The sequence below is a fragment of the Paeniglutamicibacter sulfureus genome, assembly GCF_030512175.1.
Lineage (GTDB): Bacteria > Actinomycetota > Actinomycetes > Actinomycetales > Micrococcaceae > Paeniglutamicibacter > Paeniglutamicibacter sulfureus.
Genome location: NZ_JAULBL010000001.1, coordinates 516,654 through 631,996 on the forward strand (window position 1 = coordinate 516,654; position 115,343 = coordinate 631,996).

The following is a 115,343-nucleotide window of genomic DNA, read 5'->3' on the forward strand; positions in this document are numbered from 1 at the left end:
GTGCCTCCAACGGCTGGCACAAGGTCACCTACAAGTCGCGCACCGGCTGGGCCAGCGGCCAATATCTTGCCGCCGGGAAACCCGTCAAATCCGGACCCAAGCTTCCTTCCATTCCGCTCGCCCACCAGAACCGCGGGCCCAACAAGACCTCGCGCGTGGTCTTGACCTACGACGACTGCCCACGCACCTTGTCCTCGTTCAAGTCCGTGATCAACTACGCGGGCAAGTCGAACATCGGCCTGGTGCTGGCACCCACGGGCGATTGCCTCGTCTCCTTCAAGCGCCGCTACGGCGTGGATCTTGCTGCCCTGGCCCGTTCCAAGGGGCAATGGGTCATCAACCACTCGGCAAACCACGTCGACCTGCGCAGGCTCAGCTGCACGCAGGGTGCCCGCGAGCTCCGCGGCACCGGCGTCCGCACCAACTACGGCCGGCCTCCCTACGGTGCGATCAATTCGAACGTGCGATGTGCCTATGCCCGGGCGGACATGAAGATCTGGACGTGGACCCACGACACCCTGGACTGGATGGTGCGCTCAAAGCAGACCACCGTCGCCCGGGCCGGGGCGGCACGGCGCGGCGACACCGTGCTGATGCACATGCAATGGGAAGGATTCACCCCGGATTCAATTCGGCAGATCCGCAACCGCCTTTCCGACCGCGGCATCGGCCTTTGCCGTGCCTATCACGGCAAGGACGGCCGGGGCGCCGTGGCCAAGACTCCTGTGTATCTCCCGTCCTCGTTGCCCTGTTGAATATTCGGGGTTCCTGGATTGGCCGCATATCCCCCGATTCTGGTGTTTCCGTCCCTCCTGCAACAGTTATCCACATGCCCGCGTATCGACCCGCGCAGCGGCATTCAGCGGCGCATGCTTGAACCATGACCACCGCAGCGGCCATCGCCCTGCTCGCGGGAGACCGCGAGGATCCGAGGTACCCAGCGACCCCGGACGATGAGCTGCGCGCCTACACCGCCCTGGCTCTGGCCCTCGAGGAACTGGCCCCGCGCATCGCCAAGCACACCAGCTCGCCCGCGGACGCTGCCTACTTCGTACAGGTGGTCGAACGAACCCACCGCAGCACCGGCTTCGCCCAGCTCTCTGCCACCGATCTGGCCCAGCGCACCCTGGTCCGCGAGCTGCCCGAAGACACTTTGCTGGGGATCAACCGGTGCCTCGCGGACCCGCCCGCCTACATCGAGGGAACCATTGACCTGCCCGAAGCGCCCGCCACCCCGCCGAAGGGACGGCCCACCTTCAAGGACACCACCGAGTTCCTGCAGTCCACGTTCCGCATCGGCTTCGTCGAGGCCCGCGATCGCGTACGCGCCGCCGCCCGTCTCTTCCCGAGCACGGATGTCCACGGCATCGAGCAGCCGCCGCAATTCCCGTTGCTGGCCCAAGCACTCGCGGACGGCAAGGCCTCGCCCCACCAGCTTGCCGATGCTGCCAAGAAGCTTGAGCGGATGCAGCCGGAGATCAGGCAATACCCGAACTCCGACGAGCTGGCCGCCCGGTTGGAGGCCCAGGTCGCCGAATCCGTGCGGGAACAAGATCCCCGCACCACCAACAAGCTGTTCAACGCCATCCAGGTCGCGCTCGATCACGGCGTCAAGGAGCCCTCCGAGGAAGTGCTGCGCACCAAACTCGGCGCTTTCTACCGCGGCACCAACGCAGGGATCGCCGAGTTTCTGTTGCGCGTCCGGGCGGCAGACGCCGAGCTTCTGCTCGCGCTGTTCGCCCAGTTGGACAACCCGCGGACCAAGGCCGGGGATCGCGACGCACTTGCCCAGCAGGCCGCCGGCTCTTCCAACGTCACCGGCGGCTCTAACGGCACCAAAGTTTCCGGGGTTTCCGCCGAAACACCAGAAGCCGTCGTCATGGACGATGGGAACGGCACGCAAACCGGCACCGCCCCCTCGCTGCCGGACTTCCCCGACTTTCTGGTCGATCCCGCGACCGGCCTCCCGCTGACCGACCCCGCCGAAGCCAAAAAACTCACCCTGGATCCATTGCCGACGGAGGCCGACATCCTCGAATCCATGAACAACACCGCCTATGGCGCCGACGGCTTCACCCCGCCGCAACGACATCTCCAGGGACTGATGAACCTGATCAAGACCAAGGGCAGACCAACCAAGGGCACCAAGACCGCGGGGCTTCCCTCACCGGAACTCGTCATCATCACCACGCTGGCCGAACTTGAGGAAAAGGCGGAACAATCGGGACTCACGGCACACGGTCAACGGTTCACGCCGGCGGAGTTGCGGCAGCAGCTGTGCAACGCCGGAGCCATCCCCATCACCATGGGCGGGAAATCCCAGATCCTGGACCTCGGCCGCGAGCAAAGACTCTTCCCCGACTACATGCGCGTGGCGATCCTCGGCATCTACGGCGGCTGCATTTTCCCCGGTTGCACTGTGCCCCCGGAGCATTGCGAGATCGACCATGACGACGAATGGGCCAAGGGCGGAACAACCAAGATCAATGACGGGCGGCCATTCTGTTCCGGGCACCACCATGCCAAACACACCGGGCTGATCGACGTCGTTCGGGACACCGACGGGCTCTTTTCCGTCATCCTGCCCAAATTTATGGATCCCGGGCAAAAGCCCCGACGCAACACCTTCTGGCGGCAATTCAACAGCAACCCAACGTTGTTCTAGTTTCCCGGCTTGCCAAACACAGAAGCGCCCGGGCGGGCACTCCCCGCCTCGTGGTCGACAGGTGTGCGAAGCATGAACCAGTCCGGCCCCCCCCAACGAAGTCGAGCCCCGGTCCCCCACACGAAGCGGGGATCCGGGGCTCGATGCCGTATATCAGGGAACTAGCCCTCGATGCCCAGCTTTTCAAGCACGATCTCGCGCACGCGGCCGGCGTCGGCCTGTCCGCGGGTGGCCTTCATGACCGGACCCATGAGGGCGCCGATGGCCTGGAGCTTGCCGCCCTTGACCTTGGCAACGACATCCGGCATGGCTTCCATGGCGGCATCAACTGCAGCACCCAGTGCCGAATCGTCGTTCACCACGGCCAGCGAGCGCTTCTCGACGACCTCGGTCGGGGTACCCTCCCCGGCGACCACGAACTCGAGCACCTGGCGGGCGATCTTGTCGTTGATCTTCTTTCCCTCGATCAGAGAGTTCAGTTCGACGATGGTGGCCGGTTCGACGCCCAGATCCAGGATCTCGACATCGGCGTTCTTGGCCAGGCGGGCGATCTCGCCCATCCACCACTTGCGTGCCACCGCGGCGCTCGTGCCCGCGGCAATGGTTTCCTCGATCGCCTCGGTGACACCTGCGTTAACGACGTCGCGGAACTCGGCATCCGAGTAGCCCCAGTCGGCCTGCAGGCGCTTGCGGCGCTCGGCCGGCGGCTCGGGCAGGCGGGCGCGCAGCTCCTCGATCCACTCGGGAGTGGTGACGACCGGAACCAGGTCCGGCTCCGGGAAGTAGCGGTAGTCATCCGCGTCGGACTTCGGGCGGCCCGAAGTCGTCGTGCGGGTGTCCTCGTGCCAGTGGCGGGTTTCCTGCACGATGGCTGCACCGGAGTTCAGCACCGCTGCGTGGCGCTCGATCTCGAAGCGCACCGCGTGCTCCACGGCGCGCAACGAGTTCACGTTCTTGGTCTCGGTGCGGGTGCCGAACTTCTCGGCGCCCTTGGGCATCAGCGAGACGTTGGCGTCGCAACGCACGTTGCCGCGCTCCATCTTTGCGTCCGAGACATCCAGTGCCTTGACGATTTCGCGGATGGCAGCAACGTAGGCCTTGGCCAACTCGGGGGCGCGCTTGCCGGCGCCCTCGATGGTCTTGGTGACGATTTCGACCAGCGGCACGCCGGAGCGGTTGTAGTCGACCAGCGAGTAGTCGGCGCCCTGGATGCGGCCGGTGGCCCCGCCCATGTGAGTGAGCTTGCCGGCGTCCTCTTCCATGTGGGCGCGTTCGATTTCGACACGGAAGACCTCGCCGTCCTCAAGCTCGATGTCGATCCAGCCGTCGTAGGCGATCGGATCGTCGTACTGCGAGGTCTGGAAGTTCTTCGGGGTGTCCGGGTAAAAGTAGTTCTTCCGGGCGAATCCGCAGGTCTCGGCAATCTTGCAGTTCAGCGCCAGGCCGATCATGATCGCGTATTCCACCGCGGTCTTGTTGACCACCGGCAACACGCCGGGCAGGCCCAGGCAGACCGGGGTCACGTTGGTGTTGGGCGTATCGCCAAACACGTTCGGTGCCGAGGAGAACATCTTGGTCTTGGTGTTCAGCTCGACGTGGACCTCGAAGCCCAATACCGGGTCGTATTTTTCCAGTGCGACGTCGAAGTCGACCAGTTCATCGGTGTACGAAGCCATAGTTAGGCAACCCCTCCAGTGGTGGCGGCGGACAGCTCGGGGGCCTGGTCGATCAACCTGCCACCCCACTTGTCTTCCAGCAGTTTTTCAAGTGCCGCACCGGCACGGTACAGGCGGGCGTCTTCGCGGGCCGGGGCCAGGAACTGGATCCCGACCGGCAAGCCCTCGGACAGGCCACCGGGAACGGTGATGCCCGGGATCCCGGCCATGTTCGCCGGAATGGTGGCAACGTCGTTGAGGTACATCGCCAGCGGGTCGTCGGTCTTGGAGCCCAGCTCGAAGGCGACGGTCGGGGACGTCGGGGAGATCAGCACGTCGGCCTGCGCGAACGCGGCGTCGAAGTCTCGCTGGATCAGCGTGCGGACCTTCTGCGCCGAACCGTAGTAGGCGTCGTAGTACCCGGCGCTCAGCGCGTAGGTGCCCAGGATGATGCGGCGCTTGACCTCGTCGCCGAAGCCGGCTGCGCGGGTGGCACCCATGACGCGTTCGATGGTCAGCGGACCCTCCGTGGGAAGCACGCGGGTGCCAAAGCGCACGCCGTCGAACTTCGCCAGGTTGGAGGAGACCTCCGAGGGCATGATCAGGTAGTAGGCACCCAGCGCGTACTTGAAGTTGGGGCAGGAGACCTCGACGATTTCCGCACCGGCGGCACGCAGGGCCTCGAGCGATTCGTCGAAGCGTGCCTGGACGCCGGCTTCGTAGCCTTCGCCCTGCAGTTCCTTGATGACGCCGACGCGCACGCCGGCCATGTCGCCGGAGGCGCCGAGCTCGGCGGCCTCAACGAGGGCCGGAACCGGCTCGTTCAGCGAAGTGGAGTCGGCCGGGTCGTGCCCGCCGATCAACTCGTGCAGGTACGCGGAGTCAAGCACGGTCCGGGTGACCGGGCCGATCTGGTCCAACGAGGAGGCCATGGCGATGGCGCCGTAGCGCGAGACCCCGCCGTAGGTCGGCTTCACGCCGACGGTGCCGGTGACGGCGCCCGGCTGGCGGATCGAGCCGCCGGTGTCGGTGCCCAGTGCCAGCGGTGCCTCGAAGGCGGCAACCGCCGCGGCCGAGCCGCCGCCGGAACCGCCCGGGATGCGGTCCAGGTCCCACGGGTTGCGGGTCGGGCCGTAGGCGGAGTGCTCGGTGGAGGAACCCATCGCGAACTCGTCCAGGTTGGTCTTGCCCAGCATCGGCAGCTTTGCGGCACGGACCTTCTGGATCACCGTGGCGTCGTAGGGGCTCATCCAGCCCTCGAGCATCTTCGAGGCGGCAGTGGTGGGCTGGCCCTTGGTGACAATGAGGTCCTTGATGGCGATCGGCACGCCGGCGAACGGGTGCAGCGCCTGCGCGTCTGCTCCGCCGGCGGCGCGGATGGCGTCGACCTCGGCGGCAACGGCCAGTGCTTCTTCCGTGTTCACGTGCAGGAACGCGTTGATTCCGCGGTCCCCGCCGTCAACTTCGGCAATGCGGTCCAGGTGCGCCTGCACGGCCTGTACGGAGGTGACTTCGCCGGCGCGCAGCTTGGCGGCCAGCTCGGTGGCGGAAAGATGGATGATCTCGTTCATGAATTACTCTCCATCCAAAATGGCCGGCACCTTGAAGCGGGTGTCGACGGAGTCCGGGGCGTTCATCAGCGCTTCCTCGGCGGTGAGCGTCGTTCCCACGACGTCCTCGCGGAACACGTTCGACAAGGCAATGGGGTGCGTGGTGGCCGGGATATCGGCAGAGGCGGCCTCCGAGACCGACGCGATTGAATCGACAATGACACCGAGTTCGCCGGTCATTTTGTCCAGCTCGGCATCGCTCATCTCGATGTGGGCCAGCTGCGCCAAATGCGCAACGTCCTCACGGCTGATGGCAGACATGTATCTCCCTAGGTGGGCGGATGGGTTTCCCCCCTAGTCTAGTACGCCCGGCCACCGCCACCGGCTTCGAGTGGCCCGCCCGCAGGGCCGTGCCCGGCCTCGGCGCCCGACGAGCCCGCGCCACCGGCCACGGGGCGGCGGATCATGGTGATCGCGCCGTTTCCGGTACCCGCACCGGAACCACCGACGGCGGCGCGATCCACGCCGACCAGCGGCTCGAGACTGTGCGACTCATTCTGGTGCTGTGCCTGGACCTAACCGGCCAGCAACGCGCGACCCTGCGCCTGCCGCACAGGCTCCCCGGTCCCGTCGTAGATCCAGCGCTTGCCAAGCACCCCGTTCCGGCGGGGGTGCCCTTCTCATTTACACCAGCACTTCTCGGGGTTCTTGCTACAACTCATTGGAAAGCCCTGAGCCGGTACTTCTTGGGCATGGCGTAGCGACCCGGTCCGGCTGGTGCGGATCGGACCGGGGAAGGTCGCCACGGCTAGCGAAGATGCAACGATTTCACCGAAGCCTCGCAGGTCTCGGCCGGGCCGGGCGTCGGCGGGGCTGGCGGACCGGTCCCGAAGCGCTTGGCCATCAGGTTCACCGCCGTTTTGTTCTCCGCGGACCAGGCTTTGGGCATCATCGCCGCGGGGTGGCGCCCGTCAAGCAGCCAGATCTCCGGACTGCCGAATGATGCATTCGGTCATCATCTACCGCTTGTTTTGCGGGAGAGATGCATAACCCGGGCGGGAACAGCCCGCATGACAGCCGGAAGCCGACCTTCGCCTACGGCGGCCCGCCTCGGTGAGGCAGGCCGCCACGTTCCCCGACTGCGTGGACCGGATGTCCTGCGTCGGCTTACTCGGGCCAGGCCGATCCCTGGATGACCTCAACGAAGTCGCCACGCTTGAACCCCGGGACAAAGTGGGCCAGCACGTCGGCCTTCACGTTGCCGAAGGTCGTGTCGGGCCGGTCCTTGAGACCGTTGGTGAAGGCTGCCAAGATCTGGTTTTTGAAGTCGGGGCGCGGGTGTGCTTCTACGACTGCATTGCGCTGCTCGTCAGTGATGGCGTCGTAGCCGATGCCCAGCACGTCGAGCTCGACACCGCGGGTGACCAACGCGATCTCTGGTGCCATGTGCAGCGGGATTTCCGGGGTGGTGTGCAGGGCGATGCCCGACCACACCTTGTCGGCGGCCTCGCCGGTGATGCCGTAGTCCCCCAGGAAGCGGCGTGCCTCGTCGGCTGCGTCGATCTCGAAGCGCTGGTCCGTCCGGGCGAACTTGTCCGTGAGTCCGAGGTCGTGGAACATCGCCCCGATGTACAGCAGCTCGGGATCGTAGTCGAGCCCTTGTTCCAGGCCGCGCAGCGCTCCGAAGACAAACACTCGTCGGGAATGGTTGTACACGAGCTCGGTGGCCACCTCGCGCAAGAGCTCGGTGGCGTCGCTGGCCATCTTGCTGTCGGGGATCCGGATACCTGCGATGGTTTCGGTCATGAGTGCTTTCCGCCTTCTAAAACTCGTTTTGCCAATGGTGCTTCTTCCATCCTGCCCGAGCGGGCTATGCTGGCGACATGTCTTTATTGCCTAGTTTCCCTCGATTTCGGACATGAGTCTTCGAATCGGCATGATGGTCTTCGACGGCATGACGATGCTTGATGCGAGCGGGCCAGCCGAAGTGTTCAATCTCGCCGACCCCGAACGGCAGCACTATGAGGTCGTATGCATCTCGCCCGCAGGAGGTCCGGTGGTTTCCTCCTCGGGGTTGGAGCTCTCGCGGACGATCCCTGCCGTCGATGCCGGAGTGTTGGACACTTTACTTGTTGTCGGAGGGGCATCCCTCCCGGACGGCGGGGTGCCCCCGGATCTCCTGGATGCCGTGGAGTCCCTGGCTCGCGGCGCGCGGCTCGTCGCCTCGGTGTGCACCGGGGCGTTCGTCCTGGCGGAGCTGGGATACCTCAATGACCGTCGGGCGACGACCCATTGGCGCCATGCACACACCCTGGCGGCACGGTATCCACGCATCACCGTCGAAGCGGACGTCATCCACATCCGGGACGGACGCTACCTAACCTCGGCGGGAATCAGTGCCGGCATCGACCTCGCGCTGGCCATGGTCGAAGAGGACCTCGGCGTCCAGACCGCCCGGGAGACTGCCCGCGAACTGGTGGTGTTCATGCACCGCCCCGGTGGCCAGGCGCAGTTCTCAACCGCACTGACCACCCCGCCGGTTCAGACCGGCAAGTTGCGGAGCATCATGGACTCGATCCTGGCCAATCCGGCTTACGAACACACCGTTGCCTCGATGGGAGCATCTGCAGGGGTGAGCGTACGCCACCTGAACCGGATGTTCCAAGCCGAAGCCGGCACGACGCCGGCACGCTGGCTCGAACGGGTGCGCGTCGATGCGGCCCGGTCGCTCATCCTTGATGGCCATCCCATCACCCTCGTGGCACAGCTGAGCGGATTCGGCAGCGACGAGACGCTGCGACGTGCGTTTGCCCGACAACTCGACACTACCCCCACCAGCTTCCGGGACCGCTTTGCCACAACTAGGAAGGCCCGGGCAGTCACCGGCGATCCCTCCACCCATGACAGCTCGTCAGCACGGCCCGGACCTGGCGCGAAACCTTGACGAGACTCTTCCCACCGGGCGGTCTTGGGTTCCACCCAGGCATCCGGCGGACCGCTATGCGCCCGTTGCCAGGTCGGCTGATATCGGGCCGTGGCCGTGGTGGGCCGAATCGAAACGACACAGTACCTTCGCGCCGGATTGGCACTTTCCGTGGGAGCACCGGGTCTCGAAAAACGAAGCTTCCTGGCGCACTTTAGAGAAACCAACGTACTTCCCCCAGGCTTCAGACACCTGCCTTCGAAAACAGCAAAAAACCCCGCCGAAAAGCTTCGACGAGGCTCTCTGCAGTAAAAACCAAAAGCGCTTTTAGAGTGTAAGCGTGTAGACGACCAGCACGATCTCGGTGTTCGGGACGTACCAGTCGCGTTCGGAGGCATGCACGAAGCCTTCGGCCTCGTAGAGCGCGCGGGCCGCAGCCCAGTGGCCGCCGGTGGTCAGCGAGACGGTGTGCACGTCCTCGATCTCGCGGGCACGGGCGATGACGGCGCCCAGCAGGGCGCGCCCGGCACCCGAACGCTGCACGGCAGGATCCACCACCAGCATGCGGAATTCCAGCTCGCCGTCGAGGGCGATGTCCGCGTACTCGGTGCCCTCGCGCACCAGAGTGACTGACCCGATGACGACGCCGTCGCGTTCGGCGACGAGGATCTCGGAGACGGCATGGCGCGCGGCAACCTGCTGCACGAACTGCAGGTACTCGTGGTCAGGGGTCTCAAAGTGCCCGGCGTGCAGGTAGGAGTCCACGGTGATCCGCGCAATGTGGGGGTAGTCGGATTCGGTGGCCGGCCGTATCAACAGGGTGCTGGAAGGTGCGAGCGTTGCTGTAGTCATTGCCTCCAAGTGTGGCATCCCCGGGGCCCGGGGCTTCAGGGCGCAGAACATATGTAGCCAACCTCACTCCCCCGCCGGCCCACACGGCCACGTCGGCGGCCCGGCGCTTGGACCCTGGCCGCTCGCTGTGGCCGGCAGCATGCCGCCGGGCAAATGCAACCGCAATCGGTTTAGGGGTCGGACAAGGGATCGGACTACGCTGTCCCTTATGCCGTGGCACCGCCGCGGCAGCAACCGTTGGCCACCTTGGGGCCTTCCAACGGTCCACGCCCGGGACCCGCCGTGGTTTCACCGGCCGCCCCCGGGCGTTGCCCCGCGACACCAGCAGGGCCTTCCTGCACCAGCGCAAAGGAACACACATGGAAGTACTGATCGCCGCCACCGCCGAGGAAGCCGCCACGTTCGCCGCCGAGGCGGTGCTCGACGGACTGCGAAGCCGCAGAAGCGGGGACAACGTCCTGGGCGTTGCCACCGGTTCCACCCCGCTGGGTCTCTACGCGGAGCTGGCCAAGGCCGTCGAGCGCGGCGAGGCCGACTTCAGCACGACCACCGCCTTCGCGCTGGATGAATACGTCGGTCTGGAGGGCACCCACGAGCAGTCCTACCGCCAGACCCTGGTCACCGAGCTGTGCAACGTGGTCGGCCTGCCGGAATCCAGGCTCAACACCCCCGACGGGTACGGCGATTCCGAGGCGCAGATCCGCGCACAGGCAGCAGCCTATGATGCTGCCATCATCGAGGCGGGCGTCGACGTGCAGATCCTGGGCATCGGCACCAACGGCCACATCGGCTTCAACGAACCGGGCTCTTCGCTGCGCAGCCGCACGCGCATCAAGCGCCTGTCAACGCAGACCCGCGTGGACAACGCCCGCTTCTTCGAGGGCCCGGACGCGGTCCCCACCCACTCCGTGACCCAGGGCCTGGGCACCATACTTGAGGCCCGCCGCATGGTGCTGGTCGCCACCGGCAGCAAGAAGGCGGCCGCGATTGCCGCCGCCCTCGAGGGTCCGCTGTCCGCCGCCTGCCCCGGCTCGGTCCTGCAGTTGCATCCGGACGCGGTGGTGGTGCTCGACGAGGCCGCCGCCGCCGGGCTCAAGAACCGCAGCTACTACGACGATTCGGCCGCCGGGCTGCAATTCGGCATCTAGCCCGAAGCGGTTTCGTCCCCCCTTTCCTCGCCCGGGGCCGACGACAAAGCCCGCCGCCGCCGTGGTCCCCTCCCCACGGCCGCGGCGGGCTTTTGCATCACTGCCGCTACTTCGCCGCGGGCGCTCCGGATGCCGGTTGATCGGCCGCAGGCACCTCACCCAAGGATGATTCGGCGGGCAACGCGTCGAAGTCCAGGTATCCGGCTGCCTGCCACCCCGGATTGGTCCGTGGGCGCAGCACCGGCAGCCCGGCCTCGGCGGCAATCAGGGCGCCTGCCGCCCAGTCGAATTCCTGGGTGCCGTACTCCGCGTAGGCATCGAGCGTGCCGTCGGCCACCAGGCACAAATCCAGCGCGGCCGATCCGATGCGGCGGACATTGGCGAAGCCCGGCATCAGCCCCAGCAGCGCTCCGACCTGGAACTGCCGACGGTCAGCGTCGTAGCCGAAGCCCGTGGCCAGCAGCCGGCCTGCCTCCTCCTTGTCGCCGCCCTGCAAGCGCTGCGCCCGGGTGGCGCTGCCCCCGCGTCGGGCATCGGACCCTGTCGCCAGCACCGAGTCGATGAGCCATGCCCCGTCCCCGGCGGCTGCGTAATACTCGACGCCCAGCGCCGGTGCGTTGATGGAGGCTGCAAGCCAGCCGTGGGTTCCCGCATCCATGGCGGCGCCATCGGCGGCCAGCGTGTTGCCCTCGGGCGTCGCGGTGGACGAGGGTGCGGAGGCGGCGGAGGCGGCGGCCTCGTCGAGCGGCCCGAACACCGCCACCGAGGTGCAGTAGTAGACGATGCCGCGCACGAAGTTGGCGGTGCCGTCCAGCGGGTCGATCGACCAGCGATAGCCGGAGGGCTCCGCCGGGACGGTGCGCCCGTACTCCTCGCCGGTGATCGCGTCGTTGGGGCGCGCTGCGGCAATCACGTCGCGCACCGCTATTTCGGCACGGCGGTCAAAGTCGGTGACCCAGTCCCCCGCGGCGCTCTTGGTGTCTGCAGCCACCTTGCCGCGGCCCCGTTCGGCCAACACCGCGGCGCCGGCCGCCGCAGCCTCGCGCGCCACGGCCAACAGCTCGCGGCTCAACGCCGCGGCCCTGTCCACGGGCGATTCGGCGGCACCCTGTGCCGATTGCAGGTGCTTCGGGTTCATGCTCATGTGCTGCTCCTTGGTGGCTGGGGGGGGGACCGTGCTTGATGGCCGTGGAACCGGTTGTTGCCGTCCGGGCGGCAAGGTTCCTTGCCGTGGTGAATGTCGGGACGCGCAGAGGAGCCGGGCGCCGGCTCCCCACGCGCCTAGGCCTCGGGGTTGGGGCGCCCCTGAACCGCGTCGGGCCCGCCGTCGAGCAGCAGCTTGAAGCCCTCCTCGTCGAGCACCTGGATACCCAGCGCGAGCGCCTTGTCCAGCTTGGACCCGGCGGCCTCCCCGGCCACCACGTAGGCGGTGTTCTTGGAGACCGACCCGGCGGCCTTGCCGCCGCGGATGATGATCGCTTCCTTGGCCGCGTCGCGGCTGTAGGTCGGCAACGAGCCGGTGACCACGATGCTCATCCCCTCCAGGTGCTTCACGATGGATGCGTCCTGCTCGTCCTCCATCAAGACCCCCGCCGCCTTCCAGGCCGCAATGATGTCCCGGTGCCAGTCCACGGAGAACCACTCGATCAGCGCGTCGGCGATGATCGCGCCGACCCCGTCGACCTCGGCCAGGGCCTCGCGGGCGCCCTCGGCCTCAAGCGCCTCGATGATCCTGTCCATCGACCCGTACCGGGTTGCCAGCGAGCGCGAGGCGGTGGGGCCCACGTGCCGGATGGACAGCCCGACCAGCACCCGCCACAGCGGCCTGGTCTTGGCCTTTTCCAGCTCGTCGAACAGCTTTTCGGTGGTCCGGGTTGGGCCCGAGGGCTTCTTGGCGGTGGCCTTGGAGTAGAAGTACGGAACCAGCTGGAATTTTCCGGTGCCCGCGCCCTTGGAGCGGACCTCCCGCCACACCTGCACGTCGGCCAGGGTCTCGCGCAGCGCGGGATCCGGGTTGCCGGCGGCCAGATCGAAGATCGCCGCCTCGTTGCGCAGCGGTCCCGGGCCGGCCGGGACGATGACCCCGCCGTTCTGTTCCGGGTCCTCGCCGGGTCCGATGGTCAGCGCCTGCGCGGCCTCGTAGCCCAGCGCCTCGATGTCAAAGGCGCCGCGCCCACCCAGGTGGGCGACGCGCTCGGTGAGCTGCACCGGGCAGGACTCGGCGTTGGGGCAGCGGATGTCCACGTCCCCCTCCTTGGCCGGGGCCAGCGCCGTCCCGCAGGACGGGCAGTGCGTGGGCATCGTGAACTCGCGCAGCTCGTCCTCGCGGCCCTCGCGCAGGGCCAGCACCGGGCCGACGACCTCCGGGATCACGTCACCGGCCTTGCGCAGGATCACGGTGTCCCCGATCAGCACGCCCTTGGCCTTGACCACGTCCTGGTTGTGCAGGGTGGCGAAACTGACCGTGGAACCGGCGACGAGCACCGGTTCCATCACCGCGTACGGGGTCACCCGGCCGGTGCGGCCCACCTGCACCCGGATGTCCAAAAGCCTGGTGTTGACCTCCTCCGGCGGGTATTTGTACGCCACCGCCCAGCGCGGGACCCGGGAGGTGAAACCGAGGTTGCGCTGGATCTCGAAGGCGTCGGTCTTCACCACGATCCCGTCGATCTCGTGGAGCAGGTCGTGGCGGTGTTCGCCGTTCTGGGCGATGAACCCCAGGACCTCCTCAAGGGTGTCGACCACGCGCGAGTACGGGGAAACCGGCAGGCCCCAGGAAGCCATGAGCGCGTAGGTCTCGGACTGGGTGGCGGCGGCCAGCCCGGTCCGCACCCCCAGGCCGTGCACGAACATCTGCAGCGGACGCTTCGCGGTCTCCGCAGGGTCCTTCTGCCGGATGGATCCGGCCGCGGCGTTGCGCGGGTTGGCCAGCGGTGCCTTGCCCGCTTCAATGAGCGCCGCGTTGTAGGCGGCGAAGTCGGCCGAGGGGATGAAGATCTCCCCGCGCACCTCGACCTCCTCCGGCCAGTTCTCCCCTTCCAGCTGCGTGGGGATCGACTTGATGGTCAGCACGTTGTGCGTGACGTCCTCCCCGGTGGTGCCATCGCCGCGGGTGGCGGCGCGCACCAGCTTGCCGTTGCGGTAGAGCAGGTTCACCGCCAGACCGTCGATCTTGACCTCGCAGAGCCACTTGAGCTCGTGCGCGGAGGCGCGCAGTGCCGCATTCGCCCGGGTCTTTTCGCCCCAGGCGATGACTTCCTCCAGGGAGAAGACGTCCTCGAGGGAGTACATTCGCGAGAGGTGGACGACGGGGGCAAAGGCCGCGGAGACCTCGCCGCCGACCTCCTGGGTGGGCGAGTCGTTGGCGACGATCTCCGGGTGCTCCGCCTCCAGGCGCTGCAGCCGGGAGTAGAGCGCGTCGAACTCGGCGTCGGAGATCAGCGGGGCGTCCTCGTTGTAGTACGCAGCCCGGTGCTTGCGCACCTCGTCAACGAGCTGCTCGTATTCGGTGCGCAGCGACTCGCCGGGGACGACCGCCTCGGCCTCCAGGGCCTGCGCCATGGCCTCGGAGTCCTCGGGTGCGCGGGCGGCAACGGGCTGGCTGGTTTCTGGCTGCGGGGTCGGCTCTTGGGGCATCACCCCTCCATTTTGCCCCAGAACAGCCCCGAGTTGGTGTCCGGGCACGGTGCGCGTGTGGCGCGTCGGTCCGGCGGTGCGCCCGCCTACGCGCCGGGGCCCTCGATATCGATGATGACCACCGAGATGTTGTCCCGCCCGCCGCTGGCCAGGGCCGCGTCGATGAGCCTGCCCACTGCCTCGGTGCGGTCGGGGGTCCGGGCGAGGATCTCCTCCATGGCCTCGTGCTCGACTTCTCCGGTGAGCCCGTCGGTGCACAGCAGGTAGCGGTCCCCGGGGCGCGGCAGGTGGAACTGGGTGTCCGGCACGGAGTTTCCGCCGGCCCCCAACGCCCGGGTGATCAGGTTGCGCTGCGGGTGGATGCGCGCCTCGGCCTCGGAAATGATGCCGCCGTCGATGAGTTCCTGGACCGCCGAGTGGTCGCGGGTCAGCTGGGTCAGCACGCCGTCGCGCAATCGATAGCCGCGCGAGTCGCCCACGTTCAGCAGCATCAGCCGCACGTGGTTCCCGGCCATCCCGCCGGGCACGCCGCCGTCGGCGCCGGGGATCGGGGTGACCTTGGCCGAGGTCCCGGCGATCGTCATCGCCGCGGAACCCTTAGGTGCCGCGGGCACCGCGCCGGCCTTCGCGCGCGGCAGCACGTCGGTGGTGGGTTCGGGATCGGCCCGGTGGCCGGCCCCCGGGTCGGCGTCGCCGGATTCCAGGGTGCTGCCCAGGTAGCGCGCTTCCCCCACCGCGGGCAGCGGCAGGCGCGGTGCCTGGGCCGAGGGTGGCACGGCGGGCAATTGCGCGGTGACCGGCGGGCCTGCCGGCTCCCCCGGCCATGCCCCGCCATCCTCCTCGACGCGGACCAGGGCCAGCGCGCACAGGGTGGTGCCGCCACGGGCGCCGGTGGCCTTGCGGATGCGGGCATCGGCGGCGGTGACCACGGCCAGGACGTCCCGGGCGCGGGGCAGCTCGTGCGGGATTTCCCCGGTGCCGCCGGATCCGGCGGCGATTTCGTTCAGCGTCTCGATGCCCAGGCGGGAGGCCAGGTCGCCGGCCTCGTGCCCGCCCATGCCGTCGGCCACGGCAAATACGGTTCCGGCTTCCAGCACGCTGTCCTCGTTGACGGCGCGGCGCAGCCCGATGTCGGTTGCCGCCGCCGCACGCACCTGCCCGAATCCGAAGTCCATCTAGTCCAGCACCAGTCCCGATCCGGTGCCCGGGGCCAGCCGCACCGGGGTGAGATCCCCGAAGCCGCGGATGGCGGTGACTTCCTGGGGCTCAAGCACGAACCTGTCGTCCCCGGCCAAGGTGGAGGCCGTAAGCTCGTCGGTGAGGACCGTGCCGGGCTCGGCCAGCGAGGTCAGCCGGGCGGCCAGATTGACCGTCGGCCCGTAGATGTCGCCCAGCCGGGAGAGGACCCGTCCCCAGACCACGGCAACGCGCGTGTTGGGCAGCAGCTCGTCGGCGGCGAACTCCCTGGACATGGCCAGGGAGATCTGCGCGCCGGCCTGCGGCGTCTCGGCCACGAAGAGCACCTCGTCGCCGATGGTCTTGACCAGCCGGCCGCCGCCGATGGAGATGATCTCCGCGCACTTGGATTCGAAGCGCTGCACCAGCTGGGCCAGCGTGCGCTCGTTCATCCGGCGCGAGAGCGAGGTGTAGGAGACCAGGTCGGCGAAGCCGACGGCGCGTGCCAGCGGCAGCGGGGCGTCGTCCTCGGAGCCGTCGCGGCCCTCGGCGGAGGCCGCCAGTCCTGTCTCTGCACGCAGCACCAGCCGGTGCACGGCCGCGTTCAGCTGCCGGCGCCAGGAGTAGACCAGCAGGTCCTCAAGCGGCTCGATGATTTCCGGCAGCAGGTTCACCAGGTTGCGGCGGGCCTCGGGATCGCTCATCTTCTGGTTCTGCACCATGTCCTCGACCAGCGCCTCGACCTGCCAGACCACCATGCGGTCTGTCATCTGGCCGACGGACCTGGTCAGCGAGATCGCCGTTTCCTCGGTCAGGACTCCCTCCCGGACCATCTCAAGAATGGATTTGAGCGCGTCCTGGTCGACGGTGGTGAAGAAGACTTCTTCGTCGCCCAGGTTCGGGAAGCCCAGGGCGCGCCAGATCTTGCGGGCGGAAAGCAGCGAGACGCCTGCCCCTGCGGCCATTTCGCGCCGGCGCATGGTGCGATCGGCACCGAGCAGCCTGCGCTCCAGGTCGCGGACCGCTTCGCGGGCGGGACCGGGTGTGATCCGACCAACCTGCTCGGGTCGTTTCATGGCCTCGACCAGGTCCCCGAGGGGGTCGGCGAGCGCCGGTGCCAGCTCCACTGCCGGCGCGGGCTCCGGATGCAGCGCGCCGTTGGCCTCGGGTGCCGGTGCGTCCGTGACATCGGAGGGGTGGCGTTGGGCCTGTGCACGTGCCGCGTCGCGGGCAGCGGTGGGCGCGACGGGTTGGGTTCCCGTCGCCGGCGACCGCTCACTCATGCTCAGTCCATTCTCTTTGTTGCTGCTCTGGGTGGTGCGATTCGTTCATTGGCCTCGTTGGCGGATCCCCGTCAACGCGTTCTTCCATGTTTACACCATCAACCCGTGGGAAGTTCGGCAGGGCGGTGATGGCCCCGATGCAGTAGTTGCGCATGCGGGCCACGGCCGGGACGTGCGGGATGTTGAAGCGTTGCTCGGCCAATACGACGGACAGCGTCCCGGGGGCGTTCTCCGGCGCGTTGGGCCTTACCACCGCAACAATATCGTGGATTGCGTACAACCCGATGGAATGTTGCCCGGCGGCCCGGCGTCCGCGCTTGGTGACGATGCGTTCGCTGGTCAGGTAGGTGTAGGTATTGGCCCAGCGGATCCAGGGCCGCAGACACCAGATGACCAACAGGGCGCCGGACACCACGGCCAGCAACGCCGCCAGCAACGGCCGTCCCTCTTGGACCCATGGGGGCAGGTCGTTGCGAAGCAGCAGGCCCAGCAGGTAGCAGGCACCCGCCAGCAGGAGCAGGAAGCGGAGGAACGGGCCACGCAGCACGCGCCGGTGCGCGCGGGTCTTGACGATGACCCGCTCGCGTTTCTCCAATGTCAACTTCACGTCCCGGCTCCTTCAACCCACACACCGGTTGTGCGCGCCGGTCTTGCTCCTTCAATGGTAGAGCCAGTGCACCCACGCTTTGGGTGGGCAGCCGCAAATCGTTGCGTGATCTGCCCTGCACGGTCCCCGGTTCCCCGGTTCCCCGGCCCGGCGGCTAGGCGTAGGAGCCGTCGCTGCGACGCAGGTGGTAGACGTCCCCGGCCAGTACGCTGTGCACCTTGCCACCGGCTTCGCGCACGCTCAGGGAGCCTTCGGCATCCAGGTCGATGGCCGTGCCGCGCAACACCGTGCCGTTGGGCAGGTGCGCGTCGACTTCGTGCCCGATCGTCACCATCACCGAGCGCACCAGCTCGCGCAGCGTCATGGGTTCCGGGGAGTTGGCGGCGGCCGGGGCCTCAGGTGCCGCCTGCGCATACGCCGCGCGCGTCGCGGCATTGCCGCCGGCCCCTTCGAAGGTCCGGAACAGGTGCACCACCCGGCGCAGGTAGCCGCCCAGCAACTCGGTCCGGTCAAGGGTGCCGGCCCCCAGCGTCGCCAGGCTGGCGGCGGTGTCCACCGGAAGCTCGTCGGCGGTGAGGGACACATTGAGGCCAGCGCCGACAACAACCACCGGGCCTTGGGCCGTCATGACCAATTGCGCCAGCACGCCACAGACCTTCCGGCCGCCGGCGACCACGTCGTTGGGCCATTTCAGGCCCGCTGCCATCCCGGCATCCTCCCGCAACGTCTGCACCATGGCGGTGGAGCACAGCATGGACAGCCAGGCCAGCCCCGACTGCTGGAATCCGGGTGCGGGGCGGAAGTAGATGCTGGTGGCCAGCGCACTGCGCGCCGGTGTTTGCCAGCCGCGTCCCAGCCTCCCGTGGCCGGCCTTTTGGTGTTCGGTGGTTTCCACGCTCAGGTTCGCCAGCGGGGCGTTGTGGGCGCGCGCCGCGAGGTCGTCGTTGGTCGACCCCGTATGTTCACTGATCCACAGCTCCCCTGCGCCCAGCTCCCCCATGATCCGGCGCAGCGTTGCCGCGTCCAGCGCCGCACGCCCAACTTCGGACGCGCCCGCGGAGGCGTCGGGTTCGGAGGTATGGCCGGGGTTCGGTTCAATGCTCATCCCCCAAGACTATCGACTCCCGCCGCCCCCGCCCGATGCCCCGAACCACTCGGGGCCCGGCGGCTGCCTCTACCGGCAGCCAAGGCCGGATGCGGTCTTACAGGAAGATGTCGGGGACCAGATCGGCTTCGGCGGCGCCCATGGAATAGCCGGAGAAGTCGCGCACGCCCGCGGCGGCCAGCACTTCCTCGTCGGTGAAGAAGTTGCCGCTGCAGGCGCGGGCGTCACTGGTGAGGATTGCATGGGCTGCGTCGGCGACGATGCGCGCCGAGCGCGCGGCGCTGACCATTTGGGCGCCGTGGGGCATGTTGCGGATCGCGGCGGTGTCGATCAGCGTGGCGGGCCACAACGAATTCACCCCGATGCCGGTGTCGCGAAGTTCCTCGGCCAGGCCCAAGGTCGTCATGCTCATCCCGTACTTGGCCATGGTGTAGGCCAGGTGTCGCCCCGCCCACTGCGGCGCCAGGTTCAAAGGTGGGGAGAGCGTGAGGATGTGCCCGTTTTCGCTTGCCCGCAAGTGTGGAAGAGCCATCTTGGAGAGCAGGAAGGTGCCGCGTACATTGATGTCCATCATCAGGTCGTACTTCTTCATCGACACCTCCTCGGTCTTCGACAGGTCGATGGCCGAAGCGTTGTTGACCACCACGTCGATCCCTCCGAACCGCTCCTGTGTCTGGGTGACGGCCGTCATCACGTCCTCGTCGTTGCGCACGTCCCCCACGATGGCCAGGGATTGACCGCCGGCGGCGGTGATTTCCTGCGCCGCGGTGAATACCGTGCCTTCGAGGTTCGCCTGCGCGGTGGCGGTCTTGGCCATGATGGCCACATTCGCCCCGTCGGCCGCAGCACGCAGTGCGATGGCCAGCCCAATGCCTCGGCTGCCGCCGCTCATGAGAATGGTCTTGCCCTTCAGGGGCTTGGCGTTGGCGGCGATGGCGGCGCGGGTCGATTCACTCATGTGAGCCACATTACGTGAACTGCCGCCACGAAAGCTACTAACGAGTAACTTGATTTATGGACGACTTGGCCCCCAACACGTCGCGACTTTGTAGCTTTCCTACACACAATTCGGTCCAGAGCCTCACTAGACTGGCCAAGGTGGCATTGTTGTTGTGCCTTTCCTACTATTTTTCTACTTCAAGGGAGCCATGGGATGACCCAGAGCCGCATCGCCGACGCAACGGATTCGATCGACCTGTCGACCACGGCAGGCAAGATCGCCGAATTCCGTCGCCGCGAAGCCCTCGCCCAGGCCCCCTCGGGTGCCGCGGCCATCGAAAAGCAGCACGCGCGGGGCAAGCACACGGCACGCGAGCGCATCGAAATGCTGATGGACGAGGGTTCATTCGTCGAATTCGACGCCCTCGCGGTGCACCGCACCTCGGCCTTCGGCATGGACAAGAAGCGCCCCCTCGGTGATGGCCTGGTCTCCGGCTACGGCACCGTCGACGGCCGCCAGGTCGCCGTCTACTCCCAGGACTTCACCGTCTACGGCGGCTCGCTGAGCCAGGTCAATGGCGAGAAGATCGTCAAGGTCCAGGAGTTCGCGCTGCGCAACGGCTGCCCGATCGTCGGCATCCTTGATGGCGGCGGAGCCCGCATCCAGGAGGGCGTGGCCTCCCTGGCCATGTTCGCCGACATTTTCCGCAACAACGTCCACGCCTCGGGCGTGGTCCCGCAGATCTCGCTGATCATGGGCCCGAGCGCCGGCGGCGCCGCTTACTCCCCCGCGCTGACCGACTACGTGATCATGGTCGACAAGACCAGCCACATGTTCATCACCGGCCCCGACGTGATCAAGACCGTCACCGGCGAGGAAGTCGACATGGAGACCCTGGGCGGGGCGCGCCAGCACAACGCCAACACCGGCACCGCCACCTACCTGGCCACCGACGAGTCCGACGCCATCGAGTTCTGCAAGGAACTGCTCGAGTTCCTGCCCTCGAACAACATCTCCGAGGCCCCGGCCGTGGAGTTCGACGAGGAGCTGGAGCTCACCGCCGCGGACCTCGAGCTGGACACGCTGATCCCCGATTCGGCGAACCAGCCCTACGACATGCGCAAGGTCATCGAGCACATCGTGGACGACGGCATCTTCCTGGAGATGCAGTCGCTGTACGCGCCCAACGTGATGATCGGCTATGCCCGCGTCGAGGGCGCGACCATCGGCATCGTCGCCAACCAGCCAATGCAGTTCGCCGGCACCCTGGACATTGCCGCTTCCGAGAAGGCAGCCCGCTTTGTGCGCAACTGCGACGCCTTCAACATCCCGATCCTCACGCTCGTGGACGTCCCTGGCTTCCTTCCGGGCAAGGACCAGGAATTCCAGGGCATCATCCGCCGCGGCGCCAAGCTGCTCTATGCCTACGCCGAGGCCACCGTGCCGAAGCTGACGGTCATCACCCGCAAGGCCTACGGCGGAGCGTACATCGTGATGGGCTCCAAGAAGCTCGGCGCGGACATCAACGTGGCCTGGCCGACGGCACAGATCGGCGTCATGGGCGCCCAGGGCGCGGTCAACATCCTCTACCGCCGCGACCTGGCCGCGGTCGAGGCCGAGGGCGGGGACGTGGAGGCACGCCGCACCGAGATCATCGAGGGCTACGAGGCCGAACTGCTCAACCCCTACCAGGCCGCGGAGCTTGGCTACGTCGATGCGGTCATCGCCCCCTCCGACACCCGCCTGCAGATCGTGCGCGGGCTGCGTGCCACGCGCGACAAGCACGCAGCACTGCCGGCCAAGAAGCACGGGAACATCCCGCTGTGACCGGCAACCAGAACACCCTGGCCGTCGCGCAGGCCACGGCGCCGCAGCTATCGGTCACCCGCGGCAATCCCACGGCGGAGGAAGTCGCTGCATTGGCCGCCGTCGTTTCCGCGCTGGCAATCCAGGACTCCGCCGCACCGGCACCGACGGGCACCGAGCTGCGTCGCGGCCGTCTCCGCCGCCGCCGGGCACTGAGCGCCTCCCCGCTGCCCTGGAAGGTCGGCCGGCACTAACGCAAGGCCGCCCCTCACCGCAACGCTGCGTGGCCGGCGGCTTCGGCCGGGATGCCGACAGGATGGCATTTTCCTGTCGGCACCCCGGCCTTTCGCGTTCCCGCGAAAAGATTTCCCGCAAAAATCTTCAACAACGCTTTCAGAAGCGCCTAGGCTGTTGCCATGACCAACACCACACCGGCGCGCACGCCCAGCGCGATCGACGCCGTCGCCAACGAATACTTCGCCCGCCTGCTTGAACTCATCCCCGAATTCGCCACCGAGCTCGGCCTGCCCGGCAACGAGGCCGCGTATACCGACTATTCCCCCGCCGGTGTCGCAGCCCTGACCGCGGCCGCACGCGATGCACTGGCGAAACTGTCGCCCCTGACGCCCCAGGACAAGGTCGATGAGACCACTCTCGACGCCATGAACGAACGCCTGGGACTGGAAATCGAGATCGCGAAAACCCGGCGGACCGAGCTGAACAACATCGCCTCCCCCGCCCAGGAATTGCGCGCCATCTTCGACCTCATGCCGCAGGAAACCGCGGCCGACTACGCATTTGTTGCCGACCGAATGCACAACCTGCCCGCCGCCATGGACGGATATATCGCCTCGCTACGCGAATCGGCGGCCCTGGGCCTGGTGGCGGCGGCCCGACAGGTGAAGATCGTCATCACGCAGGCGCGCGACTATGCCAAGGACGGAGGTTTCTTCGACGGCCTCGCTGCTGCGGGCACCGAGGTCGACCCCGGGCTCGCCGAACGGCTGGACTCCGGCGCCGTCGCGGCCAACGCCGCCTATCTTCGCCTGGCTGAGGTGCTCGAGGACGAGCTGCTGCCCTTGGCACCGGAGAAAGATGCGGTGGGCAGGGAGTACTACGCGCTGATGTCCCGCCGCTTCCTGGGTGCCACGGTGGACCTGGAGGAAACCTACGCCTGGGGCGTGAACGAGCTGGCGAACCTCATCGCCGAACAGGAGCGGGTCTCCGAGCAGATTTCCGCCGGGGCCGGCATCGCGGAGGCCAAGGAGATCCTGAACCGGGATGCGGCCCGGCAACTTTCCGGAACCGACGAGCTGCAGCGCTGGATGCAGGAAAAGTCCGACGCAGCCCTTGTCGCATTGGCCGGGACCCACTTTGAGATCCCTTCCCCGATGGACCGGATCCAGTGCATGATTGCGCCGACCCAGGAAGGCGGCATCTACTACACCGGCCCGTCCGAGGACTTCAGCCGCCCGGGACGCATGTGGTGGTCGGTGCCCGAGGGCGAGGACAGTTTCACCACGTGGTCCGAGCTGACCACCGTCTACCACGAGGGCGTCCCAGGCCACCACTTGCAGGTAGCCACCGCGGTGCTGGCCCGCGATACGCTCAACGACTGGCGCCGCCATGCCTGCTGGGTCTCGGGGCACGGCGAGGGCTGGGCGCTGTACGCCGAACGCCTGATGCTCGACCTGGGCTTCCTGGCCGATCCAGGCGACTATCTGGGCATGCTCGATGCCCAGCGGATGCGCGCTGCCCGCGTCGTCTTCGACATCGGCGTGCACCTGGAACTGGAAATCCCCGAGGCCTGGGGCTCGGGGACCTGGGACAGCGAGAGCGGCTTCGAGTTCCTGAAAAAGAACCTGGATATCTCGTCCGGCCAACTGGAATTCGAATTCACGCGCTACCTCGGCTGGCCAGGCCAAGCACCGGCATACAAGGTGGGACAACGATTGTGGGAGCAGATCCGCGCCGAACGCGAAGCCCGCGGCGGGGCCGACTTTGACCTGAAGGCGTTCCATACTCAGGCCCTCGGCGTCGGGTCGGTGGGCCTCGATACCCTGCGTCGGGCACTATTGGGCTGATCCCGAGCGAATCCGGAGACGTTGCCGGGGTGCCAAAATCCCTGTTCATCCGGGGATGGGCACCCCGGCAACGAACGCGCACACGAACCACAGCCGACGAAGGTCACATGGATTGTGAATGGGCTTTTCGCCGCCAAGCTCGAGACGGAAGCGCCTGTATTATGCCTTTGCGTTGGATTAGAGGGTGAACGCTAGGGTGAATCGGAGCAAAATGGCTGATGTGGCAACGAATTTGCTGCCATAGTTAGGTCTTGGTACAGCGAATTACGTCGAAGCGACCACAACTCGGGATTCCGGGAAACTCCACTTCACGTACAAAAGCGTTTATCGCCGGGGAATTCGCGGTACGGCATGGATGCAATGCTTGGGGGCTGCATCAGTGCCAACGGGATTATTTCCGAGTCTGGTTTGGTGGAAGCCCGATCCCCCGTAGTGCGGCGCATGCGAGCGCGCAGTACCTCCGGTGGATCATGCGAATGACAGAAACCTCCTAGTCAATCGTCTCGGCGTCTCTGCTGAGAACCAGCCCTTGCACGCGCGCGACATCGAGCGCGGACGCCCGATCGGACACTCCAAGCTTGCGGTAAATACTCCGTAGTTGGCTCTTGACCGTGTTGACCGAGACAAACTGTCGCTCGGCAATTTCCGCGGCACTCCCCGTGGACACCAATTCACCCAGCACCGCCAGCTCGCGGGAGCTAAGCACTGCGCGGCCCAAGCCCCCGGGAATGTTCGACACGGCATTTGGGTCGATCTTGAGCTCGATACGCATTTCCCTGGCCACGGTCAGGACGCGTTCCAGGTCCGGGGCGGGCAAGAGGTTCAAGGCAAGGCCCAAACCGTATTCCTCACTCAGCGCGGCCACCATGCGCAGTGCGCCTCCAACTGCCTTCAAGTTGTTTTGTTGCAAGGTTGCGGCGAGCACCAGGACCGCTTGTTCAAAACGCCCGCGCGGCTGCACGGGCGCCCCCATGGCCGTACACAAGCGCAACACTTCAGCTGCGTCGCCTTGGGCAAGTCGCACCCTTGCTTGGAACGACAAGCGGGAGGTCTCATCCGACAACTTCGTCGCGGCCTTGAATGCCTGGGAGGCGTCCCCCACTGCCAGGTTCAACAGGCACGATGCAGTGATCAGCATTTGCCTGCCGAACCGCTGCACCACCGGTTGTTCGCGTTCACGCAATAGGTAACCCTGCATCCGGACGAGGGAGGCCGTCGGTTCCCCGCGGATCACCGCGAGGAGCGCCTCGGCCAACCGGATGGAGGGCCAGAACTCGTTGTTGTGCTGCTCAATGCGCAAGAGCTCCATCCACCGCGCGGCATCGTCGAAACGATGTTCTTCCATGGCACACAGGAAGGCTGCCGCCCTGTGGGGCGTGGCGAAATAGTGGTTGGCTGCAGGGTTGGACCAGTGCTCCGGCAAGCATTCGGCCAATATTACGGAGGCTCGGCGAATATCCCCGTTGAGCGCGTAAAAGTAGGCCTGAACCGTTTCGGCATAGTGGTCGCTCCCGTCACGATTGTGGCGCTGGTCGGCTGCCACACCCATCTCGGCCACGATCAGGGCTTCTTCGTCCACCCCGCCGGCATGCAGGCACAGTGCAAGCTGAATGAGCAGGGGTCCTTCAAAGGGACCGATCCCGTCGCGCTGCCCGGGCGACATCTCCCGGTACAACGCGATGCCACTCCGGGCCGAACGCACCGAGGCCTCACCGATGCCGCTCAATCTCAGCGCCACGGATTCGACGGTGATCATGATCAGCCGGTCCGACGGCGGGGCCTTGCGACCCACGGTGCGTGCACCGGCGGCGGCCAGGGCCAGCAGTTCCAGGGTCTTGAGCTTGAATTTTCCGGTGGAGCTGTAGGCGACCGCCAGGCAAATGGCCAACAGGGGGTACCGGGCCAGGACCGTCAGGGGCAGGTCATCGAGCAGCACCGAACCGCGCGTGCCCAGTTCGCCTTCGAGGTATTCGTCGGCATGCATGCGCAGCACGTCGGAAGCCAATTGAAAATCGGGTGCCTCCAACGCGTGGCGCAGCGCGCGGAACGAAGAACCCTGGGTCATTTCATACCCCGCGCTCAATCGGTGCAGGGCCGCCAACCGTTCCGGTTCCGGTTCCAGATAGACACGCTTGAGCACTCGGCGCAGCACGGGGTGCAGGCAGTATTCCTCGTCCGGATTGCGCGACGACCGATACACCAGGCCACGGCCCTCAAGATCCGCGAGCCACCGTTCAACGTGACCCGAGCCCAGAAGCGCCAGCAAGGGCGCCGGCAATGTCGTGGGTACCGAGATCACGGCCAGGAAATCCAGCTGCCCGGGCTCCAGGCCCTCGCCTTCCAGCATCAATTTCATGTCACGTTCGACCGCACGGTGGACGGAGGCCAGAAAATCCTTGGCCTCCGCATCGAGCTCCAGCGGCGTGGACGCCGAGGTGCCCAGGGGCGAGACCGGCCAACTGCGCCGGGCCGCCACGTCCGAAGTGCGAGGCCCCTGCATGGTCTCGGCGCGAAGCTTGGCCATCCGCACCAATTGGGGCGTGCCGCACAGACCGTTGGCCAGTTGTTCGGCAAAGTCCGCAAGCGCCGTCCCCTCCAGGTACTGTGCGGTTTCATCGGCGGTGAAGCGAAATTCATGGGGAGGAATCACCGAGACGCCAACGGAAAGCAGCGTTCGATGGCGCTCCACTTCCAGGTAGTCACGCGTCACTATGACTATGCGACGACCGGGATGCTGTAGTGCAGTTCGCTGCACGGCCTGCAGGAGTTCCTCGTCGTACCGCCGGGAGAACCCCACAAGTACAACAAGGTGCGATTCGGGGTTCTCGGCCTTCGCATAGGTCAGGGCCAGCAACTCGTCCAGCGAGTCGGTATTCCCGCGGCACTCGATCCATGACCATTTGCCGGCCGAGGGGTCACGCCGGGACAACCAGCCGCGAACCGCAGTGCGCTTGCCGGAGCCGCGCGGCGCCCTGGCGATGACAACGGGGGAGGCCGCAGCGCGGTCAAGCAGCTGGTCAAGGCGCGGGCGGGGCAGAATGTCATCGACCTGTCTCCACTTCACGCACTCCACCCCCATCCCCAGATAGTGCCGACATCGGTGCACGGATTTCCGCACTCCGGGAGCACCATATAACAGAAAAATACATTAGTTGAAAGCTCATCTTAACACCGGGATGAGCTGCATATGCAACGCGTCACAAATAAACCGCATTAGGCGACTCAGCCCGTTTCTTTCGTAATATTTCTCAATGCTGGCTGTCCTTTGCTAGGCTCCACCGCCTAGCTTCGTACCGTGACTACTTCAACCACGACGCCGCGACGGCGCCTCCCCGCCTGGGCCACCGCCTTTGGCCCGCAAATCATCATCGCACTGGCCTTGGGCCTGGGCCTTGGCCTGCTGGCCAAGTACACCGGCCACACCGCGGACACCCCAACCGGACTGGGCACCACGCTGGCCACGCTTGGCTCCAGCTACATCTCGCTGCTCAAGGCGGCGGTCATCCCGCTGATCTTCTTCGCGGTCGTGGCTTCCATCGCCAATCTGTCCAAGGTGACCAATGCGGCACGCCTGGCCTGGCAGACCATCCTCTGGTTCGCCATCACCTCGGCCATCTCCGTGATCATCGGCATGGTGCTGGGCACCGTGCTGCGCCCGGGATCCGGCACCGGCCAAAGCGCCCCTCCCGAATACGACGGGCGCACCGGCGACTGGTGGGCGTTCCTGATCGGGCTCATCCCCTCGAACTTCCTAGGCCTTGGCGCAACGACCAAGATCGCCGAGGGCGGGGACGCGACCACCGCACTCAGCTTCAACGTGCTGCAGGTGCTGGTCATTGCCATCACCGTGGGCATCGCAGCACTCAAGGTGGGCGACGCCGCCCGCCCGTTCCTGGACTTCTCCGCAGCCACCCTGGCCGTGATCCAAAAGGTCCTCTGGTGGATCATCCGCCTGGCCCCGCTGGGCACCGTGGGCCTGATCGGCAACGCCGTGGCCACCTACGGCTGGGACACCATCGGCGCGCTGGGCAAGTTCACCCTGGCCATCTACATCGGCCTGGCGCTGGTGATCTTCGGCCTCTACCCGGTGCTGGTCCGCGCCCACGGCCTGAGCATCAAGCAGTACTTCTCCGGGGTCTGGCCCGCCGTGCAGCTGGCCTTCGTCTCCCGTTCCTCCATCGGCACCCTGCCGCTGACCCAGCGCGTGACCGAGCGCAACCTGGGCGTGCCCTCGGGCTACGCCTCCTTCGCCGTGCCGCTGGGCGCCACGACCAAGATGGACGGCTGCGCCGCCATCTACCCGGCGATCTCCGCGATCTTCGTCGCCCAGTTCTTCGGCATCGACCTGGGCCTGACCGACTACCTGCTGATCGCCATGGTCTCGGTGCTGGGCTCGGCCGCCACGGCCGGAACCACCGGCGCGGTGGTCATGTTGACCCTGACGCTGTCCACGGTCGGCCTGCCGCTTGCAGGCGTCGGACTGATCCTGGCCGTCGACCCGATCCTTGACATGGGCCGCACCGCGGTCAACGTCGCCGGGCAGGCCCTGGTGCCGGCCATCGTCGCCAAGCGCGAGGGCATCCTGGACGAGGAGCTGTACAACGCACCGCGCCACGGCGACCCGTTCAACGACGAGTTCAAATCTGCAGCGGATTCCTCCGCCGCCGAGGCGCGGGAGTCGACGCCGACGCCCGTCGGCTAGCCAGGCCGCCTTGCGGTAGTCACACCAACACGGGGCGGGTCGTTTTCTCCCGGGGAATGCAGTGCATCCCCGGGGCGGAAGCGGCCCGCCCCGTGGCGTTGGTTCCCATCGTCGGAAAATTGCACGTCATGCAAGTTTGCACGTAGTGTATAAAAAGTGATCGACTCCCCCGTGCAGCCGCCCTCGCGGCGCGAAAAAAACAAGGCCGCCACCCGGACCGCCATCGTGCATGCCGCCCTCGGCCAGCTGGAAACTGCAGGCTACGCCGCACTGACCGCAGAATCCGTGGCCGATGCCGCCGGAATCTCCCGCCGCACCTTCTTCAACTACTTCCCCTCGATCGAGGCAGCACTCAACGAGCCGACCAGGCTGCTGCTGGAGAATTCGGTCGCGGTGCTCGACGAGCTGGATCCGGAGATCGATCTGCTCTCCGCCGCGGTGACAGCGGTGGAATCCCTCGTCGACCCGGCGCTGCTGGAACCCATCGCGAATCTGTACCTGCATGCCTCGGCCCATCCGCAGATGGCCCGCATGCAACTTGAGGCCTGGAACGACTGCGCCGAGGCGCTCACCGAGATCATCGCCGCCCGCGCCCCACAGGGCACCGCGCTGGCCGCCTCCGTCTTTGCGCACAGCGTCATCGGCGCCGGCAAGGCGGCCTTCGCCGCCTGGGCCCGCGAGCTGGGCGAGCACCCGGACCCCGCCGACCCGCGGCGGACCCACATGCTGCGCACCACCCTGGCCGAGGCCGTCGCCCAATTGCGCGACGGCTTCCCCTCCCTCCAACAGCGTGCGCCGCACACCCGAAAGGGCTAGGAGACCATGGCTTCCTTCCTGTACCGCCTCGGTGCCCTGGCCTACGCCCGGCGCTGGGCCGTCGTCGGCATCTGGACGATCCTGCTGCTCCTCATCGGGCTGTGCGCCGGCGCTTTCATGGGCAAGCTGTCGAACACCTTCGCCATCCCCGGCACCGAAACCCAGCGCACGCTGGACCGGATGAAGGTCGAGATGCCCGAACTGGCCGGCGGAACCGGCTCCATCGTCTTCCGCACCCCCGACGGCGCGGAGCTGTCGGCCGCGCAGCACCGGGCCATCGCCTCCTCGCTGGACGACCTCGCCGCCCAGTCCCCGATCACCGAGGTGGCCCGGCCCTTCGAACTCCAGGCACAGCTCGATGAGGCCAAGCCGCAGCTCGCCGAAGGCAAGACGAAGCTCGATGATGCCGCCACGGCCCTTGCCGACGGCAAGAAACAGCTCGAGGACGGCAAGGTGGCGTTGGAAGACGCACAGGCGGAGCTCGACTCCGGGCGCGTTCAGCTGGGCAATGCCAAGCAGGAGCTTGCCGAGGGACGCCGGCAGCTGGCCGCCGGCCAGGCGAAACTCGATGCCGCTGCCAGTGAATTGGAAGACGGAACCGCCACCCTGACGGACGGCCGGGAACAACTCGCAGCAGGCCAGAAAAAATGGGATGCGGGCAACCGCGAATACCGGGCCGGTGCCGCGAAGATCGCCGATGGCCGCAAGGCCCTGGCCGCCGGGCAGGCGAGACTCGATGCCGGCGCCCGGGAACTGGAGGCCGGGCGGGCGCAATACGACGCCGGCATGAAGAAAATCCTGGACGGCCGGTCCCGGAACTCCGTTGAGAAGCAGCTGGCCGCCGGGAAGCAGCAAGCCACCACGGGCCTGGCCCGGGTGGACTCCGGCCTCAAGGACCTTGACGCCGGCATTGCCCACGTCAGGAAGCTTGCCGCTGCGGCGGAAAAGAAACTCGCGGGTGCCACCACCGAAGCAGGGAAGCAAGCCGCCCAACAAGAGCTGGACTCACTCACCGCGAAGCTCACGGGTCTCGAGGCCGAAAGGAAATCCGTGGCCGGGACCAAGACGGGCCTGGAAAAAAACCTGCGCGACATTGCCGATGCCACCGCCGGACTATCGACGCTGGATGCGGCCAAGGCGAAGCTCGATGCCGGAGCGAAGGAACTGGCCTCCGGGCAACAGACCCTGAAGACCAAGAAGGCCGAACTGGAGGCCGGGGCAGCCAAGCTGCCGGCCGCCAAGCAGCAGCTCGACGCCGGAGCCGGGGAGCTTGCAGCCAACCGCGCCAAGCTCCGGGACGCCGAGGCAAAGATCGCCGAGGGCAGGGCCCAATTGCGTTCCGGGCAGGCGGAGATCGACGCCAACGCCGCCAAGCTGTCGGCGGGCCAGCAGGAGATCGAGACCAGCCAGGCCAAGCTCGTCGCCGGGCAAAAGACAGTGGACGAGAAGACGGCAGCGCTGCCCGAGGCCGAGGAGAAGCTCGAGCGGGGCGCCAGGGACCTGGCCGCCGGGCGGGCCGAGCTGGCCTTTGCCGAGCGCCAGGCCGGTGCCTCCGAGGGGATGCGATTCGTCTCCGCCGATGGCTCCACCGCCGTGGCACACGTGACCTTCGTCGGTGCGACCGACTCGCTGACCACCGACCAGCGCGCCGCCATCCAGGGCATTGCCGCCGGGCCGGAGTCCGCGGGCGTCGAGGTGCTCTTCTCCAAGGAGATCATCCAGGACCTCTCCTCCATCTTCGGGGCTGCGGAAATCATCGGCCTGGCCGTGGCCGCGGCGGTGCTGCTGGCCATGCTCGGCACGCTGGTGGCCGCCGGCCTGCCGCTGGTCATGGCGGTGCTTGGCGTGGGTGCAGGGGTGGGCGGGACGCTCGCACTCTCGTCGGTCATCGAGATGGCCTCCATCACCCCGGCCCTGGCGCTGATGCTGGGCCTGGCGGTGGGCATCGACTACTCGCTGTTCATCGTGCACCGGCACCGCCGGCAACTGCTGGAAGGCGTCCCGCTGGGCGACTCCATCGCCCGGGCCACGGGCACCAGCGGAAACGCCGTGGTCTTCGCCGGGCTGACAGTGGTCATCGCCCTGTCCGCGCTGGCCGTCCCGGGGCTGCCGTTCCTGACCGTGCTGGGCGCCTCGGCCGCGTTCACGGTGCTGATGGCGGTGCTCATCGCCATCACGCTGACCCCCGCGCTGCTGGGGATCATCGGGACGAGGCTGGTCTCCAAGCGGGCGTGGGCACGTGCCCGGGAGGCCGATGCCGATGCCGCGGCGCCGACCAACGCTGCGGGAAACCGCGGCTGGGGCGCGCTGGTGACCCGCCGCCCGTGGATCGCCGCGATCGCTTCCATCGCCGTCCTGGCGATCGTGGCGTTGCCCGCGCTGGAATTGCGCACCGCGCTGCCCGACGGCAGCGCCGAACCGGTGGACTCGGGCGCCTACAAGGCGTACGAGCAGATGAGCGACGCCTTCGGCGCCGGGTACAACGGCCCGCTGCTGGTGCTCGCGGACCTGCCGGCCGGGCTCGATGAACGCGGTGCCGACACTGCCAACCTGGACGTGGCCGACGCCGTGCGCCAGATCCCCGGCGTCGTCGCGGCGATCCCGGTGGCGGTCAACGAGTCGCGAAACCTTGGTGCGATCCAGGTGATCCCGGCCGAGGGGCCGGCCAGCGCGCAAACCGAGGCGCTGGTGCATGCGCTGCGGGACGCCGCACCCGGGATCGAGGAGGCCACGGGTGCACACATCGCCGTCACCGGGCAGGTCGCTGCGCAGGTGGACGTCTCCGAGAAGCTCGCCGAGGCGCTGCCGCCGTACATCTTTATCGTGGTGGGCCTCTCGCTGATCCTGTTGCTGTTGGTCTTCCGCTCGGTCGTCGTGCCGTTGCTGGCCACCGCCGGCTTCCTGCTTTCGCTGGCCGCGGCGTTCGGCGCCACCGTGGCGGTCTACCAGTTCGGCTGGCTGGGCGAGGTGTTCGACGTGAACGTGCCGGGCCCGATCATGAGCTTCCTGCCGATCCTGCTCACCGGCATCCTCTTCGGGCTGGCCATGGACTACCAGGTGTTCCTGGTCGCCGGAATGCGCGAGTCCTTTGCGCACGGGCAGCCGGCCCGCGCCGCGGTGCGCTCCGGGTTCGCCCACGCGGCCCCGGTGGTCACCGCCGCGGCGCTGATCATGATGGCGGTGTTCGCCGGCTTCGTGTTCTCGCACCTGACGATGATCCGGGCGATCGGGTTCTCGCTGGCCATCGGCGTGCTCTTCGACGCGTTCATCGTGCGGATGACGCTGACCCCGGCGATCATGCACCTGCTGGGCCACCGCGCCTGGTACATCCCGCGCTGGCTGGATAGGATCCTGCCGGACGTGGACGTGGAGGGCGCGAAGATCGCCGCGCGCACCGCGGCGAAGCAGGACGGCACCGCGACGGATTCCGGAACCCAGGCGCCTCCGGCTCGGGATACGGTGGATGCATGAGCCAGAATGTGAATGCCAACGACAATTCCACCACCACCGGCGCGACGGCCACCGACCCGCGCGAGGAGGTCCAGGGCCCCGATGAGCTGCCGTTGCTGGTGCTGGCCTCGGCCTCGCCGGGACGGGCCAAGGTGCTCACCGACGCCGGCATCGACTTCGCCGTGCAGGTCTCCACGGTGGATGAGGACGCGGTCCTGGCCCGGGCCGTGGAGCGCTTCGGCGAGCTGGGCGCCGCCGACACCGCCTTGCTGCTGGCCAAGTCCAAGGCCGAGGACGTGGCGGGCATGGAGGAGGCCGACGGGGCGGTGGTGCTGGGCTGCGACTCGGTCTTCGAGTTCGAGGGCGTCGCCTACGGCAAGCCGTACACCGCGGAGGTCGCCACGGAGCGCTGGGAGGCGATGAGCGGAAAGTCGGGGATCCTGCACACCGGGCACTGGCTCATCGACAACCGCTCCGAGGAGGACGGGGACGGCGGCACCGGCGCGACCATCGGCGCCGTCTCCTCCACCACCGTGAACTTCGAGAAGGTCAACGCCGAGGAGATCGCCGCCTACGTCGCCACCGGGGAACCGCTGCCGTGCGCCGGGGCGTTCACCATCGACGGCCGCGGGGCCGCCTTCATCCGCGGCATCGAGGGCAACCCGCACACCGTCATCGGGCTGAATGTCTCCACGCTGCGCGAGCTGCTGGCGGGGACCGGACTGTCGATTTCCGACCTGTGGGTCTAGCCGGTCCCGGATTGTAGGAACCCCACAAAGAAATCGCGACTTACTCCCGACACCGGGGGTTTTGGGGGTGTATATCCCACAAACGCGGGTAGGCTCCACAAGAGCATATTTAAAGGAGATAGCCCCTGCCATGAGTCAGTTGACGAAGGTTCTCATCGCCAATCGCGGAGAAATCGCCGTACGCATCATCCGCGCCGCCCGTGATGAGGGCATTGGATCGGTTGCCGTCTACGCCGAGCCCGACCGCGATGCACTGCATTCGAGGCTGGCCGACGAGGCCTACTCGCTGGGTGGTTCCACGGCCGCGGAGTCCTACCTGGACATCGCCAAGATCATTGAGGTCGCCAAGCGCTCCGGCGCCGACGCGGTGCACCCCGGCTACGGCTTCCTGGCCGAGAACGCCGGGTTCGCCCAGGCAGTGATCGATGCCGGGCTGACCTGGATCGGTCCCCCGCCGTCCGCCATCGAGCAGCTGGGCGACAAGGTCCAGGCCCGCCACCTGGCCGAAAAGGTCGGTGCCCCGCTGGTGCCCGGCACCAAGAACCCGGTCGAATCAACCGACGAGGTGCTGGCCTTTGCCGATGCGCACGGACTGCCGCTGGCCATCAAGGCCGCCTATGGCGGCGGCGGACGCGGCATCAAGGTGGTGCGCAACCGCGAGGAAATTCCGGAGCTCTATGAATCCGCCGTCCGCGAGGCGGTCGCCGCCTTCGGCCGCGGCGAGTGCTTCGTCGAACGCTTCCTCGATGCCCCGCGCCACGTCGAGACCCAGTGCCTGGCCGATGCGCACGGCAACGTCGTGGTCATTTCCACCCGCGACTGCTCGCTGCAGCGCCGCAACCAGAAGCTCGTCGAGGAGGCCCCGGCGCCGTTCCTGAGCGATGAGCAGAACCAGCGCCTCTACGCCGCCTCCAAGGCCATCCTGCGCGAGGCCGGCTACGTGGGTGCCGGCACCTGCGAGTTCCTCGTGGGCCAGGACGGGGTCATCTCCTTCCTGGAGGTCAACACCCGCCTGCAGGTCGAGCACACGGTCTCCGAGGAGGTCACCGGCATCGACCTGGTGGCCGAGCAGTTCCGGCTGGCCCGCGGCGAGGAGCTGGGCTACACCGACCCCGAGGTCCGCGGCCACTCCTTCGAGTTCCGCATCAACGGCGAGGACGCAGGACGCGGCTTCATGCCGGCGCCCGGCACCATCACCACCATGAACCTGCCCACCGGTCCGGGCGTGCGCATCGATTCGGGCGTGGAGGCAGGGGAAACCGTCTCGGGGAACTTCGACTCGATGATCGCCAAGCTCATCGTCACCGGTTCCACCCGCGCGCAGGCAGCTGCCCGCTCCCGCCGCGCGCTGGCGGAATTCCACATCGAGGGCATGCCCACGGTGCTTCCCTTCCACCGCGCCGTCATGGCCGATGCAGCGTTCATCCCGGAATCCGGTCCGTTCTCCGTCCACACGCGCTGGATCGAGACCGAATTCGCCAACGAGATCCCCGCCTGGGACCCGGCCACCGCCGGCACCCCGGGCGAGGACGAGGGCCGCAATGCCATCACCGTCGAGGTCGGCGGCAAGCGCCTGGAGGTCGTGCTGCCCGCGTCCTTGGGCGCCATGTCCCCATCCAACGGCAAGACGCGGAAGAAGAAGCGGGCCGCGGGATCCCGCGGAGCCGCGAGCGCCGGCAACTCGGGCGCCGACCTGGTCTCCCCCATGCAGGGAACCATCGTCAAGGTTGCCGTTGCCGAGGGCGACACCGTGGCCGAGGGCGACCTGATCCTGGTCCTGGAGGCCATGAAGATGGAACAGCCGCTGACCGCGCACTGCGACGGCGTGGTTTCCGGGCTCACCGCAGTGCCGGGCGACACCGTCTCGGCCGGAGCCGTGCTGGCCTCGATCGGCGAGTAGCACCGCACCACCACCGCACCGAACGGGGCGGCCTGGTCTTCCATGCGAAGACCGGGCCGCCCCGTTGCGTTGCCGGGCCACCCTTTCTTGGGCCGACGCGGTGGCTCCGGGTTCCCGCCGGTCATCCGGGCGGGCATCCGAACGGGCATCCGGGCGGTCATCCGGGCGGGCATCCGAGCTGTCCTTCGCCTAGGAACGGGTGACGGGTCGTAGGCTGGTGGCCATGACGGCAGAAATTAAGACGGCGCCCGCACCGGACCCGCGCGCCGACCCGCCACCGTGCGCCAGCGAGCGCGAGACGCTGCTGGCGTTCCTGGACTACCAGCGCCGCACCCTGGAGCTCAAGTGCGCGGGGCTCACCGCGGCGGCGCTGGGAACCCGCGCGGTGCCGCCCTCCGGGCTGTCCCTGCTGGGCCTGGTGCGGCACCTGGGCGACGTGGAACGATTCTGGGTCCGCACGTGTCTGGCCGGCGACCCGGCGCCGCCGCTGTACTGGCGCCCGGACGGAAACGACACCGACTTCGACTTCCCGCATCCCGATGACCGGATGGTGGAGCTGTCCTTCGCCGCATGGAAGGCCGAGGCGGCCTTCGCCGATGCCGCACTGGGTTCGGAGCCGCTGGAGCGTGCGGTGGGGGCCGGGCACCACGGGATGGTGTCTGTGCGCTGGATCCTGGTGCACCTCATCGAGGAGTACTCCCGGCACAACGGACACGCGGACCTGCTGCGCGAATGCCTCGACGGGACCGTGGGCGAGTAACCCCGGCGTTAACGCACGCTGCCCGCCGTCCGTGGGGAAGGCGGGCAGTGTGACAGGGTGGAAACTAGGAGACGTTGTTCTCGAAATCGACGTCCTTGGTGTCCTTGGTCAGGAACAGGGCGATCAGCGTCAGCACCGCGCCGAGGGCCAGGTAGACGCCAACCCAGACGGTGTTGCCTCCGCCGAACTGCCACAGGGCGATGGCGACGAACGAGGCCGGGGCCGCGCCGATCACCGAGGACATGTTGTAGGCGACTGCCGAACCGGTGTACCGCACGTTGGAGGGGAAGAGCTCCGGCAGGTAGGCGGCCATCGGGCCGAAGGTCGCACCCATCAACGTGAAGCCGAGGACCAGGCCGACCATGGCTGCCGCCTTGCCGGGGCCAAACATCAGGGTCCAGGCCAGACCGAAGATGAAGATGCCGCTGGTGACGTAGATCAGGAACTTGCGGCGGCCCAGCTTTTCGGCCAGCGGGCCGGAGACCAGCGTGAAGATGCCGAAGAAGACCACGCCGATGATGAGCATCGTGAGGAATTCCGGACGGGCAATGCCCAGGCCCGGGACAAATGCTGCCTCGGCGGCGGCGTCAAAGACCTTGCCCTTGGCCTCGGCCGCGGCGCGGGCCGCCTCAACGGTGGCCGGGGCGGTGCCGTAGGTCAGCGTGAAGGCGGTCATCAGGTAGAAGAGCACGTAGGTGGCCAGCATGATGAACGTGCCGGCGAGCACCGGACGCCAGTGGTACTTCATGGTGGTCTTGAACGGGGACTTCGCGACCTTCTTCTGGTCCACGACCTTGGTGAAGGCCACGGACTCGACCAGCTTCAGGCGGACCCAGAGTCCCACGGCCACCATGACGGCCGAGAGGATGAACGGCACGCGCCAGCCCCAGGACATGAACTGTTCGGTGGACAGGCCCAGTTGCAGGCCCACGAACATCAGGTTGGCGATGATGAATCCGATGGGGGCGCCGAGCTGCGGGAACGTTCCGTAGATGGCGCGCTTGTTCGCCGGCGCGTTTTCGGTGGCCAGCAGCGCGGCACCCGACCACTCGCCGCCCAGGGCCAGACCCTGGGCGAAGCGCAGCAGCACCAGCATCAGCGGTGCCAGCACCACGAAGTTGCCCTGGGCCGGCGGCAGGAAACCGATCAGGAAGGTGGCAATGCCCATCAGGAGCAGCGAGGCCACCAGGGTGCCCTTGCGACCGATCTTGTCGCCGAAGTGCCCGAAGAGCACCGAGCCCACCGGGCGGGCCACGAAGGCCACGCCGAAGATCGCGAACGAAGACAGGATCGCGTTGACGTTCGACGCGTTCGGGAAGAAAAGCGCCGGGAAAACCAACACCGATGCCGTGGCATAGGCGTAGAAATCAAAGAATTCGATGGTGGTGCCGATGAGGCTGGCAAACAGCACGCGTCCGCGTGTGTTTTCTTTCGGTGCAACGACCGTGGTCTTGTTGGACATGACTCGTTATTCTCTTGGTGGGGTGCCATAAGTTACTAAGTGACAAGCTTATGAGGGACGTCCACCTTTTGGACAGTCCTTCCACTATTTGGACAACTGTAATACACGCCACAGCAATCCCAGGTGATCCCCGCTTTCGAAGCGTTCAATTCCCTCGAATTTGCGCCAGGGTCCGGTAGCCGGCCCTTCTCGCGGATCGCACGGCGCCCGGGCCTCACCACGGCGAACGGCCGCCACCCCCGGGGGGCGGCGGCCGTTCGAAGGGCACCTTGTTGGGCGCCGCGTTCGTGCGCCTTTGACCTAGAGGTGGACGTGCAGGCGGCGCGCCGCCTCGGAAATCGAGCCCGAAAGCGAGGGGTAGACCGAGAAGGTCTCCGCCATGTCATCGACGTGCAGCTTGTTGTGCACCGCCAGGGCGATGGGGAAGATCAGTTCGGAGGCACGCGGGGCAACCACGACACCGCCGATGATCGTGCCGGAGCCGCGGCGCGAAATGATCTTCACAAAGCCCTGGTTCACGTTCATCATCTTGGCCCGCGCGTTGGTCGCGAGGTCCAGCTTGATGATGTCCGCCTGGTACTTGCCCTCGGCGACCATGCGCTCGGTGACCCCGACGGTGGCGATCTCCGGCGAGGTGAAGATGTTCGAGGAAACCTCGGTGAGCTTCAGCGGCTTCACCGAGTCGCCCAACAGGTGCGCCATGGCAATGCGTCCCTGCATGGCCGAGACCGATGCCAGCGCGAAGACGCCGGTGCAGTCGCCTGCGGCGTACACGTTGGTGGCGGTGGTGCGCGAGACGCCATCAACCTGGATGTGGCCGGATTCGGTGAGCTTGATGCCCGCTTCCTCCAGGCCGATTCCGGCGGTGTTGGGGATCGATCCGACTGCCACCAGGCAGTGGCTGCCCTCGATGACCTGGCCATCGCCCAGGGTAACCTTCACGGTGTCGCCCACGCGTTCCACGGCCTCGGCGCGGGACTTGGCCACCACGTTGACGCCGTTCTTCTTGAAGGCCTCCTCGAGGACCTCTGCTGCGTCGGCATCCTCGCCCGGCAGCACGCGGTCGCGTGAGGAGACCAAGGTGACCTTGGTGCCCAACAGGTTGTAGGCGGAGGCGAACTCGGCACCGGTGACACCGGAACCGATGACGATCAGGTGTTCGGGGATTTCCTTCAGGTTGTAGACCTGGGTCCAGTTGAAGATGCGTTCGCCGTCGGGAATCGCGGTGGGCAGTTCGCGCGGGTGGGCACCGACGGAAATCAGCAGGGCGTCGGCGGGGATGTTTTCGGTGCTGCCGTCGGCGCGGACGACCTCCACGGTGGAGGCGTCAAGCAGCCGGCCCTCGCCAATGACCACGCGCACGCCGGCGCGCTCGAGGCCCACATGGATGTCGGAAGACTGTTCCCGGGCAAGTTCCAGCAGGCGCGCATTCATGATGGAGAGATCTGCCACCGCCTCGGTGCCGGCCTCCCCGACCTCGACGCCGAATTCGCGCGCGCCGATGACCCGGCGCATCGCATCGGCCGTGGCCACCAGGGTTTTGGAGGGGACCACGTCGGTCAGCACGGCGGAACCGCCCATGCCCGCGCGTTCGACGATGGTCACCTGCGCGCCGAGATGGGCGCCGACCATCGCGGCCTCGTAGCCACCGGGGCCTCCGCCGAGAATTACCAACCTGGGGGAACTGAAATCGCGTTGTGCACTCACGATCACCCATTCTTCCCTACCCGGGTGACAAGTGCACACCGCACACGCGGGCGAAGGCCCCGGCAAAAGCGTCCGATGTCGGCATCGACAGCCCGAACTGCCTGCATCCGGCGGCGCCGCCTGCTGCATTCCGAGCTCCACCTGACAATGCAGGGTTCCGCCGGTAGGTTTAACCCCGTGATCGACAACGAATCCTCCCCCTTTGACCTGGCCAATGCCGCCGCCGCCAAGATCGCCGAACTGACCGGCGTCCCGAACCACGACATCGCCCTGGTGCTTGGCTCCGGCTGGGGCGAGGCTGCGGACCTGATCGGCGAGCGCACCCACCGCATTGACGCCACCGAACTGCCTGGCTTCCACGCCGCCGCGGTCCCGGGGCACGTCGGCACCATTTCCTCGGTGCTCACCGCCACCGGCAAGCGCGTGCTGGTGCTCGGCGCCCGCACCCACTTCTACGAAGGCAAGGGCGTGCGCGCCGTGGTCCACGGGGTGCGCACCGCCGCCGCCGCCGGCGCCAAGACGCTGGTGCTGACCAACGGCTGCGGCGGACTGAACCCGGATTGGGTGCCGGGCACCCCGGTGCTGATCAAGGACCACATCAACCTCACCGCCACGTCCCCGCTGGAGGGGGCGACGTTCGTCGACCTCACCGACCTGTACTCATCGCGCATCCGGGCTCTGGCCCGCGAGGTGGACGCGTCGCTGGACGAGGGCGTGTACGCACAGTTCACCGGCCCGCACTACGAGACCCCCTCCGAGGTGCAGTACGCCAAGGTGATCGGCGCGGACCTGGTGGGCATGTCCACCGCACTGGAGGCCATTGCCGCGCGCCACGCCGGCATGGAGGTCTTCGGCATCTCGCTGGTCACCAACCTGGCCGCCGGCATCTCGGCGACAGCGCTCAGCCACGAAGAGGTCATCGAGGCCGGCCAGGCCGCCGGCCCGCGGATTTCGGCGCTGCTGGCGGACATCGTCGCCAAGCTCTAGTTCCCCCGCCCACGCACTCCCCCCGCCCCGGCACAGCAGAAGGATCCCCACAGCAGATGAGCACCCACCAGATCGACGCCGATTTGCTCGAGCGCGCCGCGGCCTGGGCCACCCAGGACCCGGATCCCGTGACGGCCGCCGCGCTGCGCGAGCTGTGCGCCGCCGCCCCCGGGGATGCGGGCGCAGCAGCCGACCTGGCCGACAGGTTTGCCGCCTTCCTGGCCTTCGGGACGGCGGGGCTGCGTGCCGAGCTGGGACCTGGCCCGAACCGCATGAACTCGATGGTCGTGCGCCGCACCGCCGCCGGCATCGGACGTTTCCTGCTCGATGCCGCCGCCGGAGCCTACACGCCGCTGGCGGTCATCGGCTTTGACGCCAGGCACAACTCTGATGTCTTTGCCCGCGAATCCGCCGCGGTGCTCACCGCCGCGGGCATCGAGGTGCAGCTGCTGCCCTCAGCCCTGCCCACCCCGGTGCTGGCCTACGCCGTGCGCGCGCTCGGTGCGGAGGCAGGAATCATGGTGACCGCCAGCCACAACCCGCCGGCGGACAACGGCTACAAGGTCTACCTGGGCGGCCGCGCCGAAAGCGGGTGGGGCCAGGGCGCGCAGATCGTCAGCCCCGTGGATGCACGGATCGCCGCTCGGATCGACAACGACGAGCCCATCGCCTCGATCGCGCTTGCCGAGGGCGGCTGGGGCGTGCTGCCAGGCGCCGGGGAACCCGGGGACATCGAGGGCAGGTACCTTCAGGCCATCGCCGGCGTCGTCCCGGCCACGGACGGGAACGGCGGCGACGCAATCACCGCCGCGCGGGAAAACCTGCGCATCGTGCTGACCCCGATGCACGGGGTCGGCGGGCACACCATGGCCCAGGCGCTGGGTCGCGCCGGCTTTTCCCGGGTGCGCCTGGTGGCCGAGCAGGCAGCACCGGATCCGGACTTCCCCACGGTGGCCTTCCCGAACCCGGAGGAGCCAGGTGCCCTTGACCTGGCCCTGGCGCTGGCCACTGACACCGGCGCCGACCTGGTCATCGCCAACGACCCGGACGCAGACAGGTGCGCAGCCGCGGTGAAGTTCCCCGACACCGGCTGGCGGATGCTGCGCGGGGACGAGGTCGGGTGGCTGCTGGGCGACCGCTGCGCCGCCACGGCCGCCGACACCGCGGTGCTGGCCAATTCCATCGTCTCCTCGCGCATGCTCGCCTCCATCGCCGCCGCGCATTCGCTGGCGCATGAATACACGCTGACCGGATTCAAGTGGATTTCCCGTGTCCCGGACCTGGCCTTCGGCTATGAGGAGGCGCTGGGCTATTGCGTTGCCCCGTCGCTGGTGCGCGACAAGGACGGGATGTCCGCCGCGCTGATGCTCGCCGACTACGCCGCCGAGCTCAAGGCCGCCGGGTCCTCGCTGCCGGAGGTGCTCGATGCGCTGGCGTTGGCCCACGGGCTGCACCAGACCGACCAGCTCTCGGTGCGCGTGGCCGATCTGGGCTTGCTGGACACCATGATGCACTCGCTGCGTTCGGCCCCGCCTGCGAGCCTGGGTTCGGAGGCCGTCACCGGGTTCGAGGACCTTTCCCTCGGTGCCAACCTGCCGCCCACCGATGGACTGCTCTTCGCCACCGAGGCCGGCACCCGGGTCATCGTGCGCCCCTCAGGCACCGAGCCCAAGCTCAAGTGCTACCTTGAGGTCATCGCCTCGGTGGCCTCGCCGGCCGACCTGCCGGCAGCACGCGCCGCCGGCAACGCGCGTCTCGAGGCCATCAAGCTCGAACTCGCCGGCCTGCTGAACCCGTAGCCGCGACCGGCGGCCACCTCGCCGGTAGCGTCCCTCCGACACACCCGTCTTTTCATCCGCACCACGACCAGGAGCCACAGAACATCGCCATGAGCACCCAGAACATCGCCTCGTACATCGACCACACCATCCTGAACCCCGACGCCGCGGCCACCGACATCGCCCGCATTTGCGCCGAGGCAGTGAAGCACTCGTTCAAGTCCGTCTGCGTGAACCCCATCTGGGTGGCCACGGTGAGCGAGGCACTGGCGGGTTCCGGAGTGCTGACGTGCTCGGTCATCGGTTTCCCCTTCGGCGCCACCCCGACGGCGTCCAAGGTCTTTGAGGCGAAGACGGTGGTGGCCGACGGTGCGAACGAGGTCGACATGGTCATTGACATCGCCGCAGCCAAGGCAGGGGACGAAGAGGCGCTGGTGGCCGACATCTCCGCCGTCGCGCAGGCCGTGCACGACGGCGGGGCGATCCTGAAGGTCATCATCGAAACTGCGCTGCTCAGCGACGACGAGAAGGTCCTGGCCTGCCGCGCCTCGGTGCGCGCGGGGGCCGACTTCGTGAAGACCTCGACCGGTTTTGCCGGCGGCGGGGCGACTGTCGCGGACGTCGCGCTGATGCGCGCCACCGTGGGTCCGGACCTGGGCGTAAAGGCCTCCGGCGGGGTGCGTTCGCTGGAAACCGCGCACGCAATGATCGCCGCCGGCGCCACACGTCTTGGTTCCAGCTCCGGAGTTGCTATTGTGGAGGGTGAACAAGGCGCCGAGGGCTACTGATCTCGTATCCCGCACGCGCATTGAAACCCCAGATCATTTTAGGAGATTCGCTGTGTACTCGAACGGCAAGAATGTAGCCCACTCGGGCCAGGGCCACATGGCCGGGAACGTCATCGCCTTGGTGGTGTTCTTCGTCCTGTTTGTCGGGGCCATCTACTCGCTCTCGTTCTGGTCGCTGGACAACGCCTGGCTCCCGGGCATTGCCTGCCTGGTGCTGGCCATGTTGGCCTTCGGCATCCCGCAGCACATCCTGGGCATGTCCGACCGCGACCCGGCGAAGACGTCCTCGCAGCAGGACTAACCGCCTTCGGCGTTTCCCGCTTCAGGGGGAGGCAGCCACCGCGCAGCACCGCTCGTCCGCACACCGCGGACCCGTGTTGCACGCGGTGCCCGCCTCCCCTTTTGCATGCCGCTTCCGCGCCGGTTCCGCCAAGGACCCTACGCGAGGGCAGGGGGCGCGGAGCGCAACGCTGAATTTTCTACAGAGTGTAGAAAATTAGGATTTGCCGCATGTAGGATGAGGTCAGCGGATCCCGCAAGGGATTCGTTCCCCCGACTGAGAATCGAGCGCTTCACCATGGACAACTCTCCACACGGCACCATCATCGTCGGCGTTGACGGGTCACCGCAATCGATTAGCGCCCTGCGCTACGCCGCCACCTTGGCAGCACCCTTGGGCCACGGCCTGGTGGCATTCTCCTCCTGGCTTCCGCGCATTGCACTGGAGGACTACACTCCCGCTTGGGCACCCGAGCAGGACGCCCGCGACTCGCTGGAGAAGTCCATCGAAGAGGCCTTCGGCCAGGACGTCCCGGCAAACCTGGAGCGCAAGGTGGTCATGGGACCGGCGACTCCCAACCTCATCGAGGCTTCCCGGGACGCGGCGATGCTCGTACTGGGCACGCGCGGACGCGGCGGCTTCAAGGGCATGGTCATGGGTTCGGTGTCCAGCTCACTGGCTGCGCACGCCAAGTGCCCGGTGCTGATCCACCATGGGGAATCCGCCTCCGCCTAACGGCGGGCGAACACACGCAGGCCGGGTTCCCTACCCCCCATCGGCGGGCAGGAACCCGGCCTCCCGTTGTTTCGCGCCGGCTACGCCTTGGCGCGCAGCGCCTCAACCTCGAAGATATTGGACAGCACCCCGGAGACCCATTCCAGGATCTGCTCGTCCACCAGGTCCCGTCCCCCAATGGCGGAGGTCTGCGGCTTGGGGATCACGATGGCGCCCAGCGCCGGCTTGTCGGCCGCGCCCTTGTACATCCGGGCCAGGCGCAGCTGGCGCGAATCCGGCAGGTCGGCGATGGCGGCCGGGGCGAACTTGATCATGTTGCCCATCATCGCCACGTCCGTTAGTCCCAGCGCGCGGGCGCGGATGCGGATCCGGGCGACCTCCAAGAGGTTCACCACCGGCGCCGGCGGCTGCCCGTAGCGGTCCACCAGCTCGGCCAGGACATCCTCGAGCGCCGCGAAGTCGGTGGCGGCGGCGATCTTCCGGTAGGCCTCCAGGCGCAATCGCTCCCCCGGCACGTAGTCGTGCGGCAGGTGCGCGTTGACCGGCAGCTCGATCTTCATCTCCGCGGTCTTCTCGTCGGCCTCGCCCTTGAAGTCGGCCACCGCCTCGCCCACCAGGCGCAGGTACAAGTCGAAGCCGACCCCGGCGATGTGTCCGGACTGTTCCCCGCCGAGCAGGTTGCCTGCCCCGCGGATCTCCAGGTCCTTCATGGCCAGCTGGTAGCCCGAGCCCAGTTCGTTGTGCGCGGCCACGGCCTTGAGCCGCTCCAGCGCAACCTCGCCCAGCGGCTTCTCCGCATTCCACAGGAAGTAGGCATACGCCCGCTCCCGGCCGCGGCCCACGCGCCCGCGCAGCTGGTGCAGCTGGGACAGGCCGTAGTTGTCCGCCCGGTCCACGATCAGCGTGTTGGCGTTGGAGATGTCCAGGCCGGTCTCGATGATGGTGGTGGAGACCAGCACGTCGAACTTCTTCTCCCAGAAGTCCTGGATGATCTTCTCCAGCCGGGACTCGCTCATCTTGCCGTGGGCCACCTCGACGCGGGCCTCGGGGACCAGTTCGCGCAGTTCGGCGGCGATCTTGTCGATGGAGGAGACGCGGTTGTGGACGAAGAACACCTGCCCGTCGCGCATCAGCTCGCGGCGGATGGCGGCGGAGATCTGCTTGTCGGTGCGCGGGCCCACATAGGTGAGCACCGGGTGGCGCTCCTCCGGCGGGGTGGCCAGCGTGGAGGTCTCGCGGATGCCGGTCAGGGACATCTCCAGGGTGCGCGGGATGGGGGTGGCGGACATGGACAGCACGTCCACGTTGGTGCGCATCTTCTTGAGCTGTTCCTTGTGCTCGACGCCGAAGCGCTGCTCCTCGTCGACGATCACCAGGCCCAGGTCCCTGAACTGGACCGTGTCGGAGAGCAGCCGGTGGGTGCCGATGACCACGTCCACGGTGCCGTTCTTCAGCCCCTCGATGATGTCCTTGGACTCCTTCGCGGTCTGGAAGCGCGAGAGCGTCTTCACCCGCACCGGGAAGCCGGAGTAGCGCTCGGTGAAGGTTTGCTGGTGCTGGGAGGCCAGCAGCGTGGTGGGAACCAGCACCGCGACCTGCTTGGAGTCCTGCACGGCCTTGAACGCGGCGCGCACCGCGATCTCGGTCTTGCCGAAGCCCACGTCCCCGGAGACCAGCCGGTCCATCGGGATCTCGCGCTCCATGTCGGCCTTGACCTCGTTGATGGTGGTCAGCTGATCCGGGGTCTCCACGTAGGCGAAGGCCTCCTCCAGCTCCGCCTGCCAGGGGGTGTCGGTTCCGAAGGCGTGGCCGCGGGAGGCCATGCGGGCGGAGTAGAGCCGAATCAGGTCCCCGGCGATCTCCTTGACGGCCTTGCGCGCCCGGGACTTGGTGCCGGCCCAGTCCGAGCCGCCCATCTTGGACAGCGTCGGGGCCTCGCCGCCGACGTACCGGGTGACCTGGTCCAGCTGGTCGGTGGGCACGAAGAGCTTGTCACCCGGCGCGCCGCGCTTGGCCGGAGCGTACTCCAGGACCAGGTACTCGCGCTTGGCGTCGGCCCCGCCGGCGACCTTGCGGGCGATCAGTTCAACGAATCTGGCGATGCCGTGTTGCTCGTGCACGACGAAGTCGCCCTCGGCGAGGGTCATCGGGTCCACCGCGTTGCGCCGCTTGGCGGCCAGCCGCTTGGCCCCGCTCGGGGCGTAGGCGCTGGAGCGGCCCAGGAGGTCCGCCTCGGTGAGGAAGCCGAGCTTCAGGGAATCGAGCGCAAAGCCGCGCCCGGCCTGCGCGGTGGTGATCTCGATGAGCCCGGGGGTGGGCGCCTCGTCGAGCGAAGCGATGCGGTGGGTGGGAATGTCGGCGTCGTGGAAGAGCTCGGCCAGGCGCTGGGCGGGGCCGGGACCGTCGGTTGCCACCACGATCGACCAGTCGTCCTTGATGCGCCCGGAAATGAATCCGAGCATCTCGGCGACGTCTCCCTGGTAGCCGCGCGGCTCGCGGGCATTGATGCGGATCGAGTCGGCCTCGGGCAGCAGTTCGGCGTCGGTGCCCAGCGAGGTCACCGACCACCAGGAGACCTTGGCGGCCTGCGCGTCGCTGCGGGTGGTGGCCAGCGAGGTGAAGTTCCCGGCCTCCAGCTCGGCCGCGGCGGCCTGCGCCTGCGCCTGGGACAGGTCAAGGGGTGCGGCCCCGCCGTCGGAGGCGGTGGCCCAGGCGGCGGCCAGGAACTCGGCGTTGGTCGCCTCCAGGTCGTGGGCCCGGGCGCGGACCCGTTCCGGTTCCATGACCAGGGCGATGGACTCGGCCGGCAGCGCCGAGAGCAGCGGCACCATGGCATCGACCAGCAGCGGGGCCAGGGATTCCATGCCCTCCACCGCCAGGCCGCCGGCGATCTTGGCGAGCATGTCCCTCGCCGCGGGCATCTGGGACTGCAGCTTGGCCGCCCGCGACATCACCGATGGGGTGATCAGCAGTTCGCGGCAGGGCGGGGCCTGGATCCGGGTGGGTGCCTCGTGCTCCAGCGACCGCTGGTCGGCGATGGAGAAGAAGCGCATGGCCTCGATCTCGTCGCCGAAGAAGTCGATGCGCACCGGGTGGTTCAGCGTGGGCGGGAAGACGTCAAGGATGCCGCCGCGCACCGCGAACTCGCCACGGTGGGTGACCATGTCAACGCGCGCATAGGCGGCATCGGCCAGCGCCCTGACCACGGCGGAGAACTCGTATTCGTCGCCCACCTGCAGGTGGACCGGCTCCAACTTGCCCAGGCCGGCGACCAGGGGCTGGATGACGGCGCGGATCGGGGCCACGACCACCTGAAGCGTCGGGTCCTTGGTCTCCAGCCGGCGCAGCACATCCAGGCGCCTGCCCACGGTGTCCGAGCGCGGGGAGAGCCGCTCGTGGGGCAGCGTTTCCCAGGAGGGGAATTCCGCCACGGCAGCCTCGGGGAGGTAGCTGTGCAGGGCGGCAACCAGCTCCTCGGTCTCGCGGCCGGTGGCTGTCACCGCCAGCACCAGCCCGTCGGCGACCTTCGAGCGCAGCGCCTCGACGGTTTCCGCGGTGATGACCGCTCGCATCCCGGAAGGGGCGGCGATCTCCAGCTCGTTGGCGCGGGCGGCGTACCCGGTGGCGGCATTGGATCTGACGCGGGAAAAGGAGGTGTCGGTTCGCAATGCGGTGCGCAGGCCGTGAAGCGCCATCGGCTGGGGTCCTTTCCGAAGACTGATGCGCGCACAACACAAGTACCCGAGATCCATGCCGGGTCCCGGGGTGCGCCATTCAAGCGTACCGCCGCGGGCAGGCAAGCCCGGTACGCTGGTGGGGTTGTATCAATATTGGTTCGGCCAATCTATTTTACGGAGTTTTGCCCCATGGCCCTTAACGCCACCACAGACCTGACACACGCCCCCGACGCCGTCATCGCCACACTGGCCGACCGCGACTTCGCCGAGCACCTGACCGGACTGGTCGGCGGATCGCTCAAGAGCTTCGATATTTCCGGCGACACCGCCGCGGCCTTCACCCTGACCACCGTCCGCACCCTGCCGACCGACCGCGCCCCGGAAATGGCCCGGAAATTCGTGGGCCAGACGGTCGAGGTCACCCAGGTCGAGTCCTGGTCGGCACCGGCCGCCGACGGATCGCGGGAAGCAACACTGAAGCTCACCGTCGGTTCCCTGCCGGTATCGGTGGCCGGCACCGAATCCCTGCGGGCCACCGAAGCGGGATCGGCCCTGGGCGTGGAGGCCACTGTGTCCTCCTCCATTCCGTTCGTGGGCGGAAAGATCGCCTCGGCCGCCGAGCCGTTTATCTCCAAGGCACTCTCGCTGCAGGGCGCCAAGGTGTCCGCCTGGATCGAACGCGGCTAAATACCGAGGCTTCGCCCGCCGCGGCGGGTGCCGGACCTTGGCACAATGACCGGCGCGTTGCTGACCACCTTGGGCAGCCACGCGCCGGTCTTTGTCTTTCGGGCAGGCTGCCGCCGCAGGGCACCTCCACGCGCCCCAAGATGAAGCGTCCATTGGTCTCCTGAGGCTGCCGGATGTGCACTGGGACACCCTTAGGCGATAGTGTTGTCTCTGGTGTGCCGGGAAGTCTGGTCGGCGATAACTTCAGCGTCCCCGAAAGAATTGAAGAAGAACCATGAGCCAATCCCCCACGCCATCGCCGAAACCAAAGACGGTTTTCGGTCCGGGAAGCTATACCGAACACCTGCGCATCGGGGAAATCCTGCGCAGGGAAACCGTCGGCGGACTCGTCCTGATCATTGGCGCCGTCGTTGCGCTCATCTGGGCCAACTCACCGGCATCGGACAGCTACTTCGCACTTCGTGACTTCCACTTCGGTTTCGAGATCTTCGGCATCGACCTGAACCTGTCCCTCGGCCACTGGGCCGCCGACGGACTGCTTGCGGTGTTCTTTTTCCTCGTGGGCCTTGAGCTGAAGAAGGAGTTTGTCGCTGGCGATTTGCGCGACATGAAGCGCGCCATCGTCCCGGTGACCGCGGCCTTTGGCGGCGTGCTGGTCCCGGCGCTGATCTTTGTCGCCCTGAATGCGTCCACCGGCGGGGAAACCCTGCGCGGCTGGGCCATTCCCACCGCCACCGACATCGCCTTCGCCGTTGCGGTGCTGGCCGTCATCGGTTCGAACCTGCCCTCCCCCCTGCGCATCTTCCTGCTGACCCTCGCGGTCGTCGATGACCTGATTGCCATCGTGATCATCGCCTTCGTCTTCACCGAGGATCTGAACCCGCCCTACCTGCTGATGGCGCTGGCCCCCATCGCCCTCTATACCTTCGTGACGCACCAGTGGCCGAAATTCTTTGCCGCGAACCTGTGGGCCCCCTGGGTCATCCTGCTGCCGCTGGGCATCGCAACGTGGGCCCTGGTCTTCGGCTCGGGAATCCACTCGACCATTGCCGGCGTCGTGTTGGGCTTCTGCGTCCCGGTGTTGCGCAAGAACAAGGACGAACTCGACAGGCCCGGCCTGGCCGAGCAGCTCGAGCACCGCTTCCGCCCGCTCTCCAGCGGCTTCTGCGTGCCGGTATTCGCATTCTTCTCCGCCGGCGTGGCAGTGGGCGGCGCTGAGGGATTCGCCTCGGCACTGGGCGACCCGGTGCTCTGGGGCATCGTCTTCGGCTTGGTCTTCGGCAAGCCCATCGGCATCATGGGCGCCACCTGGCTGGTTACCAGATCGTCCAAGGCGAACCTTGATCCGGACACCAAGTGGGGCGACCTGCTGGGCGTGACGTTCCTGGCCGGCATCGGGTTCACCGTGTCGCTCCTGGTCTCCGAGCTGTCCTTCGGCCTGGCGTCGCCGCACTATGACCACGCCAAGGTCGCGATCCTGACCGCTTCGCTGTTGGCCGCCATCCTGGGCACGATTTGGCTGCGGCCGCGCGATCGCCGCTACCGCCTGGTCAACGAGCGAGCCGCCAGGGACGAAGACAAGGACGGCATACCGGACATCTTCCAGAAGCCGGAAAACCTCGGCTAGAAGAATCACCGCATACAGATAGAGCCGGATTGCTGCCCGCGGAAATTTCCAGGGGCAGCCAATCCGGCTCTTTCGGCTTAAGTGAAGTGCGAGCTACTGGTTGGCCGCCAGCAAGGCGGCCTCGGCGGCAACCCACGACAGCATGGCGCACTTGACCCGGGCGGGGAACTTGGAGACGCCGGCAAACGCTGCGCCGTCACCCAGGATTTCCTCGTCCCCGGCCCGACTGCCCCGCGAGCGCATGAGTTCGCGGAATTCCTCAAGGATGGACATGAATTCGTCGCGCTCGATCCCGGTGGCCAATTCACTGAGCACCGAAGCCGAGGCCATGGAGATCGAGCAGCCGTCGCCTTCCCAGGAAACATTTTTCACGATGCTTCCCTCAAGCTGGACACGCAGCTGGATGTGGTCGCCACACACGGGGTTGTGTTGCATCGATTCGCCGTGGGCCACCCCTTCCGGAGCCTCGAGCAACCCGGCGCCGTGCCTGGCCTTGGCATGGTCCAGGATGATTTGTTGGTACAGCTGGTCCAGATCGTTCACTTGCCGACTCCGAAATATCCGCGCACGTCCGACACCGCATTGAGCAGGGCGTCGACGTCGCTGGTGGTGTTGTAGAGGTAGGTGCTTGCCCGGGTGCTGGAGACAACGCCCAGTGCCCGGTGCAGTGGTTGGGCGCAGTGGTGGCCCACGCGCACGGCGATGCCGCGCGAATCCAGGAACTGGCCCACGTCGTGCGGGTGCACGCCTTCGATGACGAAGGGGGCGGTGCCGATGCGTGCCGCGCCCTGGGCAGGGCCCAACACGCGCACCCCCGGGATACCGTCCAGGCCGGTGAGCATCCGCTCACCCAGGTTCTCTTCCCATGCAGCGATGCGGTCCATGCCCACTTCACGCAGGTATGCGACGGCGGTGGCCAGGGCGTGGACCTGCGAAATCCTCTGGGTTCCGGCTTCGAAGCGCATGGGGGCCGGGAGGTACTCGGCCTTCTCCATCGTCACCGAGGTGATCATGGATCCGCCGGTGAGGAAGGGCGGCATGGCATCAAGCAGTCCGGCCCGTCCATAGAGTCCACCGATGCCGGTGGGGCCGAGCATCTTGTGTCCGGAGAACGCCATGAAGTCCACGTCGAGGGCCTTGACGTCCACGGGCAGGTGCGGGACCGACTGGCAGCCATCGAGGACCGTCAGTGCGCCGACATTGCGGGCCAGCGCCACCAGTGCCGCAACATCGGTCACGGTGCCCAGGACGTTGGAGACGTGCGTGAAGGCCACCACCTTGGTGGCGGGGGTAATGATCGAGCCGGCGAGGTCCATGCGCAGGGCGCCTGATTCGTCGACGGGAATGTACTTAAGGGTGGCGCCGGTACGCAGCGCCAGCTCCTGCCAGGGAATCAGGTTGGCATGGTGTTCGAGCTCGGTGACGACGATTTCGTCCCCTGCTCCGAGTGCGAAGGCACGGGCTGCATCTCCCCCGAGGCCCGCACTGGCATTGCCAAAGGAGTAGGTGATGAGGTTCAGCGCCTCGGTGGCGTTCGAAGTCCACACCACTTCGTTGTCCTTGGCCCCGATGAAGCGCGCCACGTCGGTGCGGGCCTGCTCAAAGATGTCCGTGGCCTCGACGGCCAGGGAGTGGGCACCGCGGTGGACTGCGGCATTGAAGTTCTCGTAGTAGTGCTGTTCGGCCTCGTAAACGCAGCTGGGCTTTTGCGAGGTGGCCCCGGAATCCAAATACGTCAGCGGCACTCCGTTGACGTTGCGACCCAAGATGGGGAAGTCTGCCCGCAGCCGCGAGACTTCAATGTCATCCAAGGCCTTGGGAAGGGTATCTTGCGTCGTGGGCAATGCACTGGACACGTTGGGATCCTCCGAAGTTCGTTTCATGCCGCCTTCGCCGCAACGGCTGTGCGCCGCACTGTGCGGCTGGTTCCGTGGGACGATCGTGATTACGGCATCATTTGCTTCGCTAATTCTCCCACGTTCAGGCCTTCATGGCACATAAGTCAACCCTTACCAATGTGTCCCCGGCCCGGAATTTGGCCCAAAAAAGTCGCCGGCAGCCGATTGGGGGTGGTCCCCGGCCTCAGGGGGCCACCCCCAATCGGCCCCTCTTGTTCCTGGGACCAATAATGGCACGTCAATCGGCGACCGGACGGCTTCGCTGTGAAGCGCCACGGATCCCGGAACTAGTCGTGGAATTTGCGCAGCGCCGATTCCAGTCCGTGATTCACCAGTTCCTCCACGGCGTCGGCCGCCGCATCGGTCAGGAACGGCAGGGACTTCTTTTCGTCCTTCGAGAAGTCCTTGAGCACGTAATCCGCTGTCTCCATGCGACCGGGAGGCCTCCCCACGCCCACTCGCACCCGCAAATAGTCCTTGGTGCCCAGGGCCTTGGAAATGTCTCGCAGCCCGTTGTGGCCGCCTTCGCCACCCCCGAGCTTGAGCTTCACGGTGTCGAAGGGAATATCGATCTCGTCGTGCACGGCAATGACGTGTGCGGGATCGATGCCAAAGAACTTTGCCAGATTGGCCACGGGTCCACCCGAGAGGTTCATATAGGTCATCGGCTTCGCCAGAACGAGTCTGGGCCCGCCAATGCCCATGCGTCCCTCGAGGATTTGCGCCCGGGAGCTGTGGGTCTTGAACTTTCCGCCGATGCGCGCGGCAAGTTCGTCGACGGCCATCTGGCCAACATTGTGCCTGTTATGCGCGTAGCCGGGCCCGGGGTTTCCGAGCCCGGCTACGAGCCAGGTTTCGCTAGTCATGCGACAACCAATATCGAGATAATTACTCGGCGGAAGCTGCCGATTCCTCGTCTGCTTCCGAAACTGCGGCATCGATCGTAGCAACGACGACGCTGCCTTCGATGGCCAGGGCGGTGCCCTCCGGCAGGATCAGGTCCGATGCGAGGATCTGGGTTCCCGCGGTCAGGCCGGAGACGTTGGCAACAACGTGCTCCGGAAGGGCGACTGCCTCGGCTTCGACGGCGATGACCGCGTGGTCCAGGGACAGGGTCGAACCGGCGGTGAGTTCACCCTGGATCTGGACGGAAACCTCGACGATGACCTTTTCGCCCTTCTTGACGATCAGGAGGTCAAGGTGGTCAACGGTCTGGCGAAGGGCGTGGCGCTGGATGTCCTTCACCAGGGTGACGGTGTCTTCGCCCTCAACCGAGATGTTCAGCAGGGCGTTGGAGCCACGGACTGCAAGGGTGGTGGCGGCGGCCGGCAGCAGGACGCGGACCGGATCGGTGCCGTGGCCGTAGATCACTGCAGGGATCTTGCCGGCGCGGCGGGCCTGGCGTGCGGCGCCCTTGCCGAAGTCGGTGCGCAGTTCGCCGTCGAGGGTGATGATGTTGCTCATGGTGTTCTCCTTGTGGAAGATGATTAATTGGTTCCTGCCCCGCTCGGGCCTAGAAGCATCATCATCCGATTCCTGCAAAGGAGAAGGACGCGTAGTGCGTTTCTAGCCTCGTCGATAACGGACCCCCATTTGCATGGGGTTCCCTCGCCTGGGCACAAGTAGATATTTTAGCAGGGCGCGGGCATCCGGGGAAATCGTGCAAGATCCAGGACTGGACCCTTAACGGAAGCGGACCCCGACGCGGCTCCCAAGTGGGAGGCGCATCGGGGTCCGGCATCAAGCCGATGTCCCGCGGGACGGGTTCCTAGGCGTCGCCGTCAAAAAGGCTGGTGACCGAGCCGTCTTCGAAGACTTCCTTGATGGCCCGTGCCAACAAGGGGGCGATCGAAAGCACCGTCAAGGTTTCGAAGCGCTTGGATTCCGGAATCGGCAGGGTGTTGGTCACCACGACCTCGCGTGCACCGGACTCGGCCAGGCGCTGCGCGGCCGGGTCGGAGAACACGGCATGCGTGGCGGCGATGATGACGTCCTTGGCACCGGCGTCCTTCAGCACCTTCACGGCGCCGGCAATGGTTCCCCCGGTGTCGATCATGTCGTCGATCAAGACACAGGTGCGGCCCGCGACCTGGCCGACGACGGTCTTGGAAACGGCCTGGTTCGGGACCGTCAGGTCGCGGGACTTGTGCACGAAGGCCAGCGGAGCCCCGCCGAGGCGTTCTGCCCACTGTTCGGCCACGCGGACGCGACCGGTGTCGGGGGAAACCACGGTGACCGGGTCGTCCCCGACAACATTGCGGATGTGGTCGGCCAGCAACGGGATGGCGAAGAGGTGGTCGACCGGGCCGTCAAAGAAGCCCTGGATCTGCGCGGTGTGCAGGTCAACGCTCATGATGCGGTCGGCACCTGCCACTTTGAACATGTCGGCAACCAGTCGAGCCGAGATCGGCTCGCGGCCACGGCCCTTCTTGTCCTGTCGGGCGTATGGGTAGAACGGGGCCACGACGGTGACCCGCCGGGCCGAGGCGCGCTTCATGGAGTCAACCATGATCAGCTGTTCCATGAGCCAGTTGTTCAGCGGTGCCGGGTGGGCCTGGATGACAAAGACATCCTTGCCTCGCACCGATTCGCCGGAGCGTACATAGATCTCGCCGTTGGCGAAGTCGTAGGCACTCATCGGAAGCAGTTCGGTCCCAAGGGCCGCTGCCACCTCTTCGGCAAGCTCGGGGTGGGCACGCCCGGAAGCCAGCACCAGCTTCTTATCGACGTTATGGCTCAGTTCGCTCATGGGATCGCTTTCTCGCTCAGACGGGGATCGGAAATGATGTGGAGGGTTACTTGGCCTGGTCCGCGGATTCCGCGGTCACGCCGGAATCCAGTGCGGACTTGAATGCGGCTTCCGCGGCGGGGGAACCGGGACGCTTGGACATCGTCCAGCCCTCGGTATTTCGTTGCGGTGCCACGGTCAGGGCAAGGGCCCCCGCCGGAACGTTTTTGCGCACGATGGCGCCCGCACCTGTGTATGCGCCGTCACCGATGCTCACGGGTGCGACAAACACGGTGTTGGAGGCGGTGCGCACGTGCGAGCCGATGACGGTGCGGTGCTTGTTGACGCCATCGTAGTTGGCGGTGATGTTGCCACAGCCGATGTTGGTGTATTCACCGATTTCGGCGTCCCCGGCGTAGCCCAGGTGCGAGAGCTTTGAGCCACGGCCGACGACAATGTTCTTGGTCTCGTAGAAGGCTCCGATCTTGGCGTCGGGGCCGAGATTGGTCTTGGGGCGCAGGTAGGCGAAGGGGCCGACCGATGAGCCATCGGCAATGATGGACTCGGTGACGTCCGAGCGGACGATCTTGGCGCCGCGCCCGACCTGGGTGTTGGTCAGGGTGGCGTCAGGGCCGATGACCGCATCGGTTCCCACGGCGGTGCTTCCATGCAGCTGGGTGCCCGGCTTGATGGTCACGTCGTTGGAAAGTGCCACCTCGACATCGATCCAGGTGGTTTCCGGGTCGATGATGCTGACGCCTGCGCGCATCCACTTTTCGAGGATGCGGCGGTTCATTTCCTTGCCCAATGCGGCCAGTTGGACCCGGTCGTTGGCGCCCTCGACCTGCCAGGCGTCCTCCGTGACGACGGCCGCGACGCGTCCCCCCGTGGACCGGGCGATGCCCAGCACATCGGTGAGATACATCTCGCCCTGCGCGTTGTCGGTCGTGACCTCGGCCAATGCCGAACGCAGGACCTCGGCGTCAAATGCGTAGATTCCGGAGTTGACCTCTCGGATTGCGCGTTCTTCGTCGCTTGCATCCTTGTGTTCGCGGATGCCGGTCACCGTTCCGTCCTCTGCACGCAGGATGCGGCCGTATCCGGTGGCATCTTCCAGCAGTGCGGTAAGCACCGTGACGGCATTGCCTTCGCGGTCGTGGGTGGCAACCAGCTCGGACAACAGCTCGGTGGTCAGCAACGGGACGTCGCCGTACGTGACCACGATCGTGCCTTCCAATGCCGGGTCCAGCTTTTCGAGGCCCAGTTGCACGGCTCGTCCGGTGCCCGGGATTTCATCCTGGTCGGCGATGACGACGTTCGGCTTGACCTGCAGGAGGTGCTCGACAACGCGTTCGCGTTCAAATCGGACCACCGCCACCAGCGTTTCGGGGTCGAGCCCCTCAGCTGCGGCAAGGGCGTGCCCCACCATTGAGCGACCGCCGATTTCATGCAGGATCTTGGGTTTTGCCGATTTCATCCGGGTTCCTGCGCCTGCGGCGAGAACGATGACAGCGGCTGGTGCGTTGGCGTGAACGCTCAAGATTGGTACTCCCCTGCTACATTGGCTAGCCGGACCGGCCGGGCCAGGCCTCATCATTCTATCCCGGCGAAACACCGGGATTTTCAATGATTGATGAGTTCCGCCCATAGGATTCGAACCTATACTCCACAGCTCCAAAGGCTGGGGTGCTGCCATTACACCAGGGCGGAATGTGCGTTGAGCTTGCCTCACCGGCACAGTGAACTATTCTGCCACGACTGTAGGCATCGATGCGACTTGAACGACGTCGGCGCGTTCATCCTTTGTTCACACCACCGTGACTAGGCATGGTTTATGTCATTCCTGTGCTTACCATGTTGCTTATGAGCCCCACCGCACGCCCGCGCACGCGAATGACCGGAGTCCAACGCCGGCTTCAGCTGATCGATATCTCACGCCAGCTATTCTCCTTGCGGGGCGTAGACGGAACCACGATCGAAGAAATCGCCCGCGCTGCGGGTGTGTCCAAGCCCATCGTCTATGAGCACTTTGGTTCCAAGGAAGCTCTCTATATGGAAGTGGTCACGAACGAATACCGGGAGTTGCTGTCGCGGATCACGGAATCACTCTCCGGTGACGACTCCTCACGGGTGTTGCTGGAGAAAGCAGCGCTCGCGATCTTGACCTACATAGAGGACTGCACCGAAGGATTCCGCATCCTGGTTCGCGATGCCCCGCCGTCCCAGCCCGAGGGCACGTATTCCACCCTGCTGACCAAGGTGACCGAGCAGGTCGAGCACATCCTGGCCGACGAGTTTTCACGCCGCGGGTTCAGCGCCGAGGACGGATCCATCTACGCGCAGATGCTCGTGGGTATGGTCGCCATGACCGCGCAGTGGTGGCTGGATGCCCGGCACCCCGACAAGCGCACGGTTGCCGCCCATGTGGTGAACCTGGCTTGGTACGGGTTGACCGGCCTGCGCAAGGATCCTGCGCTCCAAGACCAGCAGGCCCGGCAGTCCCCGACAGCCGAGGTTCCGCCGGCGGAGTAGTCGGACCGGATTCTCCAGGTGACATTCCTGCCAGCGGTGGTGGTCGGGCAGGCCTGCATCGTTGGCCCTGACTGCACTTCTGGATGGTTCAGGACTTGTTGCTCCCCGCCTGGCACTCCACTGGATCTGTTGCCCGTTCGGGCGCGCAGTTTCGCTCCGTAAGGAATCAGTACCGCTTAATCGCTGTCCCCGAGGCGGTGGATTCCATGTGCCCGGGGTTCGGCAACCCCCAGCGACACGTGGAACGCCCGAATCCCGCGGCCCCCCGCGTCACGGCGGAGACGGACAAAGCCCGCGGCACCCATGAGAAGAAGGCTGATAAATCCGGCAACGGGTGACCACCAACCTGCAACGGCCATTGCCGTCGCCACAAAGGTTGTGGCGCACAAGCTCAAGACCAGGGCCATGGCCAAGGTGTCACCCCCGTCCCCCGGACGCATCCGCAGAGCCCACCCGTAGCCCGGCACGAAGAGAGAGAAAACCACGGCACTGATCAAACGGACTGCTTCCACTTCAAGCAAGAGCACAATGTAGATAATCGTCACCACGATGACGACGGGCCCGGTGCCAATGATGCGCAGGGCACTCATTGGTTCCTGCCCACGTCCGAAAGCCTGAAAACGGTGGCGTCGGTCGTCTCATAGGCAATCTCAAATCTGTCGGATTGCCGCAATTCCTCCTCGATCCGTTCCAGGCTCCCTTCCGGCATGGACTGCTCGGCGTTGACGGCAATTTTTTGGCCCCGGGTAATCAACACGTATCCTTCGGTGTATTTGCTGTCGACGAGCCATGCGGAAAGCCTGACGGCAGGGTCCGACAGCAACCCGCGAATCGATTCTTCCGGTTCACGGTCCAACGGCACATATGTGAACTTCTCATAGTCGATGAAACGCGCCGGATAGTTTGGGCTCCCTTCAACGAGCAAGGAGCCGGGCGCCGCATGCGTGTATACCCAGCTCGAGGCTTCAACCTCTTCAGGGGGAAAGTAGTTCTGCTGTTCCTTGCCGTAATAGCCGAGCAGAAACCCCGGAGTGACCAGTGCGATGACAACACCGGCAGACACGAGGCTTCGCAAGGGAAAGCCCTGGCCGTCGCGCGGGAGACACGTTTCGGCGGCGAGTATGGCAATGAACGGCGAAGCGAACAGGAACGCCCGGAACAGCACCTCTCCACCGAAGCCAGTGGTCAACACCAAGATTCCGGGCAGCAGCATGAGGATCGCGGCGATGCCGCGCGCCCCCATGCCGTCCCAGCGGTGCCAAGTGCCTTGCTTGTTCCGGTTCGACCAAATGCCGAAGACCGACAACAGGCCGGCGATGGCAACGGTGGACCGGCCGCCCCAAACCACAAGCAGTGCCGTGCCCGTGATGGCATTCGCCTTTTCGAGGGTCTGGTCTGCGTTGTCCACGACATTGCCGAATTCCGAGACTAGCTCCCGCAAGTTGGGAAGTGTGTAGTCCAAGGCCCCGGTAAAGGCCCACCCGGCTATGACCGTCAGCGCAACGATCGGCAGTTGCCACGCATTGGTGCGTCGTAGTGCAGTCAACGCAACAACCGCCATCAGCATCATCAGGGGCGTGATCTGATGGGTGAGGGCAACCGCGGCGACGATCACGGCAAACGGACCAATCATGGCCACATGTGACATCGGCCTGAGCATCAGCCCGACCATGGCCAAATAGAGGATCAAGCCGACGGCCTGCGGGGAGAAGTAATCCTGCCCCACCCAGTTGATGAGCAGGAAGAACATCAGGCCCAGCCAGATCAACGTGCGGTTCCGTGTAAGGCCCCTGAAGACGTAGCGCAATACGATCACGGTGGACAGGTTGAAGACCACGGGGGCCCAGGAGGCAATTTGGAGCACGTCGGATTGCCCGGAGAGGTCAGTGAGAAGGGCGCCGCCGGCAAAGAACCCCGGCCAGTTTTGGTAGATTTGCCCCGCGTCAAGGGTGGTGTCTACCGATCCGTGCCGCTGGATGTACTCGACGATGCCAACGTGTTTATAGGCCCACGAATAGCGAAGGGTGCCGTATAAAACCGCCGGTGTGCCGTGGATCAACACGATGTAGGTGACCAGGAAGATACCGAGCACCCAGCTTGGCAGACCCTTGTACAGGCTGGCCAGGAAGCCTCCAAGGAGAAGCGCCAAGGCAAACGCCGTCACGGGAGTGAACAGGCTCAGCAACCCCAGGACGCCCATGTCACGGGGCTCCGCACCGCTGAAGCTCCAGGCCCAGAGTGCCACGGCCACGAGGGGAATCGCCAAGCTCAACGCAATGCTTCTCATGTGCGTGGCACTCCCGGTGCCAGGGGCTGCCGGCGGTGTTGCCGGGACCTCGCCGTGGATATTCGACCCATGACGGCCACTCGATGTGGTTTGCGTTTTCATTGCCGCTCCCCGGCAGTCGCAATGGTGTTGGGCCAGGGTTTTGGCCAGTTAGTGCCCCGTGCCTTCGGCACTCCGCAGGCATTGTGTGCAGTGGGAGAGGAATGTCCGGTCCGCTCCAGTTTGCGTTTGGTCCTCCGTGAATGGTGCAGTCGTCCGGCCCCATCGACGAATGAACGCCATCCACGCTCGTTGTCCCACAGGCCCGTGCGCCCCGTCATCAGCAGGAACACCGCTGTGATGCTGTGGATCATCAGGATCGCCAGTCCGATGCCGGCAAGCCCCCACGTGTGCAGGGCATACCATCCGCCCACCCAGGTGCTGATCGAAATAAACGCATACACCCCTACGACCGCGCGCATGTTTCCGCGCACCCTGGCCGTGCTGACGCTTATGCCTACGATCAGGTGCGGGATTGCCGACGCCAAGATAAGTTGCAGGGTCGACGTCGCGTTTTCCGCGTAGTGCGGTCCCATCAAACGCAGAACAAACGGGGCAAAAACAATGCCTAGGATCGCGGCCGGAACCACCAGTTGGGCGCCATGAAACAACGCCCTGCGTGCGTATGCAGTTGCATGGGCCGGGTCGTGTACCGATTCGGCAATCAAGACGCTTCCCACGTTGCTGACGATCAGGTACAACGATTCCCCGATGGCGTTGGCAATGTACCAGTACGCGCTGGCTTCGGCTCCGGCGACCTGGAGCACGATCAATGTCAGGACATCGTTGGTCGCAAACCAAAGCATGGTTGCCAGATGGTCGGACGCGGCAAAACGCACAATGCTTGATATCGGAACCCGCGTTTCCTTCGCCGGCCGGGAATCCCGGGCCGCAGCTTGGCGCGCGTACCGCAGAGCCAGTGCCGTGATAAGAAGCACCGCCAGCAAGGCAGGGATCATGGTTGCCGCAAAAATTGCCCATGTGGCGGCACCGGCGAACAACGGAAGCAGGGCGATCTTGAACACGGATGCGAGGCCGTTCTGAATCGGGACCCAGCCGGTACGGCGCAGACCGATGAGCACTTGATCCTGCAACACGTAGAGCACCCATGTCGCCGTGCCAACGACAAAGACAAGCATCGCCACCGGGTTGTCGCGAAGGAAGCCAAGTTTTTCGGCCCACAGGGGTTGTCCCAGAAGGAAGATCCCTGCCGCAAACATGGCGGCCCCGGCGCAGAACGCGTAGCAGCTCATGATGATCCGTGCTGTGCCGGATCCGGCCGCAGGCAGGAATCGAATCAGGCCGTTGTTCATCCCCAAGGTTGCAAAGTTGGCAAGCAAGGCGACGGTCGACATCAGTGCCACACCAATGCCGACTGCCGAGGTGGGGAGCCATCGGGCGGCGAGCGCCCAGAAGGCAAGCCCCAGCACGGAGGTGAGTCCGGTGCCGATAATGAGGGCATCGGCACTGCGTCGTAACGGATCGTTGAACCGTGCCCTGAGCGAGCTGGCAATGCCGATCTTCTCGCTAGTCATTTTTCAGGATCCGGACGTGGTCAATGCTCATCGTCGCGGGAAAAACCGTTGACTCGTCGGGGTTTCCGGGAAAGTCTCCCCCGACGGCAAGGTTCATCACCAGGTACATGGGTTCATCCGGAACCCGTTCGTCGTCCAGCTGCCACACCTGCTTTCCGTCCAGGAAGAACTTCAGCCGACCGGGCGTCCAGTCCAGCCCGACGGTGTGCCAGCCTTCGGTGAGCGTGTATCCGCCGGGGACCGCATATTTATGGCCGAGCGAGCGTTCCGCGTCGTTCTTTGGATGCATGCGCATCCGAAGTATCCCCGGTTTATGGCCCAGCAATTCCAGCAAGTCGACCTCGGGGACCGGTTCCGTGCTTGCCGGAAGCATCCAGATCGCCGGCCATAGTCCACGGCCCGCCGGCATTTTGAGCCGGACCTCGACCTTTCCGTAGGTGAACGCGAATTTCGCCGGCTTATCGTATGCCGGGGGTCCGGTCGTGACCATGCCCGAGGCATAGTCGAACGGTTTGCCCTCCGAGTCGTAAACCCGGCGATCCTCCGCCGTCAGGTTCAGGATCCCGTTGGCGATTTTCGCTTGCTCCGGCATGTACCATTCGAGCTCGTTATTCGTGGCAATGGTGCAACCACCCTTGTCCCACCAATGGCACCGATTCCAGATCGACTCATTCAGGGTGTTTTCATCAAAACGTTCATCCAGCAAGATCCTTTCGTCGGCCGGTTCGACGGGCACCACGGATGCCCCCGGTTCGGATTCTCCCGCCGGATCTGCAGGTTTCCCCTGCCTCGGGGAATCATTGGTTCCCGTCGTTCCGACCGCCGAGGCAAGCGGCGAAAAATCCGTGTCAAGGATTTGATGGCGGGTGCTGGTGGCCAATGAGAAAACCAGGGACAGTGCAATTGCAGCACCAATCGCTGCTCCCCAGATCCTGTTAAACATCGCGGAATCCCAACAGGCGTTTTACGAGTCCGCGTATGGCGGCATCTGCGCGGGTCCACGGCAGGCGGTCCAACCGCAACTCGGCATAGTCGTAGGCAACTGCTCCCAGCTTCTCCTTGAACTGTGCCAGGGCCTCCGATTCGCCGGACTCCCCCATATGGTATGTGGTGCACCCCAATTCACAGGCACGTTCCATGTTTTTCCACTGCACCAAATATCCCGCGCCGCTCTTGCCGACCCGTTCGCGGTCCATGGCACCGAGCGTGTAATGGGCGGTACCGGCCAACATGACAATCGAGCCGGCCGCGGGTTTGCCGTCTACGTATGCGATCGTCACCTGGTACCCACTGCCCAGATGTCGGGCCAGCAATTGCAATTTGCCCAAGGGGTCACGCCGTTTGGCGCGGACATGAGCCAACGCCCGCGGCTCATGCTGTTGCCCCGCCCACCGGTCAATCGACAGAAGGTACAGGGCATAGAAGTCGCGCAGGAGTGCATCGGTGTGGCCCATTTCGATGCGCACGCCTTCACGCTCGGCCATGCGGACGTGGCGGCGCGAGGACTGGGACATGCCCTTCCAGACGCTTTCGGCACCGCCACTGAGGTCTACTGCGTGGGCACGACGCGGGATGGCGAGCACCCCCTCGTCGACGGCATCGGCCCACGCCTGCCATTTCTTCGGGTCCGGCCAGATGCCTATGCGCTGTAGACGAAGTTTACGCAGGTCATGCAGGATCGCCCGAGTCGTTTCTGCATCCGCTTCCGCCCCCACCAAGCCGCCGACTCCCCAGCCCGGTGGGTAGGACTGAAGCCATCCGCCCAGTCCGGCAAGTCCTCGACGTTGGACCAGCGGAAGCAGGAATTCGCGGCCGTCGGCAAAGCTGTAGAGCCTGCTGGCGTCCCGATAGCGGCCGCCGGAAGTCAGCGCATCGACCCACTCGGGGGCGTGGTCGGGTAGCGCCTCCTGGTCGGCGTCCAGCATGCTGCGCCATTTTTTCCGGGGAACCGGTGATACCACCACTGGTTCAAGCATTGGATCCCCACCTCGCCTTTGACGCACGGAACCGGCGCGCCTGCCGCCAGACGTGGGTACGCCAGCGTTCCTGTGGGCGGGCCCGTTTCACGGCCGTGCCTGCCAACACCGCTTCAAGGTGTTCCACGCTGCAATCGGCCATCACCGTATACCGGGCCAGGGCGAAAGGGTCGTCCTGCGGATGACTCAGTGCGTTGCGCACGGCCGCTGCCGAGGAGTACCCGGCCTCGATGACCATTTGCCTGACTGCCTTGTCGTGATAGCCGTGCGGGTAGGCGAAGGTGTCCACCGGCCGCTCGATCAGTTCTTCCAGGGCCTTTTTGCTTCCGGCGATTTCCCGGGATGCGGCCTCCCGTCCTATGCAGTCAAGTTGCGGGTGGGTCACGCTGTGCGCACCCATCTCGACGCCGTCACCGGCAAGCTCCCTGATGGCCGAGCCGTCAAGCATGGGCAGTTCCCCGGCGCCCACCGGCCCAAGCCATTCGCTGCGACCACCGACCACTCCCGTTGTCACATACAAGGTGGCCGGCAATCCGCGATGCTTCAACACCGGCCAGGCATTCGAGGCGAAATCGGCGAATCCATCATCGAAGGTCACCGCAACGCTCCGAGGCGGCACTTCGGCACCCGATCGGATCAGGTTGACCACTTCCCCGACGGACAGCCCCGTGTACCCGAGCCTGAGCAGCGCATCCATGTGGTCGGCGAACAGCTTGCATGTCACTGCCCAAGGGCCGAAGCCCACGGGTGCATCGTCCTGGACGGAATGGTAGAGCAGGATCGGGATCACCGTGTTCATGGTGTTCCCCCTGCAACGATCTGGCGCTTCAGGTGGCGTCGGCTTCGCAGGTACCTCCAGGGCCCGGACAGGAGGCCGCGCCGGTGTTCGCGCAGCAGATCCCTTGGATAGGGCGGAAGCCCGGCGACGACAGGCGGGTTCATGATGTTGGTTGCGCGCGACCGCAGGATTGAGGCATTCCCGGCAAATGCGAGCACCATGCGCGGATCGTGCATAAGACAGCGCATCAGGTGCGCCCCCAGTCCGGCACCGTATCCGTAGACCTGGCGGCGCAGCGCAGCATAGTCTCGGTGGTGCGGATGCAAAACGATCGCGGCCGGTTCATACACGAGCCGGTTCCCCGAAGCCAGGACGTCATGGAATGCCGCCAAGTCGTCGCCACCCATCGCCACGGTTCCGGTGCCCAGGGCGGCTTCGAATCCCCCGGCATTTTGCAGGTACCTTGTCTGGAACGCCATGTTGGCCCCGGATCCGCAGGCTCCGGAGGTGTACGGCATCAGGGGAAACTCTGCATTGCCCCGGGTTCCGTCGAAGACGCGCCGGTGCAGCCCCTTGTCATAGGTCATGTTGCCTTCCACCCATTGTTGCGGAAGGGTGTCAAGCTCACGCGGAGCGATCATGCCGGTAACACAGACCGCGGACGGATCTTCGGCAAAGACCTTCACCAGACGTTCGAGCCAGCGGCGGTCGGCCAGGACATCATCGTCGGTGAAGGCGACGACGTCCGTGGCGATGTGCGGCATTGCGGCATTGTGCGCGTGGGCGAGTCCCGGTCTGTCTTCGCGCACATAGACCAACCGCGGGTCTTGCCGGGTGCGCAGGGCCATGAGTTCGGCGGTACGCTTGTCCGACGGCGCGTTGTCCACAACGACGATGCGCTCGGCCCTCAGGGTCCCGGACTCAATCGAAGCCAGACACTCCACCAGCTGTTCGGGGCGATTGCGCGTCGCGAGGACAACGGTGACCGAGGGGTAAACGTTCGGGTTGGACGAGGTGGATCGATCCGCGCCGGCAGCTTCGGGCCATGCTCTCGCGGCCAAATGCTGACGGACCACCGCCGGGGTGACGGTTTCATGCTCGGCCAGTTGGAAGCTCAGTTTGGACACTGGGTCGCCGTCCCTGGTGAGCAGGCACAGCACCTTCCGATACCTGGCTCCGGATTCAAGCGCATCCAGCGTTGCCGATGGGTTCTTCAGGTCGATGATCAACGGCAGCACCGGAAGAACCATCCCCATGCCTGCGGATCTCCCGCCAGACTTCCGTATCTTGAAATGGCTGGCGGTCGCCAACGCCATTCCGGCCAACACGCTCGCGAACAACGCACTGACTGCCGCTCTACCGATTTCAGCCGTACCGACCTGTGCGCCGCCCTGCGTTCCGCCTTGAGGCCATTTCAACCCTTGACGGCTGCCTCGAACCGGCATCACGCGCGCACTGTCAGTGATACGCCCAAGACCCCGCGACAGACGTTCAGGTTGTCCCTGGTAGCCCGGTAAAATTTTCGGGCTCGTTTTCGACATCATGCTTTATTCCCCCAAGTTCGACCGCCTGGATCCAGCTCCCAAAGCTGTTTCGTGGCGGGGTGCTCATTAAAGAATTGCTTGTCCGCTTGGCGTCATCGCGGAAAGACCTCCCTCTGCGCGGCAAGAAGCATCCCAAAGAACAGTCATGTGTCCCGTCAGTGCCGGCGCGGCTGTTCCGCCATGAAATGGGCTCGGGATCGAAGCCGTTGTCTCCTGGCATCGAGTCGCCCGCCATTGAATCAAGATAACCACAGCCGCCCCCAGTGGTGGTTTTAAGTGGCGAAGACTAGTTCGCCATTGAAACAGCACCCTACGCCTTGACAGGCAAATTTTGAAGAGCGGTTGGACTATTTGGCAAACGCGAGACTCTCGGGCACCACTCGGTTGCACATCAGCATCATCGTCGTTGTCGCACACGGCCTGTCGATGCGCCGACCACACATTGTCGAACTGCCGCAGACAAGGGTGCCGCTGGCGGAGAAACCCGCGAACGTCCCCTCGACCGGCCTTGGAGCGCAGACGGTCCCCGCAGGCGGGACATCGCGGACCCTTGGTCATCATGGCAGAGCAACTATGCGACATTCCTGAGAGGTTCCGGGACAAGCGAGCCACGCGCATAACCTACACATGTCGCCAGGAGTCCACCTACGATCGCCAGGGACATTCCCAACGGCCTAAGCGAACGGTTCCTCAACGCCGTTCCAATGCCCTGACTGACCCCGGCAGGCAGAACGGTCAATACGTAGGATTTCTCCGTGTGCAGACTTTCCGCGTGCTCGTTGATCCGGGCGGACTGACGCCTGACTATGACTGACTTGCTCACTCCCTCCCAATAGCAGCGCCTCATGAAGTAAGCCAACCGGTGACGTTCCAGGGTGACCCGGTGATTCACCACAGCCTTGCGGCAAAGCACCACTCGATGGTTTGCCGAATGTTGCCTCATGCGCATGGATAGCTCGGTTTCTTCGCCGCCGACAGGTTTGGCACCGATCCTTCCAAGTCCGGACGAAAAGCCACCGCTGTCGACTATGCTCGCGCGTCTAAATCCCATGGATGATCCAATAGGGTTCCTGATGTAATCGCCATCCGCGGGAAGCCCGACATAGCTGCAACCGACAACCCACAGGAACTCTTCGGGAAACCAGGATGGCGGTTGTCCTGCATCCCATTTAGGCAGCGCCATTCCGCCGACTCCAACCACGTCGGAGTGAATAAACGGTTCGGTCATGTACCGGACCCATTGCGTGTCCGCAACCGCATCGTCATCAAGAAATAGGACGATTTCTCCCGATGCCCTGGCGACTCCCGAGTTCCTTGCCCCTGAGAGCCCTTTGGCTTCAGTGTTCGCGACCACCACTGCATCCGAGAATTGCTCTCGGGCCCGCTCCAACAATCGTGGATTGTAGTCAATCACGATGATCACTTCTGCTGGATCCATCGACTGGCAGGCCAGTGAAGCCCTGGCCCTGACCAAGTCGTTCCAGCGTGATTCGGTAAATGCACAAATGACAACAGAAACTAAACGTTTCATGCCTGGCCTAGGCCTCTCCGGTGCAGGGTGTTCCCAGCTGTTCGGGCATTCCAAAACGAATCGGGAGCGCCCGCTGACCGCGCGACAGACATTCTTTCGACAATCAAGGTGCGCAGACAGCGGCCACCGTCCCGGAACGTGTTCAGGTTACTTTCACCGTTGAGCCGATCCGCCTCGAAGCTTGGAACTTCTGCGATCTTCAGTCCCGCCTTGACTGCACGAATGCTCATCATCGTTTCGATCTCAAAACCGTCACCCCAAACGTGGCCAAGAGACGAATTGAAAGGATCCGGGAAGTCGAATGCCTCCACGCTTTCCTTTGTCATGGCGTTGAACCCGTAGCAGAGGTCTGTGTAGGCGGTTCTGAAGAAAGCGTTGGCGATGCCATTCAGGAAATGATTCCCCAATGTCCGAAGTCTCGTGATATCGGTGCTTCCGCCCCCTGGCAGGAACCGGCTGCCCCTGACATATTCCGCACCGTCGTCCATGGCCGAAAGAAAAGCCGCAATTTCGGCTGGGTCCATGGAACCATCCGCATCGATGGCCACGATCCGTTCACAACTCGCCGAAGCGAAACCTGCGACGAGGGCGTTGCCTTTGCCCTTTCGAGCTTGTTGAATCACCACGATGTCAGGAATGACGTCCCGAGCAACCCCCACTGTTCCGTCGGTTGATCCTCCATCGACGAGAATGAATTCATCTATTCCAGGCGGCAATGCCTCGAGCACATGGCCCACGTTTAGTTCTTCGTTGAACGTGGGCACGACAAGCGAAACGCTTGCACCACTTTGTAAACCGCGCATCTAAATTACCCCCAAGTAGTTTAGGAAAGTTGCATCCCAAAAATGTGGATGCGGTGTCGCATTGTCCGATCAATAGCGACGCAAGCGCGCAGTATCCCCATCGCGGCGACGGGGCATCCTGTGAGCGCTGTAAGCCCAAGGCTAGGCACCAAGACGGGGTTGGCCACGCGTAAAAAGCACTCTAGTGTGGGCGTTTTCCCCGGCGTTTCACCTAGCCCACTACTCACTTTCGAAGTAAGTTGACTACTCCCTGGATCTGCACAGGACGCAGGTAGGGCATATGCGGAGCGGGCCGCATGTCAACCCGAAAAAGTTGCTCCGCGAGCTTGGACCTCATGCCTTGTAGTGAGGGAGTACATGAATCGACGTCAGCCTTCGCCGACCGCACAAGGCAAATTGGCGAAGACTGACGGGCGACGAGCTTTTGTCTTGAACTGCTCAACGGTCGGTAGCAACAGGTGTTGTCCGGGACCGGCTAAGGGTGCCTCTTCAGTAGGACAAGGAGCCGGCGGCTGCTGGGGGGTCGATCGCCCAAGATGGACAATCGCCAACCGCCGACTCCAGTCCTGAATACGCAGGCGGTTTACGCTAACGCCTGCCTATACCCGGCGTATTATTCGAATGGAAATCGCGAATCCAGTGCACGTAATTCGATCAACCAACCAATATTCTTCCCCGGGCTAATTCAAAGAATAGTCAGGTCATGGGACGATAACCACGCGTATTGGATACCTTATTGTTGACCGGTAACTACGCGAAATTGTCGATCGTCCACTCGAATTTCCACCAACGCCTTCGATTGCTCAGCCTAACCAAGGTTTCCTAGTTCCGCGCGTCCACTGATCCCTAGCTTGGCGAAGATCCGGTAGAGGTGTCCCTCGACTGTGCGTTGCGAAACTGTCAGGCTTTGTGCAATTTCCCTGTTGCTTTTCCCCTGGCCGACCAACTCGATGATCTCCTTTTCACGGTTTGTCACCCCACGTTCATTCATGGCCTCGCTCAACGCTCCCCAACTCTGGCCACCAAGTTCCGTGACCCACGAAGCCAATTGACGCAGCAGGACCCCACGCTTCCTCTCGTCGATGCCATCGTTGTGGCCACGCAGACACGAAGCAAGAAGTTCGGCTCCAAGACAGGTCTCCCCGCAAGAAAACATCAGCTCAGCTGCACCGACGATGTCTACGAATTGCCCTGAGCGCACCATGCCCATGGCAGCCGCAAGTGTGCCGCATCGTCGACCCACACCTTCGGAGCTCAGTGTCTCGAGGCGGTCCAGCGCCCGCGGTCGGTCACGGAGACCATTCGACATTTTCCACAACAAGATCAGCAGGTGGTGTTCTGTCTGACTGCGTTTCTCTGCTCGGGCCCGTTCGATGAGTGCGACCATGGCTTCCGGTTCCTTCGGCGACCTCGATAGTTGCCGGTATCCGGTGGCTAACATCAAAACGTCGGTGATTTCGACGCGACTATTTCCGTGTTCGATAGGGTTTTCGCGACGTTCATGGCCTCCGTCGAACGTGGCACCCTCCATTTGCGATTCTTGGAAGCCGTACAGCGCCTCGGCCAAGGGGTACAGGCCGTCGGGGTCGTAGCAGGCCAATTCCGCCCGGGAGTCGTCCAAGAAATTTCTGGCAAGCGGCCACCGCCCCTGCTGGATCGTTGCAAATGCCGACCAGAAATTAAGCATGCCGCTTCTATCCAGCTGCACTTCCAGTGAGCCGGAGCGTCCCGATTCATTGAGAGCACCGATCGTTGTATAGTCGCCGACGGCAAACAACGATCGCAAGCCAACTGCCAGTAGGGGGTGAAATTCAATGTTTTCGGAGGGGGAACCTGCACTCATCGATTGCAGGGATTCAAGGGCAAGATCGGCAGCTTCAACAAAGCTGCCCATGTCCATCAGGATTTCGCATATGAGTTCGCGGCAAATGAGCAATTCGGTGCCGTTGTCGTCGCATAATTTTTCACACCGCCTGGCCCTGTCCAGAATTGATCCTAGATTCGTGCGGTCAACAAGCTCGATGCGCATTTCAAGAATCTCGATGGCCCTCTGATTCCGGGCAATTTCTCGCGCTTCCCCCGGCTCGTCCATTGATTCCAGTCTTGCTGTGCAGCTTTTCCATTCCTGTAGGAGGTGCTGTGTCTCTTCTCGGCTGCCGGCGTTGCGGCGCAAGGCGACGCTTTGCATTAGCTTCATTTCGCGTAGGTGCGCCACATCGGGACATTGCCAACAGAACTTTCCTACCGTATCCATGACCTCCTGGTACCTGCGCATACCCATCAAGGCACGCACCTCTTCCCGGGCGAATGCTGGCCTGCTCCCAAGTACATTCGAGTGTTGACACAAGCGCCAAGCCGTCGGGAAATCCAGCTGGTTATTGGCCAACGTGGTTGCTTCAAGGACAAGCCGGGTTTCAAGGTGTCTGCCGTTTTCACATGCCCACAACACGGACTCGGGCAGACTTCCATGGTCGACTGAGCGCTGGATGACCCGCTCCATCAGTTGCAAGTTGCGCCCGGGCGGGATGAGGTCCCGAAGGATCTGGGCATGGATAGGCGCCGCAATTTCAACCCGAGACTCGGCAACTTGCCTCACCAGTCCGGCGTCGACTAGCCTGCCGACGTCCGCACCAGTGTACTTCGCCAAGAACGTGACCTCTTCTGCTCCGCCCAGGGCCAGTATTTCCAGCGCCGTCGCATCAGCGGAGTCGAGACGTTGTTGAATTCGGATGACTGCATCGGCCAGATGCACATCCAGATTGATCCGCGATTGCTCGAGCACATACCTGCCCCGTGATTCAACAAGGATCTCCTGTTGTTTGGCAGAACGCAGAAAAGCTCCTACGAGCATTCCATTGCCGCCGCAGGCTGCGGCGATAACCCGCGCAGAGGCTGTGGTCGGCAACCGTCCGAGTTCCTCCTGGCAGTAGTCTGCGACGTCACGGTCGGAAAACTTCCCCAGTATGATCCTGGCCAGTCGCGCTCCGAGCTCACTACCCGCCACCACACGCTCGCTGTGTCCCTGCCCCACTGTCATCAAAATCAACTTGATACAACCAGCCGATGCCAGCTGTGTCAGGACAAAGGCACTCGCCTCATCCAGATGTTCGGCCTCTTCCACCACCACGATTGTCTTCCCGCCCGGTTTCGGTGAACGCAAGAGGTTCCATACGTGTTTCAGGACTCCTGCTTCTTTCAGGGGTTCTGTGAAATCGACCAATAGTGGTGACAAGGTCCCGAAATTGCTTTCACCGAGCACGGCAGAACAAAGCAAGCGAACCGCCTCCAGCTTTTCTCCTCTCAGCACCCTGTCCACCAGCGATGATTTTTCGCATCCAATCGGGCCCGAAAGCACGACTCCCGTTGATGCAGGTTCTGTCAATATTTTTGCCAGTTCCCGGCGTGCCGCCAGCCTGGCACGACCGGGAACTTCCCGCTCCCCCGCGCTCATGACGCGACACGGTTATTGAGACCCAGGGTCCCGACCAAGGAGCTAAGTTCACGCCGTCCACCCAAGGACAGTTTCGAATAGATTTGATAGAGATGCCCCTCAACCGTGCGGATAGAGACACCGGCGTCATCGGCAATTTGCTGGTTGTTCATTCCTTGCGCCGCAGCCGAAGCCACCATTTTTTCGCGGTTCGTTAGCATTTGAAGCACCTCGGATTCTTGACCCGGGAATTGATCATTGCCTGAGGTCGGATGCGCCCCGTTTCCCCTGCGCTTGCGATTGACGAAACCAGCAACTGCCGTCTTTCCTGCCGCCGAGATTGAATCTAGGAAACGGTTTGATTCCGGCAAGGCGTAAACCACAAAACCCGCTTCCACCAACTTTTCGAGACCGGCCAGCGTTGACGATTCGTGTCCGTTTTCCCAGCCTGCATATATGAGTGCGAATGCCAGCCCAATCGTCGTGGTCGTTTGCGTAGAAGGCCGCCGAGGTTGGACGCTTGGCTGAAGCCCGTTCCGCAAAGCAGCTAAGCTGCAAAGGATTTTTCCGTTGCCAGTCCCCTGGAGCTGGCTCTCCTCCATGTTCCGCCCTATAGCGGAGCTGGTTCCAACCGAAGACAGCAACTCTGTAAACCACCAGCGTGCTGTTTCCCAGCTTCTGTCGAAAGGCATCCTGGCGTGTTCGGCAACGCGGCCAGATTCGCTTGCGTAGACAAGCATGGCCCGGACTATCCAAAGATCGTAGTCATGCCCTGATACCTGAAGTTGGGCCAGTGACGATTCCAGTACGGGAAGTGCAAGACTCAGGCGACCTGCGGTAACATCCAAAATGGTTTCGGCGATGACAACGGCTTCGAACAGTTCTGCAGGCAGTTCATCGAGGTAGCGAGTGATGATGTTGGCTATGGATTGCTCCGCGGTTTCGAGTTCACCATCCAAGAGACTGTTCCGCAGCTCGTCGAGGAGCCGACACAGGTTCCTTGACGGTTGGGTTTTTATGTGGGTCTGTTCGCACCATGGCCTTCCCTGCCCTGAAATGAAAGCAAAGAAGTTGCCCTTGTCGTTGATTGAATGACCGACCGCGGCCGCGCGGCTTTCTCTCCCAAGGGATTCCTGGAGAAACGTGGAGCTGTGCGTGACTTCCTCGAGTGACTGGCCGATTCTTCTAACAAATCCAGAGCTGATGAGGTGGTCGACGTCTTTTAGTCGATCCCGATTCAACCCCACGAGCCGTATCGTTCCATGTCTCGCCAGTCTCTGGAGAAAGCGCCTCTCGGAGTGACTTAACATTGACATTTGGGCCCAGGCCAACGCTTCCACGCGGCCGCCCCGCGGCCATGCCCCGGGGAGCAAAACGAGGTGCTCCCCCTGGAGGCACAGCTTGCCATTGGTTATCGCCTCACGAGCAAGGGCCACCAACAAGCCCATGTTTCCATGCGCGCGATGCCATAGTGCGCCCGTTGTCAGAGGTGTTGGAACGGCATTGAACTCTTTGATGAGAACCCGATGCACTTCGTCAAGTCCCAGCGGCTCAAAGCATATTTCGGTACAGCCTGCTCTGCCGGTGATAGGTAGGAATTCAGGGGGCATGATTTCACCGTGCACCATCAGCAATATGACCAACGCGCTCCGGCTGAATGCCATTTGAGCCAGCGCATCCTTGGATTGACGGTCCAACAGCTGAGGATACTGAACGACAACCACTGGCCGATGAGGATTTCGCTTGGCAATGGCCCGCATGATTCCCGTCAGGCCGAGCTGTTCGATTTCTGCGACATCGGCCAGTAGGAATGCCAACGCACCGAAGCCCATTTTTTGTGCATATACCGTTCCGCTGACATGAATCGGCTCGCACGAGGCATCCACTGCCCTGATCGCCTGGGCCACCAAATCCACACGGTCGTCAGCATGGCTTCCAGTCAACACCACGGACATTGAGCTGCTGTCTGTGATGGCGTCCTTGATCAGATCCAAATAGTGCTCACGCGTTCGTCCTCCCCAGGACTTCCCGCTGTTTTTTTCCCCTGTACCGTTGGTGGTGCCCAATAAATCAGGACGCCAAGCAAGATCCAACATCGTTATTCACCTGTTCCCCAACTACCGGCAAAATATGCGTGTGCCCGTCCCCAAGACAGTCTCATGCAACTTGCAAGCCATCCTACGGCGACTTGGCCAAGTAATCACCTGTTTCGAACATTTTCGTTCCCTTTAGTGCAGACTTTCCACGAAGGTCCCCCGTGTGTCTCATGTCAATGGGGATTAACCGCTTGGTAACGGAACCAGCGAAACGTCTTCCGTTCGGCGTGCGACTTTACATCCAGGCGCTGATGGATCTGGTGTCGGTGGCCCTGAATATTGCGAACCTTCTGCGCAACCGTTGGGAGATTTGGCGACTGGTAGCGCCGGTGGCGCCCTCACTGAATGTGGCCCCGTCAAGAAGGCCCCCGCCATCGAATAGTTCGGTTTCAGGCTCGCCTAGGCAAGCCGGTTAAGCCCGGCCAGATCCGCCGGTGGCCGTTGTTCCCTTGGTGACGTATGTGATTCGGAGTGTGAATCGAACCAATCCACGACTTCCGCCCTTCCCCGTTTGGCATTTTTGCCAAACGGGGAAGCGAATTTGTTAGGTCACGTGAGGTTTTCTACGAGTGGGCGGTAGCGAAGTCGTGGGTCGAACAGTTACTCACCCAAGGTTTCAGCGGCTTCCAGCCAAGCCATTTCGAGTTCTTCCTTTTCCATCTCGACTCCCCGCAGGGTGGCATTGAGCGTTGAGACCTCGTCGAATTTCATGGCTTCGGACGCCACCGCCATCTGACCGTGGAGCTTCTCAATCAAGGACTCGAGCTTGTTCATCTGGCGCTCGACGCGGTTCAGCTCCTTGCGGGCCTCGCGCTTCTCGGCCTCGCTCGGGCCGGTGGATTCGGCCACCGCGGCGGGTCCGGACTTGTCCGTGGGCGCTCCGGTATTGCCGCCGCCCTGCGCACCGGAACGCAGCTCCAGGTACTGGTCGACGCCGCCGGGCAGCCCGCGCAGCTTGCCGTCGCCCAGCAGCGCGACCTGGTGGTCGGTCACGCGTTCGAGCAGGTAGCGGTCGTGGGAGACGACCACAAGGGTGCCAGGCCAGCCGTCGAGCATGTCCTCAATGGCGGCCAGCGTGTCGGTGTCCAGGTCGTTGGTGGGTTCGTCGAGCATCAGCACGTTCGGCTCGCCGATGAGCAGGCGCAGCAACTGCAGCCGGCGGCGCTCACCGCCGGAGAGCTCCTTGACCGGGGTCCACTGCTTGTCGGTGCCGAAGCCCAGCTGCTCGGCCAGTTGCCCTGCGGAGACTTCCTTGCCGCCGACCTCGAAGGACATCCGCTCGGCCTTGATGACCTCGATCAGGCGCATGTCCTTGACCTCGTCGAGCTCCTTGACCTCCTGGGTCAGGATGGCGGTCTTTACGGTCTTGCCGCGCTTGATGAGCCCGGACGTGGGCTCGATCTGGCCGTTGAGCAGTTGCAGCAGAGTGGACTTGCCGGCGCCGTTGACGCCCACAATGCCCACGCGTTCGCCCGGGGCCAGGCGGAAGGTGATGTTGTTGAACAGCGGCTTGCCCGTGCCGAAGTCCAGGGAGACGTGTTCGAGGTCGAGCACGTCCTTGCCCAGGCGCGCGGTGGCCATCTTGTTCAGTTCCACGGTGTCGCGGGCCGCAGGGACGTCGGCGATCAGCGTGTTGGCCGCCTCGATGCGGAACTTGGGCTTGGCGGTGCGGGCCGGGGCGCCGCGGCGCAGCCAGGCCAGTTCCTTCTTGACCAGTTGCTGGCGCTTGCTCTCCACCACCGCGGCGGTGCGGTCGCGCTCGGCGCGGGCCAGCACGTAGGCGGCGTAGCCTCCATCAAACGGGTCCACGGTGCCATCGTGCACTTCCCAGGTCCGCGTGCAGATCTCGTCCAGGAACCAGCGGTCGTGGGTGACCACCAGCAGCCCGTTGGCGTTGGCGCGCCAGCGGTCCTTCAGGTGCTTGGCCAGCCAGGCGACGCCCTCGACGTCGAGGTGGTTGGTGGGCTCGTCGAGCATGATCACTTCGTGCTCGCCGATGAGCAGCTTGGCCAGGGCGACGCGGCGCTTCTGCCCGCCGGAGAGGGAGTTGACCTCCGCGTGCCAGTCGACCTCGCCGACCAGACCGCCCATGACCTCGCGCACCAGCGGGTTGGAGGCCCATTCGTGGTCGGCTGCCTCCCCGACGATGGCTTCCCCGACCGAGAGAGCCCCGTCGAGCACGTCGGACTGGTCCAGATAGGCCACGCGGACGTCCCCGCGCTTGGTCACCCGGCCCTCGTCCGGGCTCATGCGGCCGGCCAGTAGGCGCATGAGCGTGGATTTGCCGTCGCCGTTGCGTCCGACCATGCCAATGCGATCCCCGTCCTCCAAGCCCAGGGAGAGCGAGTCAAGGACGGTACGGGTGCCGAAGGACATGGAAACGTTTTCGGCGCCGAGCAGGTGGGCCACGGTGTGGTGCTCCTTTTGTTACGGGGATTCGATGACGGTGGGCAGGATACCGGCTCCGGGGACCGGGCCGTGGACCTGCAGGGTTGCCACGCCCGCTTCGTCGGAAAGCTGGGCGATGATTTCAGCGCCGTGGGGCTGGTCGCGGGCGAGCAGGGCCAGCGTCGGACCGGAACCGGAGACCAGCGCGTGCAGTGCGCCGGCGGCCTCGCCGACGTCGCGCACCACGCCCAGTTCCGGGGCCAGGGCCAGGGCCGCACGGGTCATGTCGTTCACGAGCAGGGGCGCCAACGCGTCCAGGTCCCCGTCCAACAGTGCCCCGACCATGCGCGGGTCGACCTCGGTGGGGGTTTCGACGACCTCGTTGGCCCGCAACCGGTCGAGCATGCCGTACACGCGCGGAGTGGACAGCCCGTAAGAGGCAGGGACCAGCACCCAGTCGGTGCGCGTGCGCAACAACAGCGGGGCCAGCTCGTCGCCCACACCCAGGCCGACGGCGGCGCCGCCCTGCAGGGCGAAAGGCACGTCGGCGCCCAGGCGGGCGCCCAAGCGGGAAAGTTCCTCGCGGGTCAGCCCGGTGCCCCACAGGGCGTTGCACGCCACGAGCGTGGCGGCGGCGTCGGCTGATCCCCCGCCCATGCCCCCGGCGATGGGCACGCGCTTGGTGATGCACAAATCGACCCCGGCGTAGTGTCCGGTGTGTTCGCGCAGCAGCATTGCCGCCTTGACCACGAGGTTTTCCGGACCCAGCGGGAATGACTCAGGGTCGGAGACCGCGGTGGAGTCCGGGTGCAGGAAGACCTGGATTTCCTCGTCGTCCCGGGCGGTGGCGGCAACGTCCTCATAAAGGGAGACGGCCAGGTACAGACTGGCCACCGAGTGGTAGCCGTCCTCGCGGGGCGGTCCGACCCTGAAGTAGCAGTTGATTTTTCCCGGGGCACGGGCAACGACCGATTGGGTCATGGGGCTGCCGGTTCGTTGGCGACCTTCGCCTCGGCAATGGCGGCGAATTCGGCGATGCCGAGCTTTTCCCCGCGGGCCTGCGGATCGACTCCCGCCGCCAGCAGTGCGGCCTCGGCCAGGGCAGGGGATCCCGCCCAGCCGGCCAGGGCTGCGCGCAGCGTCTTGCGGCGCTGGGCAAAGGCGGCGTCGATGACGGCGAAGACCTCGCGCCGGGTGGCTGTGGTCTCAGGAGGGGTGCCGCGTTCGAAGCTGACCAGCCCGGAGTTGATCTTGGGTGCGGGCCAGAAGACGTTCATGCCGATGACGCCGGCCTTGCGCATGGTGCCGTACCAGGCGCCCTTGACCGAGGGCACCCCGTAGGTCTTGTTGCCCGGGCCGGCTGCCATGCGGTCGGCGACCTCGTCCTGGACCATGACCAAGCCGTGCTGCAGCGAGGGGAAATGCTCGAGCAAGTGGAGCACCACCGGCACAGCGACGTTGTAGGGCAGGTTCGCCACCAGGGCCGTGGGCGGGTGCTCAAGCTCGGTGACCTTCAGCGCGTCGGAGAGGATGACAGTGAGGTTCGCTGCCTTCTCCGGGCGGAATTCGGCCGCGGTCCGCGGCAGCCGGGCGGCAAGCTTCGGGTCGATTTCCACCGCAACGACGCGGGCGGCGGCATCGAGCAGGCCCAGGGTCAGCGAGCCGAGGCCCGGCCCGACCTCGAGCACGGTCTCGGCAGGATCGAGCTTGGCGGTCGCCACGATGCGCCGGATGGTGTTTCCGTCGATGACGAAGTTCTGCCCCAGGGTCTTGGTGGGGCGCACGTCGAGCTCACCGGCGAGGCGGCGGATCTCGGTGGCACCGAGCAGTGGTGGCGGGGTCGATTCTACGGAAGTCACGTATCAATCCTAGTTCAGGGCCCGTGCGCCGCCGACCGGGGCGTCCGCTGCGGGTGGCTCACGGGGGTGTTGCTGCCATGAACAATGGGTCCCGCCCTATCCAAGGCGGAACCCATTGTTCATTGTGAAATCTTGTGCACCTGTGCGGTGGTGCATCGGGCCGTTGGGCCCGGTATGTCTGTTAGCGCAGGCCCAGCTTGCTGGAGCATGCGGGCCAGTGGCCCCAGCCGCCGCTGCCGCGCAGCACCTCGGCCGTGGCAACCTGCTCGGAAGGCGATGCCTGGTGTGGCAGCGGCGCGTACTTGCCGCCGCCGGCGCCGAGCCAGCTGCTGGCGGAGAACTGCAGGCCGCCGTAGTAGCCGTTGCCGGTGTTGATCGACCAGTTGCCGCCGGACTCGCACTTGGCCAAAGCGGCCCAGGTGCTCGACACGCTGCCGGAAGTCGTGGGTGCCTTGGCCTTGACCTCGGGCTTGGGCTTCGGCTTTGGCTTGGTGCCTACGGAAACCTCGGCGTCAACGGCCTTGGTGGTGACCTTGTCGCTGGTCAGCTCGCGCTTGGATTCCTTGCCGTCGCGCAACGTAACGGTGTAGGTGAGCGTGCGTTCGCCGTCCTTGCCCTCTTCGAGGGTCTTCTTGGTGCCAACCAGTGCGTCGGAGTCCTTGACGGTGTCGGTGCCGTGTTCTATCGACTCGGTCTCGGTGACGGTCTTGGTCTTGACGCGAACGACCTTCAGTTCCATGTCCTGCACGACGGCGTCCGCGACCTTGGCGTTGATCTCGTCATCCTTGTCCAGGGAGATCTTGGCTGCCTTGAGTGCATCGCCGACGGTCTCGGCGGTGGTGTTCAGCTTCTTGTTCTTGCCATCGGCTGTGATCGAAACGTCCTTGGGAGTGGAAATCTCGATGGTGCTGGCCAGCGAGGCCAGGGCCATTGCGCGGGCCTGCTCGATCTGTGCCTTTTCGGAAACGTTGAGTTGGTCCACGACATCTGCCACGGTCAGGCCAGTGGTGTGCACGACGCGGTCGACGCCGTCGATGCTCACATTGACTTCCTTGTGGCGCTTGATGTCGATGAGGGTACCCTCGGCGACTGGTGCATCCAGGGCCGGGGAGATTTCGTCGAGTTCACCAAGGGTGATCGACGAGTCCTCCAGGACATCTGACACGGTGGCGGCGCGAGTGGTGATGCTCTGGCTCTCGCCGTCGACGGCGACGGCAAGGGTCTTGTTGCCTCCGACGAACATGACCAGACCGAGTATCAACGCGGTCAAAACGGCTGCTTGCGCGCCGATCTTCACCCAACGATTCTTGAGGGCATTCTGCACAGGATTCCAAACTTAGGTCTAACCCGGGCACGGGGCAGATCGATGCGTACACGGCGGGTGAACGGTTGCTCCCGGCAAAACCGGGCGCAGCCCACCGTGTGCCCATTGATTGGTGCGAGCACAATCCAATTCTTTTCATCTGTCGATGTCGCGTTGCGGTACGAGGTTCCCCTCCGCAGGCAGAATCAAATGCACCCGGGAACCTTCCCCGATCCCGGCTACTAAAAACCAACCGTAACCGAATCGTAATAAGGTCGCAAGCACTTCGTGCTTGCCTTGTGCCCAAAACGGGCTAGAACTCCCCGTAGACACGGTTCGTGTTTGCCGCCAGTGTCCGGCAATATTCCTCCAGCTCCGCCCCCACGGCTTCGGCCATGAAACGCACCGTTTGCGGGATCAGGTAACTGGCGTTTGGGCGGCCCCTGTAGGGGTGCGGGGTGAGGAACGGAGCATCGGTCTCCACCAGCACCAATTCGGGGTTGGCTACCAATAATGCATCGCGCAGGTCGTGCGAATTCTTGAATGTCACGGTCCCGGAGAAGGACAGGTACCAGCCGTTGGCGTTGCAGATCTTGGCCAGTTCGGCATCGCCCGAAAAACAGTGGAATACCACGCGCTCGGGAAGTTCCTCGCTTTCCAGGACGCGCACCACATCGTGATGTGCATCACGATCGTGGATTTGCAGGGCCTTGGAGTGCTCGCGGGCGATGCGGATGTGCTCACGGAAGGAGTGTTCCTGGGCCGGCCGGCCGGCCTCGCCGGTGCGGAAATAATCCAGCCCGGTTTCCCCCACGGCACGCACGCGGCCATGGGCCGCCAACTCCTCGATCCGGGCAATCGCGGAATCCAGCTCACCCGTGGCGGCCAGGCGCGCGGCATCGTTGGGGTGGATCGCCACGGCGGCCAGCACCCGGGGATCCTCAGTTGCCGCGCGGACAGCGAATTCGGAGGATTCCACGTCGCAACCGACTTGGATGACACCGGGTACGCCCACGGCATTTGCCGCATTTAGCGCCTGGGCGACGGTGACGTGGACCGAGCCATCGCGGAAGTCCAGATGCGTATGGTTGTCTGGCACGCCAAAGGGCAACGGGGCCGGCGCGGGCGGGTAGGAGAGGTCGCGCTTCTTGCCCTGTTCGTCCTTGGCATTCCGGATCGGGGCGCCCGACTCCCCCGCTACCGGGGCGGGCAGGTAGGCCTCCGGCACCCCTTGCGTCCTCGAGGTTTGCGCCGTTTGTTCCGCCGTAGACATGGTTGCCACGTCCCCTTCACTAGATGCCCCTGCTTCCCGGGGGCAATGACCATTCGCCCATCCAGCCTACGCGGAAGGAAGAGACGATTGATTTAGTGTGATGCGGGGCACAACTTTGGCAGTATCGTTGGGATGGAGGGCCTCGACCGCCCACCCATCGGATGCGCTCCAGGAGGACATTGCATGTCGCTTTCCACCGAGTCCCAGGTTCTGCCCGCCGACGAGTTCGGCCGGGTCTGCGAAGAAGTGCTGGCCGGGATTGCCACGGTGATCGATGGCAAGGCCGAGGTGGCCCGCACCGCGCTGACCGTGTTGCTGGCCCAGGGGCACCTGCTTCTGGAGGACGTGCCGGGGGTCGGGAAGACCATGCTGGCCAAGACCTTGGCCAAGTCGGTTGACTGCACGGTGCACCGCATCCAGTTCACCCCGGACTTGCTTCCCTCGGACGTGACGGGGGTGTCCATCTTCAACCAGGACACCCACGAGTTCCAGTTCCGACCCGGCCCTGTCTTCGCGCACATCGTGATCGGCGACGAGATCAACCGGGCCAATGCCAAGACCCAGTCCGCGCTGCTTGAATGCATGGAGGAGGGTCAAGTCACCGTCGACGGGATCACCCGGCGGCTGGAGACGCCCTTCATGGTGATCGCCACGCAGAACCCCATCGAGCTCGAGGGCACCTTTCCATTGCCCGAGGCCCAGCGCGACAGGTTCATGGCCAAGATCTCCATGGGGTACCCGGACGCCGCCGCCGAGATGGCGATGCTCGAAACCCACCAATCGACCTCGCCGCTCGATGACCTGGCCCCGGTGCTGGACCTGCCCGCCCTGCACATGTTGATCAACACCGTTGCCGCGGTCTATGTCTCCGAACCCGTGAAGGAATACGTCGTGGCCCTGGGACGGGCGACACGCGAGCATTCCGACATCCGTCTGGGCGCTTCCCCGCGATCCCTGTTGCAGTTGCTGCGCGCGGCGAAGGCCGAGGCCGCGCTCAATGCCCGCGACTACGTGCTGCCCGAGGACGTGCGCAACATCGCCGCCAAGGTGCTCGGGCACCGGCTGATCCTGCACCGCCGGGCCGAGGCCGCCGGTTCCAATCCCGAATCCGTCCTCGTGGCAATCCTCAACGCGATACCGGTGCGCGCCGGGGCACGCGGCTAGCGCCGAACGCGAAGAGGCAAGGTGAGGGCAGACATGGGCACCGACACCGGGGAACCCAACGAATTCCGCGAATCCCCTTCCCGCGGCCGCTGGGCGATCGCCGAGCCTCCGGCAACGCTGCGCGAAAAGGTCCACCTGGGATTCCTCACCGCGCGCGGCTGGGGCCTTTTTGCCGCCGGGGCGATTGCCTTGCTCGGAGCCTTCCTGCTGGGACGGCGCGAGCTGATGGCGGTTTCCCTTTTCCTCTTGGTGACCCCGCTGTTGGCCGCCTTCCTGTTGCGCTTCGGCAACCCCGCGCTCACGGTGACCCGGACCTTCAACCCGCCTCAGGCAACCACGGATTCATCGGTGCGGGTGCGCCTGCACATCACCCATCGGGGACGTTCCGGTGCATCGATCCCGCTCAGCGACACGCTGCCCGAGGATTTCGGCAAGGGTCCGGAGTTCAACTACCCCTCTCGCACCGCGGCGCAGGGGGCCGGAGGCTCCGGCAGCTGGTATGAATACCGGCTGCGGCCGGCCACGCGCGGCATCTACGCGATCGGGCCGGTGCGCGCGCAGGTTGCCGACGTCTTCGGGCTTGCCGCCCGCCCCGCGGCCCTCGATGCGCCCAGCGCCCTGATTGCCCTGCCGGTGTGCGAGGCGCTGGAGCCCACCGGTATTCCGGGCGAACACGGATCCCACGGCCAGGCCGCTTCAAACCGCCGGCTGACCCCCGATTCCTTTGAGGTGATGACCCGCGAGTACCGTCCAGGGGACACCGTGCGGCGCATCCACTGGCCGGCCACGGCCAGGCGCGGCTCGCTGATGGTGCGCCAGGAGGACTACCGGGCCACCCCCAGGGCCGTCATCATGTTGGACCGTTCCCGCGCTGCCTTCCTGTCGCAGGGCGCCGGTTCCGAGCCGTCGCTGCAGATCCCACAATTCACCTCCGCGCCCAAGGACTCCAGCCGGCGCTTCGAATGGGCTCTGCACGCGGCACTTGGCGTCGGAGCCTACCTGGCGCAGACGGGGTTCGGCATCGACTTGATCGACCACCGCGGCGAGGGCGTCAACGACGTCTCCGCCTCCGGCACCGAGGAAGCCGGCGAGCTGTTTGCAGGTCCCCACGCCACGGCCCGGATGCAGCAGGCACTCGCCGCACTGGCACTTGAGGACTCCGGGGTCCAGCGCCACGAGACGGCCAGGTCCACGCTCGCCGCGGCGCTGAAGGAACGCATGCGCGAGCGAGGCGACAGACTCGTGCTGATCCTGGGCGAACCCACCCCCGAACAGGCAGATGACTGGCTGGAGGTCGTCGGTGCGCGGAGCAAGGTGACGGTGCTGTGCGTGGCCAACCGCGAAGCGCACCTGTTCCCGATCATCTCCCGCTTCCGCCAGGCCGGCTGGTCGGCCGTCGCGGTGAACCCGAAGACCACGCTCACCGAGGCCTGGGCCGGATTGTGGCACCAGTCATGAGCACCGCGACCCTGCCCCGGACCGATACACCGCCCCCGGGTTCACCCCGGCAGGCACCCGACGCAGCTGTTTCCGGCATCCCCGCGGCCGCCTTCGCGGCCCTGGCCACGCTCACGGCAATGCTCGGGGCCACCGCCTCGCTGCATGGGGTGATCAGCGGCTGGGGGTGGATGCTCCAGGTGTTCGTGGTGGTCACCTGCATCGTGGTGGCCGCCAACCTCGTGCGCTGCCTCTCCCCGCGCCGCTACCTGGGGACCCTGGCCGGGGCAGTGGTGGCGGTGCTGGCGCTGACCTTCCTGTTCTTCTCCAACACCGCCTGGCTGGGCGTCGTGCCGACCGGGGCGACCTACCGCGCCCTGCTGAAGGTCTGGGCCATGGCGAATGAGCAAATGGGCTCCCAGGTGCCGCCGGTGGAAACCACCGGGGTCATCGTCTTCTCCATCTGCGTCTGGGCCTCCGCGGTCGCTCTGGCCGTCGACGCCCTGGCCTTCGAGCTCCGCGCCGCGGCCCTGGCCGGCATCCCGCTGGCACTGCTGCTGTCCATCGCCTCGCTCTTCGAGCCGCACGGTGCAGGCATCATGACCGTTGCCCTCACGGCCGTGGGCTATTTGCTGGTGCTGGCGGCATCGCGCTGGCAGTCCGACACCGGTTCGGGCAGGCGCCGCGCCCTGGAACTCGCCGGCCCGCACGAGGCAGCCGGCGGGCACACCTCCCCCGGACCGCAGGCCCGCGGGGCGCTGTTGCAGGGGGCAGCCCTCCTGGCCGGCGCCCTCGTCGCGTTGCTGGTGCTGCCCGCTGCCATTCCAGGGTTCTCCAAGGGCATGCTCACCGAGGGCAGCCGTCCGTCCTGGGGCAGGATCGCCACCAACATCGACCCGATGATCGCCCTGGGCAACGACCTGCGCAACCGCTCTTCCGGCACGGTGCTGCGCTACTTCACCGATGCGGACTCCCCCACCTACCTGCGGACCTCCGTGATCGGCCAACTCACCGCCGACCGCTGGCTGCCTGACCCCGAGGCCAGCCGGGTCCCTGCCACCGAGAACCTGGTGACCCGAGCCTTCCCGCGGGCCTTCGAATCGGCCCGGCCCGCCTATACCCGGGTCATCACCGACAGGTACCGCGGCGCGTGGATGCCGCTGCCCGGAAACGCGATCACGCTCAACGGCCTGGGCGGTAACTGGGGATGGAGCCCGGACACCGGCACCCTGCTGGCCGCCGAGGGCCAGCCGCCGGCGGCCGCCGACTACTCGGTGATGAGTGTGAACCCGCAGATCAGCGCCCAGATGCTCGCCGAGCTCTCCTCCTCGATCCCGCGCGGCTTCTTTGCCGAGGTCGACCCCCAATACCTGCAGCTGCCCGAGGACGTTCCCGGATCCCTGGCAGAGGCCACCGAGGCCGCGGTGGGCGATGTCGCCAGCGACCCCTACGAACAGGCCGTCGCCATCCAGGACTACCTTCGTTCAGCGGCGTTCAGGTACTCGGAACAAACCCCGGTCGAAGACGGCTACGACGGCAGCGGGATGGACGTCATCGACGCCTTCCTGCAGGAAAAGGCCGGGTACTGCGTGCATTTCGCCTCCACGATGGCCCTAATGGCCCGCGAGCTGGGCATCCCCAGCCGGTTGGTCACCGGCTACGCCCCCGGCACCCCCACCGGGGAGTCGATCGCCGGGCAGAACGGCTCTGAACTGGACGAGTTCACCGTCAGTTCGCGCAACGCCCACGCCTGGCCGGAGCTCTATTTCCCCGGTGCCGGATGGGTCGCGTTCGAGCCGACCCCGGGGCGCGGGATCCCCCCGGACTACGCACCTGCGCTGCCCGCCCCGGACGTCGACCCGACCCTGAACCCGACCGCGCCCAACGCGTCAAATTCCGCATCCGCCAGCTCCTCCGAAGCCTCGTCCGAGGCTGCGGAGGCGGCGCGGGGCTCCGGTCCCGGGGCCGGGTCCCCGACGTCGGGCCTGGCGGGCATCCTGCTCGTCGTGCTGCTGGCTGGGGCGGCGCCGTGGATGGTGCGCAGGATCCAGCGCAGTCGACGCATCGCGCGCATGGCCCTGCACGGACGTGCGGACATCCGCCACGGGAAGGAAACCGGACCGGCGGCTGCCTGGTCCGAACTCGTGGCCCTTGGCCTTGACTTCTCCTGGCCCATGAGGCTGGACGAATCGGCCGGGGACTATTCCCGGCGCCTGGCGCGTAGCTTCCCCGCTGCCGCCGAATCCCTCAACGCGCTGGCCGGAGCGTATGAACGCCAGCGCTACGCACGCCCCGGCGATGAGGAAGACCCCGCCGCACTGGAAGCGGCCCTCGGCGAGGTTTGGCAGGCCCTGGCGGCCTCGATGGGCGTCGGTGAGCGCCTGGGGCGCAGCCTCTGGCCGCGGTCGCTCTTTGCTCCCCGCCCGTTGGGAGCCTCCGGCTACGCCTCGTCCAGGTAGTTTGCCCTGCCCTGTGGCTGGGCGACGGCGATCCCGCCGGCGGTCCCGAGAGCGGCATCGCCGCAACGGGGCCCCGCCAACGAAAACGGCGGCGCCCCCGTTGCTCCGTGTGGAGCAGAGGGGGGCGCCGCCGTCGGTGCCGCTGGCGGTTAGCGGGCCGCGTACGGGTCGGCGATGCCGATGTACTGGGTGGTGGTGTACTCGGCCAGGCCCTCGGCGCCGCCCTCGCGGCCCAGGCCCGACTGCTTCACTCCGCCGAACGGGGCGGCGGCGTTGGAGATGACGCCGGCGTTGAAGCCGACCAGGCCGAACTCGATCTGCTCCGCGACGCGGAAGAGTCGGTTGTGGTCGCGGGTGTAGATGTAGGAGGCCAGGCCGTACTCGGACGCGTTGGCCAGCTCGATGGCGTGGGCCTCGTCGCGGAAGGTGGTCACCGGGGCGACGGGGCCGAAGATTTCCTGGCGCAGGATCTCGGCGTCGTTGGCGACGTTCGAGAGCACGGTGGGTGCGTAGAAGTAGCCCGGGCCATCAATCGGGGCCCCGCCGGTCTCGGCAACGGCGCCTGCCTCGACGGCCTTGGAGACCAGCGCGTGGATGTCGTCGCGGGCGCCGGAATCGATGATCGGGCCGACATTGGTGGTGGACTCGGTGCCGCGGCCGGTCTTCAGCGCGCCCATGGCGGCGGAGAACTTGGCGATGAATTCCTTGGCCACCGACTCGTGCACCAGGAAGCGGTTGGCCGCGGTGCAGGCCTCGCCCATGTTGCGCATCTTGGCTGCCATGGCGCCCTCGACGGCGGCGTCCAGGTCGGCATCCTCGAAGACCAGGAACGGTGCGTTGCCGCCCAGTTCCATGGAGGTGCGCAGCACCTTGTCGGCGGCGTCCTTCATGAGCATCTTGCCCACGGCGGTGGAACCGGTGAAGGAGACCTTGCGCAGGCGCTCATCCTGCATCAGCGGGCCGGAGATCTTCGAGGCGCTCTTGGAGGAGACGACGTTGAGCACGCCTGCCGGCAGGCCGGCTTCCATCATGACCGCGGCGAAGAGCTGGGAGGTCAACGGGGTGAGCTTGGCGGGCTTGAGCACCATGGTGCAGCCGGCGGCGATGGCCGGGGAGACCTTGCGGGTGGCCATGGCCAGCGGGAAGTTCCACGGGGTGATCAGCAGGCACGGGCCGACCGGCTTGGTCTGCACGATCATCTTGTTCTTGCCCTCGGGAGTGGTCAGGTAGCGGCCGTAGTCGCGCACCGTCTCCTCGGAGAACCAGCGCAGGAACTCGGCGCCGTAGGTGACCTCGCCGCGGGCCTCGGCCAACGGCTTGCCCATTTCCAGGCTCATCAGCAGTGCGAAGTCCTCGGCGCGCGCGGTGACCATGTCGAAGGCGCGGCGCAAGATCTCGGCACGCTCACGCGGTGCGGTCAGCGCCCAGGTCTTCTGGACGGCGTCGGCTGCGTCGAGGGCTGCCATCGCATCTTCCGAGGTGGCGCTCGCCAGGGTGGCAAGCACCTTGCCGGTGGCCGGGTCAACGACGTCAAAGGTACCGCCATCGGAGGCGTCGCGCCATTCGCCGTTGATCAGCAAACCGGTCGGGACGGAGGCGAGCAGCTCGGCTTCGCGCTCGGGGGTAATGGTCATAGCGGCGTTCTCCCTTGAACTGTGGGGTGTTGCGAAAATTGCAGGATCGTGTTGGTCTCCACGCTAGCGCCGCGGCAAGTGACTGTAAATTTCTATCTGCACTATGACGAAGCCGCCATTTTGTGCAGTCATCCCATGCGCGTCCCGGTGGTTTTTTGGGGCAATGGTCAGGCGCGGGCTTCGAGCACCGCTGCGTAGAGCTCGCGCTTGGACACGCGTTCGGTCTCGGCGACCGCAGCCACCGCTTCCTTCAGACGCAGGCCCTCCGAGACAAGTTGCTGCACCTGGGCCACGTGGTCGGTGGCGCGTGCGGGCTCCCCGGCCGGAGCACCGGCAATGACCACGGCGATTTCGCCGCGGACCTCCCCCTCGGCCCACACCAGCAGCTCGTCGAGGTTTCCGCGGATCACTTCCTCATACATCTTGGTCAGTTCGCGGGCAATGGCCCCCTTGCGCTCGGGTCCGAAGGCGTCGCGCAGCGCACGGATCATCGCGTCCAGCCGGTGCGGAGCCTCGAAGAAGACCATGGTCCGCTGCTCGGTGGCCAGATCCTGAAGGCGCTTGGTCCGCTCACCGGCCTTGCGGGGCAGGAAGCCCTCGAAGGTGAACCTGTCGGTGGGAAGCCCTGACAGGGCCAGCGCGGTGAGCACGGCGGAGGGTCCGGGCACGGCGGTGACGGTGACACCGGCGGCCACGGCTGCCTCGACCAGCTTGAACCCGGGGTCGGAGACAGCGGGCATGCCGGCATCGGAGACCACCAGTATGGTCGCCCCGCCGGCCACCAGCTCGAGCAGCTCGGTCAGCCGGTGGGTTTCGTTGTGCTCGTGGTAGCTGATCAAGCGCCCGGGGACGCGGACTCCCAGGCCGGTGGCCAAGTGCAGGAAACGCCGGGTGTCCTCGGCGGCCACGATGTCTGCGCTCTTCATGAGCTCGATCAGGCGGGGGGACGCGTCGGAAAGGTTGCCAATGGGGGTTGCCGCCAAGACGATCTGGCCCGGGGTTTCTTGAGTTTCCACGCCCCAAGCCTACTGCCCGCGCGTGCCGCCGGATCCCGCCGACGGGCGCCGGTAGAGTATTGACAGTGACTACAGCTTCCACGCAGAGACTTCGGCGCTGGGTCCTCCCACCGGCCGGCGCCTTCGGGCGCGAAGCCCTGAGGGACCGTTTGGCGGGCCCGTTGCACCGTCCCGGGATCTGGGGCTGGATCGTTCCGCTGGCGGTCACCGCTCTCGCGGCGGTGCTGCGCTTCACCAACCTCGCCCATCCGCATCTGCTGATCTTTGACGAGACGTATTACGTCAAGGACGCCTTCACCATGATGCAGGCGGGCTACGAGCTGGAGTGGGGCGAGGAGCCGAACGATGCCTTCATTGCAGGGCACCCGGAGCCCAAGGACTCCGCCTCCTTCGTGGTCCATCCCCCGCTGGGCAAGTGGCTGATCGCCGCGGGGATGTGGCTTTTCGGCAGTGACAACGGGCTGGGCTGGCGCTTTTCCGCCGCGCTCTTTGGCACCCTCGCGGTGCTGCTGTGCGCGCTGGTTGCCCAGAAGATGTTCTCCTCGGTGTTCCTGGGCGGCGTGGCCGGCCTGTTGGCAGCCATCGACGGGCACCAGTTGGTCATGTCCCGCACCGGACTGCTCGATATCTTCCTGATGTTCTTCCTTCTGGCAGGGTTCTTCGCCCTGCTCCTTGACCGCTTCGACGGACGCGAGCGACTGGCCCGCGCCCTGGCCACCGCCGATGGCGCCCGCCCCGCCGAGGGGTTGCTGGCCTACGGCCCGTGGCTGTGGTGGCGGCCGTGGCGCTTGGTGGCCGGGGTGATGTTCGGCTGTGCAGCCGGGGTCAAGTGGTCGGCGTTGTCCTTCATTGCCGTCTTCGGACTGATGACGGTGCTCTGGGATCTCTCGGCCCGGCGCCGCGCCGGGATCCGCCACTGGATCGCCGCCGGGTTGATCCGCGACGGGGTCCCGGCGTTCCTGCTCATCATCCCCACGGCCATCGTGGTGTACCTGGCCACCTGGACCGGTTGGCTGCTCTCCTCGGACGGACGCTACCGCCAATGGGCTGCGGAGAATCCCTCGGAGACCTGGGGCTGGGTGCCGGGGGCGCTGCGTTCACTGGGCGAATACCACCGGGCCGCCTATTCCTTCCACGAGGGCCTGGGCTCGCCTCACGGCTGGGAGTCCTCGCCCTGGAGCTGGCTCTTTGCCGGACGCCCCGTGCTCTTCTTCTACGAATCGCGCGGCAATGGCGAGTTCGGGTGCACCTCTTCGGATTGCGTGCAGGCGATCACCGACCTGCCCAACCCGATCATGTGGTGGGCGGCGACGCTGAGCCTGTTGCTGGTGCTTTTCCACTGGATCGGTGCCCGCGACTGGCGTGCCGGGGCCATCCTGGCGGGAGTGGGCGCCGGGTTCCTGCCGTGGTTCGCCTATCCGGAGAGGACAATGTTCTTCTTCTATACCCTGCCTTTCGCCCCGTTCCTCATTCTCTCCCTGTGCTACGTGCTGGGCAGGAGCCTGCCCGTCGGGGGCCAGGTGCCGTGGCACCGGCGGCGCCTCTTGTGGGGTGTGGGGATCTTCCTGGCCTTGGTCGTTGTCGTGTCCGCCTACTTCCTCCCGGTGTGGACCGGGGAGATGGTCACCTACGAGAACTGGCGCAACCACATTTGGATGCCCAGCTGGGGATAGACCCCAAATTACCAATGGGTAACATAGGTGATGTCCCAGACCACACGCCGACCATCTCCCGGGAAGCAACACACCATGCGCGAAGCCAGCACACCACTTCTCCAGGACCTGCCGCAGGACTTCAACACCACCCAATTGCTGGTGGACCGTCTGGCCCGCGGCACCGGCGCACCGCTTTTTAGCGTCAAGCGCGCAGGCTCGTGGACCGACGTGTCCACCGCCGACTTCGTCGCCGACGTCCGCTGGCTGGCCAAGATGCTGCTGGCCGCCGGGATCGCCCCCGGGGAAAAGATCGGGATCATGTCCCGCACGCGCTATGAATGGGCGCTGGCCGAGCAGGCGATCTGGTTTGCCGGCGCTGTGTCCGTTCCCAACTACGAGACCAGTTCCCCGTACCAGGTGGCGTGGATCCTGCAGGACTCCGGCGCCCGGCACGTGTTTGCCGAGGACCCAGCCTGCGCACGAGTGCTCGCGGAGGCCGCCGGATCCGTGGACGAGGAGGTCACCGTGTGGACCTTTGAGGGGCCCGAGGCCCCCGGGCCGACCGACATCCCTGCAGCAGGACTCCGGGAACTGCTGGCGGAGGGGTCCGCCAGCGGGATCGGCAATGAACAGGTCGAGGCCGCCCGGACCTCCGCCGGCCTGAAGGACATCGCCACCCTGGTCTACACTTCCGGCACCACCGGACGGGCCAAGGGCTGCATGATGACCCACGCGAATTTCTCCCAGGTTGCCGTGAACCTGGCCCGGCACATGGCCCCGGTGCTGGGCCGGAACGATCGCACCCTAATGTTCCTGCCGCTGGCCCACGTCCTGGCCCGCGCCGTCCAGCAGGTCTGCGTGCACGCAGGATCGACCATCGCGCACACGTCCTCGGCCTCCACCCTGGAGCCGGATCTGGCGGCCGTGAAACCGGGCTTCCTGCTGGCTGTGCCCAGGGTCTTCGAAAAGATCCGCACCACCGCGGCCGGCACGGCATTGGCCGCGGGCAAGGGCCAGCTTTTCGCCCAGGCGGAGTCGACAGCCATCGAATTTTCCCGGAGCGCCGACGCCCGGGCCCGCGGCCTGGCCTCGCGCCGTTCCCCGCTCCTGCTGGCCCGGCACGCCCTGTTCAACAAGGTGCTCTACCCGCGGCTGCGGGCGGTGCTGGGCGGCAGGGTGCGTTACGCCATTTGCGGCGCCAGCGCCTTGAACGCCGACCTGGCCCATTTCTTCCGCGGCGCCGGCGTGGGATTGCTGGAAGGCTATGGGCTCACCGAGACCACGGCCCCGGCAACAGTGAACATGGCGCGGAACCTCAGGGTGGGGTCCGTGGGCCTGCCCATCCCCGGCACCACCATCCGCATCGCGCCTGACGGCGAGGTATTGGTCAAGGGAATCGGGGTCTTTGCCGGCTACCACCACAATGCGCAGGCCACGGCCGACGCCTTTGACGACGAGGGATTCTTCAGGACCGGCGACACCGGGGCTCTGGACGAGTCGGGGTTCCTGGTCGTCACCGGGCGCAAGAAGGACATCCTGGTGACTGCCGGCGGCAAGAACGTGGCTCCGGGGCCGCTGGAGGAAGCCATCCGCACCTCGCCCCTGGTCTCCCAGGTGGTGTTGGTGGGTGAGAACCGTCCGTTCATCGCCGCCCTGCTGACCCTGGATCCCGAAGAACTGGGCCCGTGGTGCCGGGCCAACGCCCTTCCGGTGCTCTCCCCGGCAGAGGCGGCGGTGCACCCCAAGGTGCTCGCCGAGCTTCAGGACGCCGTGGATGCGGCGAATGCCGCGGTCTCCAAGGCCGAGGGCATTCGGAAGTTCGTGGTCCTGGACCGGGAGTTCACCGAGGAGTCGGGGCATCTGACACCCTCGCTGAAGGTGAAGCGGGGAAGCATCGTCAGCGACTTCCAGGACCTGATCGACCAGTTGTACAGGCGCTGAAGGGTCGGCAGAAACAGCGATTCCCGAGTGCTTGGCCCGGCTTCCGAATCGAAGCCGGGAGACACCCGGGAATCTGCTGTGGTCGGCAGTGCTACAGCCCGAAGACCCGCTTTTCCTGGCGCAGGCGCGAGCCCTCGCGGCGCTTGGCCGTAGGCCAAGTGGCGATCAGGGTCACCAGCGCCGTGATGACCACCAGACCGGCGATGCCGATGGCTGCGTCGATCCAGAATTGCGGCGGGTAGAGCCTGATCAGCGTGTCAGAGAAGTTGAAGGTCCAGGTGCCGTCCGCAAAGAAGATCCGGTGGAAGGTGCTGAAGAAGCTTTCCCAGCCAAGGATCGCCACGACGGTGAGACCTGCAAGCAGCACCAAGGTGGCGACCGATCCGGCGAAGAGCCCGCGGCGGATGCCGCCGGCGTAGCGTTTGCCCAGGTAGATCAGTGCAATGAGCGCGATGACGCCCAGAATGGTCCCGCCCAGGTAGGTGAAGGACATGACGTTCTTGACGTCGGCCATGTGCTGGACCTCGGTGCCGAGGAAGAGCGGGTTGCCGTTGGGATCCCTCAGTTCGGCCAGGTACCGGTTGTCGGCGACGTTGTTCAAGAAGTCCACGCCGAAGGAGCCGTATGTCAGCCTGTCGGCGGTGGTGAACCCGAAGCTGTCGACGGGGAATCCGGGGCGCTGGTAGGCAATCCACAGGAAGATGGGGCTGGCCACCAGGCGGATGGCCAGGATCAGCAGCACCAGGGGGTACGCGATGGCCAGCAACACCTGGAGGGTGCGGGCCAGTGGCGGCTTGGATTCCAGGGCGGCCTCGCGGGCGGCACGGCGTTCGCGGGCCGCAGGGGTCGGCTCGGGCACCGGGGTGTAGGCGCCGAAGACCCTGCTGCGTGCCTCGGCAATGGCCGAAGCGGTTTGCGGTGTGGCCGGGGCCACCGGGCGCGGCATGGCGCGGGTCTGGTCGTTGTCCGTCGATGCTGCGGATCCGGCAGTTGCCGGTGACGACGACTTGTCGACCTTGGCGGTTTCGGGGAGCGGTTCCACCGGGATCTTGGCGATGATGTCCTCGACTTCCTCGGGCTCTTCGGCCTTGCCCGGGGCCTGCTTCTGGGCGCCTGCCCCGGCAGGGGTCGCCTTTGCCGGGTCGGCCGGCTTCAGGGGTGTGGCAGCTGGCCTGGCCGCGGCCGCCGGTGCGGCGGTAGGGGCCTGCGCAGGCTTGGCCGGCGCAGCGCCGGTCGTTGCTGCGGGCTTCGCTGCCTGTGCTGCGGGCATCTTGGCTTCGGCGGCCTTCTGCGCGGCGGCAGTCCGCGAGGCGACAATCGAGGCCTCGATCCGGGCGGCGGCCGACGCGGCGGCGGCGCTCAACGAGCCGGATCCGGCCTCGGTCTTGGCGCCGGCACCGGGCACTGCCTGTGCGGTCGCCGGCTTTCCCGGCTTGCCGGTCTGCGGTTCGTCCTGCTCAGCCATGCTTCTCCCTCAAAACTCTGACATGCGGTGCGCTTGCGGTGCGGGGCGTTGCGGGCCGACAACGCCCACTGCCAAACACACAGCTAAGCCTATCGAGCCGAGGGTTCACCCGCGGCCCACCAGCGTCTTTTCGGTCCGCGTGTCGGAAGGGCAACGCACCGGCGCCCGCCCTGCCGCCGCGAGGCGCGAAGGCAAGGCGGGCTTCGATTCCTGCGGCCCGGAGAACTTCGGCGGCCGGGCCGCGATCCGCCTAGTAGCGGTAGCTCTCCGGCTTGTACGGGCCGGCGGCATCAAGTCCGAGGTACCGGGCCTGCGCGTCCGAAAGCTCCGTCAGTTCGACACCCAGGGCGGCGAGGTGAAGGCGCGCGACCTTCTCGTCCAGGATCTTGGGCAGCACGTAGACGGACTTGGCGTACTCCCCCGTGCCGGCCTTGGAGTACAGCTCGATCTGCGCGATCACCTGGTTGGCGAAGGAATTGGACATCACGAACGAGGGGTGGCCGGTGGCATTGCCCAGGTTCAGCAGCCGGCCCTCGGAGAGCACGATGACGGAGCGTTCGGCCGTGGAACCGGCCTCGAAGGTCCACTCGTGCACCTGGGCCTTGATCTCGACCTTTTGGACGCCCGGGATCGCGGCCAGTCCCGCCATGTCGATCTCGTTGTCGAAGTGCCCGACGTTGCCCACGATGGCCTTGTTCTTCATCAGCTGCATGTGCCCGGCGGTGATGATGTCCTTGCCGCCGGTGGTGGTGACGAAGATGTCGCCCTGGTCCAGCACGGTTTCCAGCCGGGCCACCTGGTAGCCGTCCATGGCCGCCTGCAGGGCGCAGATCGGGTCGATCTCGGTGACGATCACCCGGGCGCCCTGGCCGCGCATGGCCTCGGCGGCACCCTTGCCCACGTCCCCATAGCCGCAAACGACGACCACCTTGCCGCCGATCAGCACATCGGTGGCGCGCATGAGCCCATCGGGCAGGGAGTGGCGGATGCCGTATTTGTTGTCGAATTTCGACTTGGTCACCGAATCGTTGACGTTGATCGCCGGGAAGAGAAGCGTTTGGGCAGCTGCCATCTGGTTCAGCCGCATCACTCCGGTGGTGGTTTCCTCGGTGACGCCGTTGATCCTCGCGGCAATGCGGGTGAACTTGGCCGGGTCATTGGACAGGGAGACGCGCAGGGTGTCCAGCACGATGGAGTGTTCGTGGCTTGTCGCGGCCTCGGGGCCGGGCACGGCTCCGGCGGCCTCGTACTGCGCGCCCAGGTGCACCAGCATGGTGGCGTCGCCGCCGTCGTCCAGGATCATGTTCGGTCCGAGCTCCGGCTCGGTCTCGGCCCCCGGCCAGGTAAGGACCTGCTCGGCGGTCCACCAGTAGTCCTCGAGGGACTCGTTCTTCCAGGCGAACACCGGGACGCCGGCGGGGTTCTCCGGGGTGCCGGTGCCCACGACCACGGCGGCCGCGGCCTCGTCCTGGGTGGAGAAGATATTGCAGGAGGCCCAGCGGACCTGCGCGCCCAGGGCCACGAGGGTCTCGATGAGAACCGCTGTCTGCACCGTCATGTGCAGGGACCCGGCGATGCGGGCGCCGGCCAGCGGCTGCTCCGTCGCGTATTCGGCGCGCAGGGACATCAATCCGGGCATCTCGTGCTCGGCCAGGCGGATCTGGTGGCGTCCGGCCTCGTGCAGGGACAGGTTCGCGACCCGGAAATCGATGCCCATGTCCCCGGCCCCTAGCCTTGGGTCTTCGCGGGGATGACGGTGGCCTCGGGGGCCAGCATGACCGGGATCCCCTCGACGATTTCGTAGCTGTAGGTTTCCCCGTTGTCCCCGGTTCCGGTGGACACCAGCGTGTCACCGTGCTGGATGAGGGTGGAACCGGTGAGAGGGCAACGGAGCTGGGCAGAGAGTTGGGCTGAGAGATTCGACATGGAACCCAGTTTAGGGCTCCAGGTTCCCTTCGCGCAGCACCCGCAGGTGCCGCCGCGTCATGCCCTGGGCGTTGCCGGGCTCGATGGCCGGCGGCGAGGTGCGTGGAGCCGGGACCTCCGGGGCCGGGGCGAGGGCCACATCGGCCTCGTTTTCCCGCACCGCATTGGCCAGCGCGTACAGGTCGTCGTTGCCGAGCCGTCCCTGCTCGGGCAGGGCCAGGCGCATGACTTCCCAACCCAGCGGCACGGTCAGGCGCTGGGCATGGAGCGAGCACAAGTCGTAGCAATGCGGTTCCGCAAAGGTCGCCAAGGGACCGAGCACCGCCGTCGAGTCGGCGTACACATAGGTCAGGGTGGCGATGGCCGGTTGGCGGCACGCCGAACGTGAACAAAGTCTGGATGATCCCACGGTTACACAGACTACCGCAGCGCGGCGGCACGGCGTCGGCGCATCGCCGTGCGGCAGGCGGTTCCCGCGGGGCCGAGGTGGCATAGGCTAGGTGTCATGTCCGGAAAACTGTCGATCGATTTGGACGGGCGCGATCCGTCCTCGCTGCACAGCGGGAGTACCCGGAGATACGCCGACCGCAAGCGCAACCGGCACGGACGCGGCCGGCGCGGACCACTGCTCCTGGCACCGCTGCCCGGGTCGCGCACCCGGGCCGAGCGCTTCGAGGACCTGCTGGTTGAATCGGCCGAGCGTCTGGCCGACCGCTGGGGCGAGCGGGTGACGGCCATCGACTTCCGCATCATGATGGTCCCCGCCGCCAAGGTGCTGGAGCGTGCGCGGGCTGCCGGGACCCGGGTGCCGTGGGCCACGAGCCGTTCGGCGCGTCCCGGCCGCCCCGAACGCGTCACGCTCTACCGCCGCCCCATCGAGGAGGCGTGCGGCCACGGCGCCGAGCTGCTTCCGGAGATGGTGCACATGGCGATCGTGGAACAACTGGCCGACCTGTGGGCCATGGACCCGCAGGCCATTGACCCCGGGTACGGGTCCTGGGATGCCGGCCCGGACGATTAGTCGCGCAACAGGACCTGGACGCCCTTGCTTCCCAGTGCGGCGTCGCTGACCGGCACCGCGGCAATGCCGAAGGCCCCGTCCTGGACCACCGCGGAGGCGTAGCCGGGGGCGCCGTTGGCCGAGAGCACCAGGGCCGTGGTGCCGGCCCCGAAGTCGCTGGCGGCCAGCGCGACGGTCTTGCCGCCTGACAGCTCGATGTTCCGCGTTGCCGAGAGCTTGCCGTCGGCACCCAGCGCGCGCACCGAGACGGTGGCGGTGTCCTCGGGGGCGTTGAGCACCAGCGTGGACCTGCCCACTGGCGGAAGCACCATCAGGTTTTCGCTGCCCAGCCGGTTGGCGGCACCGGCCCAGGCCAGGTCGATGGGTTCGTTTGCCTTGGTGCCGCGCACCATTTTCACGCTCGCGCTCACCGCAGAGTCGCCCTCGACCACGATGGTGTACTGCCCGGCGGGAAGCCCGCCCAGCGGCATGCGTGCGGTGGCGTTGGAGGCCACCACTACTTCCCCGCCGCCGGGAATCGGGACCTCGCCGTTGCGGCCAAGGGCCCGCACCTTGACGGTGGCGCCCTCGGCGGAGGTCGCTGCAAGCACCAGTTCGGCGGCGGCGTCGGAGTTGGCTGCAGGCTTGGCCAGCTCGCCGGAAAGCTTCGGGTCCAGGATCGCTACCCCGGGGATCACCTGGGTGTTGTTGGCCGTTGACGAGCCACCCAGATAGTCGACGCCGCCCGGGACCAGCCCGCGCAACGTGCTTTGCTGGATGGTGGCGTTGATGCGCCCGCCCGAGGAAGTGACCTTGGCCGAGAGGGCCTTCTCGTTCGGCGCGTACCCGGCGAGGATGATCGACTTGGACTCGCCCGGTGCCACCGCCAGCGCGCCGAGGCTGGGTGCGGAGACCATGCCGTCGGCACCGCGCAGGTCAACGCGCACCTGGGCGACGGAGGCCGAGGGGTTGACCAGGTTCAGCACCGCGGTGGATCCGGGGGTGGTCACCGCGCCGGTGAGCCAGGATTCGGCCGACGGGGCCGTGCAGCCCGCGGCGGCGAGCCCTGCAAGGTCCCCGTCGGCGGCGGAGTAGGAACGCACGGCGGAGACCAGGGACTGCACCCCGCCCAGCGGCTGGGCGTGCACCGTGAGGGACTCGGCGTAGTTGCTCACCGCGCCCGGTGCGCCCTTGCGCTCGGAGGTGCCGTCGGCGCCGGCGCCGGTGGCCTTCGCTGCCTCGGCTGCCGACAGCCGCGGGGCGATGGTTGCCTCGACGCCCGCATCGTTCCTGAGCATTTCGGTGCCCGGGATGCGGCCGGCGGAATCCGAGAGCACCGCGGCGCGCACACCCGTCCTGGCGTCCTTGGATGCGGGGGCGAATTCCGGGTCGACACCGGAACCGGCGCCCGTGAACAGCTTCATCGTCGCCGGGCAGCTGGCCAGCGCGTCTCCCGCCGGCAGCGAGGTCAGGGCTACCGGGGTGCCGGTGGCGGCGGTGGCGGGAGGAAACACCGATCCGGCGGCAATGGCCGCGGCGCCCAGGCAGAGCACCCCGACCGAGCCCACCAGGCCCAAGGCCCTGCCGCGGGTCTTGGCACGGTGAACGCGCTCCGGGGCGGGCGCCGGGGAGGCAGCCTCGGTCTTCGGGTCCGTCTCCGCGTCCTTGGCGGGCTCCGCGACGGCCGCGGGTGCTGTCGCCGATTCGGGCGTTGCCGTGTCGGCGGATTCCGGGGCCGGTGGCGCTGCGGCCACGGGGGCGGGCATCTGGTCCCGTTCCGCAGGCAGTGCGGCGCCCGGAGCCAGTCCCGCGGCTTCGCGGGCGGCCTGGGCTACGCGATCGGCTTCGCGTCGTGCCTTGCGGGAATCGTTTTTCACTTCGTCTCCTTGGCATGGGCCCCATGGTGCCCGCGGTCGAGCTCGTCAATGCTTTCCGCGTTGCCGCGGGTGCGGTATTCATCCAGGCGGCGCGCGGCAAAACGGCGGCTGCGCGGGATGGGGATGACCAACAGCAGGGTCAGCAGCAGCACCACCAGCTGGGCCATGGCCACCGGGAGCTTGTACGGGCTCAGGTAGTGCACTTCCAGGGTGCCGCCGGCGGCACCGAGCTCAAAGCCCTGCGCCCATTGCGCGTTTTCCACGCCCGTCCCGGTGGCGTCCGTTGCGCCGCCGGCCTCGGCGCCCACGGCGAGGCGCTTGAGCTCTACCCCGTCCAGGGTTGCGCTCCAGCCCGCGTCGGCGCGTTCGGCCATCGCCAGCACCCGGCCGGCCTCGCCGGGTTCGACAGTTGCAGCGGTGACTTCCCCGCGGTGCGAGGGCAGCAGTGCCACGGTCTTGTCCCCCGCCACGATGCGCACGCGGGCGGTGGAGTCGGTGGCGTTGTCCACGCCGGGGATCCGCTCAAGCGGTTCCACGCGCCACAGCCATCCGGCTTCGGTCTGTCCCACCGGGACCAGGCCGGGCACCGCGTCGAGGCGTGCCACCAGCGCCGAGGCCGTGGCCCGGGAATCCTGCAGCACGACGAACCCGGCGCCGAGGGACGCCAGTTCCGCGCGCGGGTCCAGGGCGGAGTCGGAGACGAGCGTGGCAACCGTTTGTTCGATGAGCCGGTCGGCGTCGTCCGATTCACGCAGGGCGGGGGCCGGCACGTTGCCGATGAGGCGGTGTGCGGCTGCGGGCTGGGACAGGGCATCGGCGGTGGTGCCTGCCCCGTTCATCAGTGCTGCGCTGACCGCCCCGCCGCCGTTCTGCGCGAGGACCAGTGTGCGGTCCTCGTAGGGTCCCAGTCCGCGGTCGGCGGCGGTGGCGGGAAGGGTGCGGGCGGATACCGCCTGCAGGGCGCTGGTGGTGCCCAGGTCGGTTCCCGCGGCAACACCTGCAGGAGCCGGGAGTTGTGCCACGATCCAGTTCCCGCCGGCGACCAGCACGGAGATTCCCAGCAGGGCCGAGGCCCAGGCGAGGGTGCCGGTGGCAGCGGTGCGCGCACCGGTGGCCGAGGGTGCGCCCTGGCGGCGCTCGGCCCGGAGCTCGGAGATCCCCAGTCCCGCGGCAAAGACCAGCGCCAGGGCGAAGAAGGAGACAAAGGGCCCGTTGAAGGCGGCGACGAAGGTGTTTCCGGCCACGGCGGCGGGCACCAGCGAGGCGCCGTACCCGGCGGCAAGCATCAGCACGCCGCCGAGCCACAGGCTACGGGCCAGCGAGGCGGAGTTGTTGCGGCCCCCGGCGAAGAGCCCGGTGAGCGCGCAGGCCAGCAGCGGGGCGCCGACCAGCAGCGCCAGCACCAGTGCCCAGGGCCCGGCGGGCAGGAAGCCGAATCCGGCAGGGGTTCCCAGCGGGTCAAAGGCCGTGGGGAAACCCAGGCCCTGGGCCCACAGCGGTGCCGGGGCGAAGGGCAGGGGCAGTCCGGGATCGGTGAGCAGCACGCGCGGGTTGCCCAGCGCGGCGATGACCAGCGGCAGGTGGAAGACCAGTGCCGGAAGCGGCACCCACCACAGGGTCCGGGCACGGGAGCGGAGCCCGATGGCCGCGAGGACGATGAGCACGACCAGGGCAAGACCCACGGCGGGGGAACCGGCGGTGATGGCCACCAGCAGCAGGGCGGCCGCCGCGGCGGCGGTCCAGGAGGGAACCATTCCGGTGCCCGGGCGCGAGGCGGGCAGCGGGCGGTTTCCGCGGCCAGTGCGGAAGTCAATGGCGGCTCCGACCGAGCGCAGCAGCGCCAGCAGGAACAGCGGTGCCAGGACGTGGACCAGCACGCTGCCGGCGCGGCCGGAAGCCAGCGAAACCTGTAGCGCCGGGGCCAGGCCCCAGAGCAGGGCGCCGACCATGCGCGCGGCCCGCGAACGGGTGACCGCGGCCAGGCCCAGCCAGGCGGCCAGCGCCGCCAGCGGCATGGCGAGCAGGGTCAGCACCACGGCCGCGGCGTTGGCGTTTCCGCCGCCGGCCAGGGCGGCCAGCCAGTACACGTAGTCGATGGGGTCCCCGCCGGCGGGGCTGCCGGCCCCGAGGTCGGCCCACCAGGAGGTGGCGTTGGCGAAGATCTCGGAGGCCTTGGTGGAGAGCGGGAGCATTGCCCCGCCGGCCACTGCTTCGGCGCCGATCAGGGCGCGCAAACCCACCAGCGACGCGGCCAGGGTGGCGATCACGGCGATGATGGCACTGACGAAGGAAGAGGTGCGGTTGGGTGCGGCCAGCGCCGCAAAGTCGTTGCGGGCGTCCCCGCTGGGGACCTGGGCGGCGGTGGCGCCGGTCCCGTCCCCGTAGACGCTTTCGCCATCGAGGGAGTCGAGCATGTGCTTGCGGTGTTCGCGCACCAGGTCCTGATCGGTGAGCAGCCGGGCGATGGACTTGCGTGGGACCCGCCGGGTGGCGGCGGCCGCGGAGCGGGACCTGGAGAGCTTGACCGGGGTTCCGACGGCCCTGAAGGTGGCACCCAACTGGCCGAAGGCGTAGCCGGGGTCCTTGGCCAGCAGCGAGAGCAGGAAGCGGTAGATCCCGCCCAGCACCGCTCCGATGACCAGGAAGGGGATGGCCCAGGCCGGGGCGTGCTTGAGGCGCATGAACACCTCGGCGCGGCGGGTTTCGGCCGGTCCTGCCAGGGCGCGGACCACCGCTGCCTTGTGGTGGATCTTGGCTGCGGGCACGATGACCACGCGGTTGCCCATGAGGCGGTTGCGCCAGCACAGGTCCATGTCGTCGCCCAGTCCCGGCAGCGCCGGGTCGAAACCGCCCAGGGCCTCGAAGACGTCACGGCGGATGAGCATTCCGGCACTGGTCACGGCAAAGGAGTCGGTGCGGGCGTCGTACTGGCCCTGGTCAACCTCGTCGATCTCGATGAGCGTCAGCCGCTCGGCATGCTTGTTCATGCCCAGGCCCACATCCAACAGGCGGCGCGGGGAGTCAAGATCAAGCTGCTTGCACCCGGCGATGGTGACCGACTCGGTGGCCTCGACCACGGTGAGGAGCTTTTCCAGGGCATTGAGTTCGGGCACCGAGTCGTCGTGGATCAGCCAGAGCCATTCGGTGCGCCCCTTGCGCGGCTCACCGAGGGATTGCACGGCTTCCATCACCGAGTGCCCGAAGCTGTGCTCCGGGACCTGAAGCAAGGTGGCGTCGGAGGGCAGTTGCCGGCGCAGGAGGTCGGCGGAACCGTCGGTGGACGACGCGTCGACGCCGACGAAGCGGTCAATCAGTCGTGTTTGATCGCGCAGGGCGGCCAGGGTCCGGGGGAGAAAAGCTGCGCCATTGTGGGCAGCCACAATGGCGGTGACGTGGATCGTAGGGAGAATTAGACTGCTCGTTTCCGCAAGCGACGACGTTCACGCTCGGACAGTCCGCCCCAAATTCCGAACCGTTCGTCGTTGGTCAGTGCATATTCAAGGCATTCGGAGCGCACATTGCAGGCGCCGCAGACACGCTTGGCGTCCCTGGTCGATCCTCCCTTTTCGGGGAAGAATGCCTCGGGGTCGGTCTGTGCACACAGTGCCTCGGACTGCCAGCCCAGTTCGCCTTCTTCGTCCTCGGCGCCCAGGCCGATCCAGATGGCCTGGGCCGGGCTCTTGCCGTCGGGCATGGCATCGAAGCTCGGTGCCCACGAGGGAGTCGGGTCAGCGACCAGATCGCTGGCTGCGTCGTGCGCCAACAGGAATGCGGCTGTCTCCTCTGCGGGAGTCAAGCCCTGCGAACCGTCGGCTTCCTGTTCCCGGCTTGTCTCGGCCGGATCGACAAACCAGTCCGCCGGAACGCTTCGGCCCCCGCTATAAGGTGGCGTAGGCGCCGTCGCTGCGGCCTCGTTGAAGCTTCGATCCACGTTTCCCATGGTTTACTAACCTTCCGCCGTTACGAACTTGATACCTAATATGACCCATAAGAGCGACGTCGACGGCCTTCCAAGAAAAAGCCGTCGCGAGACAATTTCTCTCTCCCTGACGGTGCACTATCTAATTACACTGGTGTAACTCCCGTTGCGTCAAGTGCGGCCGTCGATTTTAGCCACACATGTCGTAGATTTGGAGTCACGCCACGCCCGAGATTTCGCCGTGATCACACACGATTTCGCCCAACCCCGGATTCCCGGGGAATTCACAGGCTTGACAAGGAGCTTCCCATGACCATTGATACCAACTCGTTATCTCCCGTCGAATCACTGCTCGCTCCAATGCGCCATTCCACCCACCCGTACCTGACCTGGTACTCCCAGGGCGGGGAACGCGTGGAACTCAGTGGACGCGTTTTTGACAACTGGGTCGCCAAGAGCGCGAACCTATTGCACGAAGAATTCGATTTAGCCCCGGGGAGCATTGTTGCCACCGACATGCCCGGCCATTGGAAGTCCGCGGCGCTGGCCTTGGCGTGCTGGCACCTGGGCGCCGAAGTGCGCTGCGTGGCCCCCGGAACGGATCCCGGAGATGTCGACATATTTATTACCGCCGACACGGAAACCCTAGCAGTCAACGGCAGCGTCGAGGTCATCGCCGTTCCCCTGCCGGCCCTGGCCATGGCCTTCGACGGCCCGCTGCCGGTTGGTGCCACCGATTACGCCTCAGAGGTCCGCGCCTACGCGGATTCGTTCAACCCCTCCCCCATCGATACGTCCGCCACGGCATTGCAGGGGGCCGCCGGCTCGATGGCCTACACCCAGCTGTTCGCCGAGCTGCCCGAAACCGGGGCAAGCGGCACCACCCTGCTGAGCACCGCGTGGCCGCTGGAACGGCTCCTTCCGGTCCTGGTGTCGCTGTGGAGCGCGGGGAACCCTGTGGTTCTGGTGGAAGACGGCGTAAAGATCAGCGACTCGCTGCTCGGCGGCGAACGCGTGGTGACGCGCCTGGATCGGGATTCATAGGCCCGCAAGCCAAGGGCCCGGCCTCCGGCGGGCATGAAAAACCCCGGGATGCTCCCTGGCTTTTCCCTCCACCGGTGGTGGAGAAGCAAGAGGGGGAACATCCCGGGGCTGTAGGTATCAACGTGCCGGGCCCACCGGCACTAGACGACGCCGTCAGGCGTTCCCGGGGCCCGGGACGGCGCGGAAGCGCCACGCTCCGCATCAGCCGGCTCGAGGCCGACGTGCAGCAGCTCGCGGTCGTGGGCAAATTCCTCTTCGGCATCCATTTCCTCGCCAAAGACCCAGAAACGGTAGGCGAAGAACCGGAAGATCGTGCCCAGCACCAGGCCGACCACGGAACCCGCAATAAACAGGCTGGTGGTGTCGGTCAGGCCGATCCAGTACTTGGTGATGAACACACATGCTGCGGCGATTCCCAGCCCGATAGCGTTCATAATGAGGAACATTACGAGCTCGCGCACCACGTTGGCCTGCCGGCGATGGCGGAAGGTCCAGAAGCGGTTGGCCACCCACGAAAACATCGTGGCCACGACGCCGGCAATGATTTTTGCCTTGACCTCGGAATCATCCATGGGCCCCTCGAGCATCCACAGGTAGATGCCCGAGTCGATGATGAACGCGACACCCCCGACCACGCCGAATTTGGCGACTTCGCGCCACATCATGGACGCCAGGCCCAAGAGTTTGCGCCAGATCTCTTTCAGCATGATCCTCCATGGATTCGTCTCAATGCACCGTATGCCGCGTGGCTCGCTGCTGCGCGTCCGGTGCGGTTGGGCCGTCATTTCCCTGGACGGCCAACCAAACTATTCTAATGCGGTTCACTGAATGTTCACCGCCAATGGTGTCCAAACTCGCCATGGACAACATAGGTTGGGCCCCGCGTTCGGTAGGCTAAGCGGGTGATGTTTCCAGTGATTGGCGTTGTTGGCGGAGGCCAACTTGCCCGAATGATGGCTCCCGAGGCCCTGAATCTCGGCTTCGAACTACGTATCCTGGCCGAGGGCCCGGATGTCTCTGCCGCGCGCAGTGTTGCTTCCGCCCCGGTAGGTGACTATACGGATTTGGCGACGCTACGTGAATTCGCCCGCGGAGTCGATGTCCTGACGTTCGACCACGAGCACGTGCCCAATGAGCACCTGCAGGCGCTGATCGCCGAAGGCGTCAACGTCCAGCCGCGCCCGGCCGCGCTGATCCATGCCCAGGACAAGCTCGTGATGCGCGAGGCCATCGCCGCGCTGGGCCTGCCCAACCCCGAGTGGGCAGCGGTGGAAACCGTTGATGAGCTGGTGGCCTTCGGCCAGAAGATCGGCTGGCCGATCGTGCTGAAGACCCCTCGCGGCGGCTATGACGGCAAGGGCGTGCGCATGATCGAGACGGAAGAAGATGCCCGCGCGGCGGCGGATTGGTTCGGCAACGGCGCACTGCTGGCCGAGGACAAGGTCGCCTTCACGCGCGAACTCTCCGCCCTTGTCGCCCGCAACCCCGGCGGCGAGGCCAAGGCCTGGCCAGTGGTGCACACCATCCAGGTCGACGGCGTCTGCGACGAAGTCATTGCCCCCGCACCGGGCCTGGACCCGGCCGTCGAGGCGGCAGCCGAGCAGGCGGCACTGCGCATCGCCGAGGCCTTCGGCGTCACCGGCGTGATGGCCGCCGAACTCTTCGAGACCCCCGGCTCCGGTGCCGGGTTCGTCATCAACGAACTTGCCATGCGCCCGCACAACACCGGACACTGGACCATGAACGGCTCGATCACCAGCCAGTTTGAACAGCACCTGCGCGCGGTCCTTGACCTGCCGCTGGGAGCCACCGACGCACTGGCCGAGACCACCGTGATGAAGAATTACCTCGGCGGGGCCAACCAGGACCTGTTCACCGCGTTCCAGGCCGCCTTGGCCGCGGAACCGCGCGTGAAGGTCCATGCCTACGGCAAGTCCGTGCGTCCGGGACGCAAGATCGGCCACGTCAACGTGGTCTCCGAACCCGGGGAATCCGTTGACTCGCTGCGCGCCCGCGCCAACACCGTTGCCTCATTGATCCGTGACGGCGTGCCTTCCCCGGCCCCCGCATCCACCACCGAAGGACAAACTTCTTGAGCACCCCCGCACCCCTGGTTTCCCTGGTCATGGGCTCCGACTCGGACTGGCCCGTCATGAAGCTGGCCGCCGAGGCGCTGCGCGAATTCGGCATCCCCTTCGAAGCCGACGTCGTCTCCGCCCACCGCATGCCCGAGGACATGATCGCCTACGGCAAGGAAGCCCACACCCGCGGCATCCGCGTGATCATTGCCGGAGCCGGCGGCGCCGCCCACCTGCCGGGCATGCTCGCCTCGGTCACCCCGCTGCCGGTCATCGGCGTTCCGGTGCCGCTGAAGACGCTCGACGGCATGGACTCGTTGCTCTCCATCGTCCAGATGCCCGCCGGTGTGCCGGTCGCCACCGTCTCCATCGGCGGGGCACGCAACGCCGGCCTGCTGGCAGTGCGGATGCTCGCCACCGGCACTGACGAGCTCGCCGCCGCACTGCAGGCAAAACTCATCGACTTCGCCGCCGAGCTGCGCCAGGTCGCAGCCGACAAGGGCGCCGCCCTGCGGGCCGCCGTCGCCTCCGAAGCCCCCGGCGCGTAAGGACCCCGATGACATCGACCCGCCGCTCGTCCCACGACCCCGACCTGCTACCGGACCCCGTCTCGGCCCCGGCACCGGTGCGCTCCAAGCGCGCACTGTTCCTGCTGCTGCTGACAACGTTCTTCCCCGGCAGCGCCCAATGGGTTTCCGGGAATCGCGCCCTTGGCGGGTTCGTCATGCGCGTCACCATCGCCTGCTGGGCTTTGCTCCTGGTGGTGCTGGCGCTCGCACTGCTCAAGCGCGACTGGCTGCTTGGATTCTTTGCCCAGGCCTGGGTGCAGCTGGGATCCTCGTTGCTGCTGGTGGTGCTGGCAGCCGGCTGGCTTTTGATGTTCCTGAACACGCTGGCGATCATCCGTCCCCGGTATCTGGCCCCCGGGGCCAGGATCGGGCTGACCGCCACGTTGCTGGTGGTGGCCCTGGCCATCACCGGGTCCCTGGGCTACGGCGCATTCGTCATGAACAAGGGCCGCGAGACCATCTCCAGCGTCTTTACCGCCGGACCTGCCTTCAAGCCGGTTGACGGACGCTACAACATCGCCGTGTTCGGCGCCGACTCGGCGGGCAACCGCGAGGGGGTGCGCACCGATTCCATGTCGCTGCTGTCCGTCGATGCCAAGACCGGCAAGTCGTTGCTGATCTCCATCCCGCGCAATATGCAGAACGCCCAGTTCTCCAAGGACTCCCCCATGCGCAAGATCTACCCCGAGGGGTACAACTGCGGGGACGAGTGCCTGTTCAATGCGATCTATCGCGACGCCACCGACAACCACGCCGACCTGTACCCGGATGCGGCCAACCCCGGTGCGGAAGCAACCATGGACGCCATCGAGGGCAGCACGGGTCTGAAGGTCCAGTCGTACGTGATGATCGACATGGCCGGGTTCGCCGGGTTCATCAACGCCATGGGCGGGGTCAAGGTCGACTCCGGCGGCTGGGTCCCCTACAACGGCAAGAGCTGGCCCAACTCCTCGGTCAACACCCACTGGTTCGCCCCCGGCGAGCAGACGCTCACCGGGAAGCAGGCCCTCTGGTTTGCCCGCTCGCGCGACTTCACCTCCGATTACCACCGCATCGCGCGCCAGCAGTGCCTGCAACAGGCCATGATTTCCCAGTTCAGCCCCAAAACCATGCTCACGCGCTTCACCTCGATCATGGATGCCGGCGAGCAACTGGTGGAAACCGACATTCCGCAGCAGCAGCTCGGATCGTTCCTGAACCTGGCCGACAAGGCCCGCCAGACCCCGTTCAAGCGCCTGACCCTGGGTGCCCCCGACTTCGGGTCCGCGGGCGACAAATTCTCCACCTACCCGAAGTTCGACGAGATCCACTCGCGCATCGACGAACTCATCGCCGCGCAAAACGAATCCCCGGCCAAGAAGTCCGCGGAGGCAACCAAGGAATCGGCCAAGGAGAAGGAATCCTCCGCGCCGGCAAAGTCGACCAAGGATTCCGGGACCGAGCGGAATTCCGAGCCCGGCAAGATCAACACGGCACCCTCCGACGCACCCACGGCGCAGCCCGACGGGTCGGAGCTGACCGAGCGCTACCTGGTCACCCTCGAGCAAATCGGCCGCACCGACCTGCTGGCAAAAATCGCAGCCAACAACAACGAATGCTCGGTGCCCTGACCCGTCCGGGCACATAATTCCCCCATAGCCTGAAGGACAACGATGTATCGCCTGACAAACACCATCCGTGACTATGCCTGGGGATCCACCGGCGCCATCAGCGGGCTTCTGGGCACCGACCCCAGCGGCAAGCCGGAGGCAGAAATGTGGCTCGGAGCCCACCCTTCCGCTCCTTCGCTGGCCTCCGATGGACAGCCCGGTGGCGTGGACACCGGCCTGGACCGGCTGATAGCCGCCGACCCCCAGGGGTTGCTGGGTCCCGAGGTGGCCGGTGCATACGGCCGGCTGCCGTTCCTGATGAAGCTGCTGGCAGCGGGCAAGCCGCTGTCCATCCAGGTGCACCCCTCCGCCGAGCAGGCAGCCGCCGGGTACGCGGCGGAGAATGCCGCGGGCCTGGCCTCCGATGCTCCCCGGCGCAACTACCGCGACGGCTCGCACAAGCCGGAAATGATCTACGCGCTGACCGATTTCGCCGCCCTGAGCGGCTTCCGCTCCCCCGCGGAGACCGCCGGTCTCTTTGGCACCCTGGGCGCGGCGTTGGAAGCCGAGCCGGCGGAAACCTGCGCCAAGATCGTCTCGCTGCTCTCGAACCCCGATGAGTCCGAGGCGCTGCGCTCGAGCTGCGAATACCTGCTCGGCGGATCCCCGGAGCTCGGGCGGCTTGGTGCCGCCGCGCTGCGCGCCGTGGAAGCGAACCCTGCACTGGCCGAACACCCCTCGCTGGCGGAGCTGCCACGGATCAACGAACACTACCCGGAAGACATTGGCGTGCTGGTCTCGCTGCTGCTGAACCTGGTGGTGCTGGAACCCGGGCAGGCCATCTACCTGGGTGCCGGAAACGTGCACGCCTACCTGCGCGGGCTCGGCGTGGAGGTCATGGCCAACTCGGACAACGTGCTGCGCGGCGGATTGACCCCCAAGCACATCGACGTGCCCGAGCTGCTGCGCGTCAGCAGCTTCGAGGCCCTGGGCGTCCCGCATCTGGAAGCCACCGAGACCATGTACGGCCAGCAGGTCTTCACCCCGCCCTTCGCCGAGTTCCAGCTCCAGCACATCGAGCTGGACGCCGTGGCCGATGCCGCCGACATGGGCGGCGGGGACGTGCCGGTGGCCGCCAACGGCCCGGTCATCGTGCTCTGCATTGAAGGAGAGGTGCTCATCGACACACCGCGCGGGGACGAGCTCCTGCGCCGCGGCGATTCGCTGTTCATCGGCGCCAACGAGGCCCCGGCCATGGCTCGGCGCAGCGCCAATGCGGCGGGGCGTGCCTTCGCCGTGACGCCGCAGCCGCTCCCCTAGGTCCCGCGGCAGCCAAGACGCAGCGAGGCCCGGCAGGAATCAATTCCTGCCGGGCCTCGCCACGTCCGGGCGGCACTGCCGCCGGTGTGGTCTAGCGCGTGTAGGCTTCCCACTTGTCGGACTGGTGCTCGCCGTCGACGATGCGGATGGTGCCCGACTTGGAGCGCATCACGATCGACTGGGTGTGGATGCGGTTGTTCTTGTACCGCACCCCGCGCAGCAGGTCGCCGTCGGTGATGCCGGTCGCGGCAAAGTAGCAGTTGTCGGAGGTGACCAGGTCGTTGGTGGTCAGCACCCGGTCCAGGTCGTGGCCGGCGTCGATGGCCCGCTGCTTCTCGTCGTCGTCCGTGGGCCACAGGCGGCCCTGGATGATGCCGCCGAGCGACTTGATGGCGCAGGCGGTGACGATGCCTTCGGGAGTTCCGCCGATGCCCATCAGCACATCCACACCGGTGTTCTCGCGGGTGGCTGCAATGGCGCCGGCAACATCGCCGTCCATGATGAACTTGGTGCGTGCGCCGGCGGCGCGGATCTCGTCGACCAGGCCCGCGTGGCGCGGGCGGTCAAGGATGCACACGGTGATCTGGTTGATCTTCTTGCCCTTGGCCTTGGCAATCAGGTGCAGGTTCTGCTTGACCGGCAGACGCAGGTCAACCAGCTCGGCAGCCTCGGGCCCGGTGACAAGCTTTTCCATGTAGAAGACCGCGGAGGGATCGAACATGGAACCGCGGTCGGCAACGGCCAGCACCGAGAGTGCGTTGTTGATGCCCAGGGCGGTCAGGCGGGTGCCGTCGATCGGGTCAACTGCGACGTCGCATTCGGCGCCGGTTCCGTCGCCCACGCGTTCGCCATTGAACAGCATCGGGGCTTCGTCTTTTTCGCCTTCGCCGATGACGACAACGCCATTGAAGGACACGGTGGAGAGCAGCGAGCGCATGGCGTCGACGGCAGCGCCGTCGGCGGCGTTCTTGTCGCCGAAACCAACCCAGGGGCTGGAGGCGATGGCGGCGGCCTCGGTGGCACGCACCAGCTCAAGGGCAAGGTTGCGGTCCGGTTCAGCGTCGCCGACTGAAAGTCGTGGGGACAGGTGGGCAAAATTCGTGGCTTCAGTCACGGTCTTCCTCGTCGTTGAGATCTGTTAGTTTGCCGAGGGGCCAACAGCTCCCATCATATCTCCCGTCGCCGCTTACTCCCCGCTGGCTACGACTTGTGCGACGCATCCGGCAGCCTGCGGAGCCCGGGGCCGCCCGTTTAGATTCTGCGCGGCGGATGCGCGAGAATGGAGGGGTGAGTGAACACCCCGAAGGCCCAGCCGTACCCGCCGACACCCCTGCATCCGCCAACACCCCGGCGTCCGCGGACACGGCCGTGCCGTCGCACGGGCTTGGTTCGGCACCTGACGATGCGCAGCAGCCCGTCAAGCCGGTGCTGACTCCCAAGCAGGCCAAGCGCGCCAACCAAACACTCAAGGGCATGATCATTTCGGTGTTGCTCACCGTGGCGGTGGCGGTCCCGGTCATCCTCATCAACCCGGCGGACAAGGCCGAGACCTTCCGCGCGCCGGTGGATGTCGCCGATGTTGCCTCGCAGGCCGCGGCGGATGCGGATTTCACGCCCTGGGCACCGAACCTTCCCGAGGGCGACTACGTGAACTTCGCGCGTTGGATCACCGGGAATGTCGACGGAATCAAGTACTGGGAATTCGGGGTCGTCACCAAGGACGACGAGTTCGTGTGGGTCAAGCAGACAGCCGGGGCCAACCCGTCATGGCTGGCAGCGGCCACCGAAAACGCCACCCCCGCCGGCACCCACACCGTAGACGGGACCGACTGGGAACTGCGCACCAAGGACAACGACCAAATACTGGTCTCGACGCGCGGGGCCTCCACCATCGTGCTGACCAGTGACAGCGGCTTGGACACCCTCGACAAGCTGGCCCGCCTGGCCCAGCAAGAGATCCCCGCCAACTAGCTCCCGCCCCCACAGCATCCGGCCACGGCGCCCGGATGAGATATTCGACACAATGCATTCACCGGCGTGCCCTGCCTCGGGCGTCTAAGCTAAAAAACATGAATGATTCCGACGTCTCCGTCGACCACCTTGAGCTGACTCCCGCAGAAGCCTGGCGCAAACTGCGCGAGGGCAACTCCCGCTTCGTGGCCGGCCAAACCGACCATCCCAACCAGGACGCGCTGCGCCGCCAGTTCCTGGTGGACAAGCAGCACCCCTTTGCCGTCATCTTCGGCTGCTCGGATTCGCGTCTCGCTGCAGAAATCATTTTCGACCTGGGCCTGGGCGACGTCTTCGTGGTGCGCACCGCAGGGCACGTGATCGACTCGGCGGCCCTGGGCTCCCTGGAGTACTCGGTCGCCATGCTGAACGTCCCGTTGATCGTGGTGTTGGGCCACGACTCCTGCGGCGCCGTGACGGCAACGATCGACTCGGTGGAAAGCGGAACCATGCCCCCTGGCTTCATCCGCGACCTCGTCGAGCACATCACCCCGTCGGTGATCACCGCCCGGCGCAACGGCATCCGCGACGTCAACACCACCGTCGTCGAGCACGTCCAGCAGACCAGCCACCGCCTGGTGGAACAGTCGCGCATCGTTTCCTCCGCCGTGGAGGAGGGCCGCACCGCGGTGATCGGGGTGACCTACCGCCTGGCCGAGGGCAAGGCGGAAATGGTCTCCGGCTTCGGCGTCCTCTAGCCGGCACCTCCGCGCCCGCGGCCGGACCGGTTTCCCGGGACCTGCCGCGGGCGCTTTTTATTCCCGCGTTCGCCATTGGGGTGAACTGTGCGCCCGGCCACTGCCGAACCGGGTGCATGCGGCGTAGCGTGTCTGGCATGGACACTTCTGCAGACTTCCGCATTGAACACGACACCATGGGCGAGGTCCGCGTACCGGCCGCAGCCCTCTACCGGGCCCAGACCCAGCGGGCCGTGGAGAACTTCCCGATCTCCGGCAAGAAGCTCGAGGCCACGCACATCCGCGCGCTGGCCCAGGTGAAGAAGGCCGCGGCAGGCGCCAACCTGGAATTGGGCGTGCTGGATGCCGAGCGGGCGAACGCGATCATGGCGGCCGCCGACGAGGTCGCCGCCAACAAGTACGACGAACACTTTCCCATCGACGTGTTCCAGACCGGTTCGGGCACCTCGAGCAACATGAACATGAACGAGGTGCTGGCCGAGCTGGCCACCCGCGCACTGGCCGCGGCCGACTCGGACACCGTGGTGCACCCCAACGACCACGTCAATGCCTCGCAGTCCTCCAACGACGTATTCCCCACCTCGGTGCACGTTGCCGCGACCGCCGGGCTGTTGGGCGACGTCGTCCCGGGCCTCGAAGTGCTGGCAGCATCCCTGGAGGCCAAGGCAGTCGAGTTCAAGGACGTGGTGAAGTCCGGGCGCACCCACCTGATGGACGCGACCCCGGTGACCCTCGGCCAGGAATTCGGCGGCTACGCCGCCCAGATGCGCTACGGCGTCGAGCGCATCCTGGCCTCGCTTCCGCGGGTGGCCGAGGTGCCCTTGGGCGGCACCGCGGTGGGCACCGGCATCAACACCCCCGAGGGGTTCCCCGAACGCGTCATCGAGCTGCTCGCCGCGGACACCGGTCTGCCGCTGACCGAGGCCCGCAACCACTTCGAGGCCCAAGCCAACCGCGACGGACTCATCGAGGCCTCGGCCCAGCTGCGCAACATCGCGATCTCGCTGATGAAGATCAACAACGACCTGCGCTGGATGGGATCAGGACCGAACACCGGACTGGGCGAGATCGCGATCCCCGACCTGCAGCCGGGCTCATCGATCATGCCGGGCAAGGTCAACCCGGTGATCTCCGAGGCAGCGATCATGGTCGCCGCCCAGGTGATCGGCAACGACACCGCGATCGCATGGTCAGGGACCAACGGGGCGTTCGAGTTGAACGTCGGCATTCCGGTGATGGCCTCGAACCTGCTCGAGTCAATCCGCCTGCTGGGCAACACCACCCGGGTCATGGCGACGAAGATGGTCGACGGGATCACCGCGAACGTGGAACGCGCCCGCTTCCTGGCCGAGGCCTCCCCCTCCATCGTCACCCCGTTGAACAAGCTCATCGGCTACGAGAGCGCCGCGAAGATCGCCAAGAAGGCAGTTGCCGATTCGCTCACGGTCCGCGAGGCCACGGTGGCGCTGGGCTTCGTCGAGCGTGGCGATCTCACCGAGGCCCAGCTCGATGAACTGCTCGATGTCACCACCATGACCGGCAAGCACTGACAGGCAGCCCCACGGGGAATTCCTGTTGGCGGGGCGGTGTACCGGGTTTGCTCCCCGGGACACCGCCCCCGGCGTGTCTGCGCCGCCGAACCACAAAGGAGGATCTTTGAATCCCGCGGCACTCTGTCGGCTCCCAGGGGTAGGCTCGTTCTGTGCTTTCCAAGGGGGCAGGCACGAAGTGATCAATGGGGGTTGGTTCAAGTGGGCACCGGGCAAGCATGCACAACTGAAGGCTGCACTAACGAGGCAGCCAACAAGACGCGGACCAAACCAGCGTGGTGCCGGGACTGCCTCGAGGGCATCCTCAACGGGATGGATCTGGAGTCGGCCGAGCCATTCCTCGGCCCACGTGAACAGTGGCTGATCCGCTGTCGGGTGTGCAAAGCCGAATGCCACTATGTCCTGAAGTACCTGCTGGAGCTCAGGGAGAGGGATGAACCCGCATGCCGGCGTTGTTTCTGGATTCAGTGGTCAGCCAACTTCCCGATGGGCGCGGTATCCGGACCCCCCGTAGACATCGGGACGCAGGCCGCCCATCTGGCGGAGAACAGTTACGTGCCCGTCGAAGAACTCTTCACACTCCCCTGGGGTGAATACCCCATCCTCACCAGATGCCGATACTGCGGACGCCAGAAAGCTCAGCGCATGGGAGACATCGGGTGGGGCTGTTCGTGCGTCTCAAATCCCAACTCCGGGGCCAAGCAGGTGCCTGGAGGTCCGAAAAAGAAAAACCTGCTCATCGACTCCGATTCCCCTGCGCTCGCTTGGTGGGACGCAGAAGCTAACGATAAGTTCCTCCTGAACACGGTGACAGTACTGGCCCACCGAATCTGCGACTGGGCCTGCCCCCAATGCGGGCACCACTTCAAAGCCAAAGTGCGGGACATGGCCGAGAGACCCACATGTCCGCCATGCAAAGACGAGAGGCTTGCCGCCTGGAGGGCAGAATACGAGCGGTTGAAAACCACACCAATCTCCGAGATCCCCGAGCTACTGATGGCTTGGGATGACGACGCCAACCCCTGGACTGAAGTGGTAGCAGGCTCCAGTCTGCGCAAGTTCAAGTGTCAGAACGGCCACCACCCGCGCGTCCGACCGTACTCGTATTACACCTCGGGCTGTCCGTCTTGCCGAGGCGCGGTAACTCTTGCCGCGGACAAACCCATGCTGTCCGACGCCCTTCCAGAGATTGCCGGCCAATGGCACCCGACTCTGAATGGCAAATGGACACCGGCCAAGGTGGGACCCGACTCCAAGCGATTGGTTTGGTGGCTCGCATCATGCTGCGGCCACGAATGTCAGGAGGAGGTGCACCAGCGAAACAAACGCCCCCGGTATCTGTGCCCGAGTTGCAACACCATTCTGGATTCGCTCGCACGGTCCGACCCGGGTATGGCAGCAGAATGGAGCCCTGCGAACCCTGCCACGGCATGGCAGGTCCGTCCAACGGGTGCCACCGATTTCATGCCGGCCTGGAACTGCTCCGTGAATCCCGAACACCAGTGGGAAGCGTCCCTTGCCTCACGTTACGCCGGGTCGGACTGCCCCGAATGCCGCCAAGCAGGCAAGTCGAAGGTCGAGCTGGACTACTTTGAGGCCGCCCGAAAAACATTCGGATCCGCCAAGTCCGGCCCGAAGCTGCGGCATAAGGCCTTTGCCCTGCGCAAGCATTGGACCGCAGACATCGTGGTCGAATCAAACGACGCCACGGTGGCCATCGAATACGACGGCGCCTACTGGCACGCACCCGAAGCCAAGAAACTTGTCGATGAGGCCAAGAGCCGAGACTTGCTCGCCGCCGGTTATGTGGTGGTGCGCCTGCGCGAGGACAACCTGCCCTGTCTCGGCATCGATGACGCCAACTACCTCGAGTTGCAGGTCTACTCGGTTGCCCCGCGTCCCGAGGAGACGCTGGCGGAGGTAATGCAGTGGCTGGCGACCGTATCCAGGTCAGGAATGAAGACGACTACGGAAGGACTTTGAAAATGGGATTGGGCAAGAAACTGAAAGCGTGGCTCGGGCAAGGCAAAACGGTGGTGGAAGCCGAAAAGGCAGACACCGCATTGGCGCCCGTCGAACCCGTCCCGGCCAGACGTGGCGACGGTGATCCCGGGTCTTCCGACAACCAAGAGGCGAGGGCGTCCAATGGGGCCACCATCAAGCTGAGCATCACCATGGAGATGCCCCTGTGTGTGGAGCTTGCAGTGACCACGACTTTTGCCAAAAAAGCGGTTCGGTCCTTGGCTGACCATCGTGGGCTCAAGGAACGCGACGTGCTCGAATGCCAAGCCATGTTGCAGCGCGACCCATCCAACACAGCGGATAGGAACGCCGTGGATGTCGTTGTCGACGGAACCCGTGTCGGGTGCCTTCCCGGATACCTGGCCGCCCATTTCGTCTTGGACGCAGGGACCGCGGTACCTGTCCAATACCAGCTGCACATTTTGCGTGGGGAGGACAAACTTCGAGCCAAAGCCTATGTATGGATGGGTGACGGCCAGCCGGAGTGGTCCCACGACCGGCAGAATCCCCCTGCGCTGACCGCGAGGGAACGAGTGCTGGAAACAGCGCGCGGCCAATCCGACCTGGTCAAGGAGGCACTGGCCGAAGGAGGCAGCCGAGCCGCGGAATTCCAGAAAGCCATGGTTAACGGTGTGCACTACCTCCAACTGGCGGAGCCCATCAAACAACTCAAACGTGAAGGCCGCTTGAAGGAGGCTTTGCATTGGTGCTACGTTGCCATCGAGAGCGCTGAGAAAGGCCGTCAAGGTAGTATTCCGGCACCGGCATACACGCGAGAAGCCGCCATCGTCCACCGCAAGCTAGGTGAACGCAAAGAGGAAATAGCGGTCCTGAAACGGTGGCTGGAGTTTTGCCCGCCAGAATCCCGCGCCGGCAGCGACATCGGAATTCGTCTGGCCAACCTCGAGGCAAAGTCAGCGCCCCGAACCAAGCCAAAAGATCAAACGAATCCCAAGGCCACATAGCGGCGCAACTCTTCCCGAAGGGCACCATCATCTGAGCCGCCACCAAGCCCAGTGGGGCCACAATCTAAGGCCGAGAGCACCCTCGACGTTGAGATATGCGCACCACCGCGTGTTGGTTCCCGCTCTGCGCCCTCACAGGCCGACGCCCGGTTCCCGACCAGCGCCATTGGAGTCTCCAGCAGCAAAGAGCGGCCGGGCGCTAGTTTGGTAGTCTTCTCTTCCACGCCTTTCCCAAGCAGGTCGTAGACGGTCAGGGACGTGCAGCTTTCTCAGCAGCCAAGTAGTCACATTCACTTGAGTCGTGTGAACCGGCGTGACCGGCCGGGGCCACTGGAACCATCCTAATCAGGGCGGTCTCCGGGTGCCGCCCCACCACGGGCAATCCCTCCAAATGATGCCGGAAGCTACCTTGAGGAATTCCCGTGGGTCCACGCCCTGAGTCGTTGGTGCGCGCCTACGCGCCATGAGGG

86 protein-coding genes and 1 tRNA gene (1 of these 87 only partly in view) are annotated in these 115,343 nt (G+C 65.9%); 37 read left to right on the plus strand and 50 right to left on the minus strand.

Annotation, left to right across the window (positions count from 1 at the left end):
* Positions 1–755 carry the 3' portion of an SH3 domain-containing protein gene (locus tag Q2T94_RS02315; RefSeq protein ID WP_302262731.1) on the plus strand. Its footprint begins 301 nt before the window's first position, so 755 of the gene's 1,056 nt are visible here — the last part of the coding sequence; its start codon lies beyond the left edge, outside the window; the stop codon is at positions 753–755.
* A gap of 125 nt (positions 756–880) precedes the next feature.
* A complete protein-coding gene (locus tag Q2T94_RS02320) occupies positions 881–2,665 on the plus strand; it encodes an HNH endonuclease signature motif containing protein (RefSeq protein WP_302262732.1) in 1,785 nt (594 codons plus the stop codon).
* A 161-nt stretch (positions 2,666–2,826) separates the two neighbouring features.
* On the opposite strand, the gene gatB is transcribed toward Q2T94_RS02320, so the two are convergent.
* From gatB to Q2T94_RS02340, 4 genes are all read right to left on the minus strand, one after another.
* Complete coding sequence (gene gatB, locus Q2T94_RS02325; RefSeq protein ID WP_264268184.1) at positions 2,827–4,341, minus strand: Asp-tRNA(Asn)/Glu-tRNA(Gln) amidotransferase subunit GatB; 1,515 nt, start codon at positions 4,339–4,341, stop codon at positions 2,827–2,829.
* Positions 4,342–4,343: 2 nt separating this feature from the next.
* Positions 4,344–5,891: an Asp-tRNA(Asn)/Glu-tRNA(Gln) amidotransferase subunit GatA gene (gatA, locus tag Q2T94_RS02330; RefSeq protein ID WP_302262733.1), complete on the minus strand. Its 1,548-nt coding sequence runs from the start codon at positions 5,889–5,891 to the stop codon at positions 4,344–4,346.
* 3 nt (positions 5,892–5,894) lie between these two features.
* Entirely contained in the window at positions 5,895–6,191 is a 297-nt protein-coding gene (gene gatC / locus Q2T94_RS02335; RefSeq protein ID WP_217389748.1) for an Asp-tRNA(Asn)/Glu-tRNA(Gln) amidotransferase subunit GatC, read from the minus strand.
* Positions 6,192–7,037: 846 nt separating this feature from the next.
* Positions 7,038–7,676: an HD domain-containing protein gene (locus Q2T94_RS02340; protein WP_302262734.1), complete on the minus strand. Its 639-nt coding sequence runs from the start codon at positions 7,674–7,676 to the stop codon at positions 7,038–7,040.
* 112 nt (positions 7,677–7,788) lie between these two features.
* On the opposite strand from Q2T94_RS02340, the gene Q2T94_RS02345 reads away from it, so the two are divergent.
* Positions 7,789–8,814, plus strand: a complete 1,026-nt coding sequence (locus Q2T94_RS02345) for a GlxA family transcriptional regulator (protein WP_302262736.1) — start codon at positions 7,789–7,791, stop codon at positions 8,812–8,814.
* 306 nt (positions 8,815–9,120) lie between these two features.
* Here the strand turns inward: Q2T94_RS02345 and Q2T94_RS02350 are convergent, their stop codons facing one another.
* Positions 9,121–9,645: a GNAT family N-acetyltransferase gene (locus tag Q2T94_RS02350; RefSeq protein ID WP_302262737.1), complete on the minus strand. Its 525-nt coding sequence runs from the start codon at positions 9,643–9,645 to the stop codon at positions 9,121–9,123.
* 359 nt (positions 9,646–10,004) lie between these two features.
* Here Q2T94_RS02350 and Q2T94_RS02355 point away from each other — a divergent pair, with 359 nt between their 5' ends.
* Positions 10,005–10,793: a glucosamine-6-phosphate deaminase gene (locus tag Q2T94_RS02355; RefSeq protein WP_302262738.1), complete on the plus strand. Its 789-nt coding sequence runs from the start codon at positions 10,005–10,007 to the stop codon at positions 10,791–10,793.
* A gap of 106 nt (positions 10,794–10,899) precedes the next feature.
* Here Q2T94_RS02355 and Q2T94_RS02360 read toward each other — a convergent pair whose 3' ends face one another.
* From Q2T94_RS02360 to Q2T94_RS02390, 7 genes are all read right to left on the minus strand, one after another.
* A complete protein-coding gene (locus tag Q2T94_RS02360) occupies positions 10,900–11,931 on the minus strand; it encodes an inositol monophosphatase family protein (RefSeq protein ID WP_436836818.1) in 1,032 nt (343 codons plus the stop codon).
* A gap of 143 nt (positions 11,932–12,074) precedes the next feature.
* On the minus strand, positions 12,075–14,429 hold the full coding sequence (ligA, locus tag Q2T94_RS02365; RefSeq protein WP_436836808.1) for an NAD-dependent DNA ligase LigA: 2,355 nt from the start codon (positions 14,427–14,429) through the stop codon (positions 12,075–12,077).
* A gap of 86 nt (positions 14,430–14,515) precedes the next feature.
* Positions 14,516–15,604 carry a PP2C family protein-serine/threonine phosphatase gene (locus tag Q2T94_RS02370; protein WP_302262740.1) on the minus strand — a complete coding sequence of 363 codons (1,089 nt, stop codon included), beginning with the start codon at positions 15,602–15,604 and terminating at the stop codon, positions 14,516–14,518.
* Positions 15,605–16,888 (minus strand): adenylate/guanylate cyclase domain-containing protein, encoded by a 1,284-nt coding sequence (locus tag Q2T94_RS02375; protein WP_436836809.1) that lies wholly within the window; start codon positions 16,886–16,888, stop codon positions 15,605–15,607.
* Positions 16,881–17,495, minus strand: a complete 615-nt coding sequence (locus Q2T94_RS02380; RefSeq protein WP_302262741.1) for a hypothetical protein — start codon at positions 17,493–17,495, stop codon at positions 16,881–16,883. The genes Q2T94_RS02375 and Q2T94_RS02380 overlap by 8 nt, the downstream gene beginning before the upstream one ends.
* Positions 17,496–17,649: 154 nt before the next feature.
* Positions 17,650–18,600: a biotin--[acetyl-CoA-carboxylase] ligase gene (locus Q2T94_RS02385; protein ID WP_264268192.1), complete on the minus strand. Its 951-nt coding sequence runs from the start codon at positions 18,598–18,600 to the stop codon at positions 17,650–17,652.
* Between the two features lie 97 nt (positions 18,601–18,697).
* Positions 18,698–19,558, minus strand: coding sequence for an SDR family oxidoreductase (locus Q2T94_RS02390; RefSeq protein ID WP_264268193.1), 861 nt, complete (start codon positions 19,556–19,558; stop codon positions 18,698–18,700).
* Positions 19,559–19,753: 195 nt separating this feature from the next.
* On the opposite strand from Q2T94_RS02390, the gene Q2T94_RS02395 reads away from it, so the two are divergent.
* From Q2T94_RS02395 to Q2T94_RS02405, 3 genes are all read left to right on the plus strand, one after another.
* Positions 19,754–21,367, plus strand: a complete 1,614-nt coding sequence (locus Q2T94_RS02395) for an acyl-CoA carboxylase subunit beta (RefSeq protein WP_264268194.1) — start codon at positions 19,754–19,756, stop codon at positions 21,365–21,367.
* Positions 21,364–21,600 carry an acyl-CoA carboxylase epsilon subunit gene (locus Q2T94_RS02400; RefSeq protein ID WP_264268195.1) on the plus strand — a complete coding sequence of 79 codons (237 nt, stop codon included), beginning with the start codon at positions 21,364–21,366 and terminating at the stop codon, positions 21,598–21,600. The genes Q2T94_RS02395 and Q2T94_RS02400 overlap by 4 nt, the downstream gene beginning before the upstream one ends.
* A 162-nt stretch (positions 21,601–21,762) precedes the next feature.
* Complete coding sequence (locus Q2T94_RS02405; RefSeq protein ID WP_302262742.1) at positions 21,763–23,430, plus strand: DUF885 domain-containing protein; 1,668 nt, start codon at positions 21,763–21,765, stop codon at positions 23,428–23,430.
* Between the two features lie 490 nt (positions 23,431–23,920).
* Here Q2T94_RS02405 and Q2T94_RS02410 read toward each other — a convergent pair whose 3' ends face one another.
* A complete protein-coding gene (locus Q2T94_RS02410) occupies positions 23,921–26,494 on the minus strand; it encodes a helix-turn-helix transcriptional regulator (protein WP_302262743.1) in 2,574 nt (857 codons plus the stop codon).
* Positions 26,495–26,725: 231 nt separating this feature from the next.
* Between Q2T94_RS02410 and Q2T94_RS02415 the strand changes: the two genes are divergently transcribed.
* The 6 genes from Q2T94_RS02415 (at position 26,726) to Q2T94_RS02440 (ending at position 35,807) form a co-directional block, all read left to right on the plus strand.
* Positions 26,726–28,132, plus strand: coding sequence for a dicarboxylate/amino acid:cation symporter (locus Q2T94_RS02415; RefSeq protein ID WP_302262744.1), 1,407 nt, complete (start codon positions 26,726–26,728; stop codon positions 28,130–28,132).
* 156 nt (positions 28,133–28,288) lie between these two features.
* The gene (locus Q2T94_RS02420; RefSeq protein WP_264268200.1) at positions 28,289–28,948 is read left to right on the plus strand and encodes a TetR/AcrR family transcriptional regulator; all 660 of its coding nucleotides are present in this window, start codon (positions 28,289–28,291) and stop codon (positions 28,946–28,948) included.
* A gap of 6 nt (positions 28,949–28,954) precedes the next feature.
* Positions 28,955–32,419, plus strand: coding sequence for an MMPL family transporter (locus Q2T94_RS02425; RefSeq protein ID WP_302262745.1), 3,465 nt, complete (start codon positions 28,955–28,957; stop codon positions 32,417–32,419).
* A gap of 86 nt (positions 32,420–32,505) precedes the next feature.
* The gene (locus tag Q2T94_RS02430) at positions 32,506–33,147 is read left to right on the plus strand and encodes a Maf family protein (protein ID WP_302263346.1); all 642 of its coding nucleotides are present in this window, start codon (positions 32,506–32,508) and stop codon (positions 33,145–33,147) included.
* 130 nt (positions 33,148–33,277) lie between these two features.
* A complete protein-coding gene (locus Q2T94_RS02435; protein ID WP_264268202.1) occupies positions 33,278–35,047 on the plus strand; it encodes an acetyl/propionyl/methylcrotonyl-CoA carboxylase subunit alpha in 1,770 nt (589 codons plus the stop codon).
* A gap of 223 nt (positions 35,048–35,270) precedes the next feature.
* Positions 35,271–35,807 carry a DinB family protein gene (locus Q2T94_RS02440; RefSeq protein ID WP_264268203.1) on the plus strand — a complete coding sequence of 179 codons (537 nt, stop codon included), beginning with the start codon at positions 35,271–35,273 and terminating at the stop codon, positions 35,805–35,807.
* Positions 35,808–35,871: 64 nt separating this feature from the next.
* Here the strand turns inward: Q2T94_RS02440 and Q2T94_RS02445 are convergent, their stop codons facing one another.
* Both Q2T94_RS02445 and Q2T94_RS02450 read right to left on the minus strand, forming a co-directional pair.
* On the minus strand, positions 35,872–37,269 hold the full coding sequence (locus Q2T94_RS02445; protein ID WP_264268204.1) for an MFS transporter: 1,398 nt from the start codon (positions 37,267–37,269) through the stop codon (positions 35,872–35,874).
* Between the two features lie 300 nt (positions 37,270–37,569).
* The gene (locus Q2T94_RS02450) at positions 37,570–38,976 is read right to left on the minus strand and encodes an NAD(P)H-quinone dehydrogenase (RefSeq protein WP_264268205.1); all 1,407 of its coding nucleotides are present in this window, start codon (positions 38,974–38,976) and stop codon (positions 37,570–37,572) included.
* Between the two features lie 147 nt (positions 38,977–39,123).
* Between Q2T94_RS02450 and Q2T94_RS02455 the strand changes: the two genes are divergently transcribed.
* From Q2T94_RS02455 to Q2T94_RS02475, 5 genes are all read left to right on the plus strand, one after another.
* A complete protein-coding gene (locus tag Q2T94_RS02455; protein WP_264268604.1) occupies positions 39,124–39,963 on the plus strand; it encodes a purine-nucleoside phosphorylase in 840 nt (279 codons plus the stop codon).
* Between the two features lie 56 nt (positions 39,964–40,019).
* Complete coding sequence (locus tag Q2T94_RS02460) at positions 40,020–41,762, plus strand: phospho-sugar mutase (protein ID WP_302262746.1); 1,743 nt, start codon at positions 40,020–40,022, stop codon at positions 41,760–41,762.
* 89 nt (positions 41,763–41,851) lie between these two features.
* On the plus strand, positions 41,852–42,529 hold the full coding sequence (gene deoC / locus Q2T94_RS02465; RefSeq protein WP_264268207.1) for a deoxyribose-phosphate aldolase: 678 nt from the start codon (positions 41,852–41,854) through the stop codon (positions 42,527–42,529).
* A 52-nt stretch (positions 42,530–42,581) separates the two neighbouring features.
* Positions 42,582–42,830, plus strand: a complete 249-nt coding sequence (locus Q2T94_RS02470) for a hypothetical protein (RefSeq protein WP_372342843.1) — start codon at positions 42,582–42,584, stop codon at positions 42,828–42,830.
* Between the two features lie 276 nt (positions 42,831–43,106).
* On the plus strand, positions 43,107–43,544 hold the full coding sequence (locus tag Q2T94_RS02475; protein ID WP_302262747.1) for a universal stress protein: 438 nt from the start codon (positions 43,107–43,109) through the stop codon (positions 43,542–43,544).
* A gap of 80 nt (positions 43,545–43,624) precedes the next feature.
* Here the strand turns inward: Q2T94_RS02475 and mfd are convergent, their stop codons facing one another.
* The gene (gene mfd / locus Q2T94_RS02480; protein ID WP_302262748.1) at positions 43,625–47,239 is read right to left on the minus strand and encodes a transcription-repair coupling factor; all 3,615 of its coding nucleotides are present in this window, start codon (positions 47,237–47,239) and stop codon (positions 43,625–43,627) included.
* 171 nt (positions 47,240–47,410) lie between these two features.
* On the opposite strand from mfd, the gene Q2T94_RS02485 reads away from it, so the two are divergent.
* Both Q2T94_RS02485 and nhaA read left to right on the plus strand, forming a co-directional pair.
* On the plus strand, positions 47,411–47,908 hold the full coding sequence (locus tag Q2T94_RS02485; RefSeq protein WP_264268210.1) for a DUF2505 domain-containing protein: 498 nt from the start codon (positions 47,411–47,413) through the stop codon (positions 47,906–47,908).
* A gap of 274 nt (positions 47,909–48,182) precedes the next feature.
* The gene (nhaA, locus tag Q2T94_RS02490) at positions 48,183–49,535 is read left to right on the plus strand and encodes a Na+/H+ antiporter NhaA (protein WP_264268211.1); all 1,353 of its coding nucleotides are present in this window, start codon (positions 48,183–48,185) and stop codon (positions 49,533–49,535) included.
* 93 nt (positions 49,536–49,628) lie between these two features.
* Here nhaA and sufU read toward each other — a convergent pair whose 3' ends face one another.
* The 7 genes from sufU to Q2T94_RS02525 all read right to left on the minus strand — a co-directional run bounded on the left by sufU (position 49,629) and on the right by Q2T94_RS02525 (position 55,871).
* A complete protein-coding gene (gene sufU / locus Q2T94_RS02495; protein WP_264268212.1) occupies positions 49,629–50,078 on the minus strand; it encodes a Fe-S cluster assembly sulfur transfer protein SufU in 450 nt (149 codons plus the stop codon).
* Positions 50,075–51,418 carry a SufS family cysteine desulfurase gene (locus tag Q2T94_RS02500; RefSeq protein WP_302262749.1) on the minus strand — a complete coding sequence of 448 codons (1,344 nt, stop codon included), beginning with the start codon at positions 51,416–51,418 and terminating at the stop codon, positions 50,075–50,077. The genes sufU and Q2T94_RS02500 overlap by 4 nt, the downstream gene beginning before the upstream one ends.
* Before the next feature lie 302 nt (positions 51,419–51,720).
* Complete coding sequence (gene pth, locus Q2T94_RS02505) at positions 51,721–52,299, minus strand: aminoacyl-tRNA hydrolase (protein WP_264268214.1); 579 nt, start codon at positions 52,297–52,299, stop codon at positions 51,721–51,723.
* Between the two features lie 22 nt (positions 52,300–52,321).
* Positions 52,322–52,897 (minus strand): 50S ribosomal protein L25/general stress protein Ctc, encoded by a 576-nt coding sequence (locus Q2T94_RS02510; RefSeq protein ID WP_264268215.1) that lies wholly within the window; start codon positions 52,895–52,897, stop codon positions 52,322–52,324.
* A gap of 304 nt (positions 52,898–53,201) precedes the next feature.
* On the minus strand, positions 53,202–54,182 hold the full coding sequence (locus Q2T94_RS02515; RefSeq protein ID WP_264268216.1) for a ribose-phosphate diphosphokinase: 981 nt from the start codon (positions 54,180–54,182) through the stop codon (positions 53,202–53,204).
* 46 nt (positions 54,183–54,228) lie between these two features.
* Positions 54,229–55,701 carry a bifunctional UDP-N-acetylglucosamine diphosphorylase/glucosamine-1-phosphate N-acetyltransferase GlmU gene (gene glmU / locus Q2T94_RS02520; RefSeq protein WP_302262750.1) on the minus strand — a complete coding sequence of 491 codons (1,473 nt, stop codon included), beginning with the start codon at positions 55,699–55,701 and terminating at the stop codon, positions 54,229–54,231.
* Between the two features lie 98 nt (positions 55,702–55,799).
* A tRNA-Gln gene (locus tag Q2T94_RS02525) sits at positions 55,800–55,871 on the minus strand.
* 153 nt (positions 55,872–56,024) lie between these two features.
* Here Q2T94_RS02525 and Q2T94_RS02530 point away from each other — a divergent pair.
* Positions 56,025–56,693 carry a TetR/AcrR family transcriptional regulator gene (locus Q2T94_RS02530; RefSeq protein ID WP_264268218.1) on the plus strand — a complete coding sequence of 223 codons (669 nt, stop codon included), beginning with the start codon at positions 56,025–56,027 and terminating at the stop codon, positions 56,691–56,693.
* A 176-nt stretch (positions 56,694–56,869) separates the two neighbouring features.
* On the opposite strand, the gene Q2T94_RS02535 is transcribed toward Q2T94_RS02530, so the two are convergent.
* The 16 genes from Q2T94_RS02535 to Q2T94_RS02610 form a co-directional block, all read right to left on the minus strand.
* Entirely contained in the window at positions 56,870–57,283 is a 414-nt protein-coding gene (locus Q2T94_RS02535) for a hypothetical protein (RefSeq protein ID WP_302262751.1), read from the minus strand.
* Positions 57,280–58,944: a hypothetical protein gene (locus Q2T94_RS02540; RefSeq protein ID WP_302262752.1), complete on the minus strand. Its 1,665-nt coding sequence runs from the start codon at positions 58,942–58,944 to the stop codon at positions 57,280–57,282. Before Q2T94_RS02540 ends, Q2T94_RS02535 begins: the two co-directional genes overlap by 4 nt.
* A 134-nt stretch (positions 58,945–59,078) precedes the next feature.
* Entirely contained in the window at positions 59,079–60,554 is a 1,476-nt protein-coding gene (locus Q2T94_RS02545) for a lipopolysaccharide biosynthesis protein (RefSeq protein WP_264268221.1), read from the minus strand.
* Entirely contained in the window at positions 60,547–61,497 is a 951-nt protein-coding gene (locus Q2T94_RS02550) for a glycoside hydrolase family 16 protein (protein ID WP_302262753.1), read from the minus strand. Before Q2T94_RS02550 ends, Q2T94_RS02545 begins: the two co-directional genes overlap by 8 nt.
* Positions 61,490–62,479 (minus strand): GNAT family N-acetyltransferase, encoded by a 990-nt coding sequence (locus Q2T94_RS02555; protein WP_302262754.1) that lies wholly within the window; start codon positions 62,477–62,479, stop codon positions 61,490–61,492. Before Q2T94_RS02555 ends, Q2T94_RS02550 begins: the two co-directional genes overlap by 8 nt.
* A gap of 43 nt (positions 62,480–62,522) precedes the next feature.
* Complete coding sequence (locus Q2T94_RS02560) at positions 62,523–63,329, minus strand: polysaccharide deacetylase family protein (RefSeq protein WP_302262755.1); 807 nt, start codon at positions 63,327–63,329, stop codon at positions 62,523–62,525.
* Positions 63,326–64,852: a glycosyltransferase family 2 protein gene (locus Q2T94_RS02565; protein WP_302262756.1), complete on the minus strand. Its 1,527-nt coding sequence runs from the start codon at positions 64,850–64,852 to the stop codon at positions 63,326–63,328. The genes Q2T94_RS02560 and Q2T94_RS02565 overlap by 4 nt, the downstream gene beginning before the upstream one ends.
* A 571-nt stretch (positions 64,853–65,423) precedes the next feature.
* Complete coding sequence (locus Q2T94_RS02570) at positions 65,424–66,383, minus strand: glycosyltransferase family 2 protein (protein ID WP_302262757.1); 960 nt, start codon at positions 66,381–66,383, stop codon at positions 65,424–65,426.
* Positions 66,380–67,147 (minus strand): glycosyltransferase family 2 protein, encoded by a 768-nt coding sequence (locus tag Q2T94_RS02575; protein WP_302262758.1) that lies wholly within the window; start codon positions 67,145–67,147, stop codon positions 66,380–66,382. Before Q2T94_RS02575 ends, Q2T94_RS02570 begins: the two co-directional genes overlap by 4 nt.
* Before the next feature lie 847 nt (positions 67,148–67,994).
* The gene (locus tag Q2T94_RS02580; protein ID WP_302262759.1) at positions 67,995–70,637 is read right to left on the minus strand and encodes a helix-turn-helix transcriptional regulator; all 2,643 of its coding nucleotides are present in this window, start codon (positions 70,635–70,637) and stop codon (positions 67,995–67,997) included.
* On the minus strand, positions 70,634–72,712 hold the full coding sequence (locus Q2T94_RS02585) for a response regulator transcription factor (RefSeq protein ID WP_302262760.1): 2,079 nt from the start codon (positions 72,710–72,712) through the stop codon (positions 70,634–70,636). The genes Q2T94_RS02580 and Q2T94_RS02585 overlap by 4 nt, the downstream gene beginning before the upstream one ends.
* Before the next feature lie 600 nt (positions 72,713–73,312).
* A complete protein-coding gene (locus Q2T94_RS02590) occupies positions 73,313–75,121 on the minus strand; it encodes an ATP-binding cassette domain-containing protein (RefSeq protein WP_302262761.1) in 1,809 nt (602 codons plus the stop codon).
* Between the two features lie 18 nt (positions 75,122–75,139).
* The gene (locus tag Q2T94_RS02595; protein WP_302262762.1) at positions 75,140–76,081 is read right to left on the minus strand and encodes a 4-(cytidine 5'-diphospho)-2-C-methyl-D-erythritol kinase; all 942 of its coding nucleotides are present in this window, start codon (positions 76,079–76,081) and stop codon (positions 75,140–75,142) included.
* Positions 76,078–76,959: a 16S rRNA (adenine(1518)-N(6)/adenine(1519)-N(6))-dimethyltransferase RsmA gene (gene rsmA / locus Q2T94_RS02600; protein ID WP_264268232.1), complete on the minus strand. Its 882-nt coding sequence runs from the start codon at positions 76,957–76,959 to the stop codon at positions 76,078–76,080. The genes Q2T94_RS02595 and rsmA overlap by 4 nt, the downstream gene beginning before the upstream one ends.
* A gap of 181 nt (positions 76,960–77,140) precedes the next feature.
* Positions 77,141–78,256: a resuscitation-promoting factor gene (locus Q2T94_RS02605; protein ID WP_302262763.1), complete on the minus strand. Its 1,116-nt coding sequence runs from the start codon at positions 78,254–78,256 to the stop codon at positions 77,141–77,143.
* Positions 78,257–78,575: 319 nt separating this feature from the next.
* Positions 78,576–79,535 (minus strand): TatD family hydrolase, encoded by a 960-nt coding sequence (locus tag Q2T94_RS02610; protein ID WP_302262764.1) that lies wholly within the window; start codon positions 79,533–79,535, stop codon positions 78,576–78,578.
* Between the two features lie 183 nt (positions 79,536–79,718).
* Here Q2T94_RS02610 and Q2T94_RS02615 point away from each other — a divergent pair, with 183 nt between their 5' ends.
* From Q2T94_RS02615 to Q2T94_RS02625, 3 genes are read left to right on the plus strand one after another with little or no spacing between them, the layout of a single operon-like run.
* The gene (locus tag Q2T94_RS02615) at positions 79,719–80,699 is read left to right on the plus strand and encodes an AAA family ATPase (protein WP_264268234.1); all 981 of its coding nucleotides are present in this window, start codon (positions 79,719–79,721) and stop codon (positions 80,697–80,699) included.
* Between the two features lie 33 nt (positions 80,700–80,732).
* Positions 80,733–82,157, plus strand: a complete 1,425-nt coding sequence (locus tag Q2T94_RS02620) for a DUF58 domain-containing protein (protein ID WP_302262765.1) — start codon at positions 80,733–80,735, stop codon at positions 82,155–82,157.
* Positions 82,154–84,595 (plus strand): transglutaminase TgpA family protein, encoded by a 2,442-nt coding sequence (locus Q2T94_RS02625; protein WP_302262766.1) that lies wholly within the window; start codon positions 82,154–82,156, stop codon positions 84,593–84,595. The genes Q2T94_RS02620 and Q2T94_RS02625 overlap by 4 nt, the downstream gene beginning before the upstream one ends.
* A 149-nt stretch (positions 84,596–84,744) precedes the next feature.
* Here the strand turns inward: Q2T94_RS02625 and Q2T94_RS02630 are convergent, their stop codons facing one another.
* Together Q2T94_RS02630 and rsmI are read right to left on the minus strand one after the other, a co-directional pair.
* Positions 84,745–86,229 (minus strand): NAD-dependent succinate-semialdehyde dehydrogenase, encoded by a 1,485-nt coding sequence (locus Q2T94_RS02630; protein WP_302262767.1) that lies wholly within the window; start codon positions 86,227–86,229, stop codon positions 84,745–84,747.
* Positions 86,230–86,396: 167 nt separating this feature from the next.
* Positions 86,397–87,245 (minus strand): 16S rRNA (cytidine(1402)-2'-O)-methyltransferase, encoded by an 849-nt coding sequence (rsmI, locus tag Q2T94_RS02635; protein ID WP_302262768.1) that lies wholly within the window; start codon positions 87,243–87,245, stop codon positions 86,397–86,399.
* A 65-nt stretch (positions 87,246–87,310) separates the two neighbouring features.
* Between rsmI and Q2T94_RS02640 the strand changes: the two genes are divergently transcribed.
* Complete coding sequence (locus Q2T94_RS02640) at positions 87,311–88,918, plus strand: dolichyl-phosphate-mannose--protein mannosyltransferase (RefSeq protein WP_302262769.1); 1,608 nt, start codon at positions 87,311–87,313, stop codon at positions 88,916–88,918.
* 75 nt (positions 88,919–88,993) lie between these two features.
* A complete protein-coding gene (locus Q2T94_RS02645) occupies positions 88,994–90,841 on the plus strand; it encodes an AMP-dependent synthetase/ligase (protein WP_302262770.1) in 1,848 nt (615 codons plus the stop codon).
* 91 nt (positions 90,842–90,932) lie between these two features.
* On the opposite strand, the gene Q2T94_RS02650 is transcribed toward Q2T94_RS02645, so the two are convergent.
* The 4 genes from Q2T94_RS02650 to Q2T94_RS02665 all read right to left on the minus strand — a co-directional run bounded on the left by Q2T94_RS02650 (position 90,933) and on the right by Q2T94_RS02665 (position 94,641).
* A complete protein-coding gene (locus tag Q2T94_RS02650; protein WP_302262771.1) occupies positions 90,933–92,306 on the minus strand; it encodes a TIGR01906 family membrane protein in 1,374 nt (457 codons plus the stop codon).
* Positions 92,307–92,556: 250 nt separating this feature from the next.
* Positions 92,557–94,023 carry an adenosylhomocysteinase gene (ahcY, locus tag Q2T94_RS02655; protein WP_302262772.1) on the minus strand — a complete coding sequence of 489 codons (1,467 nt, stop codon included), beginning with the start codon at positions 94,021–94,023 and terminating at the stop codon, positions 92,557–92,559.
* 11 nt (positions 94,024–94,034) lie between these two features.
* Positions 94,035–94,232 carry a Trm112 family protein gene (locus tag Q2T94_RS02660; protein ID WP_302262773.1) on the minus strand — a complete coding sequence of 66 codons (198 nt, stop codon included), beginning with the start codon at positions 94,230–94,232 and terminating at the stop codon, positions 94,035–94,037.
* A 10-nt stretch (positions 94,233–94,242) separates the two neighbouring features.
* On the minus strand, positions 94,243–94,641 hold the full coding sequence (locus tag Q2T94_RS02665) for a DUF3499 domain-containing protein (RefSeq protein ID WP_264268244.1): 399 nt from the start codon (positions 94,639–94,641) through the stop codon (positions 94,243–94,245).
* Between the two features lie 96 nt (positions 94,642–94,737).
* Between Q2T94_RS02665 and Q2T94_RS02670 the strand changes: the two genes are divergently transcribed.
* Positions 94,738–95,253 carry a metallopeptidase family protein gene (locus tag Q2T94_RS02670; protein WP_302262774.1) on the plus strand — a complete coding sequence of 172 codons (516 nt, stop codon included), beginning with the start codon at positions 94,738–94,740 and terminating at the stop codon, positions 95,251–95,253.
* On the opposite strand, the gene Q2T94_RS02675 is transcribed toward Q2T94_RS02670, so the two are convergent.
* Genes Q2T94_RS02675 through Q2T94_RS02685 form a run of 3 tightly spaced genes read right to left on the minus strand, consistent with a single transcriptional unit; the run spans position 95,250 to position 101,049 of the window.
* Complete coding sequence (locus Q2T94_RS02675) at positions 95,250–97,109, minus strand: DUF5719 family protein (protein WP_302262775.1); 1,860 nt, start codon at positions 97,107–97,109, stop codon at positions 95,250–95,252. The two genes, Q2T94_RS02670 and Q2T94_RS02675, sit on opposite strands and share 4 nt — an antisense overlap.
* Positions 97,106–100,489 carry a glycosyltransferase gene (locus Q2T94_RS02680; protein WP_436836810.1) on the minus strand — a complete coding sequence of 1,128 codons (3,384 nt, stop codon included), beginning with the start codon at positions 100,487–100,489 and terminating at the stop codon, positions 97,106–97,108. The genes Q2T94_RS02675 and Q2T94_RS02680 overlap by 4 nt, the downstream gene beginning before the upstream one ends.
* 29 nt (positions 100,490–100,518) lie before the next feature.
* Positions 100,519–101,049: a WhiB family transcriptional regulator gene (locus Q2T94_RS02685; RefSeq protein WP_264268247.1), complete on the minus strand. Its 531-nt coding sequence runs from the start codon at positions 101,047–101,049 to the stop codon at positions 100,519–100,521.
* Positions 101,050–101,337: 288 nt separating this feature from the next.
* On the opposite strand from Q2T94_RS02685, the gene Q2T94_RS02690 reads away from it, so the two are divergent.
* Positions 101,338–102,072, plus strand: a complete 735-nt coding sequence (locus Q2T94_RS02690; RefSeq protein ID WP_302262776.1) for a TIGR03089 family protein — start codon at positions 101,338–101,340, stop codon at positions 102,070–102,072.
* A 140-nt stretch (positions 102,073–102,212) separates the two neighbouring features.
* On the opposite strand, the gene Q2T94_RS02695 is transcribed toward Q2T94_RS02690, so the two are convergent.
* Complete coding sequence (locus Q2T94_RS02695) at positions 102,213–102,779, minus strand: GtrA family protein (protein WP_302262777.1); 567 nt, start codon at positions 102,777–102,779, stop codon at positions 102,213–102,215.
* Positions 102,780–103,022: 243 nt separating this feature from the next.
* Here Q2T94_RS02695 and Q2T94_RS02700 point away from each other — a divergent pair, with 243 nt between their 5' ends.
* Genes Q2T94_RS02700 through manA form a run of 4 tightly spaced genes read left to right on the plus strand, consistent with a single transcriptional unit; the run spans position 103,023 to position 107,628 of the window.
* Positions 103,023–104,168 carry a 5-(carboxyamino)imidazole ribonucleotide synthase gene (locus tag Q2T94_RS02700; RefSeq protein WP_377700319.1) on the plus strand — a complete coding sequence of 382 codons (1,146 nt, stop codon included), beginning with the start codon at positions 103,023–103,025 and terminating at the stop codon, positions 104,166–104,168.
* Positions 104,169–104,197: 29 nt separating this feature from the next.
* Positions 104,198–104,698: a 5-(carboxyamino)imidazole ribonucleotide mutase gene (purE, locus tag Q2T94_RS02705; RefSeq protein ID WP_302263348.1), complete on the plus strand. Its 501-nt coding sequence runs from the start codon at positions 104,198–104,200 to the stop codon at positions 104,696–104,698.
* Between the two features lie 8 nt (positions 104,699–104,706).
* Positions 104,707–106,329 carry an LCP family protein gene (locus tag Q2T94_RS02710; RefSeq protein ID WP_302262779.1) on the plus strand — a complete coding sequence of 541 codons (1,623 nt, stop codon included), beginning with the start codon at positions 104,707–104,709 and terminating at the stop codon, positions 106,327–106,329.
* A 42-nt stretch (positions 106,330–106,371) separates the two neighbouring features.
* A complete protein-coding gene (gene manA, locus Q2T94_RS02715; RefSeq protein WP_302262780.1) occupies positions 106,372–107,628 on the plus strand; it encodes a mannose-6-phosphate isomerase, class I in 1,257 nt (418 codons plus the stop codon).
* 91 nt (positions 107,629–107,719) lie between these two features.
* On the opposite strand, the gene glpX is transcribed toward manA, so the two are convergent.
* Complete coding sequence (gene glpX / locus Q2T94_RS02720; protein ID WP_264268253.1) at positions 107,720–108,742, minus strand: class II fructose-bisphosphatase; 1,023 nt, start codon at positions 108,740–108,742, stop codon at positions 107,720–107,722.
* Between the two features lie 173 nt (positions 108,743–108,915).
* Between glpX and Q2T94_RS02725 the strand changes: the two genes are divergently transcribed.
* The 5 genes from Q2T94_RS02725 (at position 108,916) to Q2T94_RS02745 (ending at position 114,873) form a co-directional block, all read left to right on the plus strand.
* Complete coding sequence (locus Q2T94_RS02725; RefSeq protein ID WP_302262781.1) at positions 108,916–109,599, plus strand: DUF4245 domain-containing protein; 684 nt, start codon at positions 108,916–108,918, stop codon at positions 109,597–109,599.
* A gap of 98 nt (positions 109,600–109,697) precedes the next feature.
* On the plus strand, positions 109,698–110,336 hold the full coding sequence (locus Q2T94_RS02730; RefSeq protein ID WP_302262782.1) for a carbonic anhydrase: 639 nt from the start codon (positions 109,698–109,700) through the stop codon (positions 110,334–110,336).
* 137 nt (positions 110,337–110,473) lie between these two features.
* Positions 110,474–111,886, plus strand: a complete 1,413-nt coding sequence (locus Q2T94_RS02735) for a class II fumarate hydratase (protein ID WP_302262783.1) — start codon at positions 110,474–110,476, stop codon at positions 111,884–111,886.
* 645 nt (positions 111,887–112,531) lie between these two features.
* Positions 112,532–113,869, plus strand: coding sequence for a zinc-ribbon domain-containing protein (locus Q2T94_RS20495; protein WP_367281525.1), 1,338 nt, complete (start codon positions 112,532–112,534; stop codon positions 113,867–113,869).
* 2 nt (positions 113,870–113,871) lie between these two features.
* Positions 113,872–114,873, plus strand: coding sequence for a hypothetical protein (locus tag Q2T94_RS02745; RefSeq protein WP_302262785.1), 1,002 nt, complete (start codon positions 113,872–113,874; stop codon positions 114,871–114,873).
* Positions 114,874–115,343: the final 470 nt, after the last annotated feature.

What these genes read in the sequence shown, in the direction of transcription:
- Q2T94_RS02320 (WP_302262732.1), top strand. Translation starts at nt 881, where the DNA reads ATGACCACCGCAGCGGCCATCGCCCTGCTCGCGGGAGACCGCGAGGAT.
- gatB (WP_264268184.1), bottom strand. Translation starts at nt 4,341, where the DNA reads ATGGCTTCGTACACCGATGAACTGGTCGACTTCGACGTCGCACTGGAA.
- gatA (WP_302262733.1), bottom strand. Translation starts at nt 5,891, where the DNA reads ATGAACGAGATCATCCATCTTTCCGCCACCGAGCTGGCCGCCAAGCTG.
- gatC (WP_217389748.1), bottom strand. Translation starts at nt 6,191, where the DNA reads ATGTCTGCCATCAGCCGTGAGGACGTTGCGCATTTGGCGCAGCTGGCC.
- Q2T94_RS02340 (WP_302262734.1), bottom strand. Translation starts at nt 7,676, where the DNA reads ATGACCGAAACCATCGCAGGTATCCGGATCCCCGACAGCAAGATGGCC.
- Q2T94_RS02345 (WP_302262736.1), top strand. Translation starts at nt 7,789, where the DNA reads ATGAGTCTTCGAATCGGCATGATGGTCTTCGACGGCATGACGATGCTT.
- Q2T94_RS02350 (WP_302262737.1), bottom strand. Translation starts at nt 9,645, where the DNA reads ATGACTACAGCAACGCTCGCACCTTCCAGCACCCTGTTGATACGGCCG.
- Q2T94_RS02355 (WP_302262738.1), top strand. Translation starts at nt 10,005, where the DNA reads ATGGAAGTACTGATCGCCGCCACCGCCGAGGAAGCCGCCACGTTCGCC.
- Q2T94_RS02360 (WP_436836818.1), bottom strand. Translation starts at nt 11,931, where the DNA reads ATGAACCCGAAGCACCTGCAATCGGCACAGGGTGCCGCCGAATCGCCC.
- ligA (WP_436836808.1), bottom strand. Translation starts at nt 14,429, where the DNA reads ATGCCCCAAGAGCCGACCCCGCAGCCAGAAACCAGCCAGCCCGTTGCC.
- Q2T94_RS02370 (WP_302262740.1), bottom strand. Translation starts at nt 15,604, where the DNA reads ATGGACTTCGGATTCGGGCAGGTGCGTGCGGCGGCGGCAACCGACATC.
- Q2T94_RS02375 (WP_436836809.1), bottom strand. Translation starts at nt 16,888, where the DNA reads ATGAGTGAGCGGTCGCCGGCGACGGGAACCCAACCCGTCGCGCCCACC.
- Q2T94_RS02385 (WP_264268192.1), bottom strand. Translation starts at nt 18,600, where the DNA reads ATGAGCATTGAACCGAACCCCGGCCATACCTCCGAACCCGACGCCTCC.
- Q2T94_RS02390 (WP_264268193.1), bottom strand. Translation starts at nt 19,558, where the DNA reads ATGAGTGAATCGACCCGCGCCGCCATCGCCGCCAACGCCAAGCCCCTG.
- Q2T94_RS02395 (WP_264268194.1), top strand. Translation starts at nt 19,754, where the DNA reads ATGACCCAGAGCCGCATCGCCGACGCAACGGATTCGATCGACCTGTCG.
- Q2T94_RS02405 (WP_302262742.1), top strand. Translation starts at nt 21,763, where the DNA reads ATGACCAACACCACACCGGCGCGCACGCCCAGCGCGATCGACGCCGTC.
- Q2T94_RS02425 (WP_302262745.1), top strand. Translation starts at nt 28,955, where the DNA reads ATGGCTTCCTTCCTGTACCGCCTCGGTGCCCTGGCCTACGCCCGGCGC.
- Q2T94_RS02435 (WP_264268202.1), top strand. Translation starts at nt 33,278, where the DNA reads ATGAGTCAGTTGACGAAGGTTCTCATCGCCAATCGCGGAGAAATCGCC.
- Q2T94_RS02440 (WP_264268203.1), top strand. Translation starts at nt 35,271, where the DNA reads ATGACGGCAGAAATTAAGACGGCGCCCGCACCGGACCCGCGCGCCGAC.
- Q2T94_RS02445 (WP_264268204.1), bottom strand. Translation starts at nt 37,269, where the DNA reads ATGTCCAACAAGACCACGGTCGTTGCACCGAAAGAAAACACACGCGGA.
- Q2T94_RS02455 (WP_264268604.1), top strand. Translation starts at nt 39,124, where the DNA reads ATGCAGGGTTCCGCCGGTAGGTTTAACCCCGTGATCGACAACGAATCC.
- Q2T94_RS02460 (WP_302262746.1), top strand. Translation starts at nt 40,020, where the DNA reads ATGAGCACCCACCAGATCGACGCCGATTTGCTCGAGCGCGCCGCGGCC.
- deoC (WP_264268207.1), top strand. Translation starts at nt 41,852, where the DNA reads ATGAGCACCCAGAACATCGCCTCGTACATCGACCACACCATCCTGAAC.
- Q2T94_RS02475 (WP_302262747.1), top strand. Translation starts at nt 43,107, where the DNA reads ATGGACAACTCTCCACACGGCACCATCATCGTCGGCGTTGACGGGTCA.
- mfd (WP_302262748.1), bottom strand. Translation starts at nt 47,239, where the DNA reads ATGGCGCTTCACGGCCTGCGCACCGCATTGCGAACCGACACCTCCTTT.
- Q2T94_RS02485 (WP_264268210.1), top strand. Translation starts at nt 47,411, where the DNA reads ATGGCCCTTAACGCCACCACAGACCTGACACACGCCCCCGACGCCGTC.
- nhaA (WP_264268211.1), top strand. Translation starts at nt 48,183, where the DNA reads ATGAGCCAATCCCCCACGCCATCGCCGAAACCAAAGACGGTTTTCGGT.
- Q2T94_RS02500 (WP_302262749.1), bottom strand. Translation starts at nt 51,418, where the DNA reads ATGAAACGAACTTCGGAGGATCCCAACGTGTCCAGTGCATTGCCCACG.
- pth (WP_264268214.1), bottom strand. Translation starts at nt 52,299, where the DNA reads ATGACTAGCGAAACCTGGCTCGTAGCCGGGCTCGGAAACCCCGGGCCC.
- Q2T94_RS02510 (WP_264268215.1), bottom strand. Translation starts at nt 52,897, where the DNA reads ATGAGCAACATCATCACCCTCGACGGCGAACTGCGCACCGACTTCGGC.
- Q2T94_RS02515 (WP_264268216.1), bottom strand. Translation starts at nt 54,182, where the DNA reads ATGAGCGAACTGAGCCATAACGTCGATAAGAAGCTGGTGCTGGCTTCC.
- Q2T94_RS02530 (WP_264268218.1), top strand. Translation starts at nt 56,025, where the DNA reads ATGAGCCCCACCGCACGCCCGCGCACGCGAATGACCGGAGTCCAACGC.
- Q2T94_RS02535 (WP_302262751.1), bottom strand. Translation starts at nt 57,283, where the DNA reads ATGAGTGCCCTGCGCATCATTGGCACCGGGCCCGTCGTCATCGTGGTG.
- Q2T94_RS02545 (WP_264268221.1), bottom strand. Translation starts at nt 60,554, where the DNA reads ATGACTAGCGAGAAGATCGGCATTGCCAGCTCGCTCAGGGCACGGTTC.
- Q2T94_RS02550 (WP_302262753.1), bottom strand. Translation starts at nt 61,497, where the DNA reads ATGTTTAACAGGATCTGGGGAGCAGCGATTGGTGCTGCAATTGCACTG.
- Q2T94_RS02555 (WP_302262754.1), bottom strand. Translation starts at nt 62,479, where the DNA reads ATGCTGGACGCCGACCAGGAGGCGCTACCCGACCACGCCCCCGAGTGG.
- Q2T94_RS02560 (WP_302262755.1), bottom strand. Translation starts at nt 63,329, where the DNA reads ATGAACACGGTGATCCCGATCCTGCTCTACCATTCCGTCCAGGACGAT.
- Q2T94_RS02565 (WP_302262756.1), bottom strand. Translation starts at nt 64,852, where the DNA reads ATGATGTCGAAAACGAGCCCGAAAATTTTACCGGGCTACCAGGGACAA.
- Q2T94_RS02570 (WP_302262757.1), bottom strand. Translation starts at nt 66,383, where the DNA reads ATGAAACGTTTAGTTTCTGTTGTCATTTGTGCATTTACCGAATCACGC.
- Q2T94_RS02580 (WP_302262759.1), bottom strand. Translation starts at nt 70,637, where the DNA reads ATGAGCGCGGGGGAGCGGGAAGTTCCCGGTCGTGCCAGGCTGGCGGCA.
- Q2T94_RS02585 (WP_302262760.1), bottom strand. Translation starts at nt 72,712, where the DNA reads ATGTTGGATCTTGCTTGGCGTCCTGATTTATTGGGCACCACCAACGGT.
- Q2T94_RS02595 (WP_302262762.1), bottom strand. Translation starts at nt 76,081, where the DNA reads ATGACCCAATCGGTCGTTGCCCGTGCCCCGGGAAAAATCAACTGCTAC.
- Q2T94_RS02610 (WP_302262764.1), bottom strand. Translation starts at nt 79,535, where the DNA reads ATGTCTACGGCGGAACAAACGGCGCAAACCTCGAGGACGCAAGGGGTG.
- Q2T94_RS02615 (WP_264268234.1), top strand. Translation starts at nt 79,719, where the DNA reads ATGTCGCTTTCCACCGAGTCCCAGGTTCTGCCCGCCGACGAGTTCGGC.
- Q2T94_RS02620 (WP_302262765.1), top strand. Translation starts at nt 80,733, where the DNA reads ATGGGCACCGACACCGGGGAACCCAACGAATTCCGCGAATCCCCTTCC.
- Q2T94_RS02625 (WP_302262766.1), top strand. Translation starts at nt 82,154, where the DNA reads ATGAGCACCGCGACCCTGCCCCGGACCGATACACCGCCCCCGGGTTCA.
- Q2T94_RS02630 (WP_302262767.1), bottom strand. Translation starts at nt 86,229, where the DNA reads ATGACCATTACCCCCGAGCGCGAAGCCGAGCTGCTCGCCTCCGTCCCG.
- Q2T94_RS02645 (WP_302262770.1), top strand. Translation starts at nt 88,994, where the DNA reads ATGCGCGAAGCCAGCACACCACTTCTCCAGGACCTGCCGCAGGACTTC.
- Q2T94_RS02650 (WP_302262771.1), bottom strand. Translation starts at nt 92,306, where the DNA reads ATGGCTGAGCAGGACGAACCGCAGACCGGCAAGCCGGGAAAGCCGGCG.
- ahcY (WP_302262772.1), bottom strand. Translation starts at nt 94,023, where the DNA reads ATGGGCATCGATTTCCGGGTCGCGAACCTGTCCCTGCACGAGGCCGGA.
- Q2T94_RS02660 (WP_302262773.1), bottom strand. Translation starts at nt 94,232, where the DNA reads ATGTCGAATCTCTCAGCCCAACTCTCTGCCCAGCTCCGTTGCCCTCTC.
- Q2T94_RS02670 (WP_302262774.1), top strand. Translation starts at nt 94,738, where the DNA reads ATGTCCGGAAAACTGTCGATCGATTTGGACGGGCGCGATCCGTCCTCG.
- Q2T94_RS02685 (WP_264268247.1), bottom strand. Translation starts at nt 101,049, where the DNA reads ATGGGAAACGTGGATCGAAGCTTCAACGAGGCCGCAGCGACGGCGCCT.
- Q2T94_RS02690 (WP_302262776.1), top strand. Translation starts at nt 101,338, where the DNA reads ATGACCATTGATACCAACTCGTTATCTCCCGTCGAATCACTGCTCGCT.
- Q2T94_RS02695 (WP_302262777.1), bottom strand. Translation starts at nt 102,779, where the DNA reads ATGCTGAAAGAGATCTGGCGCAAACTCTTGGGCCTGGCGTCCATGATG.
- Q2T94_RS02700 (WP_377700319.1), top strand. Translation starts at nt 103,023, where the DNA reads ATGATGGCTCCCGAGGCCCTGAATCTCGGCTTCGAACTACGTATCCTG.
- purE (WP_302263348.1), top strand. Translation starts at nt 104,198, where the DNA reads ATGGGCTCCGACTCGGACTGGCCCGTCATGAAGCTGGCCGCCGAGGCG.
- Q2T94_RS02710 (WP_302262779.1), top strand. Translation starts at nt 104,707, where the DNA reads ATGACATCGACCCGCCGCTCGTCCCACGACCCCGACCTGCTACCGGAC.
- manA (WP_302262780.1), top strand. Translation starts at nt 106,372, where the DNA reads ATGTATCGCCTGACAAACACCATCCGTGACTATGCCTGGGGATCCACC.
- Q2T94_RS02730 (WP_302262782.1), top strand. Translation starts at nt 109,698, where the DNA reads ATGAATGATTCCGACGTCTCCGTCGACCACCTTGAGCTGACTCCCGCA.
- Q2T94_RS02735 (WP_302262783.1), top strand. Translation starts at nt 110,474, where the DNA reads ATGGACACTTCTGCAGACTTCCGCATTGAACACGACACCATGGGCGAG.
- Q2T94_RS20495 (WP_367281525.1), top strand. Translation starts at nt 112,532, where the DNA reads ATGGGAGACATCGGGTGGGGCTGTTCGTGCGTCTCAAATCCCAACTCC.
- Q2T94_RS02745 (WP_302262785.1), top strand. Translation starts at nt 113,872, where the DNA reads ATGGGATTGGGCAAGAAACTGAAAGCGTGGCTCGGGCAAGGCAAAACG.